Below are 112,574 nucleotides of genomic sequence, written 5' to 3'. Positions count from 1 at the left end.
ATGAAGCGCGCCAGCGCCGACATGACGGCGCGGTTGCAGCGGGACAGCGGCGCTATCGCGGGCAGCATCAAGGGCCTCGCCGGCAGCTTCGCCGCCTATTTCAGCGGCAAGGAACTGGTCGGGCTAATTGACGGCTTCACGCGACTGCAAAACAGCCTGCGCGTGGCTGGCGTTGAAGGCGCGGCGCTCGATGCGGCACAAAAACGGCTGTTCGCGTCGGCGCAGAAATACGGCGTCGAGATTGGTGGGCTTACCTCGCTGTTTGGCACCCTGACTCAAGCGTCCAAGGAATTGGGCGTTACACAGGCCGACGTGTTCAAGGTGACGGACACGGTTAGCGCTTCGCTGAAAATCACAGGTGCTACGGCCGAGCAGGCGGGCGGTGCGCTATTGCAGCTCGGGCAGGCATTGCGCGGCGGGAAGGTCCAAGCCGAAGAATACAACTCGCTGTTAGATGGCCTGTACCCGTTGCTTGAGGCGGCAGCGACTGGTTCCGATCGGTTCGGCGGCTCTGTCGCCAAACTGACCGCCGCCGTTAAGGACGGCAAGGTTTCGTCCAAGGAGTTTTTCGACGCCATCGTCCAAGGTTCGACGGCAATTGAAGCGAAGGCGGCGCGGGCGGCTGATACGATCACCGGCGGCTATACCCGGATTACTAACGCCTTGACGATCTATGTCGGGGAGAGCGCCAAGGCGAACGGGGCAACCGCCTCGTTGGTCGGGGCGATGGATCTACTGGCCGACAACATCGACGTCATTATTCCGGCTCTGGGCATTCTTGGGGCCGCGCTGGGCGTTGGGCTGGTGACGAACGCACTACGTGCGCAAGGGTCCGTAGCGGGGCTAGGAGCCAGCATTCTGGCGGCGTTCGGAGGCGGCGTCGGGCTTGCCATCACTGGCGTAACCTTGGCGCTGACCGCTTATGCTGCCGAGTCCGCCGAAACCAGCCGCCTGGTCGATCAAGCTGGGGACGCGAACGCCCGTTATAAGGACAGCCTCAAGGCCGCGCAGATCGCCGCAGAAGGCGCTGCCAGCGGGCAAGCAGCGGTTGGCAACCAGTCGCAGGCAGCGGTTCCTAAAATCGACGCTTTCGCCGGCGCGACGGGACGGGCCGCAGCGCAGCTATACAAGCTGGCTCAGGCGCAGAAAGCCGCCGCGATTGAGGGGCTACAGGCAAAGAAGATCGCGACTGAAACCCGTTTGGACGAACTGGCGAAGCGGACGCCTGCAGGCCGCGGTGCCACGGGCCAGCGGAACCGGGAGGCGCTGAGCAGGGGCGACCTGCTCGGGCTGGACTTCTCGAATGTCACGTCGGGCGCGCGCAACCTGTTCAGCAACGGTCGTGCTGACCGGGAGGTCGCAACCGCGATCCAGCAGACGATTGCCGAACGGGATCGTATCGCACGGCAGATTGTAGAAACCCAAGGTCGCCCGCTTGAGAAGTTCGCGCCCCCCGCCGTGACGGCAACGCCGGGTGGCGGCAAGCCTGCCAAGATGCCGAAGGGGCCGGCTGCGCCGAAGGGCAAGACGGCAGAGCAGCTTGCGGACGAACAACAGCGCATCGCCCAAGAGATTGCAAACGCCAACATTGCCTATCTGCGCCAGCTTGAGGGGGCCGCTGCCAGCGCAGAGGAACGCTTGAGGCTGGAGCAGGCTGCGATTGAGGCCAGCCGCGTCGCCAATAATCAGGAGATCGCGAACGATCAGCGCTACAGCGCTGCGCAGCGGCTGGAGTTGCAGGGGTTGAACGACAAGATTGCGGCTTCGCAAAAGGACGAGGCCAGCCGCCGTGAAGCTGAGCGCCTGCGCGTTCAACAGGCGTCGACCGTACAAGAGGCACTCCGCGACGAAGATGCCATGTTGCAGATTCAGGCTCGCCTAACGGGGTCTATCGCTGAGCGGAACCGGATTGAGCAACGCAGGCTTGCGCTGTCCTACGACATGGAGCGGGGCGCGATCGCCGAGGAGCTTGCCCAAGCGTCGATCGCGAACGATACTACTCGGATCGCTGCAGCACGAAAGCGCCTGGCTGACCTCGAAACCCGCGAAACGGCCGACAGCCGGCTCTTGGATCGCGAACAACAGGGTCCGCTCGATAGGTTCAGAACCGACCTAAAGGACGCGCAAGCGAACATCGGGGACAGCATTGAGCAGGCACAGGTGAGCGCGCTCAAGTCCCTCAACGACGGGCTGGCCGACGCGATCACGAACAGTGAATCGCTGGGTGACGTGTTCAAGAACGTGGCGAACAGCATCATCTCGGACTTGATCCGCATTGCCGTCCAACAGGCGATCATCGCGCCCCTGCTTTCCGCTCTTGTCGGCGGTTCGGGCGGCGGGGGCGGTTTCCTTGGCGGGCTGGTTAGAGCGGTAGGTGGCGGCGGGTCACTTCCCGGTTTCGCAACCGGCGGCTCAATGGTGATCGGGGGCAACCCTGGCATTGACCGCAACACGCTTGCCCTGAACGGCCAACCGATCGCGCGCGTGTCCCGCGGAGAAACGCTGGGGATTACGACGGCGAACAGGCCGCTTGCTCGCCCGGCACCGATGCAGCCCGTCGTTCTCAAGGTGTACGCCGACGAAGGCAGCATGTTCGTACCCCGCGTCGAACAAATCAGCGGCAACACGGCCGTGCAGGTCGTTCGTGCGTCGGCACCCGGCATCGTTAAGGCATCGTCGGCGCAAGCCCGCGCTGATGCGCGGCAGGACCAGCGTTTCCGCATGTAACCGTAAGAATGAACGATGTCGACCGAGAATGACGTGCGCCGGATCGTGCAGGACGAGGTGTGCCGAAGCATGGAGGCGTACAACCGCCTTGGGGCTTTCCAGCCTATTCCGACTGAGAAGGGCGACAGCCAGCGTTTGCGCTGATCGTACCGGCACCCCCGGCGGCTGGTGGCAACGGCCCCAGCCGCCTCGCCACCGATCATGTTGCGTGCTAACCCCGCCCGGCAACGGAAGGGGTCACATATGAAGGGTTTAGGGGCTGGGGTCGTTCTAGTCGGCCTAATCGTGTTCGTGCTTGGCCTTCTACAAACCCCGCTAGGCGACATGCTGGTTCGCCCTGCCAGCAGCGCGGAGTACCTAGCCGCTTTGCAGAACAAAGCTCTGCTAACACATACGGGGCTGGCGTTCCTAATTATGGGAACAGTTGTCAGCACTGGTGCCGCGATCGTGGACGCAATCAAGCGGCGTTGATCAGCGATCCGCTTTACGCAGCTGGACATCCGGCCAACCGCTGACCGAAGGTCAACAGTCTGGAATGACCTCGCGGCCAGCCGCTTCTCAATCGCGCCAGCGTAAGGCTTTGCGGCTGGTGCTCTGAACGAACGGAAAAGTGGCGCAAGCGGCCGGGGCGGTAGCCATCCTCCGCCCACCCGTTACGCCTTGGGTGGGCAACGGAGACATACATGGCAACCGATCCTATCCAGGACTTCCACCGCGAAGCGCTAACCCTTCAAGCGACTGAAACGCTTGCCGACATGGGCGAGCTGTTCGTTGGTGACGATGCAGGAGCCGCACTGATCGGGGCCGCGCTCAAGACTTGGGAACGCCGCTGGGGCAACGAATACGCGCTGCAGATGGCCGTGATCGCGCTTGGTACGATTACGAAGGCGCAAACGGCCCCTAACGACCACCACTGACCAGCTATGTGTTCCCGGTGACGCGACACCTGTGCCACCGAGGTGTTGGTAACGGGCCTACCACCGCCATCCTAGCCATGCGGCATGGCACTGCACGACATAGCAAGGCATGTTTCGCTCGAAGGGGTGACGCCCGAGCAAATCGCCGCGATCAACGCTTTGAAAGATGGTGTTCACTATCGCGTCGGCACATGCCGGCGATACCGGTCATGCCCGCCCGACTTCGCCGAAATGTTTATTCGCTTCGGCTGGGGGCGAGCAATCTATGATCACTATGAATGTAGCGATCGTTGCATCGCCCGGTGGATCGATGAATGCGGCGGCGATGAATTGCGTGCCAAGCGAGCCGCAGTATCCGGTTGGCCCTACACGCGTCGGCGCAGCCGTTACCCGACCTATGCCGAAGTGGTCGCGGCGGTATTGCGTGGTGAAGAGGTGTTGCCAGTCCCACGCCGGGTGAAAAAGGCTGCACGCCCGGACAAGCCACTTTTCGACCTTGCGCTAGATCGCGGTTATCGGGTTCGTCGTTGGCGATCAAAGCCAAGTGAATCTTACAGATACCATGTCCGCGACCGGCGCGATCGGCCCGTATCAGGCATTGGCGCCGACGGTGGAACGACTGGCAGCTATGACGAAGTGATGGCGTGGCTCGAGCCCCAGCCGCCTGTTCAATGGTAGATGCGGGATTGTTGCGGTCTGGCTGAAGATAGGGACGCCTTGGCACTGACGGAGTTCGTGTCAAGAGCGGTTGAACATTTTGACGGTCAATCCCGCAGTCGAACGCCAGGCCCGGCGGGTGCAGATGACGTACCTTCATCAATTAGAACTATACCCGCATAGTCTAGTGTTTGGACGAGTTTCGCCAAGGATCCTGTGCTGATCGCTTGGCCACCTTCGAAGCGCTTAACGGTGAGCGCGCTTATGCCAGCTGTCTCCGCCAACTTACTCGCCGACCATCCCAGAAGGGCGCGAGCTGCGCGGCACTGAGGGATTGATAGTGGCACACGCTTTCTATCGTCGGACGTGGCGCGAACGTCAACGGACGCTTGCGAACATCTACGGATAGTGTTACTAAAGGTATCAGTTCGGCCGGACGCGGAGATTGAGCCCTCCAAGCCCGGCCTAACCAAACCACCTGGTTGAGAGGTGAATGGCTATGAAGACCCTAACGCCCTACGTGCGTCCGGCCAAGGTCGCGCGTGCAACATCTTCCCTGACGAACGTAGCGACGAACGCCGTTGAAATGGCTCGTCAGCATCTGCGTACTGGCAACCCCGGTGCCTACGCTCGCCTGCTTGCTGGTCAGCACCGCGCGTCCACGGCGCGGCAGCAGGAAGCGATCGAAGCGGTGATCGCCGCTGACGCCTGCCAGCGCCTGTTCACCCGGCACGCCGCCAACGGCTGCCTCGTCGCGCGGGAGGGCTGATCGATGCTCGCTTCGCGACGCAACCTGATGGCGGCCGTTGCAGTCCTGCCGATCGCCTCGTGTCCCGCACCGGCGCCAGCCGTGCCCACAACCGTCTCTGCCAAACTGGCAGAACTGATCGACGTGGCGAACGACGCCAACGCCACTCAGGCGCGGTTCTATAGCGAGGTGTACGAAGCCCACGAAGAACGCGAGATTGCAGCCCGGCTGGCCGGTGGCGCTCCCTGCCCGATCCCCGACGACGTGACCAGCCTCGACAACGATTTGTGCGCGGCGTCGTCGGAATCCGAAACCCACGTGATGAACTGGCCCGCGGCGACGCCGGCCGACTTTTACGCCAAGGTTGCCGCGATGGTCGAGTTCGGCCTTTTCAACGTGACCGACCAGTCGCTCAACATGCTGGCCGATGCGGCCCGCCTCGCTGGCAAGGAGGCGTGAGCATGTCGAACCTCTCCCGTATCGCCATGCTGGCGCAGCTTCGCAGCGACGTAGCTGGCGACATTGCCGCCGCCGACGCTGCAGCGAACGACCGCAACAACCCCGATGCCGTTTGGGCGCAAACCTCGCTTAACAACGCCTGCCAGAACGACGAGGCAATCACTCGCCTAATGCTGGGGCAGAAGCCGGCGTCGCTTGCAGACGCGCTGTCGCTTCTGATCGCGATCACCGAAGCGACGGACCTTCTGATGGACTTGGCGTGCGAGGCGCCAGCCGAAAGCAAGCTGCACGCCCTCACAAAGTTGGTCGAGCGTGCCGCCGCCAACATCGCCCTGTTCTGCTTCACCCCCAACCCGGCACTGACCGTGCAGGAACAACGGGCGCTGCGGTCCCTGTCGCGTCGGTTCGACCTCCAGCCCGGCAGGACCGGTGGGGAGGCGTGACCATGGCAAGCATCATCGATACCGCCAGGGCGTTCCTTGCCATCGGCGGCCGCGTCTGGATCGGCCCTGACAATTCGCTGGGCGCGATGTTGGACGCAGACCGAATCTTCTCCTGCGATCTGTCCGACGCCGAAACCGAGCGCCGGCAAGCAACGGGACGCGCGTTCCTGTCCGCCAAGGCGGCGGACCCGCACACGGTCGCGACGCTGGTCCGTGAGTACGGCCAGCCGCAAGGGCCCTTCGTCGTGTGGGAGGCCTGACCCATGGCCTATTCGAACCTCCACGCGCTTCGCAGCGCCACCACCTCGTTCGACCCGCGCGCATGGCTATCAACGTTCGTCGCCATCGGCGGCGGCTATGCCTTGGCGTCCGGCCGTAAGCTCTGGCTCGTCGTGCAGGATTGTCCGGCTGACGACCTCACGCCGGTGATGGCGCAGATCGTGGGCAAGCCCGATCGCGCCGAGGCCATTCGCCTTTTCATTGAAGCGCAGCAGAACGGGGAGCTGCACTGATGACGAAGGTCATGAAGCGCGCCCTGTCCGCAATCGAGCCCTGGTACAATTGGGGTTCGGTGACGGTCGAGCGGCTCGACGCGGTTAGCGAGGATCACGGCAACGAAGGCGACGTGCGGTTCTTCGACCTGCAATGGTTCGGGCTGCACCTTTCGTTCCAGATCGGACGCCAGCCGCCCGTCGCTACGGCCGAGCAGGTCGTGCGCCGTGCCCGATACCGCGCCGAGGCTCAACAGCGGCAGGCGGAGCGGGCCGAAGCAAGTACCGTATGGGACGATGCCTATGCGGCGTACATCGACGCCCGGGCGCGTTTCGAGGCATTGCCGATCGGCACCCCCGACGAGGACACGGCCTGTGAAGTATGGGTCGAAGCCATGGATTGCTTGATCGAGGATGTGCCGGCTCCTGATGGGAAGGCCCTCGCGATTAAGGTCGAGCTGGCTGCGTCCCGCGACATTCCCTTTCACCCTGAATGGACCGCCGCCATCGCAGCCGATGCGCGCCGCCTCCATGCGGAGGGCTTCTGACATGGCGAAACCCACAACTGACCTTATGGCGATGTTCGCCGCCCATAATGTCCTGTCCGCGATCGACCGGAAGGAAGCCGAGCAGCCCCAGCCGATCGCGTTGCAGATGTTCGACAGCGTACCGCGCTGGGCCATCGTCTGCGCTGCGGACAGCGACCGTAATGCGCCGCTGATCCGTGCCGGCGAAGTTGTCGTTGCCGAGGATGGGCGCGGCTGGTTGCCGGTCGATGGCGGGCTGTTCCTTGCCGAGTACGTTTCCGCCCCAGCGATCGCCTACGACCGCGAGAAGCGCCATAGCCGCATCGTGCAGACCCGAAAGGGGCCAGACGGCTGGTACCTTGGAGGCATCCGACAGGGCGAGGTTGGGCAGACCGTTTATGTCGCGGACGGCCCCTACGAGGACGCCACTAAGCTGGCCGAGAGGCTGGTGGGCCGCGTCGTCGGCATCCTGCGCACCGCGTCGTTTATCGAGCGCATGGCAACCGAAGGGGGGCGCTAACATGGGCGCCAACCTTTCCCAGCGTCAGGCCGCGTTCGTCGCCGCGCTGACCGCTACCGATCAAGTCCCAGCCGCTGAGCGCGATCGCAACGCCATCCAGTCGCGCCGGGATGCCCATTCCCGATTGAAGGGGGAGCGTTACTGTGCGTGGATGGAGGCACGGGCGGCTTACCATGACGCCTACGCCGCCAGTACGCGGGCGATCGCCGCACGGGTTGCTTGCTTGCCAGAACGCCGCGAACGCGAAGTCAGCCACCGCGCCGCCAGCCGCGCCATGATGGCCGCTTTCCGTGTCCTGATGTTGCTGCCGCTGGTGGGCGCCGACGACGCCAAGGAGCGTCGAGTGATGATCCGCAAGGGGCGCAGCGCGGTCGTTGACCTCATCGGCCGCGACACCTTCGCGGATGCTGAGAGGGAATGGCTAGCGCATATCGAGGCTGACGCCGCCCGGCCGGGGTGGCGAGCATGACGCCCCGCACGCCACCCCCATTCAACCCCACCCGTGTGCCACCCTGCGACGGCGACAAGCCGAGAACCAGTCCGCGGCTACCGGTCTTGTCCGTCGAGGAAGCGCACTACTGGCTAGGCCACGCTTGGGCCGCATACGACCGCGCCCGAGCGAACCCGGAGCCTTACCGCAAACTCGTTTGCCGGGATCCGGGATGCGCCGAGAACTGCGCCCAATGCGGCCTGCAATGCGCGATCATCGTCGGTGTGCTGTGGGGCGCCTACAACGACTATCAGGACGCATTGGCGGCGGCTGGTCCGGTCCTTTCGTTCAGCGGGGCGGTGTATTCCGTCATGGCAGGTCGGGCATGACCTACCTTCCTCCCACAGCGCTCGCAGAGCTCCGCCGCCGAGCCCGCATTGGCCAGTCGTCGCGTTACATCGCGTACGCCATGGGCGTGAACCATGACCATGTTCGCCGCTGCATACGCCCTCTTACAGCCCGAGGTAGGCTTTATGCCCGCCACAGTAGGGCAGGGAGCGGCAGATGACCGCGTTGCTGATCTATCCCGGTCGAGCTGCAGTGCTGCCGATCGAAGCCGTTCTGTCGGCGATCCCGCAGCTTCCGCGCCCGGCGCTCAACCGGCTGGTGGCGCGGATGATCGATCGCCTCGACGACATGGACGGCGACCCTGACCTCGAACCGGACGCCGACGACGAAGACACCCACGACCAGGAGAAGACCGACGACTAGCCTAGCGGGCCACAGCGCCCCAGTCCGCCGCCCTCCGTTCCCGCTGATCGATCCTCGGTCAGCGGGCGTGGGCCGTACTCACCACTTCCGCGAAAGCCTGGCTCTTTCCGAGCGCTTCGGCGACGAATGGTGGCTGCCAATCTACCGGCGTGCGTTTCCTTCGCTCAAGTCGGCTGTAGCGGTCAGGATTGACGGCTGGGCGCAGCGCGGGGGAATCGATCGATTGCTGACGCTGGCGTGTGGCCGAACTTACACGGTGGACGAGAAGATCCGCACGGAGGACTGGCCGGACGTCCTGCTAGAGCGCTGGTCAAACGAGGCAGCGCGTTCGCCTGGATGGGTGCAGAAGCCGTTGGCGGCGGACTTCATCGCCTATGCTCACGCGCCAGCCGCAACATGCGTCCTGCTACCCGTCCCCTCGCTGCAAAGAGCATGGCGTCAGCATGGCCGGCAGTGGATCGGACTCTATGGTCAGCGTCGTGCGCGAAACGCTGGCTACACATCGGTCAGCGTACCGGTCCCGCGTGGCGTGCTCATGCAGGCCATCGTCGAGGCAATGTTTGTTGCGTGACGGGTCGCCGCACAAATTGGGCAGGGTCAAAAAATGACGGTATTCCGCCAGTTTCGGGCTCCCGTTACGGCCGCGGCGGAATTCGAGACAAGTAAGCTAAGCGTAGAAAGGTACGTACTTGGCGAATTTCGACCCCTGGTTTGGATCGAGCGGCTTGATCTTACCTGCGTCCTGTGCATCCCGGATCACGTTTGAAACTTGCGAGATTGCTTTGTCGGGCAGGCCGAAACGCTGGCGCAACGAAGCATTGTTGAATGCCTCGTTGTCCTCGTGCTTGACTTGGGAGTGCTGATAGCAAGCACGAACGCGCTCGTCTGGTGTCATTTCGGCGAAAGTTCGCTTTTTGTAAACTGTTACCGCAGTCGAACCCTCACGAGCTGCAAACAGTGGGGGAGGAAGAACCGCACGTTCAATTTCCTTAACCGCTCTATCGACGCCACTTCCCCTCTGCTCGCAAATACCCACTTCACGCATTAGGCGGGCGAATTCAGGGTTGCGGGTCTGCGTACCTCCGTCAATGAACCGCTCTACATCAATTAATGGACTTCCTGCGTTACTTATACGCGTTCTGTCGTTGTAAATCTCAATCATCGGCCGCTGGCCGGAGACGGTAAAATCTTGATGAACAATCGCGTTAGCAACCAACTCGCGGATCGCAACCTCGGGAAGATCATAGGTCTTTTTACGTAAACCTTGACTCATCTCTTCACGACTAGGAATATAGCCCATGATTGCATCAAAAAGAGGTTGAAAGCCGATCGCGTACCCGAGCTTGCCTTCATTGTCGTGTTCGGCGTCCAAGTTATTCGTCCCCTTATATACAAGGACGCGAGGTGCCTTATGCCTAAGCTCGGGATACTGATTCATATCTCTAGCGCAGCAGAGGCCGAGTAACGCCTTAACTTCATAGCCACCCTGCATGTTATCAAGAATAAGCCCTTTCTGTATCAGGACCTCGATCATATGCATGCGTGAGCGATCACTGACGCCGAATAGATTCAGGAACCTTTTGATCGCAAATCTATCGAACAAACCCTCTTCTGAAATATGGGGTATTAAAGTAGACGACTCAAAAGAGTAGCTGGAAGTTATTTGCCAAATTGCCCGTTGTTTCTCGGAATGATTCCGTAACGACGTTAAGTTAGATCCAACACGTATAAACTCTTCGCCGTTGAAACTGACCGGCTGCTGATAGCCGGGCTCAATGACCAAAATCTCAACTCTATTGCCTGCAACCATCACAGTTTCGATTGCTAGGTTTATCTTCGGCGTAAGTTTCTGGGAAAGCCAAAATAGCAAGTCAGAATTGCCGGCACCCTTCTTATTTTCGAGGTGAACGGTTGTGCCAACAACATCGTGCGTGCCGTCTTCGATGCCCCAGACCATAAAGGCGTGCTGCTTCCGGGCCAGCATAGCGGCATTGGCCATGCCCGATACATATCGTCCGACAGTGTCAGGGTTAAAGGTGTCGACTTTGAACTCCACCCATCCTGTTTCGGCCGGCAGCGAACAAAGGTGTGCAACGAACGCCTCGCCGTCGTGAAGCTCAAAAGGCAAAATCGGTCCTCGTTAAAACGCCATCGTCAATGGCTGGTCATACAACGAAAATGCAATCTGGCCCTAGTCACCTGTACGGACCGGCGCCGTCAAGTTCGCCATCCCATGCGGACACGTCCATCACTACTCGACGTTGGGTGATGGGGCGTCTTTCTCGGTCTGTCAGCATAGCGCGCCGGGATCACTTGGCAGGCTTACACGCGGACTTATGTCTTGCTCTAGTGCCTCTCCATCTACCAAACCCACTTCGACCTTCACGCCTTCCTGAACGGAACCCCGCGCAGTCGATGTCGCTTTGCCGCAACCACCCGGCATTTATACAAAGCAGATAGCTAGGAACCGCGGCTGAACCGCGCGAAGAGATGCAAAAGGTGTCGATGCTGCGCGGTCGACGCGTCGGCTGGAGAGCGGCTGTGTAACCGTAGCGCATGAAAACGACCTTCCGCCTTTCGGCGGTCAAAGCCCCACCGGTGAACGGACCACCTCCCTACGGGTCGAGGGAGCACCGCTAAACCGACGTTCGGCCGATCGAGAGCCATGCACACCCTACGCAAGCTGCGCGTGCAGAAATGCCCGGTATTCCGTCATTTTTCGGACAGGAACACGCGATCCCAAGCGACTAACTTTTGATCCCGTCCGATCCCAAATCGTAGGGCGTTGTTATTCAGCCATTTTTTGGGGATCGAATGGGATCGACCTCCCGTGTACGGACGCGCGCGAGCCCGTAAGCCCCGAACATAAAACTAGCTCGTCGCCTACCTCTCCCGCCCTCCAGCAAGATGGTCGAAGCACAGCAGTTGGCCGCGATACGCGTCCTCCTATTAGTGACGCCGCTACAGCGACCAGCGCCACTAGCCTGCGCACCCCCGCCTATGACATGACTTGGTGATGATGCGGTCGCCACTTCCAAACCGCCTGCAGCTGTCTCTCGCGGCATGCCTTCTTTCGGCCGCAACCGGGACGTCGGCTCAGCTTCCGTCGAACAGCCTTCCCGCGATCATCCAAGACGAACGGGTCTTGATCGGCAAGTACCGGTACGTCGAACGCGCGGACGGTATGAAGATCGATGTCGAGATCAACGCCGACCGTTCCGCAACGTACCGGATCCGCGCTGGTGCCGACGATGCCGAGTTCATGGAGGCCAAGGGGGTGTGGACCTATGACGGGGACACCCTTCACATCCACAATCAGCCTGGTCCGGTTAGGCTTGAACAGGCGGCACCCCCTGTGCGCGATGGGAAGGTCGGCTTGGCCGTCAGTGTCAAAACGGCTGACGGGTCAAGCGCTGAAGGCTTGGGAGTGACATGGCCCGACGCCAACGGTCTCTTCGCTATGACGGGCGGCAGCTACTCATGGTCGGCCGCTGACGTCGCCCAGGCAAAGCGGTTCTTCGTCATGCGGATAAGCGACCGGAAAATCCTTCAGGAGGTTCCGTTGCAGTCGGGCGGTCCGAACCGCTTTCAGTTCACCTACTATCCGAGCGACGTAGAGCCGTTCGACATACCCGCCATCGCGCTCGACGAACGCGCGGACCGGTTAGAGGTAGAGGTCGGCACCTCCTACGCCCGTCTCGATCGGGTTCGTTGAAGGAATCATTCCGCCGACCGGCAGGCGCGTGTAGCACAATGTCCCACAGGTAATCCGTTGATTTTAAACGATGTGGCACAACGTGGGACAAAGCGTAACACGTTGTGACACCCAAGCGGTCGAAGCTAAGGCATTGCAAATACTAGAGTTGTTCGACCGTTAGGTTGCGTAGGGTGTGTGCGTCGAATGCACCCATCTTACCGGAGCGACTGTGCTCGGGGAGGGATCGATGAAGCGTTCAACTGCTTCAGCCCCAAACCCCTGAGCGGCGATCGGCCGCGGTTGTGACGATACCGGCTCAACTGACACGGATTGCCTCTTGCATCGGAGCGCCGCGCAGGACACCATCCCGTTGTCCAAAAGCCGATAGCTCAGGATCGTCCCTGCTAAGGCGATCCCTGATGAACAAGACATCTGCGCCCACCAAAGGCGGGCGTTCTATCACTCCTCTCACCATCTCGGTGAACGACGCCCTTGCCATGCTCGGCATAGGGCGCACCCGCTTTTACGAGTTGGTAGCGGCCGGTGAGATCGCAACGATCAAGCTTGGCCGACGTCGTCTCGTACAGGTTGCATCGCTGCAACGTCTCGCATCCGAAGGGTACGACCCGCCACCGCGATACGTGAAGCCGGAACAGCTCCTAATGAACTTTTGAGCGGGCGGCGTCCTTCGGCTGGAACGGGGGCAGGTTATCCCTGGTCCTCGTACGCCAGCTGAAGGACGCCCCAGTGCGCACCGTTGACATTGATCGACGCGATGACCTGCTTGAGCAAAACTACCCCACCGTTTGCTAGAGGGCGCCTATAGGCCTTCAGGCAGAACGGCTTCGTGATTTTGACCTGCTGGGCAGTGTCGGGAAAACGGAAGAACAAGCCGGCGCGCGAATGCTCTTCGTTCCATGCCCGCTCGCCTCGACGCTGGGGCAGCGAGCGTTCCGGCATCGCTACCGCGCCGAAGCATCGGCGGTCGGTAAAGCTCATGCCGAAGAATCCAGGAAACTTCCTCGCGGCTTCCTGATGAGGGCGGGCGAGTGTCGTAATCAACACCATCGCCGGGTGAGTGAAGAGCGGTGGATCCGAATCTTCGACGGGACTGTAAGCGTCACTCAGGATCGCGCGCTGGTCTAGTCGTCCATCTTCGACCGCCTCGCTTATGCCGTTAGATACCGCTAGTGCTGCCTCAATGGCAAAGCGGATATAGGGCCGGTCCGGCATATCCGCTCCGCTTTCGGCAAGCATCTGCAGCAGGTCGTTTGTATCGTCACTTACCGAGGTAAGGCGATGGGACAGGCGCTGGAGGCCAGAAGCGTTGTCGGTAGAGGTTTCTGCAAGCTGGCCAAGTCCGGTCCTGACCTCGTCTACAGCGGACACGATCGAGGCTACCCGGTCGCTCACCGTTCCACTGTTTTGCTCGAGACCCTCCATCAATTGGCGTATCTCAGCGACGCGCACCTTTACGTCCTGCGTTCCTGTATGCGTCGCTTGAGCCTTGGAAACGCCGAGCTGCACACGCGACAGCATCGCTTCTGCCTGGGAGGTCAGGGCGCCAATTGACGCACTGATGCGGGATGTGGCTCGCGCGGTTTCTTGAGCCAGCTTCTTCACTTCGCTCGCGACCACGGCGAAGCCGCGTCCCGCATCGCCAGCTCTAGCCGCTTCGATCGTGGCGTTGAGTGCGAGGAGATTTGTCTGGCCGGCAATATCGTCGATTGAGACGGTCACCTTACCGACGTCCTCAAGTGCCGCCGTGAAGGCGCCGAGGCTCTCGTGGATAAGGCTAACCTGACCGATCAGATCGAGCACGTCGCCCATCGCTGTATCGATCTGAACCTGCGAATTGGCGAGCAGGCCATGAGCGCCGGTTGTGGCGCCCAGCGATTGCTCTGCAGCGATCGATACGTTCTGTGCATCTCGAACGAGGAGATCGGTTTGCGATCCAAGATCGTCGATAGTGCTTGCCTGTGCGGTAACGCGGGTAGCGAGCTCCGATATGTCGGCCTGCAGGTCCAACGTCCTAATGCCAAGCTCGCCTGAGCGGCGGGCGGCTTCGGCGATCGTTCGATCGAGTTCCACGGCGTCTCCTTCCAGATACGCTGGTAACCATACAGCTTTAACGAAGCCCTACGGGCGCAGCTATCCGGTTGACCGTCAACGCGAATTGGCTCGTGGTTGGCCTTCCGCGATATTTGAATCCCGAGCAGGTCGGCATGCTTTCCAAGCGGATCGTAGCCGGCACGAAGCATTGCCGTACACTGGACCATCCCCCCGCGGCTTTAGCGACGCGTGCGGCCAAGCTCGTTCGTCAGCCGTTAGCGATACATGACGGAAAGCCTTTCCCCCGATCCCTACATCCTGATTATGACCGGGGCCGGGTTACTGATTGCGCTGGTGGCTTGGTTGCCGTTGGCGCTGAAACGGTTGCCGCTGTCTCTGCCGATCGTGTGCATTGGTATCGGAGTCGCGGTCTTTCTGCTCCCGCAGGTAACGCTGCGGCCGCTGCCGTATCTGTATCCCGACATAACTGAGCGGTTCGCCGAGTTCGTCGTCATCATTGCCTTGATGGGGGCGGGCCTCAAAATCGATCGTCCATTCGGCTGGCATCAATGGTCGATTACATGGCGACTGCTGGCGATCACGATGCCGCTCGGCATTCTAGCGATCACTGGCCTGGGCATAGCGGCGTTGGGCTTGCCACTCGCTGTGGCGCTGTTGCTGGCTGCAAGCTTGGCGCCGACGGATCCGGTTCTGGCGGCGGACGTGCAGGTCGGACCGCCCAAGACCGGTGACGAGGACGAGGTGCGCTTTGGGCTGACGTCAGAAGCCGGGCTCAATGACGGTGCCGCGTTCCCATTCGTCCATCTCGCCATACTGCTGGCCGTCGCCGCTCCTGCAGGCGAGCCGTGGCTGACGGAATGGCTGAGCTACCGCGTACTCTGGGAGATCGTCGGCGGAATCGCTGGGGGTTGGCTCGTCGGCCGGGTGTTCGGCTGGCTAACCTTCCACATCCCCGCCGAATCGAAGCTGGCCCGAACCGGTGACGGCCTGATCGCGCTGTCGGCGACTTTCGTGTCGTACGGCCTGACCGAGATATTTCACGTCTACGGGTTCCTCGCCGTATTCGTCACGGCGCTCACCTTCCGAAGCGCGCACCGCGACCACGAGTTTCAGGACGAGATGCACGCCATCACCGAGCAAATAGAGCGGCTCGCGATGATGGTGCTGCTGATCCTGTTCGGTGGAGCGCTGGTGAGTGGATTGCTGACGCCAATTACCTGGATGGATGGCGCGGTGGCACTGGTGATCCTGCTGATCGTACGGCCGCTGACCGGCTGGATCGGACTGCTCGGATGCTCCGGAGATAGAGGCGAGAAGCTCACGTTATCCTTCTTCGGCATCCGCGGCGTCGGTTCGATCTACTACCTGGCTTACGGTATCAACCACATGCCTGTCGGTGACGCCGCCCATCTGTGGGCCATCGTAGGGTTAATCGTCCTGTTCTCGATCTTGCTTCACGGCCTGACGGTCACGCCAATCATGCGATCGCTTGACGAGCGCCGTGGGGTAGATCCTGATGCAAAGCGGGTGGCGCCACCCGGCCTCCAAGGACCAGCAAGCTGATTCGATCGGTCGCTGTTGTTCGCCCATGTTCGACTCAATTCGAACGGAAATGAGGGAACAAACGGTCGAACGCCGGACATGCAATACGCCGCAAGCGGCTGTAATTGCTCGATTATTCGCGATGGAGGTGGTGCCGCTTACAGGACTCGAACCTGTGACCCCCGCATTACGAATGCGATGCTCTACCAACTGAGCTAAAGCGGCCCGGGACGGCGTGCCGTCTGGAGGCGCGCGCTTACCAATCCGGGCGGCTGGTGGCAAGCGGATTTGCGTTCGTTGCCGTTCGTTGGCGGTTTTACCGGAAGTTTACCCTGGCGGGTCCACAACCCGACCCCATCGGGCAGACCGCCCCTGGGGACGGATTATGGACATCGTGCGCGGATCGAACGAGCAGCCGGGTGGCGGCGACGACGATCGCGAAGGCGTTGGTGGCGACGTGATGGTCGTGGGAACCGACGAGCGGCGGATGCATGTCCGCGCCTATAATCACTGGGTGTCGCTGCTGGCCGGGCGCCCTTGTCCGTTGATCGACGCGCTGGACCCGGCGGGAATCGCCGATTTCGGGCCGAACAGCGTGCTGCTGGATTTCACCGACGGCCATGACGATGGCATGATCCGCTTCCTGGGCCATGCGCTGCGCGAGGAAAGCGGCACCGATTCGTCGATCGTCCGGCTGAGCCAGGTGCCGCCGCGGTCGCTATTGTCCCGCCTGACCGATCATTACATGCAGATCATCGCCAACCGTGCGCCGATCGGATTCGAGGCGGAGTTTGTCGGCCACCGCGGATTCCCGATGCTCTATCGCGGCATCCTGATGCCGTTTTCGTCGGACGGCGATGCGATCGATTATCTGTACGGCGTCATCAACTGGAAGGAAGTGGTCGACACCGCCACCCAGTCGCAGCTGGCCGCCGAACTGGCCGAATCGCGGCGTGCCGCGCCCCGCCGGGCGATGCCGGCGGCGGCATGGGCCGATGGTCCGAGCGCCGCGCTGGCCGCACCGGCTGCCGCACCGTCGCTGACCGAACGGCTGGTCGAGGTCCGACGGCAGGTCGACGCGGCGCGTCGCGCGGCGGACGACACCGCGCCGTCGATGCAGGCCGCGCTGGCCGGTGCCTATGATTTCCTGCTGGCGACCGAGCGTGAGCCGGCGGGCTATGCCGCGATGCTGGTCGGGGCGGGCCTGACCGTCGATCCGCGCGCGCCGGTCGAGGCGCTGGTCCGGCTGGTCTTTGGCGAGGGGCAGGATGACCATGCCCGGCTGCTGGCGCGCGCCCACCGCGCCGGGGTGGGCGAGGGCGAGCTGTCCGACTGGATCGAACGCACCGCCGGGCGTCCGGCGGCGGCGACCCCGCCGATCGTCGTGCCGGTGGCGTCGGGCGATGCCGGCTATGTCCTGCTGCTCGCGCGTGCGGTCGATGCCGGGTCGGTCGAGATACTGGGCCGTGTCGATGCCGATGACGATCTGATCGCCGCTGCACGGGATCAGCTGGGGCTCTGACCGGCCGGTCGTTTCTCGTAATATAATTACCGCACTGCGACATTTTGTTCGCAACTGCCACAAGGGTTGAGCCTGTCGGCGAGGCAGCGCATAGCCCGCGCATGACACCGCAAAGCAAGCTCGCCCGCCCTCTGGAAACGCTGCTGGTCGACAGCGCCCTTCCCGGCGAAATCGAAGGTCTGGACGCCGCGGGGCGTGCCGATGCCGCGCAGTTCGTGGCGGCAACCGCCGCGCACCGTTCGCCCGGTACGGTCAGCGTCGCGCTGGAGACGCTGAACCGGGGCGAGCAGCGGCGGATGCGGCTGGCGGTTATCAACGACGACATGCCGTTCCTGGTCGATTCGATCGGCAGCACGATCGTCGCCCACGACATCGCGATCGACCGCATCCTGCATCCGGTGATCGCGGTCACCCGCGATCCGGCCGGCACGCTGACCGGCCTTGCCGGTGAAGGCCGCCGCGAATCGATGGTTTATATCGAGATGGAGCGGGCCGATGCGCGCGTCCGGCACGCACTGGTCGCCGAGATTGAGCGCAATCTGGAGCATGTCCGCGCCGCCGTCGCCGATTGGCGGGCGATGCAGGCGGCGATGCAGGCCGATGCCGCGCGGCTGACCGCGAGCGCCGACACCGCCGAGGATGCGGCGCTGCTCAACTGGTTCGTCGCCGGCAATCTGACGCAGCTGGCGCATGAACGCTGGTCGCGCGACGGCGTGGTCAGCGACCGGCTGGGCCTTTCGCGCGCGCGATTGGAAGTGCCGCTGTTGGCCGATGCGTCGCGCCAGCGCGCGATCGAGTGGTTCGATGCCGGCAATGTCCAACCGCTGCTGCTGAAATCCAACTGCATCTCGACGGTGCATCGTCGCGCGCCGGTCGACTTGGTGCTGGTGCCGATTCGCGAGGGCGACACGGTGACCGGCGTGTCGATCCATGGCGGATTGTGGACCAGTGCGGCGTTGCAGGCCGACCCGGCCGATGTGCCGGTGCTCCGCCGCAATCTGGCTGCGCTGCGCACGAAGTTCGGATTCGATCCGTCGGGCCATGCCGGCAAGGCGCTGAACCACGCGATTTCGACGCTGCCCCACGACCTGACCACCGCGTTCAATCCCGAATCGCTGGAGCAGCTGGCGCTGACCGCCATGTCGGTCGCCGACCGTCCGCGCTCGCGGCTGGTCCTGATCAAGTCGGCGCTCGGCCGGCACCTGTTCGCGTTCGTCTGGCTGGGCCGCGACGATGTGACGACGCAGCGGCGGCTGTCGATCGGCGACATGCTGGCGCAGGCGGCGAATGCGTCGATCCTCAACTGGTCGATCGCAATGGAGGATGGCGAGGCGGCGCTGATCCGCTACGTCCTCGACCTGCGCCAGGACGGGCGGATGCCGGATGCCGCCGATCTCGACCGGCGGATCGAACGCATGGTGCGCGGCTGGCGCCCGGCGGTCGAGGGTGCCTTGAGCGAGCTGGTGCCCGAGGGGGCGACGCGGATGGCGCTGCGCTTCGCCAACGCGTTCCCCGCCAATTACCGTAATTCGAACCAGCCCGAGGAAGCCGCGCGCGATATCGTGCGCGTCGCCGCGCTGACCGATGCCACGTCGCGATCGGTGCGGATCGTGTCCGAAGGCGGCGACCGGATGCGGATCAAGGTCTATCGTCGTGGCGGCGCGCTGGCGCTGTCCGATGCGGTGCCGGTGTTCGAACATTTCGGCTTCCGCGTGGTCGAGGAATTGCCGACCCGGCTGGAGGATGACGAAAAGAGCTTCATCCACGATTTCGAGGTCGCGGTCGCATCCGGCACCGCGCCCAAGTTCGACGTGGCCACCGTCGAGCGCGCGATCGAGGCGGTGCTGGAAAACCGGGCGGAGAACGATGCGTTCAACCGCCTGACCGTCGAGGCGGGGATCGCGCCCGCCGCCGTCGTGCTGCTGCGCGCGTGGTTCCGCTATCTGCGCCAGACGGGGGTAAGCTACAGCCTGGCGACCGTGGTCGATGCGCTGCGCCGTGCGCCGGGCGTCGCGACCGCGCTGATCGACCGGTTCAATGCCGCGCACGATCCGGCGCGCACCGACCGGGAGGCGGGGATCGCCGCCGCCGATGCCGCGATCGAAGCGGGCCTCGATGCCGTGTCGGCAATCGACGACGACCGTATCCTGCGCAGCTATCGCGGCGTGGTCGCCGCAACGCTGCGCACCAACGCCTTTGCCCCCGCCGCGCAGGAAGCACTGGCGTTCAAGATGGACAGCGCAAAGGTACCGGGGCTGCCCAAGCCGCTGCCGTGGCGCGAGGTGTTCGTCTACAGCCCCCGCGTGGAGGGCATCCACCTGCGCGCCGGACCAGTGGCGCGCGGCGGCCTGCGCTGGTCCGACCGGCGCGATGATTTCCGCACCGAAATCCTGGGGCTGATGAAGGCGCAGCGCGTCAAGAACGCCGTCATCGTGCCGACCGGCGCGAAAGGCGGCTTCTACCCCAAGCAGCTGCCGTCGCCGTCGAACCGCGATGCGTGGATTGCGGAAGGGACCGAGAGCTACCGCATCTTCATCCGGTCGCTGCTGTCGATCACCGACAATATCGTCGAGGGCAAGGTCGTCCATCCCGCCGGCGTCGTGATCCATGACGGCGAAGACCCCTATTTCGTGGTCGCCGCCGACAAGGGCACCGCGACGTTCAGCGACGTCGCCAACGCGCTGGCGCTGGAGCGCAAGTTCTGGCTGGGCGATGCGTTCGCGAGCGGTGGCAGCGTCGGCTACGACCATAAGGCGATGGGCATCACCGCCAAGGGCGCGTGGATTTCGGTGCAGCGCCATTTCCTCGAACTGGGCGTCGATGTGCAGACCCAGCCGATCGACGTGGTCGGCTGCGGCGACATGTCGGGCGACGTGTTCGGCAACGGCATGCTGTTGTCGAAGGCGATCCGGCTGAAGGCGGCGTTCGACCATCGCCACATCTTTCTCGACCCCGCGCCCGATGCGGCGGCAAGCTGGACCGAGCGCGACCGGCTGTTCCAGCTGCCGCGCTCCAGCTGGGCCGATTACGACCCGGCGCTGATTTCGGACGGCGGCGGCGTGTTCCCGCGCACCGCCAAGACGATCCCCTTAAGCGAACCGGTGCGGCAGATGCTGGGCGTGGCGGAGACGGAGATGGAGCCGACCGCGCTCATCTCCGCAATCCTGCGCGCGCCCGTCGACCTGATCTGGTTCGGCGGCATCGGCACCTATGTAAAGGATCGCAGCGAAAGCCATCTTGACGTCGGCGATCCGGCCAACGACCGTATCCGCGTCGATGCGCAGACCCTGCGCGCGAAAGCGATCGGCGAGGGCGCGAACCTGGGCGTGACGCAGGCCGCGCGCATCGCGTTCAGTGCCAATGGTGGCCGCATCAACACCGACTTCATCGACAATTCGGCGGGCGTCGATTGTTCGGATAACGAAGTGAACATCAAGATCGCACTGAACCGCGAGGTGATCGAGGGGCGGCTGGCGATCGACGATCGCAACGCGCTGCTGGCGCGGATGACCGATGACGTCGCGCATCTGGTGTTGGAGGATAACCGGCTCCAGACGCTGGCGCTGTCGGTGATGGAGAATGACGGACCGGTCGCGGTGCCGAGCTATGTCCGCGTGATCGAGATGCTGGAAGCCGCCGGCAAGCTCGACCGCGTGGTCGAGGGGCTGAGCGCCAACGACGATTATGTCCGGCGCGCACAGGACGGGCGCGGGCTGACCCGGCCCGAACTGGCGGTGCTGCTCGCCAGCGTGAAGCTGGCGTTGCAGGAGGCGATCGAGCACGCCCCGCTGGCGAACGATCCCGACATGGCGGGCGACCTGCTGGCGGCCTTCCCAAAGGAGATGCAGGAGACGCAGAAACAGGCGATCCTCGACCACCGGCTGCGCGGCGAGATCGTCGCGACGAAGCTCGCCAACCGCATCGTCAACCGGCTGGGCGTGCTGCACGTCTTCGAACTGGCGGAGGAAGAGGGCGAGGCGCTGGCCGATATCGCGGCGATGTTCGTCGCGGCCGAACGGCTGTTCGACATCGACGCGCTCTACGACCGGATCGAGGGTGCCGATATTTCGGAACGCGCGCGCATCGCGTTGCTCGACGAAGTGGCGGTGGGCGTCCGGTCGCAGATCGCCGATCTGCTGCGCGCCTTCCCGGCCGGCACGACCCCGGCGAATGCCGTCGCGCATCTGCAAAAGGGGGTGGCGAGCCTTGCCGGGCAGACCAGCTCGCTGCTCCGCGCGGAAGCGGCGCAGCAGCGCGACCGGATCGCGGGCATCCTGCAGGATGCCGGCGCGCCGCAGGATCTGGCGGGGCAGGTCGTGCGCCTGTTCGAGATGGACGGGGCGGTCGGTCTCGCCGATCTGGGCCGTCGCCTGAAGCTCGACGAAACCAAGCTCACGCTCGCCTTCACCCATCTCGGCTTCGCGCTGGGGCTCGACTGGGCGCAGGCGGTGGCCGCGCGCATCCAGACCGGCGATCCGTGGGAGCGGCTGCTGATCGCCGGCCTCGCGCGCGATTTCCAGCAGCTGCGCTTCGAGTTCCTGAACCGCAATGCCGGCAAGGACCCGCAGGCGGCGGTGGAGAAATGGCTGGAGGCGAACCGCGACCGCGTGGCGCAGTTCGCGGCGCTGGTCCACCGCGCACGACAGGCCCCGGTGGCGAGCGCGGCGATGCTGGCGCAGATCGCCGGACAGGCGCGGGTGTTGCTGGCGCGGTAGGCTCGCCCTCGTCGTATCCCCGCGCAGGCGGGGATACGGTTTCTAGCAGGGGCTGGGGCAGGGCGTTAGACCAGCCCCGGCCCCTCCAGCCGCACCACCGGCAGCATCGCGCCGGCTGGCGCGGGCGGCAGGGTCAGCGTTAGCCCCGCCGCCGTCCGCTGCATCTTCACGCTCCCCCCGCCGAGCAGCGTCGCCCGCTCGATCCGGCCGCCCGCGCGGTCGCCCAGCGCCGCGATCGTCACCGGGGCATCGGGCCATCCGAGGAAGATCGCGTTCAGCGCCCCGTCGCCGGTCGTAAAGCGCACGTCGCGCGCGCCCAATTTGTCGACCTGCGCTTCGTTGAACATGCCGCCCGCCAGGTCGGTCGGCCCTTCGCCGAACATCCGCCACGGCCGGGTGCCATAGATCGCCGATCCGTTGACGCGCAGCCATGCGCCGATCTGGTCGACGATGCGCTCTTCCTCGCTGTCGATCGATCCGTCGCCGCGCACCGGCACCGACAGCAGCAGATTGCCGTTCTTCGACACCGTGTCGGCCAGCCGCTGCAACACGGCGCGGGCGGGGACATAGTCGCGGTCGTTGAAGCGGCGGCGGTTGTAATGCCATTCGCCGATGCAGGTGCAGGTCTGCCACGGCTCGCTGCGCAACCGGTCGGAAAAGCCGCGTTCGATATCCTCGACCAGCGCCTGCCGCTGGAACGCGGTCAGCTGCTTGGCGGTCAGCACGACATCGGCGCGCCCGGTGCGCTGTGCTGCATGGTTGTAGAAATGGGCGATCGCCTCCAGCCCGACGGGTCCGAACGGCACGCCGAAATCGTCGAAATAGACGAGATCGGGGTCGTAGCGCTCGACCAGCGTTTTCTGGCGCGCCAGCCAGTTGGTGACGAAGCGCGGATTGGCGGCGGGGGCGAATTCCATCCACCGCCCGCTGGTCGCCCCGGCCCACGCGTCCATCTGCGCCTTGGTCGTGAAGCCGTCGGGCGCGGCCAGCGTCTCGCCGGTATAAAGCTCCTGCGGATCGAGCCCGTCCCACCATTTGCCTGCGCCATCGGCCTTGGTCAGTCGGGCGGCGTCATAGCGCTGTCCGGCGCGCGGCCCTTCGGGATCATAGTTGTACGCGACCTGATACCAGTGCCACGCATGGCTGCTATGATTGCTGACGCCGAAGCGCAGCCCCTCCGCCCGCGCCGCGTCGCGCCAGCCGGCAACGATGTCGCGCTTCGGGCCGACGCGGGTGCTGTTCCAGGGATGCGGGCTGTCGAACAGGTCGAAATTGTCGTGGTGGCACGCCATGCCGACGAAATAGCGCGCGCCCGCCGCCTTGTAGCGTTTGACCAGTGCCGCCGGGTCCCAGCGCTCGGCGCGCCAGGTGCCGATGATGTCGAGGAAGCCGGTATCGGCGGGATGGCCGTATTTCTGGAGATGCAGGTCGTACGGCCCGCGCCCCTGTTCGTACATCTGGCGCGCATACCAGTCGCCGGCCTCCGGCACGCATTGCGGCCCCCAATGCGCCCAGATGCCGAACTTCGCATCGCGGAACCATTCGGGTACGGCATAGCCATCGGCCAGCGACGACCAGTTGGCGGAAAGCGGCGCGGCGCGGGCCGCGACCGGCCCGGCGGCGGCGAGGGCGGCAGTGCCGCGCAGGAATTGGCGTCGTTCCATGGACTATCCTCCCAGGCTGCGGCCGGTTGTCCCGGTTCGCATCGCGCCATGATAGCGCTATGAACCAATTGTATGACATACAAATCGCGCGTAAAGAGGGCGTGACAACGCTGTCGGCTCTGACGATCAACGACAGGACGAATCAGGAGAGGCGATATGGCGGCGTGGCGCGGATGGGCGATGGCGGGGGCGGCGCTGGCGATGGTGGCCGGATCGGTCGCTGATGCCCGGCCGGGCGATGCGCCCGTGCTGGTGCGTAAAGATGGTCGCCACGCGCTGATGGTCGATGGCGCGCCGTTCCTGATGTTGGGCGTACAGGCCAATAATTCCAGCAACTATCCCGACATGCTGGCGCAGGTCTGGCCGATGGTCGAACGGCTACACGCCAACACGCTGGAAATCCCGGTGGCATGGGAACAGATCGAACCGGTCGAGGGGAAGTTCGACTTCAGCTATCTCGACGCACTGTTGCCGCAGGCGCGCCAGCACGGTGTGAAGCTGGTGCTGCTGTGGTTCGGGACGTGGAAGAACACGTCGCCGGGCTATGTCCCCGCCTGGGTCAAGACGAACAACGCCCGCTTTCCCCGGATGCGGACCAGGGAGGGCAAGACGCATTACGCGCTGTCGCCGCATGGGCAGGCGACGTTCGAGGCGGACAAGAAGGCGTTCGTCGCGCTGATGCGCTACCTGAAGGACCACGACCCCGACCACAGCGTCATCATGGTCCAGCCGGAGAACGAGACTGGCGTGTACCAGCAGGCGCGCGACTATTCGCCCGAGGCGAACCGCCTGTTCGCGGGCGATGTGCCGTCCGAACTGGCGAAGGCGACCGGCAAGCGCGGCAGCTGGACGGCGGTCTATGGCGACAATGCCGAACCGGCGTTCAACGCCTGGTACACCGCGCGTTACATCGACGGACTCGCCGCGGCGGGGAAGGCGGTGTGGAAGCTGCCAATGTATGTCAACGCGGCGGTCGGCGGACCCTTCGCCCCGCCGGGCAAGTCGGGTGGGGCGAGCGGCGGTCCCGACTGGCAGGTGATCGATGTGTGGAAGGCGGCAGCGCCCAACATCGATGCGGTCGCGCCCGACCTCTATACCCGCAATGCCAAGGACTATCTGAAATTCCTCGAGCATTATGCGCGGCCGGATAATCCGCTGATGGTCCCCGAAACCGGTAACGCCGCCGATTTCGCCCGCTTCCTGTGGCCGACGATCGGGCGCGGCGGCATCGGCTGGGCACCGTTCGGCATGGATGCCACCGGGTACAACAACTACCCGCTGGGCGCGGTGACGCTGGACAATGCAACGCTGGAAGCGTTCGCGAGCAAATACCGGTTCCTTAAACCCATGGCGCGCGGCTGGGCGACGCTGGCGTTCCAGCATCCCGGCTGGGGCACGGCCAAGGGCGCGCCGGACGCGGAGCAGGCAAAGGTCATGGGCCGGTGGCGCGTGTCGGCCAAATATGGCGAATGGCAGTTCGGGTCGATGGATTCGCCGTGGCTGAAGGCCGAACCGCCCGCCGCTGCCGCGCAGCCGGTCGGCGGGGCCGCCGTCCTGCAACTGGCGCCCGACCAGTTCCTCGTCACCGGCACCGATGTCCGCGTCTCGTTCGACGTCGCCGACAAGGCGCAGGGCGATACCGCGATGCTCATCAAGGTCGAGGAAGGCACCCTCAACGATGACGGCAGCTTCCGCGCGCGTCGGGTGATGAACGGCGACCAGACCGATTATGGATTGAACTTTACCGCCCAGCCGATGCTGCTGCGCGTGACGATGGGAACGTATCGCTGATGAAGACGCTTCGCTGGACGCTGTTGTCGCTGGCCCTCTCGGCCTCGTTCCCGGCGCTCGCCGCCGATGTGGCGAAGGTGCCGGGCGGCGTCGTCGTCACCCCCGATGCGGGACCTGCCAAGCGGGTCCGGGTGCTGGTGTACGGCCCCGATCGCTTCCGCGTGACGGCGGTGCCCGACGCACAGCTCGACACGCCCGACAGCCTGATGGTGACCGCGAAGCCGGCGGGCGACTTCACCGTCAGCCAGACCCGCAACGCCGTGATGGTAAAGACGGCGGGCGGATCGGCCGAGATCGACCTCGACGACGGGCAGGTGCGCTTCCGTGACGCGGCCGGCAAGCTGACGCTGGAGGAAGCATCGCGCGCCGGTTTCACCCCCGTCACCGCCGGTGGCGAGAAATTCGTGGCCGTCCGCCAGCAGTTCAATCGCGGCACCGACGAAGGCTTCTATGGCCTCGGCCAGCACCAGAACCGGCAGATGAACTATAATGGCGAGGACGTCGAACTCGCCCAGCACAATATGGACATCGGCATCCCCTTCGTCGTGTCGACGAAGAATTACGGCGTGCTGTGGGACAACAACGGCATCACCCGCTTCGGCAATCCGCAGGCGTACCGGCTGGTCGGCGACGGCATGAAGGTGATGTCGGGCGGCAAGCCCGGCTGGCAGGCGCAATATTATCTGGGCGACAAGCTGGCGGTGACGCGCACCGAACCCACGATCAACTATCAGTTCATCAAGGACCAGGCGAACTGGCCGGCAGCGGCCAAGGCGCAGACGGTCGCGGCAACCACCGGGCAGAACACCGCCGGCAATGCGGTGCAGACGCAGAAGGTCGTGTGGACCGGCACCGTCATGCCGACGGCAACCGGCGTCCAGAAATTCCGCCTCTATTCGTCGAGCTATGTGAAGGTCTTCGTCGACGGGAAAGAGGTGCTGAACCGCTGGCGGCAGAACTGGAACCCGTGGTTCCACAATTTCGACCTGCCGATGACCGCCGGCAAGGCCGCCGAGGTCCGGATCGAATGGGAGCCGAACGCCGGCTATATCGCGCTCTACCAGAACGATCCGTTGCCGACAGCCGACCGCCATTCGCTGTGGTGGTCGTCCGACGTCGCCCATGCGCTCGACTATTACTATGTCGGGGGCAAGAATATGGACGGCGTGATCGCCGGCTATCGCGCGCTGACCGGCAAGGCGGCGCTGATGCCGCGCTGGGCCTACGGCTTCTGGCAGAGCCGCCAGCGCTACAACACCCAGGACGAACTGCTGGGCGTGGTCCGCGAATATCGCAAGCGCGGCCTGCCGATCGACAATATCGTGCAGGACTGGTTCTACTGGCCCGAAGACCAGTGGGGCTGCCACTGCTTCGACCCGAAACGCTTCCCCAAGCCGCAGCAGATGGTCGACGAACTGCATGCCTCCGACGCGCGGATCATGATTTCGGTGTGGCCGAAATTCTACCCCAACACCAAGAATGCGCAGGAACTGGCGGCCAAGGGCTATCTGTATCAGGGCAACCTGATCGCCAAGGAACGCGACTGGGTCGGCAAGGGCTATCTCAATACCGATTACGATCCGTACGCCGCGCAAGCGCGCGCGATCTATTTCCGGCAGATGAAGGAGGCGTTGGTCGACAAGGGCTTCGACGCATGGTGGATGGACGCGACCGAGCCGGACATCCATTCGAACCTGTCGATCGAACAGCGCATGGACCGGATGGGTCCGACCGCACAGGGACCGGCGCAGGAATTCTTCAACAGCTATCCGCTGGTCCATGCCGAGGGCGTGGCCGACGGCCTGCGTATGGCGAAGCCCGATGTGCGCCCGTTCATCCTGACCCGTTCGGGCTATGGCGGTATCCAGCGCGCCAGTGCCGCGCTCTGGTCGGGCGACGTCGCGTCGCGCTGGGACGATCTGCGCGACCAGATTTCGGCGGGCGTGAACCTGTCGATGTCGGGCATCCCCAACTGGACGCACGATATCGGCGGCTTCGCGGTCGAGGATCGCTACAGCAAGAAGGACCCGGCGCATCTGGCCGAATGGAAGGAACTGAACCTGCGCTGGTTCCAGTTCGGCGCATTCAGCCCGCTGTTCCGCAGCCATGGCGAAACGCCGTTCCGCGAAATCTACGAACTCGGCGCCAGCGATCCGGCGTTGTATCAGGCGCTCGGCAACTATGATCGCCTGCGCTACCGGCTGCTGCCCTACATCCTGTCGCTGGCGGCCGAGAACTGGCACCGCGACGGCACGATGATGCGCGGGCTGGTGATGGACTTCGCCGCCGATCGCAAGACCTGGGGCATCGACGACGAATATATGTTCGGATCGGCGTTCCTGGTCGCCCCCGTCACCCAGTTCGGCGCGCGCAGCCGGCAGGTCTATCTGCCCGCCGGGGCCGACTGGTACGACTTCGCGACCGGCGCGTATCAGAAGGGCGGCCGGACGATCACCGCCGCCGCGCCGCTCGCCACCATGCCGCTCTATGTCCGTGCCGGATCGATCGTGCCGACCGGCGCGGCGGTGCAATCGACCGCCGAACAGCCCGACGGGCCGTATGTGCTGCACGTCTTCACCGGCAAGGACGGCGCGTATACGCTGTTCGAGGATGACGGCCTGTCCGAAGGATACCGCAAGGGCCAGTCGGCGCAGGTTCCGGTGACGTGGAACGAGGCAACGAAGACGCTCACCATCGGTGCGCGACAGGGCAGCTTCCCCGGCATGGTCGCACAGCGCGCGATGTCGGTGCGGTTCCATAGCCCAGGCAAGGCCGTCGCGCCGGACTTCGCCGATAACAAGGCGACGACGTTCGTCTACGACGGGCGGGCGGTTACCGTGCCGCTGTCGGGGCGGCCGCAGACGAAGTAAGCCCGTTCGTCATTCCCGCGCAGGCGGGAATGACGATGGGTCGGGGAAGAATGGCATGATCGAAGCGAAACAAATCCCCTTCGGCACGCTGGACGGTGCCCCCTTCGAGGCGATCGACCTCACCGCTGGCGCCCTGTCCGCGCGCATCCTGCCGCTGGGCGCAACGCTCCAGTCGCTCCACGTGCCCGATCGCGACGGCGTTACGGCCGATATCGTGCTGGGGTTCGACGACGTGCAATCCTATCGCGACCGGCCGTCATGGTTCGGGGTGACGGTCGGCCGCTATGCCAACCGCATCGCGAACGGCCGGTTCACCCTCGACGGCACGACCTATACCCTCGAAACCAACAATGCCCCCAACCACCTGCACGGCGGATCGGACGGGTTCGACCAGCGGCTATGGGACGTGGCGGAGGTCGGGCAGGATGACGACGCGGCGTGGGTCCGCCTGACGCTGACCAGTCCCGACGGCGATGCCGGCTATCCCGGCACGCTGCACGCCAGCGCGACCTATACGCTGACGCCCGATGCGCTCACCATCGCCTATGCCGCGACCAGCGATGCGCCGACCGTCGTCAACCTGACCAACCACGCCTTTTTCGACCTGGGTGGGCAGGGGGAGGCGATGCGCCACCTGCTGACGATCGAGGCCGATCAGTTCCTGCCCGTCGACGCCACCTCGATCCCGACCGGCGAACGCCGCGCGGTGGCCGGTACCCCGTTCGATTTCCGCGAGGCGCAGGCGATCGGCGCGCGGGTACGCGATGGGCGCGACGAACAGATCGCGATCGGCCGCGGCTATGACCATAATTTCATCCTGCGCGGGGAACCGGGCGTGCTGCGCCCGGCGGCGGTGCTGACCGATCCGGCGTCGGGGCGGGTGATGGCGCTGTCGGTCACCGCGCCCGGACTACAACTCTATGCCGGTAATTTCCTGAGCGGCGGGGAAGCGGGCAAGGGCGGGCGGCTGTACCGACAGGGCGATGCCGTCTGCCTCGAACCGCAGGCATGGCCCGACACGCCCAACCGCAACGATTTTCCCTCCGCGCGGCTCGATCCCGGTCGATGCTGGGAAAGCACGATGCGTTTCGTCTTCGACGTTACGTAACGAACGATTGCTATGCCGCGTGACGGTTGCGCGGCGCACAACCCGCCTTGACGAAATCGGTTGCATTTGCGAACGCCACCCTATGAAGCACCCCCTTCTCCTCGCCGCCACTGCCGCGGCCTTCGCCCTTTCGGCCTGCGGTCAGCAGCAGCCGGAACAGCTCGACACCCGCGCGCCCGATCCGCTGGCATCGCAGCTCGCCAACCGCGCGCCGGTCGAACTGCCGCCGCCCGTCAAGGCGAGCGTGACGTTCCGCTGCAAGGACAACAGCCTCGTCTATATCGACTTCTTCGAAGGCGACACCCAGGCCAATTTCCGCGCGAAGCAGGATGCGGTGCCCGTCCGCCTGAAGGCTGCCGAAAAGGGCAAGCCGCTGACCGCCGAGGGTGGCTACAGCCTGACCGGCACGCCGAAGAGCGTCACCCTGACCCAGCCGGGCAAGGGCGCACAGACCTGCAACGCCTGATCCGATTGCCGATGACGACCACCTTCCGGGTCGCCATCGTTTGACAGACTGACGGCCGGCGGAGCGATCCGCCGGCCGTTTCTTTTTGGGAGGGCTTCCTCCGAAGCTGTCGTCACCCCGGACTCGATCCGGGGTGACGCTTCTTCTTCTGCCGTCGCGGTGAGAAAGCGGGACCCCGGATCAAGTCCGGGGTGACGGAGTGTTTGGCTAAGTCGCCATCCACCAACCACGTCACCCGCCAGCGTTACTCGCGGCGGCTAGAAGCCAGCCAGCACAGGGGTGACGCACCCGGCCGGCCTGATGTCCGTGGCGGTCAGCCCTCAATACTTCACCCGCGTCGCGCGCAGCTTGTAGCGCTTCAGCGCGTCCTGCACGCTGCCGCTGCCTGCCAGATGGCCCGCGCCGACCGCGACGAAGACCGTGCCCGGCCGCTTCATCCGTTCTTCGATCCACTTGGCCCAACGGGCGTTGCGATCGGTCAGCAGCACGCGCTTGAGTTCGGGGGAGACGGTCATCTCCTCGTTCATCGTCGCCGCCAGCGCGTCGGGATCGCCGCGCCGCCACTGGTCGACCATCTTGTTGATCGCGTCACCGGCGGTCGGCAGTTCCTTGATCGTCTCGGTCAGGAAGGTGACCTGCGCCGCATCCGACAGCGAATCGAAGAATCCGAACTGCTGGTCGAGCGTTTCTAGGCCGCTGACCGGCTTACCCGCTTCCTTCGCCGCCTGCGAAATCGTCCGCTCCGCGCCGCTTTCCGGGTCGTATCCCTGCTTCTGCAGCGTCAGCAGCGTCAGCGTCGATGCCGCGAACCACGGGTCGAGCTGTTCCAGCGCGCCCGACGGCAGGCCGGCATCGGCCACCGCCTTGGCATAGAGCGGGCGTTCGGCGGCGGGCAGCTTTTCGCTGAGCTTCGGGCCGGTGACATTTACCGCCGACTTCATCACCGCCGCCTGCGCCTGTTCGGGCGTCGGCATCGGGATTTCCAGCACGACCTCGCCCGATTTGTCGAATGCGGTCTTCACCGCTTCGTCAAACCACGACAGGCCCGGTTTCAGGACGTGGATCGTCCCGAACAGATAGATGGTCGTGTCCTTGTCCTTGACCACCCACAGCGCCGGATCGGCCTCGCCCGCCGGCAGGTCCGCCACCGCCGGCTTGGGTGCGCTCTGGGCCCAGGCCGGGGCTGCGGTCATCAACGTGAATGCGGCGGCGAAACGCAGCAGGATCGAGGACATTATCGTCTCCATGGCGCCGGGCAGGCCCGGCAATCGCCCCGTCATAGCAGCGCGGCCGAATCCGCAACAGGCAATTTGCCGTTCATCGATAACCCCGGAACGTCCGCGCATCGCGCTTCGTTGATGGCATCTACACCCCTGTTTTCAGGGCCTTGCCGGGAATTCCGCGATGTCGAACGCCTCCGCCCCCGATCGATCCGAACCGGGGGCGGCGCGGATCGCGATCGGCCCGCTTGCCGCGGCACTGGCGGGGGAGGTCGCGGCGGGATCGATCCTGTTCATCGCATCGGACGAGCTACGCGCGGCGGCGCTGGCCGATGTGCTTGCCGCCTTCGTGCCGGGAACGATGGTCGTCCATCTGCCTGCCAGCGACGCGCTGCCCGGCGACGATGCGCCGGCCTCGCCCGGCAATGCCGGCGCGCGGGTCGCGGCGCTCCGGCGGTTGCGGATCGCGCAGGGCGAGGGGCATCCGGTCGCGTGCATCACCACGCCCGAGGCGACGGCGCTGCGCATCGCCCCGCCGACCGACTTCGATGCCGCGCCGCCGGTGCTGCGGATCGGCGATGCGATCGACCTGACGGACTTTGCCGACCGCGCCGAAATGCTCGGCTATGTCCGCGACGACCGGGTGGACGAACCGGGCGAGGTCGCGGTGCGCGGCAGCGTGATCGACATTTTTCCCGCCGATGCCGGGCAACCGATCCGGGTCACCGTCGAGGACGATCGCATCGCATCGATCCGCAGCTATGATCCGGTGACCCAGCGCGGCGATGCCGACCTGTCCGACGTCACCATCGGTCGCGCGGCGGAGCCTGCGGTGGGGAAGGGCGCGATGCTCCTCGACCATCTGCCCGATGCGGCGGTGGCGATGGACGGCGATGCGCCGGCACGGCGTGCCCGCTTCCTTGATCTGGCGCAGGACGCGACCCGCCGCCGCCGGCGCGATGCGGCGGCGCTGGTCGATACCGCGACGTGGGACCGGATGCTGGCAAAGCGGCGGCAGCTGCCCCTTCCCGAAACGGCGGAGGAGCCGCCACGCTTCGTCACCGCCCGTGCTCCTGCCCGCGCCTTCGGCAAATTCGCGCGCGAGGTGCTGGCGGAGGGCCGGCTGGTGCTGGCCGGAAGTCCCCGCGACCTGCGGTTCCTGCGCAAGAAGCTGGCAAAGCTCGCCCGCACCGAACCGGTGACGATCACGTCGTGGGACGAGGCGTTGCAGGCACAACCCGGCACCGCAATGCTGCTCGCCGCGCCGCTCGACCGCGGGTTCGTGGGACAGGGCGTGACGGTGGTGACCGGCGGCGACCTGCTGGGCGGACGCGCGCGGGGCGATGAATTGGTAGCGGCCAGCACCAATCCGCTGTTCGCCGAGGCGGGTGAGCTGCGCATCGGCGACGTGATCGTGCACGAGGATTTCGGCATCGGCTGCATCGCCGGGCTGGAAGCCTTGCCGGGTAAGGCGGCGGGCGATGCGATCGTGCTGACCTATGCCAAGGGTGCGCGGCGGCTGGTGCCGGTGATGGAGGCCGACCGTATCTGGCGCTATGGCGCGGACGGCGATGCGGTGACGCTCGACGCGCTGGACGGGGCGAGCTGGCAGAAGCGGCGCGGCGCGATCGACGCGGCCATCGCCGACAGCGCGCGCGAACTGGCCGCGATCGCCGCAACCCGCGACCAGCAGCGCGTCGACCCGATCGAGGCCGATATCGCGGCCTATGAACGCTTCGCCGCCGGTTTTCCCTTCACCGAAACCCCCGATCAGGCGCGCGCCATCACCGCCGTCCGCGCCGATCTGGCGGCGGGCAAGCCCATGGACCGGCTGGTGATCGGCGATGTCGGCTATGGCAAGACCGAGGTGGCGCTGCGTGCCGCCGCCATCGCCGCGCTGTCCGGACGGCAGGTGGCGATCGCTGCGCCGACGACGGTACTGGTCCGCCAGCACGTCGAAACCTTCCGCCGCCGCTTCGACGGCACGGGGATCGAGGTCGCCGGCCTGTCGCGCCTGTCCGACGCGGCGGAGAAGAAGCGGGTGAAGGCCGGCCTTGCCGACGGGTCGATCGGCGTGGTCGTGGGGACACAGGCGGTGGCGGGCAAGGGCGTTGCCTATCGCGACCTCGCACTGGTCGTGATCGACGAGGAACAGCGCTTCGGCGCGAAGGACAAGGCGCGCCTGCGCGACCTTGCCGATCATGTGATGACGCTGTCCGCCACGCCGATCCCGCGCACGCTGCAAAGCGCGCTGATCGGGTTGCAGCAATTGTCGGTCCTCGCCACCCCGCCCGCGCGGCGCCAGCCGATCCGCACCGCCGTCGCCGATTTCGACGAGGTGACGGTGCGCACCGCGCTGCTGCGCGAACGCACGCGCGGCGGGCAGAGCTTCGTCGTCGTCCCCCGGATCGAGGATATCGCGCCGCTGGAGGCGCGGTTGCGCAAGCTGGCCCCCGAACTCGACCTGGTCGTTGCGCACGGCAAGATGCCGGCGGCGGAGATCGATGCGGCGATGGTCGGCTTCTCCCATGGCGACGGCGACGTGCTGCTGGCGACCAACATCATCGAGGCCGGGCTGGACGTGCCGCGCGCCAATACGATGATCGTCCATCATGCCGACCGGTTCGGCCTGTCGCAGCTGCACCAGCTGCGCGGGCGGGTCGGGCGCGGCGGGCGGCGCGGGCAGGTGCTGCTGCTGACCGATCCCGACCAGTCGATCGCCGAGGCGACGCTGAAGCGGCTGCGCACGTTGCAGGCGTTCGACCGGCTGGGCGCGGGGTTCGCGATCAGCGCCCGTGACCTCGACCTGCGCGGCGCGGGCGACCTGGTGGGCGAGGCGCAGGCCGGGCATATGAAGTTGATCGGCATCGACCTGTACCAGTATCTGCTCGGCCGGGCGCTGCGTGCCGAACGTGGCGAGGCGGTCGACCGGGTGGCGCCCGAACTGCATGTCGGCATCGCCGGCTGCCTGCCCGAACGCTGGATTCCCGAAGTGGAGGTGCGGCTGATGCTCTACGGCCGGCTGGCCCGGATCGAGGAAGAGGGCGCGCTGGACGCATTCGAGGAGGAGCTGGAGGACCGGTTCGGCGCGCTGCCCGACGAGGCACGGCTGCTGATCGAATTGGCGCGCGTCCGGTTGCTGGCGCGCGGCGCGGGCGTGGCGAAGGTCGACGCCGGCCCCGCCGCCATCGCGCTCACCCCGCAGCATCGTGGGGACGCGCCCAAGGGGCTGACCGAAAAGAAGGGCCGCTGGATCATGCCCACCCGGATCGACGATGCCGAGGAACGACTGGCCAAGGTCGGCGAAGTGCTGGAGGCGATGGCGGCGTAATGGCACTGGCGTCGCCGCCGATCCTGCCCGATGGTGCGGCCATGACGAAAGCGATCTTCATCACCGGCGGCGGGTCGGGCATCGGGCGCGCGGTGGCGCAATTGTTTGCAGGGCGCGGTTGGCGCATCGGCCTTGCTGATGTGAACGCCGCCGGGCTGGCCGAGACGGCGGCGTTGCTGCCGAACGGGGCGGCGACGTTCGTGTTCGACGTGACCGACCGCGCGGGCTGGGACGCGCCACTGGCGGCGTTCGCCGCAGCCAGCGGGATCGACGTGCTGTTCAACAACGCCGGCATCGCGTCGGGCGGGATTTTCGCCGAAATGACTCCGGACGCGATCGAGCGCACGATCGCGGTCAACCTGACCGGCGTCATCCATGGCGCGCACGCGGCGCATCGGTTCCTGAAGGCCAGTGGCGGGTGCCTGCTCAACACCGCATCGGCGGCGGGTATCTACGGGACGGCGGGCGCGGCGGTCTATTCGGCGACCAAGTTCGGGGTGCGCGGCGTGACCGAGGCACTGGACGGCGAATGGGCGGCGGACGGGATTCGCGTCCGGTCGCTGATGCCCGGCTTCATCGACACGCCGCTGCTCGACGCGTCGCTGGCCGGCACGAACTACAATGTCCGCCAGCAGGTCCGCGCTTCCGGGCTGGAGTTCACCCCTGTCGAGGTCGTGGCGCAGGCGGCATGGGACGCGGTGCGCGGCGATGCGATTCATACACCGGTCGGCCCGACGGCGAAGCGGATGCGCTTCGCTGCGCGCTGGATGCCGGGCAAGCTGCGGCAACAGATGCGGCGGCGGTAGGCGGCTCCAACCCTCTACCGTTCGTGCTGAGTAGGGGCTGAGCGAAGTCGAAGGGGCGTATCGAAGTACCTGGTCACGACCGGTCCTTCGATACGCCCCTTCGACAAGCTCAGTGGCTACTCAGCACGAACGGAGTCGCGCCAGTCATTCCACCAGCGCGTCTATCGCCTGCGCCATGTCGATATCCCGATCCGACAGCCCGCCCGCGTCATGCGTGGTGAGCAATATGTCGACCCGGTTATAGACGTTCGACCATTCGGGATGATGGTCGGCCTTTTCCGCCAGCAGCGCCACCTGCGTCATGAACGCGAATGCCTGGCTGAAATTGTCGAAGGTAAAGCTGCGGACGATCGCGTCGCGGCTGGCGTCGTGGTCCCAATCGGGCAGGCCGTCCAACGCGTCGGCGCGCTCTGCCTGGCTCAGCGGTTCCATCGTCCCTCCCTTGTCTCCTGATGGCGATGGCCTATTGCTTGGGCCATGTCCGATCAAGCGCGAACCGCCCCCAGTGCGGAAGAGATGGAGCAGCTGGCGCGCGCGGCGCTGGCACGCATCCCCGAACCCTTTGCCGGGCACCTGTCGAACATCGTCCTGCTGGTCGAGGAGTTCGCCGACGACGACACCCTCGCCGCGATGGAAATGGAGCCGTACGAGCTGACCGGCCTGTATCATGGCAGCCCGGTGGGCGAGAAATCGGCGTTCGACGCGATGCAGCTGCCCGACCGCATCCACCTGTACCGGCAACCGCTGCTGGCCGAATGGTGTGAGACCGGGGTCGATCTGCGCGACCTGATCCGCCATGTGGTGGTGCATGAGGTCGGCCATCATTTCGGCCTGTCCGACGACGATATGCACGCGCTGGAAGACGCCGATTGATCCTGTCCTTTACGCAAGTGACGGGCGCGCGCGGGCGCCGGGTGCTGTTCCGCGACCTGTCGTTTGCGCTGGGCGCTGGCGAAGCGCTGTGGGTGCAGGGGCCGAACGGCGTCGGTAAATCGACGCTGGTACGGATCGCCGCCGGGCTGTTGTCGCCCGCCGGGGGAAGCGTCGCGCGCAACGGCACGGTCGCGTTGCTGGCGGAGGCGACGGCGCTGGACGCGGCGGTGCCGCTGGGCGCGGCGCTCGACTTCTGGGCCGGGCTGGATGGCGCGCGCGACCGGCTGGGCACGGCGCTGACCGCGATGGCGATCGAGCCGCTGGCCGATGTGCCGGTGCGGATGCTGTCGACCGGGCAGAAGCGCCGGGCGGCGATCGCCCGCGTGATCGCCAGTGGCGCGCCGCTCTGGCTGCTCGACGAACCGGCCAACGGACTGGATACCGCCTCGCTCGCCCGGCTGGAGGCGGCGATCGCCGCGCATCGCGGCGGCGGCGGGGCGGTGCTGGTGGCCAGCCATGTGGCCGTTGCGCTGCCAGGCGCACGGGTCGTGACGCTGTGATCGCGCTGATCGCCCGGGAGCTGCGCATCGCGTGGAGCGGCGGCGGGCTGTTGCTGCCCATCGCCTTCTTCCTGCTGGTCGCGACGCTGTTTCCCTTCGCGATCGGTCCCGATGCGGCGCTGCTGGCGCGGATCGGCGGCGGGGTGGCCTGGGCGGCGGCGCTGCTGGCCGCGCTGCTGCCGCTCGACCGGCTGGTCGCGCCCGATATCGAAAGCGGCGTGATCGATCAGCTGGCGATACGCGGCTGGAGCGAGACGAGCGTCGCGGCGGCCAAGACCATCGGCCACTGGCTGGGCTTCGCGCCGGCGGTCATGGTCGCCGCCGCGCTATCGGCGGCGTTGCTGGGCATGGACGGGGCGACGCTGCTCGCGCTGGAGGTCGGCCTGCTGCTCGGCACGCCGGGGCTGGCGGCGCTGGGTGTGGCGACGGCGGCACTGACCGCCGGCCTGCGCGGCGGCGGGGCGGTCGCCGGCCTCGTCCTGCTGCCGCTTGCGCTGCCGCTGGTGATCTTCGGCGCGGGCGGGCTGGACGGCGGGGCCGGGGCGGTCAAGCTGCTGGCAGCGACCAGCCTCTTGCTGTGCGTCGGCGGGCCGGTGGTGGCCGGCACCGCGATGCGGATCGGGCGCAGCTGACGCGGGGGTGATTCGCCGCTTAGACGAATCCCTGCGACCAGGTGGATTTGTCGTAATTGCCGATATTGGGCAGCACGGTCGACAGGTCGCTGTCCGACACCCCAAACCAGCGCGCCATGGTCGATGCATATTGATCGACCGCCATGGTCGGGATCAACCGGCCCTGGCCCACATCGTCGTTGGTGTTGCTGCCGATCGCCGGGGCAGCACCATAGAATCGCTTGCCCTTCACCGCCCCGCCCATGACGAAGTGCATCGATCCCCAGCCATGGTCGACGCCATTGCCGTTCGACGTCAGCGTCCGCCCGAAATCGGACCCGGTAAAGGTCGTCACCTTGTCCGCCACGCCCAGCGCGGCCGTGGTGTCGTGAAACGCCCGCAATGCGGCGGCAAGCCGGGCCAGCACCACCGGCTGGCTCGACGCCAGATTGTCGTGCAGGTCGAACCCGCCCATCGCGACGAAGAAGACCTGCCGCTTGGTCCCCAGCTCGCCCGAAATCGCGATCATCCGCGCAACCATGCGCAGCTGGTCGGCCAGCGCATTGCCGCTGGGGAACAGGCCGAATTGCGATTCGGGCGCGCCGGCCAGCAGGTTGGCGAGCTGTGCCTGCGTATCCATCGCCCGCTTGTTCACCCGCGCATATTCGGTCGCGAACATATGCGGGTTGGTTTCGGTCATCATCTGGCGCAGCGCGCTGGCGGCGGCGCTCGACCCGTAGAGCGAGGTCGCCCCGCGCAGCAGCGACACCGGCCCGCCGGTGCCGACATTATACTGGATCGCCTGCCGCCCGGTCAGGAAGACGGCGTTGCCCGATGCGTTGATGCAGGTCATCGTCGACGACCCGTTGCCCGCCTGGAACAGGTCACCGATCCGCCCGCCCCACCCCGACACCGCGCCTTCGGGGCTGGACGCCTGGAAGAAGCTCTGCTGGTCGTTATGCGAAAACAGCTTCGGGGGCAGGCGCACCGACTTGTTGAGATATTGCGCACGCGTCGTCGGCTGGATCAGCGTACCGACGTTCAGCGCGACCGCCAGGCGCCCGGCATCGAACAGCGGGTTGAGCGGGGCCATGGCGGGGGCCAGGGCATAGGCCCGCCCGCCCAGGTCCGCACCGGTCAGCGCCGTCGCCTGCAGCGCGTCACGCCCCAGCGCCAGCCCGCCGCGCGCCGCGGCGTACAAAGCGTGCGAGGTCGGGTCATAGGGGACCAGCGTGTTGTAATGGTCGTTCCCGCCCTGCAGGAACACGCACACCAGCGCCTTGTAATCGCTCGCGGTTGCCGCCGCCGCCTCGCCGATCGCGCCCAGCGTCGTGGCGAGTGGTGCCGCGACACCCGCGACGCCCAGCGCGGCGGTACGTTGCAGGAAGGCGCGGCGCGAAACGTCGTGCAGGATCGTCGGAGCGGTCATTTCAGCACCAGATAATCGGGGGCGGCAAGGGTCAGCAGGATCGCGACCCCCGTGCGGTTCAGCGTGGCGTTGTTCGCGGTCAGCGGGATGCTGTCGACGGCGGCGCGGATCGCGGTCACGGTCGATGCGCGCAACTGCCCGGCGGCGAGGATCAGGTTCACTTCGTCGACCAGCTTCTGGCTGTCCGAGGCGAGCGCCATCATCGGCGCGTAATCGGCCTTCACATCGCCGGTGCCGCCGCCGACCAGCGACTGCATGTAATTCACATAGGCGATGTTGGTCTGTTCGCTGGCGACCTGGAATTCCGGCGCGGTCATCCCGGCCTGGGCCATCGCCGTGCCGGGCGGGGCATAGCCCGGCCGCATGAAGCCGAAGACGCTGGACGCGCGGCCGATCGACTGGCCCAGCCGCAACGTCGTGCTGGTGGTGTCGCCGATCGCCCAGGCATCGCTGGGGGAGGTGACGCCGAATGCGCGTGCCCAGTTGGTCAGCCGCTGGACCGGATCGCGCAGCCGCCCGGCGGACGCACTGGCCAGCGCCGCCGCATCGTCGCGCGCCTCGGTATCGAGCAGGACGGCGCGGATCACCGCCTTCATATCGCCGCGCACCCCGCTGCCATTATTGGCGAAAACGGCGGCGACCCGCCCGACATAGCCGCGGCTTGGGTTGGATGTCACCATCCGCTGGATCAACTGCCGCGACACGAACGGCGCGACGTTGGGATGGCGGAACAGGATGTCGAGCGCGGCATCGACCGCCGCCATTCCGCCACCCGACACGGTTGCGCCCAGCACCGTCGCCGCCCCCGTTTCGTTGGCGGTGACATAGACCTGCATCGGCGATCGCATCCGATCGGGCGTGGCATTGTCGAAATTGACGGTATTCAGCCCGGTGAACACGCGCGCCAGCTGGGACACGTCGTCCTGCGTATAGGTTTCCAGCGGTACGCCGTTCGACATACGAACGCTGCCATCCTGCTCCAGCTGGTATACGCCCAGCGTGAACAGCTGCATCAGTTCGCGCGCGAAATTCTCGTCGGGCATCGAACCGTTCGACGGATTGGCCTTGCGACTGCCCGCCGAACTCAGGAACGACCCCATCGCCGGGCTGCGCGTGATCGCGCCCAGCAGGTCACGATAGTTGCCGAACGCATGGTCGAGCAGCAGGTCGTGATACGCCGCCATCGAAAATGCGCGCCACGGCATGTTCAGCCCGCCGATCCCGACCACCAGGAAATCGAGCAGGGCCAGCGAAACCCGTTGGCGCAGCGGATCGCCGCCGGCGATTGCCTGTCGCCATACGCTGGCGTCGTAGCCGTTCTGGCCGTTGATATTGTTGTTGTTGGTGGCGTCGTTGAAACCCTTCGACACCAGCCAGTCCCAATGGCTCGGGTCGCGCGGGCGGGCGAACTGGGCGTCGATCCAGCCGGCGATACCGGTGTTCAGCACGGCATCGATCGACGTGCGGTTGGCACCCATCGTCGCCTGAGCCAGGAAGCGGCTGGCACCTTGCACGGTCAGCGCGGCGGCGGTCGGGCTGGGGCTGGGGCTGGGCGTGGGGGTCGGAACCGGGGCGGGGGTCGGAACGGTTACCAGCCCTGATCCGCTGCCGCCGCCGCCACCGCTCGAATCGCACGCCGCGAGCAGCAACGCCGCTGCCAGTGCGCCATGGGTCTCGGTCGGCCGCCACGTCCCGGTCGGCGTCGCCTGCGCCGCCGGATGCGGGTCTGCTACCGCATCATTGTCGTCGATGATCGATGGTCCGTCCAACATCGGCATTACCCCCACGCACCGCTACTCTGGTGGTTGGGCCTGTATGGACGGGAATGGTTAACGGAATGTATCGATTGAAGAAAACGCGCCATAACGTTCGGACGCTGCGGTAAGTTCCAAGCGATATCCGGAATTCGTTACGATCTCGTATCTATGTTGCTTCCGGAATGATCTTCACCCGTGGACTGCTTGCTTTGGCAGCAAACAAAAACGCCCCGGATTGCTCCGGGGCGTTTCTGGTCTGCTTGCGCTGGGGGCGATCAGTCGATCTTGGGCAGCGTCTCGAACTGGTGGAACGGCGGCGGCGAGCTGAGCGTCCATTCCAGCGTCGTCGCCCCTTCGCCCCACGGATTGTCCGCCGCCTTGCGGCCGCCGATCAGCGAGATGACGACGTTCACGAAGAAGAACACCATGCCGATCGCCATGATGCCGTATCCGGCCGAGGCGATGTGGTTGAAGAACGCATAGGCATCTGGATAGTCTGGATAGCGCCGCGGCATCCCCTGCGTGCCGAGGAAGTGCATCGGGAAGAACATGACGTTCACGCCGATGAAGAACACCCAGAAGTGCAGCTTGCCGAGCAGTTCGTTGTACATCTTCCCCGACATCTTGGGGAACCAGTAGTAGAAGCCGGCGAACAGCGCGAAGACCGCGCCCAGCGACAGGACGTAGTGGAAGTGGGCGACGACATAATAGGTGTCGTGCAGCACGTCGTCGACGCCGCCATTGGCCAGCACCACGCCGGTCACGCCACCGACGGTGAACATGAAAATAAACCCGATCGCCCACAGCATCGGCGTGGGGAAGCGAAGCGACCCGCCCCACATCGTCGCGATCCACGAGAAGATCTTGATGCCGGTCGGCACCGCGATCAGCATCGTGGCGGCGGTGAAGTACATCTTGGTGTTCACCGACAGGCCGGTGGTGAACATGTGGTGCGCCCACACGACGAACCCGACCGCGCCGATCGCGACCATGGCGTATGCCATGCCGAGATAGCCGAACACCGGCTTCTTGCTGAACGTCGCGACGATGTGGCTGACGATGCCGAAGCCCGGCAGGATCATGATGTAGACTTCGGGGTGGCCGAAGAACCAGAACAGATGCTGGTACAGGATCGGGTCACCACCGCCGGCGGGATCGAAGAAGGTCGTGCCGAACTTGCGATCGGTCAGCAGCATCGTGATCGCGGCGGCCAGCACGGGGAGCGCCAGCAGCAGCAGGAACGCGGTGACCAGCACCGACCACACGAACAGCGGCATCTTGTGCAGGGTCATGCCCGGCGCGCGCATGTTGAAGATGGTGGTGATGAAGTTGATCGCGCCCAGGATCGACGATGCGCCGGCGAGGTGGAGCGACAGAATCGCCATGTCCACGCTGGGGCCGGGTTCGCCATAGGTCGACAGCGGCGCATACACCGTCCAGCCGGTACCCGCGCCGCCGCCGAACGCCGTGCTACCCAGCAGCAGGAGGAAGGCGGGGATCAGCAGCCAGAACGAGATGTTGTTCATCCGCGGGAACGCCATGTCCGGCGCACCGATCATGATCGGCACGAACCAGTTGCCGAAGCCGCCGATCATCGCCGGCATCACCATGAAGAACACCATGATGAGGCCGTGCGCGGTGATGAGCACGTTCCAGAAATGGAGCGCCTGGTCGCCTTCATGGCCCGACAGCCACGGCAGCCACTGGATGCCCGGCTGCGCCAGTTCGAGCCGCATGAGGCCCGAGATCGCGCCACCGATGATCCCCGCGACGATCGCGAAGATCAGGTAGAGCGTCCCGATATCCTTGTGGTTGGTCGACATGAACCACCGGGCGAAGAAGCCCGGCTTGTGGTCCGCATCATGATGGTGCGCGTCATGGCCGCGCCCGTGCGAATCGAACGCATGGTGGCCGGGAAGGGCGGTATCGGTCATCTTACTGGTCCACGTTGCCGACGCCGCCGCCGTTGCCGGTGGCGCGCTGGGTGGAGGGAGAGGCGGCTTCGGTCGCGTTGACGATGGGTACGTCGGCCGCGTTGCTGGCGTTCGACGTCGCGTCGGCGGCATCGGCACCCGGCTGCGGGATCACGGCGTTGGTCGGCGCGGCGGCTTCCTTGGCGCCGGGCAGCGTGCCGCCCTTCGCCTGGATCCACCGGTTGAACTGCGCCACCGGCACCGCTTCGACCGCGATCGGCATATACGCATGGCGCGCGCCGCACAGCTCGCTGCACTGGCCGAAATAGAGGCCCGGCTTTTCGATGGTGAAGCTGGTTTCGTTCAGCCGCCCGGGCACCGCGTCGAGCTTGATCCAGAACGCGGGCATCGCCCAGCTGTGGATCACGTCGGTCGCGGTGGTGATGAGGCGGATCGGCACGCCGACCGGCAGCACGATGCGGTTGTCGACCGCCAGCAGGCGGGGACCGTCGGCATCGGTGCGATAGCGCTGCCCGGCGGCGACCTCGTTCTTTTCCTTCAGCATGTTGGCGGTCACCGACACGCCGCCATAATCGGGATATTCGTAGGACCAGAACCACTGGTTGCCGATCGCCTTGATCGTCACCGCGTTGTCCGGGGCCGGCTTGAACTGGCGCGCGAGCAACCCGATCGATGGCACCGCGATCGCCGCCAGGATCAGCACCGGCGCGGCGGTCCACACGATTTCGATCATCGTGTTGTGCGACGTCTTCGACGGGACCGGGTTCGCGCTCTCGCGGAAGCGGATCACGACATAGGCGAGCAGGAACAGCACCAGCAGCGAGATGACGACGATCACCGGCATCAGGATGTGGTTGTGAAACGCCTTCGCCTCACGCCCGTTCGGCGTCACCTGCTGCTGCAGGTCGACCTTGCGGTCGGTCGGCTGGCCGATCCCCGGCGTCGCGACGAGCAGTGGCGCGCCGTTTCGATCCAGCGTCGGGTCCTGCACCTTGGCCGGGGCAGGGGCCGCGGCGGTCGTCGGTGGCGTCACCTGCCCGGTCGGGGCAGCCTCCGCCGAACCGGGGGGCGGTGCGCCCGCCTGTGGCGCAGTTGCCACCTCTTGCGTACCCGGCGTTACCGCTTTCGGCGCGGCGGCATGGGCGCCCCCCGCCAGCGCGGCGGCGGCCGCCAGTACCAACATCCTCATCCCAATGCTTCGCATCGTGTCGTATCACCCCGTTAGTGGGCACGCGGTACGCTTCTTGTGCGGCGTGGTCGCGTGCTGTGGGCGTTTGGAAACCCTAACCCACCGGGCTATACGCGGCATGTCGCCTGTCCTCAAGCGATGGTTGCGAACGCACCCTCGGCGGCGGTACAGGGCGCGCACATGCAAGTGGGCAGGATGACAGCCATGAACGACGACGCGATCCTCGACGAATTCCGTGCAGCGGAAGCGCTGCTGGAGGGGCATTTCATCCTGTCGTCGGGTCTGCGGTCGTCGCGTTACCTGCAATGCGCCCGCGTGCTGATGGACCCGCGCCGCGCCGCGCGGCTGTGCGACGAACTGGCCGGCCGCTTTCCCGCCGAGCTGCGCGAATCGATTGACGTCGTGATCGCGCCGGCGATGGGCGGGGTGATCGTCGGCCATGAAATGGGCCGGTCACTGGGGGTGAGCGCCATGTTCCTCGAACGCCCGACCGGCACGTTCGAGCTGCGCCGCGGCTTCCGCATCGATCCCGGTACCCGCGTGCTGATGATGGAGGATGTGGTGACCACCGGCCTGTCGTCGCGCGAAGCGATCGCCGCGATCCGGGCGGCGGGCGGCGAAGTCGTCGCCGCCGCATCGCTGGTCGACCGGTCGAACGGCAATGCCGATCTGGGCGTGCCGTTCCACCCGCTGATCCGCCTCGACGTGCCGAGCTATCACCCCGACGCGCTGCCCGCCGACCTCGCCGCGATTCCGGCGATCAAGCCGGGGAGCCGGGCGGCATGACCGGCCCGTTGCGCCTGGGCGTCAACATCGATCACGTCGCGACGGTGCGCAATGCGCGGGGATCGGGCTATCCCGATCCGGTGCGCGCCGCGCTGCTGGCGGCCGAGCATGGTGCGGAGGGCATCACCGCGCATCTGCGCGAGGATCGCCGCCACATCACCGACGCTGATATCGCCCGCCTGTCGAGCGAACTGACGCTGCCGCTGAACCTGGAAATGGCGGCGACCGAGGAGATGCTGGCCATTGCATTGAAGCACCGGCCGCACGCCGCCTGCATCGTTCCGGAAAAGCGTGAGGAGCGCACGACCGAGGGCGGGCTGGACGTCGCCGGACAGCAGGACAAGCTGGCGCCGATGGTGCGGGCGCTGGCGGATGCGGGCGTTCGGGTGTCGTTGTTCATCGAACCCGACGCGGCCCAGATCGCCGCCGCCGTGGCGCTGCGCGTGCCGGTCGTCGAGCTGCATACCGGGCGCTATGCGGAATTGTCGGGCGCGGAACAGGTCGCCGAACTGCGCCGCATTGCGGATGCCGCCGCGCTGGCGGCCAAGAACGGGATCGAGGTGCATGCGGGGCACGGGCTGACTTTCGACAATGTGGTGCCGATCGCAGCCATCCCGCAGGTCCGCGAGCTGAATATCGGCCATTTCCTGATCGGCGAGGCGATCTTCGGCGGGCTGGGGCCGGTGGTGCGGCGGATGAAGGACTTGATGGAGACGGCGCGGTGAACGCGGATTCCTCCCCGGCACGGGGAGGGGGACCGCTCGCGACAGCGAGTGGTGGAGGGGGGTATCCCCTTTCGCTACTGTCGTGGAGCAGGAAGCCCCCCTCCACCATGCTGCGCATGGTCCCCCTCCCCGTGCCGGGGAGGAACTGCGCATGATCCTCGGCCTCGGGTCCGACCTCTGCAATATCGAGCGTATCCAGTCCTCGCTCGACCGCTTCGGCAACCGCTTCGTCCAGCGCGTCTTTACCCCTGTCGAGCAGGCCAAGGCCGAAAAACGCCCCTTCACCCGCGCCGGGACCCTCGCCAAGCGGTTCGCCGCGAAGGAAGCGTTTTCGAAGGCGGTCGGCACCGGCTTTGCGCAGGGCGTCTTCATGCGCGATATCGGCGTGGTCAACGCCCCTTCCGGTGCGCCGACGCTGCACCTGACCGGCGGTGCAAAAGCACGGCTTGACGCGATGACGCCCGAGGGCCACGTCGCGGTGGTACATTTGACGATGACCGACGACCATCCCTGGGCCCAGGCGTTCGTCATTATCGAGGCGTTGCCCAGGGTAGAGTAGGACATTCGATGGCCGATCATGTGGCGCTGGAGAACCAGGACGTTCCCGCGCCGTCGCAGCCGACCCCCACCACCAGCCACGCCGCGCCTGCCCGCCGGCTCGACTGGAAGGGCGAATTGCGCGGGCTGTTTTGGCTGCTGCTGGTGGTGCTGGGCTTCCACAGCTTCGTCGCCAAGCCGTTCTACATCCCGTCCGAATCGATGCTGCCGGGCCTGCGCGTCGGCGACCGGCTGGTGGTGAGCAAATATGCCTATGGCTGGTCGTTCGTGTCGCCGACCATCCCCAACCCGGTGGCGATGTTCCGCGACATCGTGCTGCGCCAGCCGCAGGAGACGTGGAGCGTCCAACTGCCGGCATGGCATGGCCGGTTGTGGGGATCGCTGCCCGAACGCGGCGACGTGGTGATCGTGAAGCCGCCGGGCAGCAACACCGACCTCATCAAGCGCGTCATCGGCCTGCCGGGCGACCGGTTGGAAGTGGCGGGCGGCGTCGTCTACATCAACGACGTGGCGATCCCGCGCAAGGCGATGGGCGACGCGATGATCCCGGTCGACGCCAACACCAAATGCGATCCCGACCAGTATCCCGGCGCGCTGGTCCGCACCGACAAGGGCGCGTTCTGCCGCCTGCCGCTATTCCGCGAGACGCTGCCCAACGGGCGGCAGTACGACACGATCGATTATCGGTATTCGCAGGGCGACAATTTCCCGGCGATCGTGATTCCGGCCAACCATGTCTTCCTGATGGGCGACAATCGCGACAACAGCGCCGACAGCCGCTTTTCCGAAGCCGAGCGGGGCCTGGGCGGGCCGGTGCCGTGGGAGAATATCGGTGGCCGGGCGGAGTTCATTACCTTCTCGCTCGACGGCACGACCAACCTGAACCCGGCAACGTGGTTCAGCGCGTTCCGCAGCGGTCGCGCCGGTACCTCGCTGGTCCCGGCGAGCGGCTCGCCCAAGTGAACGGCTATACCCTCTACGATTATCACCGATCGTCGGCGGCCTACCGCGTCCGCATCGCGCTGAACCTGAAGCGGGTGGCGTGGACCAGCGTGGCCGTCTCGCTGCTGAAGGGCGAGCATCGCGCGGCCGGGCATCTGGCGCGCAACCGCCAAGGGCTGATCCCCGCGCTCGATATCGGCGGGGGCACGATGCTGACCCAGTCGCTGGCGATCCTCGACTGGCTGGACGCCACGCATCCCCACCCAGGCCTGTTCCCCGCCGATCCGCTGGACCGGGCGCGGGCGATGGCATTGGCGCTGGTGATCGTCGCCGACATTCACCCGATCGACAATCTGCGCGTGTTGCAGCGGCTGGAGGCGCAGTTCGGCGCCGATGCCGATGCGAAGGGCGACTGGTATCGCCACTGGATCGCGCAAGGGCTGGTCGCGCTGGAGGCGGCGGCCCCGGCTGACGGGTTCTTCGGCGGCGACGCACCGGGCGTGGTCGACTGCTGCCTCGTGCCGCAGCTCTATAATGCGCGGCGGTTCGACCTCGACCTGTCGCCCTGGCCCCGGCTGGTGGCGATCGATGCGCGGGCGGCCGACCTGCCCGCCTTCGCCGCGGCGCATCCCGACGCGGTGGCACCGGCGGCATGACGCTGGCGGCGATGGGCGCGAACCGCTAGGACGTCGCGCGACATGGTAACCGAAGCCGACACCGCTGGCGTGCGTCCCGATCTGGCCGGGCTGGAGCCGCTGGACCGGTCGCGCCCGCGTTGGCCGCGTATCTTGGGCGCGCTGCTGTCCGGACTGATGATCGTCGGGCTGGCGTGGGAGCTGTTCGACCATGGCTGGGCCGGGGTCGAACTGGCCGCGCCGGATTCGCCGTGGTTCTATCTGTTCTTCGCGCTCGCCTATTTTTCGCCGCCGCTGTTCGATTTCGTCATTTTCCGTCGGCTTTGGCGGTTGCCGTTCGACGGGTTCGGCGCGCTGGTGCGCAAGCGGATCGCGAACGATGTTGTCATCGGCTATTCGGGTGACGTGTTCTTCTATGCCTGGGCCCGTGCCCGGCTGAAGATGGTGACCGCCCCGTTCGGCGCGGTGAAGGACGTGACGATCCTGTCGGGGATCGCCGGCAATATCGTGACGGTCGGCATGCTGGCGGTTACGCTGCCCTTCGCGTTCGAACTGTTCCCGCCCCAGCAGCTGGAAATGCTCGGCTGGTCGTCGGCGGTGGCGGTCGGGATTTCGGGCGTGCTGCTGCTGTTTTCGCGCCGGGTCTTTTCGCTGCCGGGTGCCATGCTGCGCTGGATCTTCGGCGTGCATTGCGCGCGGCTGGTGCTGGGGTCGCTGGCGTTCGGCATCGCCAGCTATTTCGCGATGCCCAATGTGTCGATCACCTGGTGGCTGTTCCTGGCGGCCGGGCGGCTGGTCGTGGCGCGGTTGCCGCTGTTGCCGAACAAAGACCTTCTTTTCGCCAACTTCGCGATTATGTTTATCGGGCATGGCGAAGCCCTGTCCGACCTGGTCGCATTCATCGCGACCCTCACCCTGTTTACGCACGTGGTGTTGATGGCGGCATTCGGGCTTCCTGCGCTCGCAAGGAAAGAATGATGAAATTTGCCCTGACGCTGCTGGGTGCGGCGTTGCTGGCCGCCGGTCCCGCGGCCGCCCAGTCGATCGGCAGCGATGCCGCCGCGTGCAATGCGAACCAGGGCCCGGCGATCCGCGTCAACGTGGTCGGGCTGAAGGACCGCACCGGCCGGCTGAAGCTCGAACTCTATCCGGCGAACGAGGACGATTTCCTGAAGGACGACCACGACCTGCGCAAGGAGGGTAAGTTCTTCCGCCGGGTCTGGGCCGACATGCCGGCGTCGGGCAACGTGCAGCTGTGCATCCGTGCGCCGTCGCCCGGCCGCTATGCGCTGTTGTTCACCCATGACCGCGACGGCCGCAACAAGTTCAATTTCATGCGCGACGGAGCAGGCTTTCCGGGTGCGGGCAAGCTCGGCCGGGCGCGCCCGAAACTGGCGGAGGCGATCGTCACCGTGCCGGCCGGCGTGACGACCACGACGGTGCGTGCCCAATATCTGCGCGGGCTGGGCGGTTTCGCCCCGCTCGACTGAAGCCCCACGCCCCCGATGCGCGTCGTCGACGTCAACGAATTCTACTCGCCGACCGGCGGTGGGGTCCGCACCTATATCGATCACAAGATGACGATCATGGCCGAACTCGGCCATGAGCTGATCGTGATCGCCCCGGCCAAGGAAAACGCGGTCGAGGAGCGGCCGGGCGGCGGGCGCATCTATTGGGTAAAGGCACCGACGCTGGTGCTCGACCCAAATTACGGCATCTTCGTGCGCGGCGGGGCGATCCATGCACTGCTCGACGAACTACACCCGGATGTGGTGGAGGCGTCCAGCCCGTGGCGGCCCGCGACCATCGTCGCCGACTGGCCGGGCCATGCGGTGAAGGTCTATTTCGCGCATAACGACAATGTCGGTGCCTATCCCTTACGCTGGTTCGAACGGCTGGCCAGCCGCGAGCGGATCGAGGAGGCGTTCATGTGGTGGACGCGCTACATGGCGCGCTACCTTGAAAAGATGGACGCGTTCGTCACCAACGGCCCGGCGCTGGAAAAGCGTCACGCCGCGCGCGGGCTGACCGTCCATGCGTCAATGCCGCTCGGCATCCAGCGCGGCTTCTTCTCGCCCGAGCATCGCGACGAAGCGCTGCGTGCGTCGCTGCTGGAGCAGCTCGGCCTGCCGCCCGAGGGGCATCTGCTGCTCGGGCTGGGGCGGCACCATGCCGAAAAACGCTGGCCGATGATCTTCGACGCGGTGGAGATGGCGGGCGAGTACCTGCCGGTCGGCATGATCCAGATCGGCAGCGGGGTGCATACCGCGCGGCTGGAGCGGCGGCTGAAGAACAGCCCGCATATCAAGCTGTTTCGCCCGGTCTATGACCGGGTACGGCTCGCGCGGATCATGGCCAGCTGCGACGCGCTGATCCACGGGTCGGATGCCGAACCGTTCGGGCTGGTCGGGCTGGAGGGGCTGGCATCGGGCCTGCCGCTGATCGTGCCGGACGAGGGCGGCTGTGCCGAGATCGCCGAGCCGGACTATGCCGAAACCTATGCCGCGCGCGATCCGCGTTCGGCGGCCGACGCGATCGAGCGGATGTTCGCGCGGGACTATACACAGGTGAGGGCGGCGGCGAATGTCGCGGCGGCCCGGGTCCGAACCGACCGTGACCATGCGATCGACCTGATGCGCTATTACGAAACGCTGGTGGCGGAAAAGGCGCAGCGTTTCCCGGAATGGTTCGCCCGCCGCTGAGGATCGTCGGTCAGGCGGCGCAGGCTGCACCCGACCGTCGCGCCTTCTTCACCGAATAGAGCGTTTCGTCCGCGGCGTGCATCGCGCCCTGCAACGTCGTCGATCCGGCGGGGCAGGGGGCGATGCCGATGCTCGCCGACCAGCGCGGCCAGGCGGGGTTTTCGTCCGGTGCGGCCGCGACATGGCGTTGCAGCGATGCCGCCAGCCGATCGTCGCCGGCGGCGAACAGGATCAGGAACTCGTCCCCGCCCAGCCGCACCGCATCGGCATCATGCCGGTCGGTCCAGTCGCGCAGGTGCCGGGCGAAATCGGCCAGCAACCGGTCGCCCGCGGCATGGCCGCACCGGTCGTTGACGCCCTTGAACCCGTCGAGGTCGATCATCGCCACGGCGACGCCGGCCGCGGCCCGTGCCGGCTCGACGGTGGCGAGCCAGTGGCGGTTGTACAGCCCGGTCAGTCCGTCGCACGACGCCGCCTGGCGCAGGCGCTCCATCGCCATCATGCCGGGCATGGCCAGCAGCAACAGGTCCATCGCCAGCATCAGCACCGGTTGCGTGATCCACAGCCACGTCGCAACGGCATCCAGCCCGGCACTCTGTATCCACGCGGAGGTCAGGACGGTGGCATAGCTCGGCAGATGGGCGATCAACGCCACGCCGATCATCCGCGCCCATCCCCTGGCACCGGCCAGCAGCACCACGCCGCAGGTGGTCAGGACGATCGTCAACCCGATCCCGCCCGCCATCCGCGTCATCGACGCACCGGCCGGCGTCATCAGGCCGGGCGAATGGATCGCGACCGCGCCGTACAGCAGCGACGGCACCAGCAGCAGCAGCGTCATCCAGCCACGCCACGGCCGCATCCCGGCAAAGGACCGCAGCCCGGCGAGTGTCAGCAGCGTCGCGGCGGCGGACGCACCGAACAGCAGCATGCCGGCCGGGGCCGGTATCGGCGGTGGTAGTTCGTTGAACCCGACGACGCCGACGACATAGATGAACCGGCTGGCCGACCACCACAGCCAGAAACGCTCGGCCGGGTTTCGTCGCCACAGCCCCAGGAACATCGCGGCAAAACACAGGCTGACAAAGACCGCGCACAGGCTGAGCGTGGCTTGGTCGGGTACGCGAAACATTCTCCTGCCGCTCCTGCCCGCGATCCAAACTTCGCGGCATGATGGGGCAAGGTCGTTGAAGAAGAATGAAGCGCGCTTGGACTATCCCAGCGACTTGCCGACCTGCTCCAGCATATCCTTCGACAGTCCCGGTACCGACAAGATCCGGTCCAGTTCCTTGCGCATCAATTCGCCGCGCGCCCGGTCGAACCGCCGCCAGCGGCCGAGCGGCGGCAGCATCTTGGCCGCCGTCTGCGGGTTGATCCGGTCGAGCGCGATCAGCTGGTCCGCCAGGAAGCGGTATCCGGCACCATCCGCCCGGTGGAACGCGCGCTGGCTCATGCTGAACGCGCCGATCAGCGCGCGGGCACGGTTGGGGTTGGTCAGGGTGAAGTCGCGGTGGCCGGCCAGTTCCTCGACCTGTTCGAACGCATCGGCGCGGGTCGATAGCGCCTGCGTCGTGAACCACTTGTCCAGCACCAGGCCATTGTCGCGGTACCGGTTGTAGAAGATGTCGAGCGCGGCGATCCGGTCGTCCGAGTCTGAATTGACCAGCGTCATCAACGCCCCCTGCCGGTCGGTCATGTTGTCGGCCTGCTCGAACTGGGCAAAGGCGATGGCGTCGGCATCGCTCGCCCCCGACGCCGCGATATAGCCCAGCGCCACGGTGCGCAGCCGGCGCTTGCCCTTGGCATCCGGGGTATATTCGAACGCGTGCGCCTCCGTCGCGGCATAGGCGGCGCGCCATTCGGGCAGCAGCGCTCGGCCGATGTCGCCGCGCAGCGCTTCGCGCGCGGCAAAGATCGCGTCGGGATCGACCACGCCCATCTGGTCGCCGATGAAACTGTCGGACGGCAGCAGAACCGCCTCCGCCACGAATGCGCGGTCTAGCCGGTCGTCGGCCAGCGTGTTGGCAACCGCGTCGATCACCGCCGCGTGGTCGCCGTGCCCGCTCGCAACCGAGGCGACCAGCGTGTCGAGCATCAGCTGCTGCATCGCCTCGTACCGCGCGAACGGGTCGTCGTCGTGCGCGCTGAGGAAGGCGAGGTCGGCCGAGGTCCGGTCGGTCTCGACGATCACCGGCGCCGAAAAGCCGCGATTGATCGACAGGATCGGACGTTCGGTGACGGTTTCGAAGGTGATGGCGCTCGTTTCCCGATCGAACAGGAACAGCTGTTCGTCGCTTAGAGGGCGACCGGTCTCCGCGCCGAACAGGCGGAGTTTCAGCGGCAAGACCATCGGCTGCTTGGTCGCCTGTCCCGGCGTCGGCGGCACGGTCTGGCGCAGCGACAGCGTGGCGCGACCGCCGCCGGCATGATGCTCCAGCGTCGCCGACACGCGCGGGGTCCCGGCCTGTTGATACCACAGGCGGAAGGCGGAGAGGTCGACGCCCGAGGCATCCTCCATCGCCACCATGAAATCCTCGCACGTCGCCGCCGTCCCGTCATGGCGGGTGAAATACAGGTCGGTGCCGGCGCGGAATGCCTGCGGCCCCAGAATCGTCGCGATCATCCGTACGACCTCCGCGCCCTTGTTATAGATGGTCGCGGTGTAGAAGTTGCTGATTTCCTGATACGCATCGGGCCGGATCGGGTGCGCCAGCGGCCCGGCATCCTCCGGGAACTGCGATGCGCGCAACGATCGCACATCCTCGATCCGCTTGACCGCCGCCGACCCCTGATCGGCCGAGAATTGCTGGTCGCGCAGGACGGTGAACCCCTCCTTCAACGACAGCTGGAACCAGTCGCGACAGGTGACGCGGTTGCCCGACCAGTTGTGGAAATATTCATGCGCGACGACGGCGGCGATGCCGTCATAGTCGTAATCGGTCGCGGTGTCGGGGTCGGCGAGGATGTAGCGGCTGTTGAAGATGTTCAGCCCCTTGTTCTCCATCGCCCCGAAATTGAAATCGTCGACCGCGACGATGTTGAACACGTCGAGGTCATATTCGCGGCCATAGACGCGTTCGTCCCACACCATCGACGTTTTCAGCGCGCGCATCGCATGGTCGGTCTTGGCGAGATCAGGCGCGCGGACCCAGATGCCAAGCTCGACCTCGCGGCCCGAAGCGGTCACGAATTGCGCGCGGTTCGCGACCAGATCGCCCGCGACCAGTGCGAAGAGATAGCTGGGCTTGGGAAACGGATCGGACCATTCCGCCCAGTGACGACCGTCCTTCAGATCGCCGGATGCGACCGGATCGCCATTTGCCAGCAATACCGGGAACCGCGCCTTGTCGGCGGTCATCTTCACCCGGTAACGGCTGAGGATATCGGGCCGGTCGGGGAAGAAGGTGATGCGGCGAAACCCCTCCGCCTCGCACTGGGTGCACAAATTGCCGCCCGAGGCATAGAGGCCCATCAGCTGGGTATTGGCCTGCGGTTCGAGCACGACCTCGGTCGTCACCTCGTGCCGGTCGCCGGGCAGATCGAGGACCAGCGCCCCCTTCTCCAGCCGCCAGTCGTCGCGTGGGACGCCATCGACGGTGACCGTGCGCGGGGTCAGCCCGTCGCCGTCGAGGCGCAGCGGTTCGTCGCCGTTCCGCGTGACGATCATCGTCGCGGTGATGCGGGTCGCCTTCGGGTCGAGATCGAATTCCAGCGCGATCTCCGGCACATGCCATGCCGGCGGGCGATAATCGGTGCGGCGGATGACGGGCGGGGTCATCGGGGTACGCGTCGCATCGACCATCATCATTCTCGACCTTCATTCGCGTTCGGGACCCGCGTTGCGCGGGGCCACGGCACAAGCTACGCCTGTATCTATGGTCGTTTGTCGAAGGATTCCAATGTTCCGTCCAGCCTTGTTGCTCGGTCTTCTCATCAGCACCGCCGCGATCGCCCAGGATGCGCCGCCGGCCCCCGCCCAAGCCGTCCCCACCGCCGCCGAACTGCAGGCGCGCAACGGCGAGATCAACGCCGTCCTGCCGCCCGCGCAGGCGGCGATGAAGGCGCATGTCATGTTCCTGGCCAGCGACGCGATGCGCGGCCGCGATGCCGGGTCGCCCGAATATGACATCGCCGCGCAGTACGTCGCGTCGCAATTCTATGCCGCGGGCCTGCGCCCGGCGGGCGACGATGGCAGCTATCTGCAGCGCGTGCCGCTCATCAAGGTCGGCCCGGCCGACATGGGCAAGCTGAGCCTGAACGGGCAGGCGCTGGTGTTCGGGCAGGATTACCTGCCGGGCGTCAATCCGGCGGCGGCGGATACGACGATCGCGGCACCGGTGGTCTATGTCGGCTATGGCGTGTCGTCGCCGAAGCGCGACGATTATGCCGGGCTGGATGTGCACGGCAAGATCGTGGCGGTGGTGCGCGGGGCGCCCGACGGTCTCGACAGCGAGGAGGCGGCGCATTTCGGCGGCCTGCCGACCAAGGCGGCGATCGCCAAGGCGAAGGGTGCGGTCGGCATCATCGCGCTCCAGACGCCCGAGGTTTCGGCGCGCTCGCCCATGGCCAAGACCGTCGCCACCGCCCAGCCGACCAGCGTCAGCTGGGCCGAGGCCGATGGCAAGGGGCACATCATGGGCGGCGGCGTGCCGACGCTCGCCACGCTGAGTGCGGCGGGTGCCGAAAAGCTGTTCGCCGGATCGGGCACGACCTGGGCCAAGGCGGCGCTGGCGTTGAGGCTGCCGATCAAGGGGGCGGTTCGTGGGATCGCGCTAAAGCCACGGCTGGACGTGGCGATCAAGACCGTCATCACCCCGCTGCCCAGCTCCAATGTCGCAGGACTGTTGCCCGGCAGCGATCCGACGGTCGCGCCGGAAACGGTCGTGCTGTCGGCGCATCTCGACCATGTCGGCGTCGGCACCCCGAACAAGAAGGGCGACACGATCTATAACGGCGCGATGGACAATGCGGTCGGCATCGCCTCGCTGATCGAGGAGGCCAAGCGGTTCAAGGCGGCGGGCAAGGCCCCGCGCCGCTCGATCCTGTTCCTTGCGGTCACCGCCGAGGAAAAGGGGCTGGTCGGGTCGGATTACTTCGCCAACAATCCGACGATCGCAAAGGTGATGCCGGGTGCCAAAATGGTCGCCGACGTCAATCTCGACATGCCGATCATCACCTACAAGTTCACCGATGTGATCGCGTTCGGCGCGGTGCGTTCGACGCTGGGCGATATCGTGAAGCGCGCGGCGGCGACGGCGGGGGTCAGCTTCTCGCCCGATCCGATGCCCGACATGGCGCTGTTCGTGCGGTCGGACCATTATCGCTTCGTGCAGCAGGGCGTGCCGTCGGTGTTCCTGTGGCCGGGCACGTCGGGGCCGGGCAAGGCGGCGGTCGATGCGTTCTTCGCCAACAATTATCACCAGCCATCGGACGAGGTGGTGCAGGGGCCGCCGATCGATTGGGAATCGGGCGAACGCTTCATCAACGTGAACTACCAGATCGCCCGCGACATCGCCGACGCCAGCCAGCGTCCGGCGTGGAACAAGGGCGATTTCTTCGGCACGCTCTATAACGGCTACGGCGCGAAGTAAGCGCGGCCTGTCGATCGTCGTCGCCCCGGCACGGGCCGGGGCGACGATCCTTCGCGCGACCCAAAGGAATTGTTGATGCGTGCCCTGCTCCCCCTGTTGCTCCTCGCCACGCCGGCGTTCGCCCAGACCGCGCCGCTGACCCCGGACGAGGCGGCGATGCGCGCGCATGTCGCGTTCCTCGCCTCGGACGAAATGAAGGGCCGCGCGCCCGGCACGCCCGAATATGATCGCGCGGCGGCCTATGTCGCCGATCAGATGCGCGCGGCGGGCCTGCAACCGGCGGGCGACGGTGGCACCTATCTGCAACGCGTGCCGCTCGCCTCGGCAGTGCCGGCGGGGAAGGGGAGCCTGACCGCCGCCGGGCGGCCCGCGCTGACCTTTGGCAGCGATTACCTGACCTCGACCAGCTTCCTCGAACCCGATCTGCGGCGTTCGGGCGAGATCGTGTTCGTCGGGCGCGGCGTGGTCGATGCGGCGAATGGTATCGACGATTATGCCGACCTTGATGTGCGCGGCAAGATCGTCGCCTATCTCTATGGCGCGCCCGCCAGCCTGCCGAGCGAGATCCGTGCGCATCTGGGCAGCGGCGATACCAAGCGGGCGACGGCGGCGGCGCATGGCGCGATCGGCGTGATCCAGATCGAAAGCACCGAACAGACGCATCGCTATCCCTTCAGCTACCTGATGTCGGTCTATCGCAGCCCGCGCATGACGTGGGTCGGCAAGGACGGTCGGCCGCAGGTGCCGGGCAGCGCCGCACCGTCGATCGCGTCGCTGAGCGCGGTCGGGGCGGCCAAGCTGTTCACCGGCTCCACGCTCGACTGGGCCGCGGTGGTGAAGGCGGAGGCCGCCGGCCAGGCCGTGCCGCGCGGGGCGACCGGGGTGCGGGTGACGACGCGCCAGCGATCGAAGGTGACACGCTTCACCAGCAGCAACGTCGTCGGCGTCCTGCCCGGCAGCGATCCGGCGCTGAAGGGCGAATATGTCGCGCTGTCGGCGCATCTCGACCATATCGGCATCTCGACCGACCCGACGCTGCCCAAGGGCGCGGATGTCATCAACAACGGCGCGATGGACAATGGCGTCGGCACCGCGGCGATGATCGAGGTGGCGAAGCAGTTCGCCGCCGACGCGCGCAAGCCCCGTCGCAGCCTGATCTTCGTCAGCGTGACGGCGGAGGAAAAGGGGCTGATCGGCAGCGAATATTTCGCGATCCATCCGACGGTGCCCGCCGGATCGATCGTCGCCGACGTCAATCTCGACATGCCGATCCTGTCCTATCGTTTCGAGGATATGGTCGCGATCGGCGCGGACCATTCGACGGTCGCGCAGGCCGTGGCGCGGGCGGCGGGCAAGCGCGGCATCGCGCTCAGCCCCGATCCCGAGCCGGAAGAGGCGATCTTCGTCCGGTCCGACCATTACAGCTTCGTCAAGGCGGGGATTCCGGCGGTGTCGCTCGACACCGGGTGGAAGGGGCCGGGCAAGGCGGCGGTCGCCGACTTCCTCGAGCATCGCTATCACCAGCCGGGCGACGACATGCGCCAGACGTTCGACTGGACGGCGGGGCGGGTGTTCGTGTCGATCAACCACGACATCGCGCTCGACCTTGCCGATGCGGACGCCCGGCCGCGGTGGAACAAGGGCGATTATTTCGGGCTGTTGTATAACGGCTATGGCGCGAAATAATCCTCGGCCCAAAGCCGCCGTACCCCCGCGCAGGCGGGGGGCCAGGGTCACGCACGCAACGGCATGTTACTTGGCTCTGGACCCCCGCCTGCGCGGGGGTACGGCGGGCGCAGCGATAGTCCGATGCGCCTCCTGATCTTCGGGCTGGGATACGCCTCGCGCGCCATCGCCGCGCGGCTGGCGCCCCATGGCTGGCGCGTCGTCGGCACCACGCGCGACGGGCGGGACGGCTCGATCGCCTTTGCCGACCGCGACCGCGTGGCGTTCGAGGCGCGGCAGGCGACCGCGATTCTGTCCAGCGTGCCGCCCGACAAGGACGGCGACCCGGTGCTGCGCGACTATCGCGACCTGCTGGGCGGGTGCACGCTCGCCTATCTCTCGTCGACCGGCGTCTATGGCGATGCGGATGGCGGCTGGGTCGATGAAAGCGCGCCGATTGCCGGTCGCCGCCAGAACCGCAATGACGCCGATGCGGCGTGGCTGGCGCTCGGTGCGCGGGTGTTTCGCCTGCCCGGCATCTATGGCCCCTGCCGCTCGCCGCTGGAGCGGGTGGCGGCGGGCGAGGCGCACCGCGTCGACCGCCCCGGACAGGTGTTCAGCCGCATCCATGTCGCCGATATCGCCGAGGGGGTCGCGCGCGGGCTGTCGGGGCCGGCAGGTGCCTATAACCTGTCCGACGATTGCCCCGCGGCGCAGAACGATGTCGTCGTCTATGCCGCTGCGCTGCTGGGCCTGCCGCCGCCGCCGTTCGTGCCGCTGGAGACGCTCAGCCCGATGGCCCGCGCCTTTTATGGGGAGAACCGGCGGGTGGCGAACGGGCGGGCGAAGCGGGTGCTGGGCTGGCGTCCCGCCTATCCCGATTACCGGTTCGGCCTGCGCGCCTTGAGCGCGACGACCAGCCCGGCGAGCGCCAGCGCCGCCCCGGCCCCGGCCAGCGGCGACCAGCGATAGCCCTCGAACACCGTCGACAACAGCATCGCGATGACCGGCACGATCACGCCGTTATACGCCGCCTTGGCCGGGCCAATCACGCGGATCAGTCCGAAATACAGGGTGAAGGCGACCGCCGAGGCGACGATGCCGAGGTAGAGCAAGCCGCCGACATAGGCCCAGCGCCAGTCGAACACCGGCGGCCCGACCGTCGCGGCGGCATAGCTCGCATCGATCGCCGCCCCGATCAGCATGGCGACGCCCAGCAGCGGGACCATCGGATAGGCGCGGGCGGTCGGCGTCGCCTGCATGATATTGGCGGCCGACGCGGCGAACACCCCGGCCAGCGCGATGGCGAGGCCCAGCAGCACCGCGCCGCCATTGTCGGGGTGGACGCGCGCTTCGTGCAGGAACAGCAGCGCGACGCCGCCGAGCGCAATCGCCGACCCGACCAGCAATTGCCGCCCCATCCGCTGGCCGAGGAAGATGCGGGCGAGGATCGAATTGGGCACGATCAGCAGCGCGTACATCAGCGCCACCAGCCCCGAGGTCACGAACTGTTCGGCACGGTAGACGAAGTTGAAGTTCAGGCAGAATTGCGCGAGGCCAAGCCCTGCTGCGAACAACAGCCCGCGCCGGTCGAGCGTGATCCGGTCGCCGCGCCACCAGGCCCAGAGCAGCATCGTCACGCCCGCGATCAGGAAGCGATAGGTCACCGACCACGATGCCGGCACCACGCCCAGCTGGTCGCGGATCACGATCCAGGTCGATCCCCAGATCAGCGTGACGATGGCGAACGGGATCAGGACCGCCGGGGTCGCCGATCTTGGCGTATCGCTCACAGGCGGGCGATCGCTTGCGCCAGCGGGGCGACGGTCGCCGCATCCTGATCCCACGCCACCACCAGCCGCGCCTGGCCTGCGCCCCAGTCGTAGAAATCAAAGCCTTGCGCGCGCAATCGGGTGGCTTCGTCGGCGGTCAGGCGCAGAAACACTTCGTTCGCCTCGACCGGATCGACCAGCCGGTCGCCCGCTGCCTGTGCCAACATCGACGCGCCCTTGTTGGCGGCACGGGCATTGGCCAGCCACACATCCCCGTCCAGCATCGCCAGCAACTGCGCCGCCAGGAACCGGCCCTTGGACGCCAGCAGCCCGGCACGCTTGCGGCGATAGCGCGCAACCTTCGCCAACTCGGGCCGAAAGAACACCAGCGCCTCCGCCGACATGCCGCCATTCTTGATGAACCCGAACGACAGTGCGTCGACCCCGGCCTGCCACGTCACCTCGGCGGGCGAGCAGCCGAGATGCGCCACGGCATTGGCGAAGCGCGCACCGTCCATGTGCAGGCCGAGGCCGCGTGTCCGGGCCAGTGCGCCGATCGCGGCGACCTGATCGGGGGTGTAGACCCGCCCAGCCTCGGTCGCCTGGGTGATCGAGATGGCGTGCGGCTGCACCTGATGCACGTCGTCGCGGATCGTCGACAGGAACGCCTCGATCGTCGGCACGTCGAGCTTCGCGCCGTCGCCCTCCAGCAGCATCAGCTTGGCGCCGTGGGTGTAGAATTCCGGCGCGCCGCCCTCGTCATTCTGGATATGCGCCTGCGCGTGGCAGACGATGCCGCCATGCGGCGGGCACATCGCGGTGAGCGCGAGGCAGTTCGCCGCCGTGCCCGACGGCACCCACAGCACCGCGACGTCGCACCCGAACAGCGCGCCGAACCGCGCGTCGAGCCGCTGGCTGAGCGCATCGCCGTCATAGGCGGTATCCTGTCCGTTGGCCGCGACGATCGCGTTCAGGACGGCGGGGCAGGCGGGGGCGGCATTGTCGGAAAAGAAGCGCATGCCAATGCCTTGGGCGGATCGGGAGGAGTGGTCAACCGGACGTTGCAGCGGCCGGCATTCTCCGAATTCCGTCACCCCGGACTTGATCCGCGGTCCCGCTTGCCTTCGACAGTAGCAGAACAAGCGGGACCCCGGGTCAAGCCCGGGGTGACGTGGGGTGGGGTTCGTCGCTCCCGCGAAAGCGGGAAGGACGGAACGCTATTGCTGATCCTCTTCCGGCGGGCGGCGTTCTTCCTGCGGGACCGGTTCCTCCTCGCGGCGGCGGCGGTCGTTGGGGCCGAAGCGGACCTGCCCGTCGCGGTCGAGCGAGACGTCGAAGCCCGGCCCTTCGACCGTCATCGGCCCTTCGTCGGGGATGCCCAGCGCGTCCTGTACCGCGTCGATCGCATTGTCGATCGGTTCGGGTTCGGGCGCGGCGACCGGGATCGGATCGCGGATGTTCAACGCCTGCCGCATGAAATCGCGCCAGATGCGCGCGGGCAGGCCACCGCCGGCCAGCCCCGGATTGGGCGTGTTGTTGTCGTTGCCCAGCCACACGCCGGCGACGATCCCGCCGGCATAGCCGACGAACAGCGCATCGCGATTGTCCTGCGTCGTGCCGGTCTTGCCGAACGCCTCGACCGGCAGGTTGGCGGCGACGCCGGTCCCCTGGCGAATCGATGCGGCGAGCAGCGTGCGCATGCCCTCCAGCTCGTCGCGTGACAGGCCGCGCCGGCTCGACCGCAGCCGGTCGAGCCAGCTTGGTTCGTCCTGTTCGGCAAGGCCACGCGGGATCACCGGCGCCTCGCCCGCCGCGATCGCGGCATAGGCGCTGGTCAGTTCGAGCAGCGAGGTGGTCGAGGTGCCAAGCGCGATCGACGCTTCGTTGGCGATCGGCGTGGTGATGCCAAGGTCGCGGGCGGCGCGGATGACGTTCTTGACGCCGACTTCCTTGGTCAGCCGGGCGGCGGCGACGTTGCTCGACCGCTGGAACGCGCGTTCGAGGGTGATCGTCCCCTGATAGCGGCCGTCGCTGTTCTTGGGGCTCCATTCGCCGATGGTGACCGGTTCGTCGAGCACCTGGCTCTGCGGGGTCAGGCCCGACCGGAGCGCCGCGAGGTAAACGAACAGCTTGAAGGTCGACCCCGGTTGCCGCCGCGCCTGGACCGCGCGATTGAACGGGCTGTCGGCGTAGTTCTTGCCGCCGACCATCGCGATGACGCGCCCGTCGGGGCGCATCGCGACGATCGCGACCTGGGTCTGCTTCAGCCCGGCGTTGCGCACCGCGCGCTCGGCGGCGCGCTGCATGCGGATTTCGAGCGTCGTCGTGACCTTGCGATCCGCGCCGACACCGCCCTCGCGGTCACGCGCCTGCGGCAGCACCCAGTCGGCGAAATAGGTGCCCGACGGCAGCGTGCTGTTGTCGGTGACGCGCAGCACGGCGGGCTTCACCCGATCCGCCTCTGCTGACGTCAGATAACCGGCGGCCTCCATCGCGCCGACGACCACCGCCTGCCGGGCGCGCGCGCCTTTCAGGTTGCCGGTCGGGGCAAGGCGCGAGGGTGCCTTGACCAGTCCGGCCAGCATCGCCGCCTGTCCGACGGTCAGGTCCTTGGGCGCGCGGCTGAAATAATGGCGCGCGGCGGCATCGAGGCCGTAGGCATTGTCGCCGAAATAGGCGTTGGACAGGTACCGGGACATGATCTCGTCCTTGGTCAGCCAAGCCTCCAGCCAGAATGCGATCAGCACCTCGCGAATCTTGCGCGCGGCGGTGCGGTCCGAATCGAGGAACGCGTTCTTCGCCAGCTGCTGCGTGATCGTGCTGGCGCCCTGTCGCACGCCGCCCGCCGCGGTGTTGGTCCACATCGCGCGGGCGATGCCGCGCGGATCGATGCCCCAATGGGTGCGGAAGCGACGGTCCTCGATCGCCATGAACGCTTCGGTGACATGCGCGGGCAGCTTCGTCGCATCGACCGGCTTGCCGATATTGGCACCGCGCTCGGCGATCGGCGTGCCCTCCGCCGAATACAGGGTGATCGACGGCGGTGCGGGCGGTTCGAGCGATTTGGACAGCGGCGCGGTAAACGCCAGCCAGCCGATCGCAAGGACCAGCAGTAGGATGAAGACGCCGAAGCCGCGCATGATCCAGCGCAGCCACCAGCGTAAGGGGCGACGTTTTTTGGTTGTCGTCGGCGTGTCGGGCGGCGGCGGCGGGTCGCCCGCGCCGGGAAAGCTGCGATCATAATCGGCCAGCGCATCGTCGAACGCGGCCAGCCGCCAGCGCCGCTCCAGCGCGTCCCCCGTCAGCGGGGTCGACAGGCGCCCGATCCGGCTGGGATCGACTGGGCCGGAGGGCGGGGACGGGGGATCGTAAGCCATGATACCGGCCGTGTATTATCGGTCTGACACAGCCTCGGCAAGCGAACTTGCGGCGGGGCGAGGGTGCGGGGCGGACGATGGCCGGAACCCCCGCGACGCCTGAACGCTAAACGCCCGCAACGACAGGAGAATCGCCGTGGACGACGATCGCATCTGGAATTTCGAGGAAAGCCTGTGGACCGCCGATGCGGCCCATTACGAGGAATCGGTCGACGACGCGTGCCTGATGGTGCTGCCGACTCCGCCGTTCGTATTCACCGGGCGACAGGCGATCGACGCGGTGAAGGACACGCCGCGCTGGGAGCAGGTGTCGCTGACCGAGCGGCAGGTCGCCCGCCCGCAGGAGGGGCTGATCGTCGTCGCGTACAAGGCGGAGGCGCACAAGGGCGGCGAGGCGTACATCGCCTACTGCACCTCGACCTATCGCTGGATCGAGCATGGCGTGTGGACGGTGGTCCAGCACCAGCAGACCCCGCCGCTGACGTCGAAGGGCGGGTAGGGCGCGAGGCTCTGTCGCGTCACCCCGGGCTTGACCCGGGGTGACGCTCCTTCCGGCCGTCAAGAAGAAGCGGGACCCCGGATCAAGTCCGGGGTGACGTGGAATGTGGCGGCAGGCGAACGCCAGCAGTGACGCGCGGGGACGGAAAGGTCATCGGATCATGGCCGTTCGCCGGACGATGCACCTTCGATACGCGCCCCTCGCCGCGCATCCGGCGATCGGCTTCGGACCAGTCGGGCAGGGTCGCATCGTCCTGTAGCCAGTGCACGATGCTTGCCTGATCGCACCAGCGCATCAGTTTGGGCATGGCGCGGCGGTGCGGTCCGGCGGTCATATAGGCGCGCATCGCTGCCGCATCGTCCCACACCGTCATCGTCCAATAGGCGTGGCGACGATCGGCCAGCACCTGCCCGCCGAGATAGCCGCCTGCCCGCTGCACCTGTCGTGCACTTAGCCATGTGTCGATCAGGAACGCCGGCACGAAGCGCACCGATCGGATGCGCAGCCGGGTAACGCTGACGAAGGTCAAGCGTCCAGCTCGACATCCCAGTACAGCCAGTCGTGCCACGTTTCGTGCAGGTGGTTGGGCGGGAAGCGGCGGCCCTGTTCCTGCAATTGCCAGCTGGTCGGGCGGATCGGCTGGACATGGAGCGGCATCGCCGCCTGTTTCGGCGTCCGGCCCCCTTTGCGCAGGTTGCACGGCGCACAGGCGGTGGCGACGTTTTCCCATGTCGTCCGGCCCCCCTGTGCGCGGGGCACCACGTGATCGAAGGTCAGGTCGTGGGTCGCGCCGCAATATTGGCAGCTGAACCGGTCGCGCAGGAACAGGTTGAAGCGGGTAAAGGCCGGAAATTCCGACGGCCGCACATATTGCTTGAGCGCGATGACCGAGGGCAGCTTGATCCGCGCGGTCGGGCTGCACACTTCGCGGTCATATTGGGCGACGATGTCGACCCGGTCGAGAAACACGGCCTTTACCGCCGTCTGCCATGGCCATACGCTGAGCGGATAATAGCTCAACGGCGTATAGTCCGCGTTGAGCACCAGCGCGGGGCAGCCATCGGGATGGCGGAGGCGATCGGGATGGTACATGAAGTCCCCCTCGCGTAAACGTCGCCGCCGATATGATCGGCAACGATGACGCGGACATGACAGCACGGCGCGATACCCAAAGTCAAACCGGCGCGGTCGTCACCCGTTTCGCGCCCAGCCCGACGGGTGCGCTGCACGCGGGGCACGCGGTGGCGGCGATCGCGGCGCATGATCGGGCGCGGGCAGGGGGCGGGCGATTCCTGCTGAGGATCGAGGATATCGACGGGGCACGCAGCCGACCCGAGCATGTCGCGGGCATCCTGGCCGACCTGCGCTGGCTGGGGCTGGATTGGGACGGGGAGGTCGTGTTCCAGTCGCAGCGGATGCCGCTATATGCCGCCGCGCTCGACCGGTTGCGCGCGGCCGGGCTGGTCTATCCCTGCTTCTGCACCCGCGCCGATATCGCCCGCGAACTCGCGGCGAGTGCGTCGGCGCCGCATGGCGTGGACGGTGCGGTCTATCCCGGCACCTGTCGGTCGATCCCGCCGGCGGTCGCGGCGGCACGGCTGGGTGCGCCGCATGCGTGGCGGATCGATATGGCACGCGCGGTGGCGCTGGCCGGGCCGCTGGTGTGGACCGATGAACTGGCGGGCACGGTGGCGGCCGATCCGCTGGCACAGGGCGATGTGGTGCTGGCGCGCAAGGATGCCGGGACCAGCTATCACCTGGCGGTGACCATCGACGATGCCGTGCAGGGGGTGACCCATGTCGTGCGCGGCATCGATCTGTTCACCGCGACCCATGTCCATCGGCTGTTGCAGGCGCTGCTCGACCTGCCCGTCCCGGTGTGGCGGCATCATCCGCTGCTGCTGGGGCCGGATGGGCAGCGGCTGGCCAAGCGCAACGGCGCGCCGACGCTGGCGGCGCTGCGGGACGGCGGCGTCGACGGGCGCGGGTTCGCCGATGATCTGCGGAGCGGACGACTGCCCATTGGCTTTATGCTGGCGAAGGCTTAGCTTCGACGAATGAACACTTTCCTGGTCCTGTTGCTGATCGCGGCGATGATCGCGGTCGTCGTCGCGCTGGTGCGCGGCATCGTGTCGTTCCTTGCGCAGGGCAGCGCGGAGGTGCGCGGCGAGGGGCCGAGCGAACACGCCATCAAATCGAACAAGATGATGCAGGCGCGCGTGCTGTTCCAGGCGATCGCGATCCTGATCGTCGTCCTGCTGCTGTTCCTCGCCGGGCGGACCTGATCGTTTCATGGTCAAGCTGACGAAAATCTATACCCGCACCGGGGACGGCGGGACCACCGGGCTGGTCGACGGATCGCGCGTGGCGAAGGACGCCGCCGTGATGCAAGCGATCGGCGATGTGGACGAGGCCAATTCGGCGCTGGGCGTCGCGATCGCCGCGCTGGGCGACCATCCCGATGCCGCGACGCTGCTGACGATCCAGAACGACCTGTTCGACCTGGGTGCCGATCTGGCCACCCCGCCCGCCATCGACGGCGCGCTGCGCATCGTGGCCGAACAGGTGACCGCGCTGGAAAATGCGATCGACCGGGCCAATGCCGGCCTGTCGCCGCTCACCAGCTTCATCCTGCCCGGCGGTTCGGCGGCGGCCGCCGCGTTGCATCTGGCGCGCGCGATCGTACGGCGGGCGGAGCGGTCGGCGGTGGCGGCGTCGCACGACGCGGCGCTCAACCCGCATCTGCTTGGCTATTTGAACCGGCTGTCGGATTTTCTGTTCGTTTTTGCGCGACTTGTGAACCAAAGCGCCGGCGGAGACGTTCTGTGGGTACCGGGCGGAGCACGCCCGGCACCCTAGGGGAGCTACGAGCATGCGAGCGACACCGGCCGACCGGCCATACCATCCGCTCGCCCGTCGCTATCACGCCGTTCGATCGCTGACCGACGCGCTGGCCCAGCCGCTGTCGGATGCCGATGCCACCGTGCAGTCGATGGACGATGCGTCGCCGGCCAAATGGCATCTGGCGCATACGACCTGGTTCTTCGAAACCTTTGTCCTGCGCGATCATGTGCCGGGCTATGCGCTCCACGACGAACGCTTTCCGTTCCTGTTCAACAGCTATTACGAGGCCGAGGGCCGCCGCCATGCGCGTGGCCGGCGGGGGATGATTACCCGCCCCAGCCTCGACGAAGTGCGGGCCTATCGCGCGGCGGTGGATGCGGCGCTGTTGTCCGCGCTGCCAACGCTTTCGGCCGATGCGCAGGCACTGGTCGCGCTGGGCTGCAACCACGAAGAGCAGCATCAGGAACTGCTGCTGACCGATATCCTGCATCATTTCAGCGAGAACCCGCTGGAGCCGGCGATGTTCGCGCCCGAGCCGAAACGCCCGGTCGCCGTGCCGCCGCCAACCGGCTGGATCGAGCATGGCGGCGGCATCGTGCAGGCCGGGCATGGCGGACAGGGCTTCGCGTTCGATTGCGAGGGGCCGCGCCACGACGTGCTGCTCCACCCGCACGCCATCGCCGACCGCACCGTCACCAATGGCGAATGGGCCGCCTTCATTACCGACGGCGGCTATCGCGACGCGCGGTTGTGGCTGGCCGATGGCTGGGCATGGGTGCAGGCGAACGGCATCCATGCGCCGCTCTATTGGGAGCGGGACGGCGAGGCATGGACCCGCTTCGGCCTCGACGGGCGGCGCGCGATCGATCCTGCCGCGCCGGTGACGCATGTCAGCTTCTTCGAGGCGGACGCCTATGCCAGCTGGGCCGGCGCGCGCCTGCCGACCGAGTTCGAATGGGAAGCCGCCGCGGCCTCCCACGACCCGGCGGGTGGCAACCAGCTGGACCATGCCCATGCGGTCGAGCCGCGCCCGTCCGCCGGCGGGCCGGCGTTCTTCGGCGATGTGTGGCAATGGACCGGCAGCGCGTACCGCCCCTATCCGGGGTTCCGCACCGCAGACGGCGCGGTCGGCGAATATAACGGCAAGTTCATGAGCGGCCAGTTCGTGCTGCGTGGAAGTTCCTGCGCCACGCCGCGCGGCCATGCGCGTGCCTGCTACCGCAATTTCTTTTACCCCCACCAGCGCTGGCAATTCACCGGCGTCCGCCTTGCGAAGGATCTGTGATGCTGCTGAGCGATGATGTGCCGATGGCGACCCGTGCCGATCCTGCGTTTCGCGCCGATGTGCTGGCCGGGCTGTCGCTCCCGCAAAAGGCGATTCCGGCGCGCTGGTTCTATGACCGCAAGGGGTCGGAACTGTTCGAGGATATCACCGCGCTGCCCGAATATTATCCGACCCGCGCCGAGACCGCGATCCTGAAGACGATCTGCCCCGAGCTGGTCGGCGCGGTCGGCGAAGGCGTGGCGGTGGTCGAGTTCGGATCGGGGTCGTCGGTCAAGACGCCGATCCTGCTCAACTGCATCGAACCCGCCGCTTATGTCCCGATCGACATTTCGGGCGAGTTCCTGCGGTCGTCGTCGGCGGTGCTGGCTGCGCAATTCCCTGGACTGCCGGTGCTGCCGGTCGAAGCGGACTTCATGCATCCGGTGCCGCTGCCGGCCGAAGTGGCCGACCTGCCCAAGCTCGGCTTCTTCCCCGGATCGACCATCGGCAACATGGAGCCGCTGGCGGCGGGCACGCTGCTGCGCGCGATGCGCGACTGGCTGGGCGAGGGGGCGATGCTGCTGATCGGGATCGACCGGATCAAGGACGAGGGCACGCTGGTCGCCGCCTATGACGATGCGGCGGGCGTGACGGCGGCGTTCAACCTGAACCTGCTCGACCGGATCAACCGCGAGCTGGCCGGGACGGTGCCGGTCGATGCTTTCGTGCACGAAGCGCGCTGGAACGATGATGCCGCGCGGATCGAGATGCATCTGCGTGCCACCCGTGACGTGGAATTCTCGGTCGATGGACGATCGTTCGCGCTGCATGACGGCGAGACGATCCATACCGAGAACAGCCACAAATATGGCGACCGCGATGCGCGGCTGCTGTTGCGCAGCGGCGGGTGGACCCCGTTGCAGCAATGGTGCGGCGGCGATGGTGCGTTCTGCGTGATCCTTGCCGAAGCGCGAAAGATGCCGATCGCGCCGTGATCCGGTTCCTGCTGACGATCGCGGCGCTGGCGGCGGCGGTGCCGGCGCTGGCCCGCGACCTGACCGTCATGAGCCTCAACATCCGCCTGCCCGCCGAGGGTGATGGCGCGAACCGCTGGGAATTGCGCCGCGACCTGACCGCCGCGACGATCCGGCGGGCGGCCCCCGACGTGATCGGAACGCAGGAGCTGTTCCGCGCCCAGGGCGACGATCTGGTCGCGCGCCTGCCGCGCTATCGCTGGATCGGCGTCGGGCGCAGTGGCACCGGGCGGGCCGGGGACGAGCATATGGGCGTCTTCTACCGCGCCGATCGGTTGCAGGTGGAGCGCTGGGGCAATTTCTGGCTGTCGGATACGCCGGCGGTGCCGGGCAGCTACAGTTGGGGCCATCCCTATCCGCGCATGGTCACCTGGGCCGTTTTTCGCGAGCGTGACGGCAAGCGGTTTGCGCTGTTCAACACGCACCTGCCCTATCGCGCGGAGGATGAGGCGGCGCGCGAAAAGGGCGCGGCGCTGCTGGCGGCACGGATACCGGAGATCGCAGGCGACCTGCCGGTCGTGCTGACCGGCGATTTTAATACCGTGCCCGACAGCCCGACCCATCGCCGGCTGGCGCAGGACCTGACCGATGCGTGGACCGCGACCGATCGGCGCAGCGGGCCGGCGGCGACGTTCCACGGCTTTACCGGTAAGCCCGACCGGCGGATCGACTGGATTTTTACGAAGGGCTTTGCGCCGGTATCGGTGACGGTGATCGATACGCGGCGCGGCGATGTGTTTCCGTCGGACCATTATCCGGTGGTCGCGGTACTGCGGCGCGCGCGATAGAACCCTACGTCACCCCGGATCAAGTCCGGGGTGACGGAACCACATTAGCGGATTACCCGCGCCGTCCACGTCCGGATGAAGTCGGGATTGCCGCGACATTCGTCCATCACCCGTTGCTCGACCAGGCGAAAGCGCGTGCCGTCCCACGCATAGCGCTGTGTCACGCCGCAATCGCCCAAGCCCCGTCCCTTGGCGAAGGTGTCGAGAATGCCGTCGTCGAACGTCGCGTTATAGACCAGATCGCCATCGGAATCCCCGGCGACCGGCGTGTCGAACGATGCCGGCACCGCCGCGCCCCGCTCGATCACGAACAGCGCGGACAGGATATTATAGGCCCCTTCGGCACAGGGCACGATCGCCAGCGTGCGCGGGCCATCCAGTGTCTTGGTGGTGACATCGGGCAGGTCGCCGCTATCGCATTCGGCCTGTTTGCGCATGCTGGTGATGAGCAGCGGGTCGAGCAACGCCGCCTCGCCCCGGATCGTCGCGGCGCGCACGACCGGGACCGGTGGGGCGGGGCGGGTGTCGGGGTTGGTGCCGCGCGCCACGATCGCGCCGGTGGTGCCGACGCGCCCCTGCCGGTCGTCGATCCAGCGCAGCGCCGCCGACGCACCGGGCAGCGACAGGGGCGCGACGCGCTGCCCCTTGGCATCGATCAGGGTCAGCGTCTTGCCCGCCGCCAGCTTTGCGGCGAGCGCCATCGCGGGTGCGCCGGTCAGCGTGATCGCGTCATCCTGTTGCGTGCCGCCACGCGCGACCGCTTCGCCATCGACCTGCGCGGTCAGCGGCAGTGCGATCGTCGCCTGGCTGCGCAGCCGGATCGCGACCGGGGCGTCGGGGCCGGCGGCGCGCTCGATCGACAGGGTAAGGGCGGGGGCGTCGCCGTCCTCCGGCATCAGCGATCCCGCCTGGCACGTCCCGCGATTATCGCATCCGGCCGCCCAGTTACCGAATTTTGTGAGCGGCAGCGGGCGGGGCGGGGTCGCGGTGTCGGTGGTGGCGGTGGGCGAGGGCGTCGGCGATGCGCTGGGCCGGGGCGCGGGCGGCTCCGAGCCGCCGTTGCAGGCGAGGAGCGTCAGCGGCAGGGCGAGGGGCAGGATACGGCGCATGCGCGTGCGATACCGGCATGCACCCATGATCGAAAGTCGCTATTGCCGCGTTCGAGCCGGGAAACGGCAGTTTATCGAGAGGACGAACGATGAAGACGATTGGCGTGATCGGCGCAGGCCAGATGGGGGCGGGCATCGCACAGGTGTCGGCACAGGCCGGCTATGCCGTGCTGCTGTCCGACGTGTCGGTCGACCGCGCACAGGGCGGCAAGGACGGCATCGCGAAACAACTGGCGCGGGCGGTATCGAAGGAAAAGATCACGCAGGGCGATGCCGATGCGGCGTTGGCGCGGATCACGCCGGTCGGCGACCTGGCGGCGATGGCCCCGTGCGACCTGGTGATCGAGGCGGCGACCGAACGGGAAGCGATCAAGCGCCAGATCTTCGAAACCGTCGGCAAGGCGCTGTCCGACACCGCGATCCTCGCCAGCAACACCTCGTCGATCCCGATCACGCGGCTGGCGCAGGCGGCACCCGATCCGGCACGCTTCATGGGGGTGCATTTCTTCAACCCGGTGCCGGTGATGGGCCTGATCGAACTGATCCGCGGCCTTGCCACCAGCGACGCGACGGTCGCGGCGGTCGAGGCGTTCGGCCAGAGCCTGAACAAGCGGATCGTCCATGCCAATGACGCGCCGGGCTTCATCGTCAACCGCGTGCTGATGCCGATGCTGAACGAGGCATGCTTCGCGCTGGGCGAGGGCGTGGCGACCATCCCCGATATCGATGCGGCGTGCACGCTGGGGCTGAATCATCCGATGGGGCCGTTCACGCTGGCCGATTTCATCGGACTGGACACCTGTCTGGAGATCACCCGCGTCCTATTCGAAGGGACCGGCGACCCCAAGTTCCGCCCCGCGCCGCTGCTGGTGAAATATGTCGAGGCCGGCTGGTATGGGCGCAAGGTCAAGCGCGGCTTCTATGACTATTCGGGCGCGGAGCCGGTGCCGACGCGGTAAAGGACGCTTGACGTAAAGCGAGCTTGTCATGTAAAGCGTCCTTCACAAACTGTGGAGGACGCTGACATGGATCGACGCAATCTGGCGCAACGACGTTACCTGCAGCGGTTCATGCCGCTCATGGTTTCCTACGCCGTGATCCTGATCGGGGTCAGCGCGGCGCAACGCCACGGGTCGATCGGCGGGGCGACGCTGGGGCTGATGTCGGTGCTGCCCGCGATCCCGCTGGTCGGCGTCATCGTCGTGATGGGCATGTATCTGCGCGAGGAGCGCGACGAGTTCATCCGCAACCGGCTGGTGATGGCGATGCTGGGCGGGACCGGGTTGCTGCTCGCCGCGACGACGATCTGGGGGTTTCTGGAAAATAACGGCGTGGTCGGGCATCCGCCGACGTTCCTCGTATTCCCCTTCTGGTGCGGGGCGATGGGGATCAGCCAGTGTGCGATGGCGCTCCACGCCCGGCTGACGAACCCGGCCGAATGAACAACCACCTGAAAAACCTGCGCGCCGAGCGGGGCTGGTCGCAGCAGCATCTGGCCGAGCGGTTGGAGGTGTCGCGCCAGAGCGTCAACGCGATCGAAACCGGCCGCTACGACCCGTCGCTGCCGCTCGCTTTTCGCATCGCCGAGCTGTTCGAGCTGGCGATTGAGGATGTGTTCGTCAGCCCGACCAAGGCTTAGGGTTCGATCGGTACTTCGTTCACCGGATACAGCACGACCGGTCCATCCCGATCGTCACTCTCGCGCAGGCGGGAGTCCATATGCGCCAGCCGTGCCGATTCAGCCGAGATGGCGGCGGCTATGGATTCTCGCCTTCGCGGGAATGACGAAACTCAGCAGGTATCGCTGCGCGTCGACCAAACCTTAGATGAACGTCGCGACGGTCGCGCGATAGATCGCCGGCAGGATGATCCCCTGCAGGATGCCAATCAGCACCAGCACCACGAACGGCGCGAAATCTAGCGCGCCGAAATCGGGCAGGATGCGCCGGATCGGGCGATAGACCGGCTCCGTCACGGTCATCAGCCCGCGATAGAGCGAGCGGATGAAGTCGTTGTGGGTGTTGATGACGTTGAACGCGATCAGGATCGACAGGATCGCCTGGGCGACGATGATCCACCACAGGACGTTCAGCAGCACCTGGATAATATCGAGCAGGACGTTCAACGCATCAGCCTTTCGTGCAACAGGCAGCGACTATAGGGATGCTGCCGCCCCCGTCCAACCCTCAGGCGTGGACGAGCGTGCCTGCGCCCTGTTCGGTAAAGATTTCGAGCAGCATGGCGTGCGGCACCCGCCCGTCGAGGATGACCGCCGCGTCGACGCCCTGCGCGACCGCCGCCACGCACGTCTCGACCTTCGGGATCATGCCGCCCTTGATCGTGCCGTCGGCCTTCAACTCGGCGATGCGCGTGGCGTCGAGGTCGGTCAGCAGCTCGCCGGTCTTGTCGAGCACGCCTGCGACATCGGTCAGCAGGAAGAAGCGCGACGCGCCCATCGCGCCGGCGATCGACCCGGCCATGGTGTCGGCGTTGATGTTGTAGGTTTCGCCATCCGCGCCCAGCGCGACCGGGGCGACCACGGGAATGAAGCCGTCGCGCGCCAGGCTGTGCAGGATCGTCGGATCGACCGCGACCGGCGTGCCGACGAAGCCCAGGTCGACATGGCGTTCGATCCCCTGCGCCCGGTCGGGTTCGCTGCGCCCGACCTTTTCGGCGGTGACGAGGCGCGCGTCCTTGCCCGAAATGCCGACTGCCTTGCCGCCGGCCGCCGCGATCCACGCGACGATTTCCTTGTTGATCTTGCCCGCCAGCACCATCTCGGCAACCTCGGCCGTTGCGGCGTCGGTGACGCGCAGGCCATCGACGAAACGCGATTCGACGCCGAGGCGCTTGAGCATCGCGCCGATCTGCGGGCCGCCGCCATGGACGACGACCGGGTTGATCCCGACCTGCTTCAGCAGCACGACATCCTCGGCGAAATCGCGCGCCAGCTCGGGATCGCCCATCGCGTGCCCGCCATATTTCACCACGAAGGTGCGACCGGCATAGCGTTGCAGATAGGGCAGCGCCTCGGTCAGCGTTTCCGCCTTGGCGAGCATCTTCGGATCGGGAGCGTTGGTCATGGCCGCGCTTTAGCGCCGGAGGGGCGGCATGGGTAGTATGCTGTTACCTGCCCCGATCCAGCCGCCGCCCCAGCCCGACGAACGCATAGATGAGCGGCGGGACCAGCACGATCGACAGGATGACCTTGGTCAGCATCTGCCCGACCACCAGCTGCCCGATCGGAAAGACGCCGTAGAAGGCGACCGTCACGAAGATCAGCGTATCGACGATCTGCGACAGCACGCTGGCGATGGCGGCGCGCAGCCACAGCAGCTTGCCCGATCCGCGTTTCAGCCAGCCGAAGATCGTGACGTTGAGCGTCTGCGACACGCCATAGGCGATGATCCCCGCGCCCCAGATGCGCCATGTCGCGCCAAGGATGACCTGGATGGCATCGCGGTTCACCGGCAGCATGTCGGCGGATGCCGGAAGCGCCCAGACGATCCACGACAGGACCATCGACGTGATGAGCGGTACGAAGCCGAACCACACCAGATGCTTGGCCCGCCCCGGCCCATAGAGTTCGGCGATGGCGCTCGACACCACGACCAGCAGCAGGAAGGCGAAGATGCCCGCCTCCACCGCCAGCGGGCCGATCGCGACCTGCTTGTTGCCCAGCACGCCGGCGATGCAGACCATGCCGCCATAGAAGATCGAGAAGATGAACAGCGCGCGGGGAATGGTGATCGTCGCGGGCGCAGGCGGTGCGGGTGTCGTCATGGCCCTTGCTAGTCCCGAAAATCCGCAATGGCAAAAGCGTTTGTCGCCGCTGGCGTCACGGGCGGCGGCATGGCATGTCACGACGGTTTGGGCCGTCCGGGGCGGGCGGCGGGGCAGGGTAAGCGTTCAACATGACTCGTTTTCTGGTCGGCATCGCCGGCATCATCGTGATTCTGGGGATTGCCGTCGCATTGTCGACCAACCGCCGCGCCATCCGGCTGCGCGTCGTCGGCGCGGCGTTCGCGCTGCAGGTCGGGATCGCGGTGCTGGTGCTCTATACGCCGTGGGGCAAGGGCGTGCTGGGGTTCCTGTCGGGCGGTGTCGCCAACCTGCTGGCCTATGCCAATGCCGGCACCTCGTTCCTGTTCGGGCCGCTCGCCCGGCCGGACATCGGCGGGCAGAGCTTCGCCATCGCCGCGCTGCCGGTCATCATCTTCTTCGCCTCGCTGGTGTCGATCCTCTATTATCTGGGGATCATGCAGCTGGTCGTGCGCTGGATCGGCGGCGGCATCGAAAAGGTGATCGGCGTCAGCAAGGTCGAATCGCTGTGCGCCGCCGCCAACATCTTCGTCGGGCAGAGCGAGTCGCCGCTGGTCATCCGTCCCTATCTGGCGGGCCTGACCCCGGCACAGCTGTTCACGGTGATGACCAGCGGCATGGCGGGTGTCGCGGGCACGATCCTCGCGGCCTATGCCTCGATGGGCATCCGCATCGATTTCCTGCTGGCGGCCAGCTTCATGGCGGCGCCGGGCGGCATCCTGATGGCCAAGATCATCATGCCCGACACGCCCGAGCCGCCGGCGGGCGAACTGCCGCTGGGCGACGACCGCGAAGCGGAGGCAATCGCGCTGGCCGAGGCGACGCATGACGAGGAACGCCCGGCAAACCTCATCATGGCGGCGGCGCAGGGCGCGCAGACCGGCGTCAAGCTGGCGGTGGCGGTCGGCGCGATGGTGCTGGCGTTCGTCGCGCTGGTGGCGCTGGCCAACGGGCTGCTCGGCGGGATCGGCAACTGGTTCGGGGTCGCCGACCTCAGCTTCCAGCGGCTGCTCGGCTATGTCTTTGCGCCCGTCATGTACCTGCTGAACGTGCCGTGGAACGAGGCGGGGATCGCTGGCGGGCTGTTCGGGCAGAAGGTCGTGCTGAACGAATTCGTCGCATACATCTCGCTCGGTGAAGCCGGCGCGCAGCTGTCGACCCGGACGATCGCGATCATCACCTTCGCACTGTGCGGCTTCGCCAATTTCTCGTCGATCGCGATCCAGATGGCGGTGACCGGCAGCCTCGCGCCCAACCAGCGGCCGATGATCGCGAAGCTCGGTATCCGCGCGCTGATCGCGGGCAGCCTGGCGAACCTGATGTCGGCGGCGCTGGCCGGACTGCTGCTCAGCTGAAATCGTCGCCTCCGACTGCCCTTATAAACATCTTGTTTACGGCGCGGGCGATAGGGTCGGAGGTACGGCGCCGGACGCGGCGTGACGCAGCAGGACGGGGGCGGCTGGAATGAACGATGGATTGATCGATCAGCGCGTGCTGGCCGCGGCACGGGTTGAACTTGGCGGGAATTTCGTCCGCATTCTCGGATATTTCAAGGAAGACGGCATCAAGTCGGTGCGGGCGATCGAGGCGGCGATGCGCGATCAGAACGCGGCGACGATGGTGCTGCCCGCGCATACGCTGAAGGGCGAATCACGCCAGTTCGGCGCGGAGACGCTGGCCGATCTGGCCGAGGGGATCGAGGTGATCGCCCGCAAATGCGTCGAAACCCGCGATGTGCCGACCGAGGCGCTGGAGCATGTCGCCCGGCTGCGCCCGACGTTCGAGGCGACGCTGGCCATGCTCGACCGCGATACCAACCCGCTGGCCGTTCGTCGCCCGACCGGCTTTGGAAAGCGTCCGGTCGCGCTGTGATGTCGGGTGCCACCGGCCGCACGGTGCGGCCGATGGCGGTCGGGATCAGCCGTGCTTGTCGAGCTCGGCGACCGAATTGAGCTGGATGTAGTTCTGGATGCCCATCCGTTCGATCATTTCGAACTGGGTTTCGAGCGTGTCGACATGCTCTTCCTCGTTCGACAGGATTTCGGCGAACAGGTCGCGGCTGACGAAATCGCGGATGCTTTCGCAATAGGCGACCGCCTCGCGCAGCTGGGCCACCGCCTCGACCTCGATCGCGAGATCGGCCTTCAGCACTTCCTCGACCGTCTCACCGACGCGCAGGCGGCCGAGCAGCTGGAAATTGGGCAGGCCGTCGAGGAACAGGATGCGTTCCGCCAGACGGTCGGCATGCTTCATTTCGTCGATCGACTCATGACGCTCGAACTGGGCGAGCTTGTAGACGCCCCAATGGTCGAGCAGGCGGTAGTGCAACCAATATTGGTTGACCGCCGTCAGCTCGTTCTTCAGCGATTCGTTGAGAAATTCGATGACCTTGGCGTCGCCCTTCACGTCGTTCGTCCTTATCGTGGAGATGGACGGCTCTTACGCAGTTTGGCGATGTAACGACAGCGGAAAAGTGGCGGATTTCTGCGGGTTTCGAAACCTGCGAACGCTAGGCAGCCGCGCGCTCCGCATCGATAATGGCTCGCGCGAACGGCACGCACTGCCCACATTTCGCCTGGCAGCCCAGCGCCCGATAGGCCTGGCAGGCGCTGCTCGCACCGCCCCGCGCGGCTTCGCGTACGTCGCGTTCCCGGATGGCATTACAAACGCATACGACCATGTGTCTCGCCCTCGCTCTGACGAGGCTCGCTATAGTGGTAATGACACTCGTTCGCAAGAACTATTGCGGGTGATTCGCAGTTATTAAGGTCAGGGGCGCCTGCGAAGCGGTTGCAATTCCCACCGGGCAAGCGAGCGCCACAGCCATTCGAACGGGCCATAGCGATAGCGCCCGAGCCACGGTTGCGACCACAGCAGCATCAGCGCCCCCATCGCCAGCACCGGCCCGTACAGCGTGACGCGCGGCCACCGGGCGAACTGGCCGAACCCCCAGCCATAGAAGACGAGGCACATGGCGAACGTGGTCAGGAGATAGTTGCTGAGCGCCATCTGTCCGACCGCCGCGAAGCGCCGGGCGATCACGCCGCCATGCCCGGCCAGCAGCAGGATCGCGGCGGCATAGGCCGGGATCATGATCGCGCGCAGCGGCGGGGTCAGCGCGAACGGGCCGATCAGGACGGTGCCGGCGTCGATCCCCCGCGCGATCATCCACGCGGTCAGCGCGGCATAGCCCACGCCGCCGATCGCGATGCCGAGGATCGCCCAGCGGCGCAGGCGTGCGGCGGACCATGCGCCGGTCAGCATGCCGCTGCGCAGGGCGGCCATGCCCCACAGCATATAGCCGAGCGTCTCGAACCCGATGAAGAAGACGTTGTAGAGCGTCGTCGCGACCTCCGCGCCGTTGTGCCGCAGGATGCCGACATAGCCGCCGCGAAACAGCGCGATTTCCTGCGCCAGCACCGCCGGGGCGGGGATGCCGAAGCCGTTGTCGAAGTCACGCAGGCCCTGGGCGGCGGCGGGCGTGACGGCGGCCTGCATCGCGAGATAGGACAGGGCGATCATGCTGAGGAACAGCCACGTCACCGCCGCACAGCCGCAGCCGAACGCGATCAGGCGGCGCGGGCCATGGTGGCGGAAGCCGTACGCGACCGATCCGACCAGCGCGTAATGCATCAGGATGTCGCCCGACCACAGCAGCGTGGCATGGGCCAGCCCAAGCACGAACAGCCAGCCCATCCGCCGGTAATGCACCGCTGCCGGGTCCGCGCCCGCCGCTTCGGCCCGATCGACCACCAGCAGCAGCGATGCCCCGAACAGGAAGGAAAACAACCCGCGCATCTTGCCGTCGAACGCGACCATCGTCGCGAAATAGGCCCACAGGTCCACCGGACCCTGCATCCCCCAGGCATAGGGGTTGAGCCGCGCGGTATCGGGCAGCGCGAAGCTGAGGATATTGACGAACAGGATACCGATCACCGCCACCCCGCGCACCACGTCCAGCGTGACGATGCGGTCGGCGGCGGGGCGGGGGTCGGTCATGACAAACCCCTGCCCGATCGCGCGGGCAGGGGGAAGCGGTCTCAGGCGAGCGCCGCGTCGGCGTCCATCAGCGCGGGGAAGAAGCCTTCGTGCGCGGTGCGCAGGTCGGCCAGCGACACCGCGAAATCGCCGTCGTTCAATTCGAAGATGATCCGGCTGCCGATGGTGCGGCCGATCGGTTCGGCATCGACCCCGGCCTTTTCCGCGCCCTGCAGGAACTCGAGCAGCGCATGGTCGTGGACGGTGACGATATAAACGCCCTGATCCTCGGCGAAGAGCGAGCGGGCGATATCGTCGAACGGCAGCTTGCGGTCGAGGATCGCGCCGACATTGCCGGCCAGCGCCATCTCCGCGACGGTCACTGCGACGCCGCCGTCTGACACATCGTGGCAGGCGGTGATCTTGCCCGACAGGATCGCCTGGCGGATATAGCCGCCGGTGCTGCGTTCGGCGTCGAGATCGACCGGCGGCGGCGGGCCTTCCTCGCGGCCGTGCAGCTCGCGCAGCCACAGCGATTGCCCGAGCGACCCGGTGCGGTCGCCGACGCGCAGGATGATGTCGCCGGTCTGCTTGAACGCGATCGTCGCCGACTTCTGCCAATCGGCCAGCAGGCCGACGCCGCCGATCGCCGGGGTCGGCAGGATCGCCGAACCGCCGCCGGTCGCCTTCGATTCATTGTAGAGCGACACGTTGCCCGACACGATCGGGAAGTCCAATGCGCGGCACGCCTCGCTCATCCCTTCCAGGCAACCGACGATCTGGCCCATGATTTCGGGCCGCTGTGGATTGGCGAAGTTCAGGCAGTTGGTCACCGCCAGCGGCGTCGCACCGACCGCGGTCAGGTTGCGATACGCCTCGGCGATCGCCTGTTTCCCGCCCTCGACCGGATCGGCGAAGCAATAGCGCGGGGTGCAGTCGGTGGTCATCGCCAGCGCCTTCTGCGTGCCATGGACGCGCACCACCGCCGCGTCGCCGCCGGGGCGCTGCACGGTGTCGGCACCGACCATGTGGTCATACTGCTCCCAGATCCACCGGCGCGAGGCGATGTCGGCCGACCCCATCAGCGTCAGCAGATCGGCGGCCGGATCGGCGCAGGTTGGCACGTTGGTCAGCTCGGCGGGCTTCGGCGTCGGGACATGCGGCCGATCATAGAGCGGCGCGTCGTCGGCCAGCGGGGCGAGCGGGATGTCGGCAACGACATCGCCCTGCCACTTCAGCACCATGCGGCCGGTGTCGGTGACATGGCCGATGACCGCGAAGTCCAGTTCCCATTTGTCGAAGATCGCCTTGGCGAAGTCTTCGCGGCCGGGCTTCAGCACCATGAGCATCCGCTCCTGGCTTTCCGACAGCATCATCTCGTACGGCGTCATGCCACGCTCGCGCTGCGGCACGTCGTCCATCACCAGTTCGATGCCCACGCCGCCCTTCGACGCCATTTCGACCGAGGAGGAGGTGAGGCCGGCGGCACCCATGTCCTGGATCGCGACGATCGCGTCCGATGCCATCAGTTCGAGGCACGCCTCGATCAGCAGCTTTTCGGTGAAGGGATCGCCGACCTGCACGGTCGGGCGCTTTTCCTCGGCATCCTCGCCGAAATCGGCCGAGGCCATGGTCGCGCCATGGATGCCGTCGCGGCCGGTCTTCGACCCGACATAGACGATCGGATTGCCGATGCCCGACGCGGCCGAATAGAAGATCTTGTCGGTGTCGGCGATGCCGACGGTCATCGCGTTGACGAGGATATTGCCGTCATAGGCGGGGTGGAAATTCACCTCGCCCCCCACGGTCGGCACGCCGACGCAGTTGCCATAGCCGCCGATGCCATGGACCACGCCCGCGATCAGGTGGCGCATCTTCGGATGATCGGGCCGGCCGAAGCGCAGCGCGTTGAGGTTGGCGATCGGCCGCGCGCCCATGGTGAACACGTCGCGCAGGATGCCGCCGACGCCCGTCGCCGCGCCCTGATAGGGTTCGATGTACGAGGGGTGGTTGTGGCTCTCCATCTTGAAGATCGCCGCCTGTCCGTCGCCGATGTCGATCACGCCGGCATTCTCGCCCGGACCGCAAATGACCTGGCGGCCGGTGGTCGGCAGCTTCTTCAGGTGGATGCGGCTGGATTTATAGCTGCAATGCTCGGACCACATGACCGAGAAGATGCCGAGCTCGGTCAGGTTGGGTTCGCGTCCCATCGCGTGCAGGACGCGCTCATATTCCTCAGGGGACAGGCCGTGCTCGGCGACGATCTCGGGCGTGATCTGGGTCATGGGCGTGCCTCTAGCGCGCAGCCGCGCACGGTGCCAGCCGGTTTGTTCGTCCCTGTACTGTAACAGCGCAGCAATGTTGCGTTGCAAAATAGGTACAGTCACGGAACAAATATGCCCGAAAGTGTTTATAGCGCTTCGGAATTACCCCCTCGCGTGGGAACCGTTCGGCACGCTGGGCGTCGGTGATCCGCATCGCCGAACTCGGCGTAGCATGGCATCATGCCGAGCAAGGGAGAATCTGAATGGTTTCGAAGTTTCTGACGGCGATCGCCGCGACCACGCTGGCCGCTGCTCCGGTCGCCGCCAATGCCGCACAGAACGCGTCGGCGCTGTCGGTTGCCAAGTCGGTGCGCGCGACTGCCCCGACCAAGGGTGGCCAGAAGCTGGCCGGCGGCGGCATCGTGTTCGCGCTGCTCGCAGCGGCGATCGTTGCCGGTGGCGTCATCATCGCCGTCGACGACAACAACTCGGACAGCAACTAAGTCCGGTTGCGGGGCGGGGGCCGGTGCCGGTCCCCGCTTCGGTTTTCAGGCCGGTTCGCCGGCCTTTGCCGCGTCCGGTCGACCTGTCCGGCGCTTGACCAGATCGCTGGCGAATACGCCGGATATCGACACCAGCCACGCCAGATCGATGTCGGCCCGTAAGGCACCGGACCACCATCGCCACGCCATGACCGCAACCAGGATCATCGCGGCAACCCCGATGGCCTGCCGCAAGTGTCCGGCGATACGATAGCGCGGCGAGACTAGGCTCAGGCCGATACCGCTCCAGATCAGCGCTGCCATCGCCCACATCATCGGACATATCCCCCGATCATTTGAGCGGTCAGCTTCCCCGCTTCTTCCACGCATTCCACAGCATCATGCCGATCAGCGTGCCGCCCGCCACGGTGCCGCCGACCGCGACCGCCGTCATCACCGGCGACAAGGTGTTGTCGGCGCGGTGGAGATGGGGGCGATGCTTCCGGAGCTTCTTGAGCAGCGGCGTGCGCTGCGCCAGCCCTTCGAACATTTCGCCCGGCCCTTCGGGATCGAGGATCTTGTTGTCGGCCAGCCATTCGGTGACCGCGTTCAGGTCGGGGATTTCATAGGGGCGCAACGAGCGGCCGTCACCGCGCAGTTCCTCAATCGTGGCGATCAGCGATCCGGTGCGTTCCAGCGTTGCTTCGATCGTCTTGCAATCGACGTTCAGATGCTCGGCGAGCAAAGAGTCGCGAATGCCGGCGATGGTGCGGCGTTCGTCGGCATTGGCGTGGCGGGTGGCGTCGACCGTCACGTCGCATTCGGTGTCGAGCCGCAGCGAGCGATTGTTGAAGTTGGACGAACCGACACGCAGCAGCTGGTCGTCGATCACCGTCACCTTGGCATGGACATAGATCGGGGACCCACCGGCGGTGAACGGGTGGTAGAGGCGCAGCCGGTCGTGGCGGTCGCGTTCCTTCAGCGCCTGGAACAGCCGGGCGCGGGCCGAATCCATCGCCACCGGCTCCAGCCAGCCCTCCGCAGTGGTCGGGTTGACGATAACGATCTCCGGCCCGTCCGCCTCATCCAGCCGCTTGGCGATCGCCTCGGCGACCTTGCGCGAGGCGAAATACTGGCTCTCGGCATAGAAGAAGCGTTCGGCGCGGGCGATCAGGTCGAGATAGAGCGTCTCGATCTCATGCACCGGTTCCTGATCGGCCATTTCCGGAATGGTGCGGGCGATGGCGACGTCGATGTCGGTGAAGTCAGCCTCCAGCCCGGTCGGCCAGCAGCCGCCGGCGCCGGTCGGCGCGGGCAGGGTGTCGCCACCGGAAATCGCCCAGCGCTGGCGGCACATGTCGCCAAGCGCAGCGGCGACTGGCCCTTCCAACGCGGTGGTGACGTCGTGCCATGGCTGGTAGGGCGTGCCGTCCGGCTCGACCCGGCGGGGATCGTCGTCGAGATGCTCGCGCGTGTCCCAGCGGTCGACGGTCATGTCGATCCCGCCGCAGAACGCCACGTCGTCGTCGATCACCACGACCTTTTGGTGATGCGACCCGGCGACCGGGTGATGGGCGTCGAGCCGCATATGCACCTGCGGATCGGCGATCCACTTGGCGATGCGCACCAGGGTGCGACCGTGGAACAGCGTCTTGATGGCGCCGGTGTCCCAGCGCAGGATATGGACCTGCAGCCCCGGCGTGCGGCGGACCAGCCAGCTGATGAATTCGCCAACCTTTTCCGGGCCTTCGCTGTCGGCATCGGTCTTGAAGCGGATGCGCGCGTCGAAGTCCCAGCCGATGAGCAGGATCTGCTTCTTGGCCTTCAGCATTGCGTCGCGGGCATGGGTGAAATAATTGTCGGCATCGACCAGCACGGTCGCGCGCGTGGCACGCTCCATCCGCCAGCAGTTGCGACCCGGTTCGAGCGGAGGGGTGTGACGCGCCATGCGGCTGCAATGACAGGCTATCGTTGCAGTTCCAAGCGATTGCGGTGGGTTGGCCGGAATTGTCGGGGCCAAAGTTCACACTCGTGCGCGGTTGGTCGCGCTGGTGCGGGGGTGGCGTTTGCGGCGGTGGGGCGGGTCGACGATGGGAAAGAGCGGGAGCGCAAGGCTGGCAGGATTGGGGCGTGTAGGAAAAGGGGCATCCTGTTGGTCGTTCCCGCGATGGCTGGGACCCATGAACGCAGCGGTCGCGCCTCTGGTCGACACGTCGGCGGTTATGGATTCCCGCCTTCGCGGGAATGACGAATGGCGGCGTAAGGGGGCGCCTTCGCTTCTACGTCACGCTGTGCTTGACCCGCAGTCCGGCTTTCTTGGCTGACGTAACAGAAGAAGCGGGACCCCGGGTCAAGCCCGGGGTGACGGTGTGGAGAGGTGGCTACAGGACTTCGTGGACGCGTTCGGGCGGGCGGGCGATGACGACGCCCTTTTCCGTCTCGACGATCGGGCGCTCGACCAGGATCGGGTGGGCGGCCATCGCGTCGAGGATTTGCGCGTCGGTGGCGGCCTTCAGCGGCTTGGCCTCTGTTTCGCTCGTGCGCAGGGCGTCGCGCGGGGTGAGATTGGCGCGGGCGAACAACGCGGCTAGTTGATCGCGGGTGGGTGGGGTCTTGAGATACTCGATGATGGTGACATCGGTGCCTGCTTGCGTGAGCAGGGTGAGTGCCGCGCGAGATTTGGAACAGCGTGGGTTGTGGTAGATTGTGGCGTGCATGGCCGACCTTTCGAAGCAGCGGAGAATGTCATGCGCAGGATCGATGGTATCGCGCGGCTGATTGCCGAACTGCAGACCCCGGAAGCGAACGGCTGGATATTTACGGCCGAACGCGGCGATCGAGAAACGATCGAGAAGATCGTTGCTGCGACATTTTTCCTCGCCGAAGATGACGAAGAGGAGATCGACATGGAGGACGATTTCCCGACGTTTCTCGAAATCCGGATTTTCGAATCCGTGATCGAACTGGAGGCGCGGGCAGGGCGCACCACACCGTACGATATCGCTGCGGGATGTCACCACTATCTGGTGATGGACACATTTCGCGACTGAGGGAGCGGCGCACGACCTGCCGGTTGCGAACGCTCCATTCGCCATGCGGCATATCCCCTCCCCGCGCTGCGGGGAGGGCTTCACGTCAGTCGTTCTTCGCCAGCCACTCTTCGAGCCACTTGATCGTGTAGTCGCCCTGCTGGAACTGGGGATCGTCGAGCAGCGACTGGTGGAGCGGGATGGTGGTCTTCATCCCCTCGATCACGAACTCCTCCAGCGCGCGCTTTAGGCGCATCAGGCAGCGTTCGCGGGTGGTGCCATAGACGATCAGCTTGGCGATCATGCTGTCGTAATAGGGCGGGACCTTGTAGCCGGCGTACAGCCCGCTATCGACGCGGACGTGCATGCCGCCGGGCGCATGGAAATGCTTCACCGTGCCGGGCGACGGCGCGAAGGTGCGCGGGTCCTCGGCGTTGATGCGGCATTCGATGGCGTGGCCGGTGAAGCGGATCTGCTGCTGCTCGCACGACAGGCCGTGCCCTTCGGCGACGCGAATCTGTTCGCGGACCAGATCGATGCCGGTGATCATCTCGGTCACCGGATGTTCGACCTGCAGGCGGGTGTTCATTTCGATGAAGTAGAACTCGCCGTCTTCCCACAGGAATTCGATCGTGCCGGCACCGCGATAGCCCATGTCGGCCATCGCCTTCGCACAGACGCCGCCGATCCGCTCGCGATCGGCCTGGCTGAGCACGGGGGAGGGGGCTTCCTCCAGCACCTTCTGGTGACGGCGCTGTAGCGAACAGTCGCGCTCGCCCAGATGGACCGCCTTGCCATTGCCGTCGCCGAAGACCTGGATCTCGATGTGGCGCGGGTTGCCAAGATACTTCTCGAGATACACCGTGGCGTCGCCGAACGCGGCCTTTGCCTCGCTGCCGGCCTGCTGCATCAGCGTTTCGAGTTCATCCTCGGAATGGCACACCTTCATGCCCCGGCCGCCGCCGCCCGACGCCGCCTTGATGATGACCGGATAGCCAGCCTTGGCCGCGATCGCCTTCGCCTCGGCGATGTCGCTGATCGCGCCGTCGCTACCGGGGACGAGCGGCAGGCCGAGCGCGCCGGCGGTGCGCTTTGCCTCGATCTTGTCGCCCATCGTGCGGATATGTTCGGGCTTGGGGCCGACGAAGATCAGGTTATGCAGCTCGACGATCTCGGCGAACTTGGCGTTTTCCGACAGGAAGCCATAGCCCGGATGGATCGCGTCCGCGCCGCTGATTTCGGCCGCCGAGATGATGTTGGGGATGTTGAGATAGCTGTCGGTCGCCGACGGCGGGCCGATGCAGATCGCCTCGTCCGCCAGCCGCACGTGCATCGCATCGGCATCGGCGGTCGAATGGACCGCGACCGTCTTGATCCCCATTTCGTGGCAGGCACGATGGATGCGGAGCGCGATCTCGCCGCGATTGGCGATCAGCAGTTTCTTGATGTCGGGCATGTTATTCCACGACCACCAGCGGCTGGTCGAATTCGACCGGCTGGCCGTTCGATACCAGGACCTGCGTCACGGTGCCCGCCGCCGGGGCGACGATCGGGTTCATGACCTTCATCGCTTCGATGATGACCAGCGTATCGCCGGCGGCGACCTTCTGCCCGACCGACACGAACGGCTTCGCTTCCGGATTGGCGGCGAGATAGACGGTGCCGACCATCGGCGAGGTGACCGGCGGCACGGCGCTGATCGGTGCGGCGGCGGCGCCGGCCTCGATCGTCGGGGCGGCCAGCTGCGGCTGCTGCGGCGCGGGTGCATAGGCCGGGGCCGGGGCGTAGCTTGCCGCTGCCTGTACCGGCGCGGGCTTGCGCACCACGCGGACCTTGCGCGCGCCGTCCTCCACCTCGACCTCGGTCAGGTCGGTTTCGTCCAGCACCTGCGCCAGCGCCCGCACGAGGTCGATGTCGACGCGCATCGCGTGGCTGGTGAACGGCGTTCCTTCGCCCTGATTGTCGTCTGCCATGGTAACCCCCAATGGTGTATTCTTAAAAAACCGCGCCCTTGTCAGATGCGGGCGGCCGCTTCAAGCGCGACCAGATAGGAAAGCGCGCCGAACCCCGCCACCGTGCCGCGTGCGGCCTGGCCGACGAAGCTGACATGGCGAAAATCCTCGCGCTGGTGCGGATTGGACAGGTGGACCTCGATCACCGGGGTCTTCACCGCCTTGATCGCGTCGTGCAGCGCGATCGACGTGTGGGTATAGGCGCCGGCGTTGAGCAGGACGGCCTTGGCCCCCTCTGCCTGCGCCTCGTGCAGCCAGTCGACCAGATGCCCTTCGTGATTGGACTGGCGCAGGTCGATCTGGAGGTCCAGTTCGCGGGCGCGATCCTCCAGCATGCCGGCAATGTCATCCAGCGTGTCCGAACCATAGATTTCGGGCTCGCGCAGGCCGAGCAGGTTCAGGTTCGGGCCGTTGAGAACGAAGACGGTGGCGGGCAAACGGACATGCTTTCGGTTGCGGGGGCTGTCACGCGCTCCCTATATGCACCGCACCATACCCGGAGCGGGCGGCCGAAGTCGAGAGACGCGCGCCCACAGGAGACGACATGCACAGCGACGGCACCATCAGCATCACGGTCAACGGCGATCACATGCGGATTCGCGACGGGCTGACCATTGCCGAGCTGGCGGCGCAGATCGGGCTGGTGCCGGAAAAGGTGGCGGTCGAACGCAATCTTGAGGTCGTGCCGCGCTCGACGCTGGCCGATGTCCGGGTCGAGGATGGCGACGAGCTGGAGATCGTGCACTTCGTCGGCGGCGGCGACCACGCTCCGGCCGATACGTGGAGCGTGGCGGGCAAGACCTTTGCCTCGCGGCTGATCGTCGGCACCGGCAAGTACAAGGATTTCGAACAGAATGCCGCCGCGGTCGCGGCATCGGGCGCGGAGATCGTGACGGTCGCGGTGCGCCGGGTAAACGTCAGCGATCCCAAGGCGCCGATGCTGACCGATTATATCGACCCGAAGAAGATCACGTACCTGCCCAATACCGCCGGCTGTTTCGATGCCGACAGCGCGATCCGCACGCTGCGCCTCGCACGCGAGGCGGGTGGCTGGGACCTGGTGAAGCTGGAGGTGCTGGGCGAGGCGCGGACGCTGTACCCCGACATGGTGGAAACGCTGCGGGCGACGGAGGTGCTGGCGAACGAAGGCTTCAAGCCGATGGTCTACTGCGTCGATGATCCGATCGCGGCCAAGCGGCTGGAGGATGCCGGCGCGGTGGCGATCATGCCGTTGGGCGCGCCGATCGGGTCCGGCCTCGGCATCCAGAACCTGGTCACCATCCGCCTGATCGTCGAAGGCGCGAAGGTGCCGGTGCTGGTCGATGCCGGCGTGGGCCAAGCGTCGGACGCGGCGGTGGCGATGGAGCTGGGCTGCGACGGGGTGCTGATGAATACCGCGATCGCCGAGGCGAAGGACCCGATCCTGATGGCGGCGGCAATGAAGGCGGCGGTCGAGGCCGGGCGCATGGGCTATCGCGCCGGGCGGATGCAGCGGCGCATGTACGCCGACCCGTCCAGCCCGCTCGCCGGACTTATATGAAACAGATTTAATGGAACAAGCCGGCGGTCGAGGCGGTTGTATTCGGGCAATCCAGCGAGGGTAACAGCCCCCGCGCAACCGCAAGGAGCCGATCATGGGTGAATTCACCGACAAGCTTGCCGCAGCAGGCAACAAGGTCGCCGGCAACGTCAAGGAAGCCATCGGCAAGGCAACCGACAACGAGCGTCTGGAAGCCGAAGGTGAGGCCCAGCAGGCCAAGGGCACCGGTCAGGACGTCAAGGGCAGCGTCAAGGGCGCGCTCGGCGACAAGATCTGAGCTGACAGGCACCGCGTACCGCCGATGTAGTGGCGGATGGTGTCGAAGGGGCCGCTCCGGGAAACCGGGGCGGCCCTTTTCATGTCAGAAGCGGTAGCCCAGCCCGGCGACGACGTGGTGGCGTTCGACGCCGGTTTCGATGCGGTACTGGCCGACGGTGCCCTTGTTGGCGGCGTAGTTGGTGTAGAGATATTCGAGCTTGCCGTACGCGCGGCTGGTCAGGCCGACTTCGCCGCCGGCGCCGAGGTGAAAGCCGTCGAGGCGGGTCTTGTCACGGAAATTGTCGGCGGGCGTGGTCAGGTCGCGGACGTCGCGGCGGAATTCGCCGTTGCTGTAGCCGCCCTTCAGATAGACCAGCGAATTGGGGCCGGTGACGAAGCCGATGCGGCCGCCGACCGCGATCTCGCGACCGGTCGACAGGCAGTCGCGCGCGATCACGGTCGCACCGAACGACAGGTCGTCACAGGTTTCCAGCGTCGATTTCGACAGCCCGGCATAGACGCCGATCACCGACGCTCCCGACAGCACCATGTCGTAGCCGACCTCGCCGCCATAGGTGATGCCGCTGTCGCCGGTCGTCACTTCATCGCGGGCCGATCCGTCATGGACTTCGGTCACGACATCGACCCGGTCCCACCCGACGCGCAGTTCGATGCGGGGGCCGAGCGGCGTGTCGACGATGCTCTGTGCGGCGGCCGGAGCGGCTGCGGCGACGGCGAGCGTGGCGGCGGTGATGGTCGCGACGGTCTTCACGGAAATCCCCCGGAAACTGGTTGTTGTTCCGGGGGATAGGTTGGAATCGATACGATAGGCTTAATGGCTGTTCGAAAACGTGCCGTTGGCCCGTTTTGCGGGCCGGCACCGCTTTAAAACGCGCTCTTTCGCGCGTTTTCGAACCGTCCCTTAACGCGCCCGCATCGCGGCGATGGTCGTGCCGTGGGTGATGACGTTCATGTCGGTGCGCAGGTGGAGCAGTCGTACCCCGCCCCGCGCCAGCGCGCGGTCGAGGGCGGGGGCGAACTGGTCGGTGGTCTCGACCGTTTCGGCCCATGCGCCATAGGCACGCGCCAGCGCGGCGAAATCGGGGTTGGTGAGCGCGGTGCCGCTGACGCGGGCGGGATATTCGCGCTCCTGATGCATGCGGATCGTGCCATAGCCGCCATTGTCGACCAGCAGGATCAGGACGTCAGCCTGCATATGGATCGCGGTGGCCAGTTCCTGTCCGTTCATCAGGAAGTCGCCGTCGCCCGCGATCGCCACCGCCAGCTTGTCCGGACAGCGCAGCGCGGCGGCGACGGCGGCGGGGGTGCCATAGCCCATCGCGCCGCAGGTCGGGGCCAGCTGCGTGCCGCTCCAGCCATAGTGCCAGTAGCGATGCCACCAGCCGGAGAAATTGCCCGCGCCGTTGCAGATGATGGTTTCGTGGCCCGACAGCCGTTCGCGCATCGCCGCGACGCAGGGGCCGAGGTCGAGGGTGACGTCGCGCGGGGCGGGGGTCGACCATGCCAGCCATTCGCCATGCGCCTCGGCCATTGCGGGCCGGGGCGTTGCGGGTGGTTCGGCGCAGGCGAGCATGGCGGCGAAGGCGAACGGGGTCGCGGCGATGGCGATGTCGGCGCGGTACACCCGGTCGAGCTCGGCCGGGTCGGGATGGACGTGGACCAGCACCTGCCCCGGATGGTCGGGGGTAATCAGGGTATAGCCATCGGTCGTCGCCTCCCCCAGCCGGGCGCCGATCACCAGCAGCAGGTCGGCGGCCTTGATCCGCTGGACCAGTTTCGGGGAGGGGCCGTAGCCGAGATTGCCGGCCCATGCCGCGTGATCGTTGGCGATGGCGTCCTGTCGCCGGAACGCACCGGCGACGGGGATGCCCCAGCGTTTGGCAAAGGCACTGAACGCCGCGCCGGTCGCCTTGTCCCAGCCCGCGCCGCCGACGATCGCCACCGGGCGCTCGGCCTGGGCGATACGGTCGAGCAAATCGGCGAAGTCGGCGGGGGCGAGCGTGGTTTCCAGCTTGGCCAGCGGCGGGCGGTCGGCGACGATCGCTTCTTCGCACAGCATGTCTTCGGGCAGCGCGATCACCACCGGCCCCGGCCGCCCGGAGGTGGCGGTGCGCCACGCGCGCGCGATATATTCGGGGATGCGGGCCGGGTCGTCGATGCGCAGCACCAGCTTGGCGAGCGGCGCGAACATCGCGAGGAAGTCGACTTCCTGAAAGCCTTCGCGGTCGCGTGCTGCCCGGTCGACATCGCCGATGAACAACAGCATCGGCACCGAATCCTGCCGCGCGACATGCACCCCGATCGAGGCATTGGTGGCACCGGGCCCGCGCGTGACGAAGGCGACGCCGGGCCGTCCGGTCAGCACGCCATCGGCGCACGCCATGAAGCCGACCCCGCCTTCCTGCCGGCAGGTCACCAGATCGATCGCCGGCGTGTCGTGCAGCGCGTCGAGAACGGCCAGGAAACTTTCGCCCGGCACGTGAAAGATGCGGTCGCATCCGTGGCGGGCGAGGGCATCGACCAGGATCCGGCCACCGGTGCGCGACTCTGTCATGTCGGCAGGCTATCGCGCGGTTCAGCGGTGCGCCAGTGGCGTCGGAGAAGTTGAAAGGTGGTTCAGGTTCTTGACCCGCCCGCGCGGCCATGCGTAATCCGGCCCCAAGGAAGTTGGGAGAGTGGCGATGAAGAAGCTGTACCCGAATGCACAGGCCGCGCTCGACGGGCTGCTGCACGACGGCATGACGCTGTGCGCCGGCGGGTTCGGCCTGTGCGGCATCCCCGAACGGCTGATCGATGCGATCGAGGCATCGGGGGTCAAGGACCTGACCATCGCCAGCAACAATGCCGGGATCGACGGACAGGGCCTGGGCAAGCTGCTGCGCAGCCGGCAGGTGAAGAAGATGATCTCCAGCTATGTCGGCGAGAACAAGGAGTTCGAGCGGCAGTATCTGAGCGGTGAGCTGGAGGTGGAATTCTGCCCGCAGGGGACGCTGGCCGAACGCTGCCGCGCCGGCGGGGCAGGCATTCCGGGCTTCTATACCAAGACCGGGGTCGGCACGCTGATCGCGGAAGGGAAAGAGGTGAAGCAGTTCGACGGCGAGGATTATATCCTCGAACGCGGCATCCGCGCCGATGTGTCGATCATCAAGGGGTGGAAGGCCGACGAAGCCGGCAACCTGATTTTCCGCAAGACCGCGCGCAATTTCAACCAGCCGATGGCGACCGCCGCCAACATCTGTGTCGCCGAAGTCGAGGAAGTGGTGCCGGTCGGGTCGCTCGACCCCGATGCGATCCACCTGCCGGGGATTTACGTGAAGCGGATGATCGTCGGTGCACCGTACGACAAGCAGATCGAGTTCCGTACGGTGCGGGAGCGGGTGTGATGGGTTTTCCTACCTTCCGTATCCCCGCGCAGGCGGGGATCCAGGGTGGTGAAGCGCCGACGTCCGCGCCTGTGGCTCTGGATCCCCGCCTGCGCGGGGATACGGGCGGGGCGTTCCCCCAACCATCACGTCACCCCGGGCTTGACCCGGGGTCCCGCTACCTCCTGACCGCAGAAGAAGAAGCGGGACTCCGGATCAAGTCCGGGGTGACGATGGGGGTTGCGCGGGCGCTCACCCTCGCCACCGCCGCGTTCGCCCTGTCGGGCTGTGTCGTCGCCGTCGGGAACCAGTCGCCGGCCGCCCCTGTCGCCCCCGCGACCGTCGCGGGCGTGCCGGCGGGGATGCAGTATCTCTATGGATCGGGGGAGGCGGCGGCGGCGAGTCGGCAGGCCTATTCGGCGCTGGTCCGCTATGTGCAGCAATATCAGCGTGACCGCACGACGCTGCGCCGGATGCCGCTGTCGGCGGTGCTTGCACCCGATGCGACGCTGGCGATGCCGAAGCAGCTCGCCTGCACCGGCAAGGCTGCTGTCGTGTTCGACGTCGACGAAACCGTGCTGCTGAACACCGGCTATGAATATTCCGACGCGCGCGGGGGCCTGTCCTATGACGCGGCGCGCTGGGAACGGTGGGAGCGTTCGGACGGGCGGGCGACGCGCGCGGTGCCGGGTGCGGTCGAGGGGCTGGCGGCGCTGCGCGCGGCGGGCGTGACCGTCGTGTTCAATACCAACCGCAATGCCGCCACCGCGCAATATACCGAAAACGTGCTCAACCGCGCCGGCCTCGGCCCCGCCAAGCATGGCGAGACGCTGTTCCTGAAGGGCGATGCGCCGGGCGGGTCGGGCAAGGATGCCCGTCGCGCGCTGATCGCCGCGAAATATTGCGTCGTGGCGCTGGTCGGCGATCAGCTGGGCGATTTCAGCGACCTGTTCAATGCCGGCCTGAAACCCGCCGAACGGCGCGCGGCGGCGGATTCGCCGGCAATCGCGCCGCTGTGGGGCAATGGCTGGTTCGTGTTGCCCAACCCCGTCTATGGCACCGCGCTGGCCGGTGATTACGACGATGTGTTCCCCAATGATCTGCGCTGGAGCGATCCCGGCGCGCGCAAGGAGTAATCCCATGGCCTGGACCCGCGACGAAATGGCGGCACGCGCCGCGCGCGAGCTGAAGGACGGTTTCTACGTCAACCTCGGCATCGGCATCCCGACGCTGGTGGCGAACCATATCCCCGATGGCGTTGAGGTGACGTTGCAGTCGGAAAACGGGATGCTGGGCATCGGCCCGTTTCCCTATGCCGGCGAAGAGGATGCCGACCTGATCAATGCCGGCAAGCAGACGATCAGCGAATTGCCGCAATCGGTCTATTTCAGCAGCGCCGACAGCTTCGCGATGATCCGCGGCGGGCATATCGACCTGACCGTGCTGGGCGCGATGGAGGTGTCGCAGAACGGCGACATCGCCAACTGGATGATTCCGGGCAAGATGGTGAAGGGCATGGGCGGGGCCATGGACCTGGTCGCCGGGGTCAAGAAGATCATCGTCGTGATGGAGCATACCAGCAAGAACGGCGATCCGAAGTTCATTCCGGAATGCACCCTGCCGCTGACCGGGCTGGGGGTGGTCGACATGATCATCACCGACCTGGCGGTGTTTGCGCGCGACGATCATGCCAGCCCGTTCCGGCTGGTCGAAACCGCGCCGGGGGTGAGCGCGGACGAGGTGCGCGAAAAGACGACGGCGAAGTACGAGGGGTAATCCCGCCGCCCCAATCATCATTCCCGCGGAGGTGGCAATCCATAGACGCTGACGTTTCGGCTAACATTACCAGCGTTGCGTCTATGGATCCCCGCCTGCGCGGGGATGACGATGGTGGAGCAGCTTACCGCTCCGCCGTCTCCGGCATCTTGAACCACAACAGCGCCAGCCCGAGCGCGGCGCTGAACCGTCCGGTGCCGCGCATGATCGCGGCGACCATCACCGGCAGCGGCGCGCGCTTGGCCTTGATCCGGTCGACCAGCGCCCCGGCCGGGGTGGTCACCAGCAGCCCGGCGATGCTGGCGATGGTCATCACTATGCCCACTGTCGCCTCGTCCCAGCCATGGGTCGGCCCGCGCACTGAGACGAGATAGATGGCGAGATACGGCCCCAGCCCGTCGCGGACATCGGCCAGGAAGGCGTTCACTTGCATCCAGCGTGCGGGCGTTGCGGCCATGGGCGGGGTCGGGATGATGCGGCGTGGGCGTCGTATGCCGTCGTGGGCAGGAGGATCGCGGAAGGAACGTGTCCCCATCCCGAAGGGGCCGCATGGGAGATACGAAATATCTCTGCATCGGTAATAAAATGTCGCGCGGACTTTTGCTGGCGACTGTTTTCGGTTAACGCGCAGGCATGAACAGCCGTCCGCAAACCCTGTACGAAAAAATCTGGAACGACCATGTCGTCGAGCGCCGCGATGACGGCACCTGCCTGATCTATATTGACCGGCACCTCGTCCACGAAGTCACCAGCCCGCAGGCCTTTGCCGGGCTGCGCGCCAATGGCCGTACCGTCCGCCGGCCCGAGCTGACGCTGGCGGTGCCCGACCATAACCTGCCGACGACGCGGCGGGTGGATGCGGCGGGCCACCGCCTGCCGATCGCCGATCCGGCGAGTGCGCAGCAGCTGGCGGCGCTGGAGAAGAACGCGCCCGATTTCGGCATCCGCTACATCGATGCGACGGCGGCCGAACAGGGGATCGTCCATGTCGTCGGCCCGGAACAGGGCTTCACCCTGCCGGGCACGACCCTGGTCTGCGGCGACAGCCACACCAGCGCGCACGGGGCGCTGGGTGCGCTGGCGTTCGGCATCGGCACCAGCGAGGTCGAGCATGTGCTGGCCACCCAAACGCTGCTGTTGCAGCAATCGAAGACGATGGAAATCCGCGTCGACGGGACGCTCGGCTATGGCGTGTCGGCCAAGGACGTCGTGCTGGCGATCATCGGCAAGACGGGTGCCGCGGGCGGCACCGGCTATGTCGTCGAATATACCGGCGAAGTGATCCGGGCGCTGTCGGTCGAGGGGCGGCTGACGATCAGCAACATGTCGATCGAGGGCGGGGCGCGCTCCGGCCTGATCGCGCCCGACGAGACGACCTTCGCCTATCTGAAGGGCCGGCCGATGGCGCCGAAGGGCGCGGCATGGGACCGCGCCGTCGACTATTGGCGGACGCTGCCGACCGATGCGGGCGCAGTGTATGACAAGGTGGTGCAGCTGCACGCCAGCGACATCGCGCCGTCGCTGACCTGGGGCACCAGCCCCGAGGATGTCGTGCCGATCACCGGCGTCGTGCCGTCGCCCGACAGTTTTGCCGATCCGAGCAAGCGCGTCGCGGCGCAGAAGTCGCTCGACTATATGGGCCTGACGCCCGGCACGCGGATGCAGGATGTCCCGGTCAGCTACATCTTCATCGGCAGCTGCACCAACAGCCGGATCGAGGATCTGCGCGCCGCCGCGAGCGTCGTGAAGGGGCGGCATGTCGCGGACGGGATCAAGCAGGCGCTGGTCGTGCCCGGATCGGGGCTGGTCAAGCGCCAGGCCGAGGCCGAGGGGCTGGACCGCATCTTTACCGAAGCGGGCTTCGAATGGCGCGAACCCGGCTGTTCGATGTGCCTGGCGATGAACCCGGACAAGGTGCCGCCGGGCGAACGCTGCGCTTCCACCAGCAACCGCAATTTCGTAGGACGGCAGGGACCGGGCGCGCGGACGCACCTCGTCTCCCCCGCGATGGCGGCGGCGGCGGCGGTGACCGGGCGGCTGGCCGATGTACGCGAACTGGTGACGGAGTAAGGGCGGATGAAGCGGGTTCTAGTCGCGTTGATCGCGGGCGCGGTGTTGAGCGGCATGGCGGCGGCCTATGCCTCGGTGCGCCCGGCCAAGGCCACCACGCCGCAGCGGACGGACGCGCGGCAGTGATCGCACGGGTTGCGGCGGTCGCCGCGCTGGTGCTGACCATGGGGCAGGCGCCTGCCCCGAAGCTGGCCGATGTCGAATTGTGGCGGCTCGATTGCGGCGGCGTGCAGGTCAACGACCTCAACGCCTTTTCCGATACGCTCGCCTATAGCGGACAGAAGAAGCGGCTGGTCGCCAGCTGCTATCTGATCCGGCACGGTGGCGATTATCTGTTGTGGGATACCGGCCTGCCCGAGGCGGTGATCGGCAAGCCGGTGAGCAATACCGATGCGATGTCGCCGATCCTGACGACAACGATCAAGAAGCAGCTGGCGCAGATCGGGGTGAAGCCCGAACAGATCGGCCGCGTCGGCATCAGCCATTATCATTTCGACCACACCGGACAGGCGGCGGGCTTTCCGGCCGCAACGCTGCTGATCGGCAAGGCGGATGCCGACGCGCTTAACGCTGGCAAGCCCGGCACCAGCACGGAGCCATTGAAGCCGTGGTTCGGCGGCGGCGGCAAGATCGAGGCGGTCGATGCGGACAAGGACGTGTTCGGCGACGGCAGCGTCACCATGCTGAACCTGCCGGGGCATACGCCGGGGCACCATGCGCTGCTGGTTCTGCTGAAGGGCAAGGGACCGGTGCTGTTGTCGGGCGACCTCGCGCATTTCCGCGAAAACTATGACCGGAATGGCGTGCCGCCGTTCAATACCGATCGCGCGCAGACGCTCGCCTCGCTCGACCGGTTCAAGCAACTGGCGGGCAATGTGAAGGCGACCGTGATCCTGCAACACGAAGCGAACGACGTGGCCAAGCTGCCCGCGTTTCCGGCATCGGCCCGCTGATGGACCCGATCACCAAGGTCGAGGGGCGCGCCTATCCGTGGGGCGCCAAGAATATCGACACCGATATCATCATCCCTGCGCACTGGCTGAAGACCACGACCCGCGAAGGGCTGGGCAAGGGCGCGTTCGAAAGCGTGCGGGCGGAACCGGGCAATATCTTCGACGACCCGCGCTATGCCGGGGCGCCGGTGCTGATCGCGGGTGAGAATTTCGGCTGCGGTTCCAGCCGCGAACATGCCGCATGGGCGCTGACTGACATGGGCGTGCGCGCGGTGATCGCGCCGAGCTTTTCCGACATCTTCTCCGGCAACGCGATCAAGAACGGGATCGTGACGGTCGTGCTGCCGCAGGACGCGATCGACCGGCTGGTCGCGGTGGCCGAAAACGACACGATCGCGGTCGATCTGGAGACGATGACGGTCACCACGCCGTACCAGGATCGCTTCCCCTTCGACCTTGACCCGTTTCGTCGCCAGTGCCTGATGGAAGGGCTGGACGAGATCGGCATGACGCTGGCACAAGATACCGCGATTTCGAAATATGAGTCCGGCGTGGCAGCGGCCCGACCGTGGCTCCATCAGGAGAGCGGTGATGCGGGCGTTGCTGTCGAAGGAACCGGGCGGACCTGACACGCTGACCATCGGCGATTTGGCCGATCCGGTGGCGAGCCGGGGGCAGGTCGTCCTTGCCGTCAGGGCATGCGCGGTGAACTATCCCGACGTCCTGATTATCGAGGATAAGTACCAGTTTCGCCCGCAGCGGCCGTTCGCGCCGGGTGGCGAGGTGGCGGGCGTGATCGACAGCGTCGGCGAGGGTGTTGCCGGCTGGGCGGTCGGCGACCGGGTGATCGCGGTCACCGGCCATGGCGGGATGGTCGAGAAACTGGCGGTGCCGGCCGCTGCGCTCCACCGCCTGCCGGCAAACCGCAGTTTCGAAGACGGCGCGGCGCTGCTGCTGACCTATGCCACCGCGATCCATGCGCTGCTCGATCGAGGGCGGTTGGCCGAGGGGCAGACGCTGCTGGTGCTGGGCGCGGCGGGCGGCGTTGGCCTCGCCACGATCGAGCTGGGCAAGGCGTTCGGCGCGCGGGTCGTGGCGGCGGTGTCGTCGGAGGAAAAGGCGGCGGCGGCGCGCGACGCCGGGGCGGATGACGTGGTGGTCTATCCCCACGCCCCGCTCGACAAGGCCGCGTCGAAGGCGCTGGCCGATGCGTTCAAGGCGGCGGTCGGCGGGCAGGGGGCGGACGTGGTGTTCGATCCGGTCGGCGGCGACTATGCCGAACCGGCACTGCGCAGCGTCGGCTGGGAAGGGCGCTATCTGGTGGTCGGCTTTCCGGCGGGGATTCCGAAGCTGCCGCTCAACCTGACGCTGCTGAAGAGCTGCGATGTGTGCGGCGTGTTCTGGGGCGCGTTCGCGATGCGCGATCCGGCGGCGAACGGGCACCATGTCGCGACGCTGTTCCGGCTGTGGGACGAGGGCAAGATCGCGCCGCGCGTGACGGGGACGTTTCCGCTGGAGCGCGGGGGGGAGGCGATCGCGGCGCTTGCCGGCCGCCGGGTCATCGGGAAGCTGGTGGTCGTCCCCTGACGGCAGGGCGGGCGAGGCCCCGCACCTTCCCCCCACACCTGCGCCGTTGCGCGTGCCCCTGTCGCATCCTATCTCGCAACCGAGGGACGAGTAGGGGAATGCGATGACGATGTTCGACGACCGGGAGCGTGCGTTCGAAGCGAAATTCGCCCGTGATGGCGAGATGGCGTTTCGGGTGACGGCGCGGCGCAACAAGCTGCTGGGCCAATGGGCCGCCGAGCGCATGGCGCTGACCCCGGCCGAAACCGATGCCTATGCGACCTCGGTCGTACAGGCCGATTTCGAGGAAGTCGGCGACGAGGACGTGATCCGCAAGCTCCTGTCCGACCTGTCGGCCGCCGGGGTCGATTGCGACGATGCCGCCATCCGCCAAGCGATGGCCGATTGCGACGTCGAGGCGCGTCGCCAGCTGCTGGGAAGCATCTGATGCCGATGGAGGCACAGGCGATCGAGGCGCTGATCGTGGCGGCGATTCCCGATGCGGTGGTGGAAATCACCGATCTGGCCGGCGACGGCGACCATTATGCCGCGCGGGTCGTGTCGGAGAGTTTCCGTGGGCTACCGCGCATCGCGCAGCAGCGCGCGGTCTATGCCGCGCTCGGCGGGCGGATGGGCGGCGAACTGCACGCGCTGCAACTGACCACGGGCGTTCCCCAGGATTGAATTGCCCTTGCGGCACAAAAGGAAAAGACGATGACCGACGATACCCATGCCCGCATCGATGCGGTGGTGAAGAACAACGACGTGGTGCTGTTCATGAAGGGCAGCCCGCTGTTCCCGCAATGCGGCTTTTCCAGCCGCGCGGTGGCGATCCTGAACCACCTGAACGCACAGTTCGAAAGCGTCGACGTGCTGCAGGATCAGGGCATCCGCCAAGGGATCAAGGCCTATTCGGACTGGCCGACCATCCCGCAGCTCTATGTCGGCGGCGAATTCGTCGGCGGGTCGGACATCATGATGGAAATGTACGAGAGCGGCGAGCTGGCCGAACTGCTGGGCGGCAAGGCGGCGTAAGGGGTTCTAATACCCGCAACGCTGCGTCACCCCGGGTTTGACCCGGGGTCCCGCTTCTTTTCCGACCGTTGTTGGAGGAGCGGGAACTTCAGGTCGATGACGATCCGACGATTGAACCGCGCCGATCGTGGAAGAAGCAGCGGGACCCCGGGTCAAGCCCGGGGTGACGCTTGGGGCGGAGGGTTCGCGACGTAACCCGCGAAGCCCACGCCCCCTCCCCCCGCCGGGGAGGATTTGCTACGACCCCGCGCATGGCCGCACCGACCACCCCCCGTATCACCCGCCGCAACCTGCTGATCGGCGGTGGTGCCGGGGTCGGTCTGATCGTCGCCTGGGGGCTGTGGCCGCGCCGGTACGGCGTCAATCTGGCGGCGGCGGAGGGGGAGAGCATCTTTGGCCCTTATCTGAAGATCGGTGCCGACGGGCAGGTTACGGTCGCGGTGCCGCAGGCCGAACATGGCCAGGGGGTCTATACCGCCCTGCCGCAGATCGTTGCCGACGAACTGGGCGCGGACTGGCGCACGGTTGCGGTCGAGGCCGCGCCGATCAACCCGCTCTATGCCAATCCGCTGGCCGCCGGCATCCTGTTCGGCGATGCGCTCGCGCTGCTGCCGGCCGCGACGCGGGCGGCGCATGCCGAGCGTACCGCGCTGATGCTGACCGCCGGGTCGACCTCGATCCGCCGGTTCGAAGCCCCGCTGCGGGAAGCGGGAGCGGCGGCGCGGGTGTTGCTGTGCAAGGCGGCGGCGCGCGGCTGGGGCGGGGACTGGCGCAGTTGCGGGACCGCCGACGGCTTCGTGGTCATGGGTGACCGGCGCGAACGGTTCGGCGTGCTGGCGGCGGCGGCGGCGCAGGAAAGCCTGCCGGGCGGTGAACTGCCCTACCGCATCGGTGAGGAAAAGCGGCTGGTCGGCACGGCGCAGCCCCGGCTGGACGCGCCGGCCAAGGTCGATGGCAGCGCGACCTTTGCCGCCGATGTCCGGCGGCCGGGCATGGTGTTCGCGTCGATCCGGCAGGGGCCGATCGGCGACACGCGGCTGCTGAGCGTCGACAAGGCGGCGGCCGATGCGGTGCCTGGCGTGGTGAGCGTGGTTGAGACCGACCGGTGGGTCGCCGCGGCCGGCACGACATGGTGGGCGGCCAATCGCGCAGTCGATGCGATGGCGCCGCGCTTCGAAACGCACGGGCTGGTCGACGACGCATCAATCGCGACCGCGCTCGACACCGCCTTGGCAGGCGAGGGCGCGCGGGTGCACGAGGCGGGTGATATCGACGCGGCGTTCGCGGGCGGCCGGACGCAGACCGCGACATACCGTGTCGGCGCGGCGCTGCACGGTGCGATCGAGCCGACCAGTGCGACGGCCGAATGGAATGACGGCACGCTGACGCTGTGGATGCCGACGCAGGCGCCGACATTGGCCCGCGCCGCCGCCGCGCGCGCGATCGGCATTTCCGAAAAGCAGGTGGTGCTGCACCCGGCCATCGCCGGGGGATCGTTCGGCGCGAACCTCGACCACCGGGTCGCCGAACAGGCGGCGGTGCTGGCGCGCAAGCTGGAAAAGCCGGTGCAGCTCAGCTGGTCGCGCGGCGAGGATTGCCTGGCCGACCGCTACCGTGCGCCCGCCGCCGCACGGATGACGGCGCGGCTGGGGCGGGGCGGGGCGATCATGGGCTGGCGGGCGCAGATTGCCGCGCCGCGCACCGGCCGCGATCTGGCGCGGTTGCTGCTGGGCGGCGATGTTGCCGCGTCGCTGGCGATGGCATTGCCGGGCGACCGGGGCGATGCGATGGCGACCGATGGCGCGGTGCCGGCCTATGGCATCCCCAATCTGGCGGTCGATCATCACCCGGCCGAACTGGGCCTGCCCGCCGGTTGGTGGCGCTCGGGCGCGCATAGCTATACCGCGTTCTTCACCGAATGCTTCCTCGACGAGTTGGCGGGTTTTGCGGGGATGGAGGCGCATTCGTTCCGCATTGCGATGCTGGGCGGCGACGTGGCGCTGGCCCGCTGCCTGTCGACCGTCGCGACGATGGGCGGGTGGCAGGGCGGGGTGCCGGGCAGCGCGCAGGGCATCGCCTGCCACCGGATGCGCGGATCGGCGATCGCCTGCATGGCAGAGGCGCATATCGGCGACGACCAACGGGTGAAGGTCGACCGGCTGGTCGTCGCGGTCGATTGCGGGCGGGTCATCAACCCCGATCTGGTGCGGCAACAGATCGAAGGGGGCCTGTTGTTCGGCATGGCGATGGCCACCGGCGCGTCGACCGGGTTCGAGGCGAACCTGCCAAACGTGCGGGGCTTTGGGGGCCTGAACCTGCCGCGTCTGGCCGATAGTCCGGAGATCATGATCGAGATCGTCGATTCCGATGCCGATCCGGGGGGCGTCAGCGAGCTGGCGGTGCCGGTGGTGGCGCCGGCCATCGCCAATGCGCTGCATGCCGCGACCGGGCGGCGCTATCGGTCATTGCCGCTGCTGGGGTAGGCGCGACCTGCCCCAAAATACCACTTGCCCCGAAGCGGTCGCCTGCGCGTTAACCCGCCCCATGGAACGCCCGTCGAATCACCCCGTCACCCCGAAGCGCCGCGTCGGCGTATTGCTGATGAACCTCGGCACGCCCGACGATCCGTCCCCGCGATCGGTGAAGCGCTATCTGGCCGAATTCCTGTCCGACCGGCGGGTCGTCGAGCTTCCGGCGATCGCGTGGCAGCCGATATTGCGCGGCATCATCCTGAACACGCGGCCGAAGAAGTCGGCGCACGCCTATCAACAGGTGTGGAGCGAGCGCGGATCGCCGCTGGCCGCGATCACCCGCGCACAGTCGGACGCGATGCAGGGCGCGTTCGGTGACGGCGTCGTGATCGACTGGGCGATGCGGTACGGCAACCCGTCGATCGCCAGCCGGATCGAACACTTACGCGAACAAGGCTGCGACCGCATCCTGCTGGCCCCCCTCTATCCGCAATATTGCGCAGCGACGACCGCGACCGCCAACGACAAGGCATTCGCCCATCTGGCGAAACTGCGCTGGCAGCCGGCGATCCGCACCCTGCCGCCCTATTATGACGATCCGCTCTATATCGACGCGCTGGCCGCCACGCTGAAGGAGGATCTGGCGAAGCTCGATTTCGAACCCGATGCGATCGTCGCGAGCTTCCACGGCATGCCCATGCGTACGCTGCAACTCGGCGACCCCTATCACTGCCATTGCCAGAAGACCGCGCGGCTGGTGCAAGAGGCGCTTGGCCGCCCGCTGACCGTCGCCTTCCAGTCGCGCTTCGGCCCCGCCAAGTGGCTCGGCCCGGCCACCGACGACACGCTGGTCGAACTGGCGAAGGCCGGCAAGCGGCGGGTGGCGATCTTTGCGCCGGGCTTTTCGGCGGACTGTCTGGAGACGCTGGAGGAACTGGCGATCCGCGGCAAGGAAAGCTTCGAGGAAGCCGGCGGGACCAATTTCGCGTATCTTCCGTGCCTGAATGCCGAAGCCACGGGCAATAAAATGTTGCGCAACATTATCGCGCGCGAACTTGCGGGATGGATTGACCCGGCCTAGCAGGGTCGAAACGTTCGTAGGAGAGAATGCATGGCACGGGTAGCGATCGTCACCGGCGGCACGCGCGGTATCGGTGAGGCGATCAGCCTTGCGCTCAAGGACATGGGCGTCACCGTCGCCGCCAACTATGCCGGCAATGACGAAAAGGCGAAGGCGTTCACTGAGCGCACCGGCATCGCCGCGTTCAAGTTCGACGTGGGCGATTTCGAAGCGACGCAGGCCGGCGTGAAGGCGATCGAGGAAGCACTCGGCCCGGTCGATATCGTCGTCAACAATGCCGGCATCACCCGCGACGGCACGCTGTTGAAGATGACCTACGACATGTGGGACGAGGTCATCCGCACGAACCTCGGCGGGTGCTTCAACCTCGCCAAGGCGACCTTCCCCGGCATGCGCGACCGCAAATGGGGCCGCATCGTCAATATCGGGTCGATCAACGGGCAGGCCGGTCAGTATGGCCAGGTGAACTATGCCGCCGCGAAGTCGGGCATCCACGGCTTCACCAAGGCGCTGGCACAGGAAGGTGCGCGCTTCGGGGTCACGGTGAACGCGATTGCGCCGGGCTATATCGACACTGACATGGTGGCGGCGGTGCCGGCCGACGTGCTGGAAAAGATCGTGGCGAAGATCCCGGTCGGGCGGCTGGGCCAGGCGAGCGAGATCGCGCGCGGCGTCGCGTTCCTGTGTTCGGAAGAGGGCGGTTTCGTGACCGGTTCGACGCTGAGCATCAACGGCGGCCAGCACATGTATTGACCGGGCGACGCGGGGGCTGTCCTCTGCGTCACCCCAGCAGGCCGGCGGCGGCGATCAGCGTCGCCCCGGCCAGTATCGCGGCGGCGATCCAGCGCGGTCCCGCCCGGTCGGGCTGCACCGCGACCGGCACGACGGGTTCCGCCTCCAGCCGCCTGACCAGCAGCCGCAGCAGGCGCGGCGCATCGTCGCCGATCCGGCCCAGCTCCCATGCCAGCCCCTGTACGACCGGACCCCAATGGTCCGCCGACAGCCGCGCCCGCACGATGCGCAGGCTGGCGCGCCGCAGCGCCGCCGACAGGTCGAAATCGGGCTGGATCGTCGCCAGCACGCCATCAATGGTGATGAGCGCCTTGAAGATCAGCAGCAGGTCGCTGGGCATGACCAGTCCGGTTTCGCGCATCACCGTCAGCAGGTCGGTGACGATCGCGCGCAGGACGAGCTGTCCGCCATGGCGCGCGACCAGCCGGTCGGCGGCACCGCAAACGGCTTCAGGCGCGACGCCGGCTCCCGCCGACCACGCGCCAAGGATGTCGGCCAGTAGGGCGGGATCGCCGCGCTGCAACGCCTGGACGAACCCGACGAATTCCTCGCGTCGGCGCGGCGACACATGACCGATCATGCCGAGGTCGAGCAGAGCGATACGGTTGCCGGGCAGGCACAGCAGGTTGCCGGGATGCGGATCGGCATGGAAGCGGCCGTTGATAAGCACCATGTCGAGCACGACGTCCGCGCCCAGCGCGGCGATGGCGGCGGGATCGATGCCGGCGGCGCGCAGCGATGCCGGGTCGGTCGGGCGCACCCCGTCGACATAGTCCATCACCAGCAGCGCGTCGGACGTGTATTGCCAGTGGATCGTCGGCACGACGACGCGCGGATCGCCGGCGAAGTCGGCGCGCAGCCGGTCGGCGTTGCGCCCTTCGTTGGTGAAATCGCACTCGTCGAGCATCGCGGCGGCCAGTTCGCGGACCAGCGCGACCGGCTGAAACCGTCGTGTGTCGGCGCTGGCCCGTTCGGCTAGAGCTGCTCCTTGCGCGATCAGCCGCAGATCGGCCTCGATCCGGGGGCGGATACCGGGGCGGCGGATCTTCAACACGACCGCTTGCCCGTCCTGCAGCATGGCGCGGTGGACCTGCGCCATCGACGCGGCGGCAAGCGGGTTCGGGTCGAAGCTCGCGAACGCGGTTTCGGGCGGTTCACCCAATGCCGTCTCCACCGCGTCGCGCAGATCGGCGAACGGCAGCGTCGGCGCGCTGCTATGCAGCCGTTCGAATTCGGCGATCCAGTCCGGCGGCAACAGGTCGCCGCGCGTGGCGAGGATCTGGCCGAGCTTCACGAAGGTCGGCCCCAACGCCTCCAGCGCCAGCCGCGTACGGCGGGGGAGATCGGCGGGATCGCCATCTGCCCCATCGGTCCCCAGCCCGAACCGTGCCGCAAGGACGCCGATGCCGAAGCGCGTGGCGACCTGTGCGATTTCCTGCAACCGATGGCGATCCCGCCCGGCGACGATCAGCGTCTGCAACATGGGCGGGATGTAGGTCGCATCCCGCGCCGATGAAACCGCCGGGTTCAGCCGTGGAAGACGACCGTGCGCGCGCCGTTCTGAAACACTCGGTCGTTCAGGTGCAGCCGCACCGCTTCGGCCAGCACGCGGCGTTCGATGTCGCGGCCCTTGCGCACCAGATCGTCGGGCGTGTCGGCATGGCTGATCGGTTCGACGTCCTGATGGATGATCGGCCCTTCATCCAGATCGGCGGTGACATAGTGCGCGGTCGCGCCGATCATCTTCACGCCGCGGGCATGCGCCTGATGATAGGGTTTGGCGCCCTTGAATCCTGGCAGGAAGCTGTGGTGGATGTTGATACAGCGGCCCGACAGGAACGCCGCCAGATCGTCGGACAGGATCTGCATATAGCGGGCGAGCACGACCAGGTCGGCACCGGTGTCGTCGACCAGCCGCTGGACCTGCGCCTCCTGCGCGGCCTTCGTCTCGCGGGTGACGGGCAGGTGGTGGAACGGGATGCCGTCGATCAGCGCGCCGTGCAGCACGTCGCGCGGATGGTTGGACGCGATCGCCACCACCTCCATCGGCAATTCGCCCAGCCGGGTGCGATACAGCAGATCGAGGAGGCAATGGTCCCATTTGGACACCATCAGCAGCACCCGCTTTGGCGTCGCCTGATCGCGCAGCGACCATTGCATGTCGGCGGCCGTGGCGATCGGATCGAATTCGGCGCGCAGCCGCTCGATCGATCCGTCCTCGCCGGGGGTGAAGGCGACACGCATGAAGAAGCGGCTGGACAGCGCATCGTCGAACTGTTGCGCATCCACGATATTGGCCCCGCGCTCCGCGAGGAAACCGGCGACCCGCGCCACCAGTCCGGGGCGGTCGGGGCATTGCAGCCGAAGCGTGTAGATGCTGCTCACGATCAATCTGTCCCCCAACGGTCGGCGTCGGCTTTCGCCTTTCGATGCTTACGCCGGTCGGGTCCAGTGTTTTGCGGGGGCGGCGGCCCGGCTCCCCCTTTCCGCGTGGGAAGGGGGAGCGCTATCTGGCGCTAGAACGTGATCCGTGCCCGCACGCCATATTCGCGCGGCGGGCCATAGAATTCGTTCAGGTTGAACTGGCCGCTGACATAGTTCTTGTCGGTCAGGTTGGTGCCATAGGCGGTCAGCTGCCAATCGCCCATGTCGAGTGTCAGCAGCGCCGACAACAGGCCGCGCCCGGCGATGCGGTCGCTGATCGATGAATAGGCCAGATAGGTGAATTGCGGCCCGACATAGGCATAGTTCACGCGCGGGGTCAGCGTAGCGCCGCCGCCGACCTCGATCCGGTAGTCGACGCCCAGATTATAGGTCCATTCGGGCGCATAGAGATTGGGGCCGTCGCCCGACACCTGGATGAAGGGGGCATAGTCGAAACAGACCGGCGGGTTGGCGGCGGTCCCGGCCGGGCATTGCGGGCCAAGCGTGCCGGCGGGCAGGTTGCGGGTGTTGACGAAGGTTACGCTGGCAAGGTTGGAATCGACATAGGCGACATTGGCGTCGAACCCGAACCCCCGCACGCGTGCCTGTAGCTGTGCCTCGAACCCCTTGATCGTCACGTCGGAGATGTTCTGGACGCCCGAAAAGCCGGTGCTGGGTTCGACGACGTTGAACTGGAACCCCTTGTATTTATTATAGAAGGCGCTGAGCTGGGTGCGGATGCGTTCGCCGAAGAAGCTGGATTTCCAGCCGGCTTCGTAGCTCATTACCGTTTCGGGATCGAATTCGGAGGTCGTCGAATTGAACCCGCCCGGCTTGTACCCGCGCGCGACCAGCGCATAGAGCAAATTATCGGCGTCGAGCTTCCAGTTGAGCGCCGCCTTGCCGGTGAAGCGGGCATCGTCATGCGATCCCGACAGGTCGGCGACGGGCAGGCCGCCGGCAGGAAAACCCGGAACGCCGCGCCCGATGGTGACGAAACCGGTGCCGGTCGCCTTGTAGGTCGAATAGCGTCCGCCGAGCTGGAATTCGAGCGCGTCGGTGATCTGGTAATTGCCCTGCGCGAACACGCCCTTGGTCGTGCGATGGTTGATCGGCGTGATGTCGGTCGGGAAACCGCCCTCGCTTTGCAGGATGCGGACGGTGATATCGTTGCGCTGGAAATAGCCGCCGACGATCCAGTCGAACGCGCCGTCGGTCGGCGAGATGATGTTGATTTCCTGGCTATATTGCTTTTCGCCAGCGGAATAGTCCTGCGAAATCTCCCCGCCGGCGGAGAGCGGCGCGCGCGATCCGTCGATGTCGAGCAGGTTCCGGATCCGCTTGTTCTGATACCCGCTGACCGAGCGCAGGACGATGCCGTTCGCCAACTCCTGCCGCAGTTCCAGCCCGGCCTGGAAGGCGAGGTCGCGGTTTCCGGTCGGCGTGTCGAAGCTCAAGGTGCGGATATCGCCGAGCCGGAACGGGGCAAAGCGGGTGCCGGGGATCGGGCGATAGGGATAGCCGCCGGTATCGCGGTCGTTCAGGCTGACCTTCGCCGTCGCCGAAAAGCTGCCCGGCTGCCACAGCAAGGTGACGCGCCCGCCCTTTTCGTCCAGCCGGCCGGCATCGTTCGCGAACGGCCCGGTGTCGCGGTAATAGCTGTCGTGGCGGCGATAGAAGCCGGCGACGCGCACGCCCAGCGTCTGGCCGATCGGCAGGTTCAGCGCGCCTTCGGCGGCCACCGCGTCGAAATTGCCATAGCCGACCTCGGCATAGCCGCCGACGCCGCCCGCCAGATCGGGGTTGCGCGAATTGATGAAGATCGCGCCGCCGGTCGAGTTCGACCCGACCAATGTCCCCTGCGGCCCGCGCAGCACCTCTACGCTGCCCAGGTCGTAGAAGCTGTTCGCCTGCACGATCGGCGGCTGGAACAGCCCGTCGACATAGGTTGCGACGCCGGCGGTGACGTTGGGGCTGTCGCTGGCCAGGCCGATGCCGCGGATATTGACGTTCTGGATGATGCCGCCGTTCGATACCGACAATGCAGGCGTCGCGGTCTGCAGGTCGGCGAGGTTGGTGACGGCGTTCTTGGTCAGCGCGTCGGCGTCGAGCGCGGTCGCCGACAGTGGCGCGGTCTGGAGCCGTTCGGTGCGGCGCTGCGCAGTGACCACGATGTCCTGCAGCTGGTCTTCCTCGGCGGCGGTATCGGTGGTGGTGGGTGGCGGCGGTGCCTGTTGCGCCCATGCCGGCGCGGCGGTCGATGCGAGCAGCAGCGCGATCGCGGCCTTCGTGCGAATGGTCATGTCCTCTCCCCTGTTTTATGTCGTTGTCGGGTCGTGGGGGCGTCTCGCCCTCAGCGCGGCGTCCAGGCGGACGCGGCGGCGAGGAAGGCGGCGGTCTCCTCCGACGCGGCGCTGTCGTCGGCGGGCGGGAAATAGCTGAGCTTCACCACCACCGTGCGCGTCGCGGGGTCGACGAAGACATATTGCCCCTGCAACCCGATCGCCGAATAGGCGGGGGTGTTGGGCATGGTCCACCACTGCATCCCGTATCCGCCGGTCGCATCCTCGGTCGCGGCCGGGGCGCTGGCCATGGCGACCCATTCCGGGGAGACGATGCGGTGGCCGTTGGCGACGCCACCATCCAGCATCATCTGGCCAAAGCGCGCCCAGTCGCGCAGCGTCGCGTTGAAGCCCGCGCCGCTGAATTCGCGGCCCGTGCCCGGCGCACCGTCCATGATGTAGAAGCCGTCCGCCTCGGTCCCCAACGGTTCCCACAGCTTGCGCGCGGTATAGGCCGCGACACTGCCGCCCGACACGCGTTCGACCAGCCAGCCGAGCACGGCGGTATCGATCGTCTTGTACGCAAACACCTTGCCCGGCGGGTGGGCGCGTTTGATGGTGCGCGCGGCATCGGCGAAGCGTGCGACGTTCTTGACCAGCGCATTGATGTGGTTGGTCGCCGCGATCCCCGGATTGGCGAAGTCGTAGCGTTCCTCGTAATCGACACCTGACCGCATCTGCAGGATTTGCCGGATGGTCGTGCCGTCATAGCCGCCACCGCGCAGTTCGGGCAGGTAGCGGGTGATCGGATCGTCGAGCGAGGCGATCAGCTTGTCCGCCAGCAGTGCGCCGACCAGCGTCGAGGTGACCGATTTCGTCATCGACCAGCCCATGAAGCGGGTGCGTTCGTTGCTGTTGTTGCGATAGGTTTCGGAGACGATCCGCCCGTCCTTCATCACCAGCAGCGCGTTGGTATAGGTGCGTTCGAGGAAATCGTCGGCACGGACGGCCTGGCCCTTCACCTGATAGGTGAAGTCGAGCGCATGGTCGGCGCGCGGCAATTGCCAGACCGGGCCGCTGTGCGCGACGGTGCGCGTGGTGAACAGCGTCTCCATGCTGCGGAACGTCAGCGTATTGATATTGCCGTCGAGCATGTGCCAGCGCGCGATCTGCACCGCGACCGGCACGTCGGACTTCGCGCCGCTGGCGAGCGGGGGCGGCAGCACCTGCTGCGCGGTGGCGGGCATCGCGGCCAGCAGGGCGGCGGCGGACAACAGGCGAACGAACGACTTGCGCATGAACCTCTCCCCATGTCGCGCGATCCGTGTCCCGGCGTAACCGGACGGTCGCTGCGATCATGGACAGAGCGTAAGGCGGGTCGCGCGGCCGCCGCGACTCTCATTTGATATATAGCATAGCTTTATGGTGCGGTGATGCTGCGCCGCGCGGGGGAGCCGTGGACGACGCGCACCAGATCGGCCTGCCGCTGGGTTCCGGTCTTCGACAGGATGCGGTTCAGCTGGACCCGCGCGGTGCCGGTGGCGATGCCGCGTGTGGCGGCATATTCTGTGATCGACGCGCCGCCCGCCAGCGCGGAGGTCAGCCGCGCCTCCGCCGGGGACAGGTCGAACAGCGCGGCAACGTCGTCGACGTCGAACTGCATACGGCTGTCGGGCAGCGACAGCATCACCGCCAGCGCCGCGCCATCGGTCCCGGCGGGCGACGTGCCGACGGCATCGGCGGTCGGAACGATGCGCAGGTGCAGGCTGGCGCCGTCGTCTCCGATCAGCACCACCCGCCCGACGCGCGCGGCACCGCGTGCCACCGCCTGTGCCGCATCGCGCAGCCGTTCGCCGTCATGCGACCGGGCACAGCGCAGCCGTCCGGCGACCCGCGCGATCAGCGACGTGCACGCCAGCACCTCGATCGCCGCCGCGTTGCACCAGTCGACGGTCAGGTCGGCATCACACAGCAGCAACCCGGCATGGACATGGCTCGACACCGCCCCAAGCGTGTCGGCCCGGCGTTGCAGCGACCCGATCCGCGCGTTCAGCCGCACCGCCTGTTGCAGATGCGGCAGCAGCCGTGTCAGGTCGCGTTCCTCCTCGTCGGTCAGGTCGCGCATGTCGCCGGGATGGCGATGCAGGATCAGGCTGAAGGTCCGGTCGCCACCGATCGGGAAGGATGCCCATAGCCCGATGCCCAGTCCCGCCCGATCCGTCCGGCCGCGCAGGTCGTCGATCAGGTCGGGCCGCGTGCCGAAGCTGCGCTGGTCGCTCGAAATCTCGACATGCGGGACATGGCCGGGCAGCAGCTGGAAACGCGGGCTGTCAGGACGGTTGAGGCAGCTGTCGTGCCGTTCGGCGTGGCGGGTCGAATGCGAATCGCGGCTGGTCCATGCTTCCCAGCTGGACGAGGCCGATTCCTGCACGATCTGCACCACGGCGCTGCGCACCGACAGCGCGCTGCACAGCGCATCGAGCATCGGCGTCCAACGCGCCTCCGACTCTGCCGCCGCATATAGATCGAGAAGGACGTGATCGTCGTACAGCGGCCCGTTTCCTCGCTTCCTCTCCCGGTGCCGACGATAGGGCGGGCGCGGCTCGGCCGCAATCGGTTCGACGGGGAGCCGCTAGGGCCAGGACTTTGCTGCTGACAGCGGCCGCGCCACCGCATAGCCTGATGGTTCAGACAAGGGGGCGGTGATGGGCAGGCTGGTACGAATTGCGGTGTGTGCCGCGCTGATGACGGGTGCGGCGACGGTGCAGGCCGCGCCGCCGGCCCCGGTCGCGCAGGGTGCCGACTGGGTGGCGGCCAGCAACCGCAGTACCGCGCTGGTCCTGGCAGCGCAGGCGAAGTTCGATCCGGAGGACGCGTCGGCCAACGGGCTGTCGGCCTATGACGGGCTGGCCAGCGACCTGGCCCCCCGGCGCGACGAACGCCGTGGCGAGGCGCTGACGGCGGTGATCGCCGAGCTGAAGCGCCGCCGCGCCGCCGAGCGGGATGCGCGGATCGCCCAGGACCTCGACATCCTGATCCAGTCGGTGTCCGACGATCTGGAGGGGGTGCGGCTGCGGCGCAGATACTTCCTGAACTGGACCGATGCGCCGCAGGCGATGTTCAACGGGATCAAGGGGCTGCTCGACGATCAGGTCGCGCCGAACCGGCGGGCCAAGGCGGTCGAGCTGCTGCGGCGCTATGTCGGCGACTGGCCGGGCACCACGCCGCTGACCGATCTGGCGCAGCAGCGTTTCGACGAATCGCGCGCGCCCGGACTGCTGGGCCCCGACAAGGTGGCGGTGGACAATGCCATCGCCAATGCCGGCACCTATGCCGATGGCATTGCCCGGCTGTTCGCGCAGTACAAGGTGGCCGGTGCCGACAAGGCGCTGGTCCGGCTGAACACCCAGATCGCCGACTACACCGCATGGACGAAGGCGACGATCCTGCCGATCGCGCGCACCGATCCCCGGTTGCCGCCAGAGGTCTATGCGTTCCGGCTGAAGCAGTTCGGCATCGACATCGACCCCCGCACGCTGATCGCGCAGGCACAGGTGGAATTCGCCGAGACGCGCGCCGCGATGATCGCGCTGGCACCGCGCGTCGCCGAGAAGGGGCTGGCGGCGGGCAGCTATGTCGACATCATCCGCCAGCTGAAGCGCGGCAGCATCCCCGACGACCGGATCGAGGCGAGCTATGCCGCGGTCAACCGCACGATCGAAGGCGCGATCCGCCGCGAACGCATCGTCACCCTGCCGGAACGGGCGATGAAGATGCGGCTGGCGAGCGCGGCGGAATCGGCCGCGTCACCCGCGCCGCACATGGAACCGCCACCGCTGCTCAACAACAAGGGTGAATATGGCACCTTCGTTCTGCCGGTGGGGGTGCCCGGCAAGGGGCCGGAGGCGGTCTATGACGATTTCAACTTCCCCGCCGCGCAATGGACGGTCAGCGCGCACGAAGGGCGGCCGGGCCACGAGCTGCAATTCTCGGCGATGCTGGAGGGCGGGGTGTCGCAGGCGCGCATCCTCTATGCCTTCAACAGCGTGAACGTGGAGGGATGGGCGCTCTATGCCGAGGCGGAGGCGCTGCCCTATCACCCGGTCGAGGGACAGTTGATGGCGTATCAGGCGCGGTTGCTGCGCGCGGCGCGCGCGTTCCTCGACCCGATGCTCAACCTCGGCCTGATCTCCCGAGACGAGGCGCGGCGCATCCTGCTCGAACAGGTGGTGACGTCGCCCGCGATGGCGAAGCAGGAGATCGAGCGCTACACCTCGCGCGCGCCGGGGCAGGCGGGCAGCTATTTCTATGGCTATACCCGCCTGCTGCGCATCCGGATCGAGGCCGAGCTGGCGCTGGGGCCGAAATTCGACCGGCTGGCGTTCAACGATTTCCTGCTGCGGCAGGGGCTGCTCCCGCCCGACCTGCTGGAAAAGGCGGTGCTGGAGGAATTCGTGCCGCAGCAGCGCGCGCGATAGCGGCAGGATCAGATCGCGACGTTCATAACCCTCGGGATCGGGTAACCCGGGCTCACGCGGACCAATACGCGATCCGGGTAAGGTGCAAGTCAGGCTTCTTGCGGGAAAAGGATAGTTTTCCGTGGGGTAATTGGCGGAGCGGGAGGGATTCGAACCCTCGATACGGTTTTGCCGTATACTCACTTTCCAGGCGAGCGCCTTCGACCACTCGGCCACCGCTCCGCATTGCCGGAAGGTGGGTTCCCTAGGGCCCGGCGGGATTTCGTGCAAGCGGCAGTTGCGGGATGCGCGGAATGCGTGCCACGATACGCCCATGACCTTCGTCTCGCTGATCGCCGCCCTGCTTCAATCCGCCACGCCGGCCGTCGCCCCGCCGCCGCCCGGCCCGGCCGATCCGGTCGAGGCCGACTGGCGCGCCATTCCCGACGACGAACTGATGGTGATGACGCTCGATGGTGGCAAACGGGTCGTGATCCGGCTGGCCCCGCGCTATGCGCCGGTGCATGTCGCCAATCTGCGCAAGCTGGCGCTGGCGCATTGGTGGGATGGTACCTCGGTCTATCGCGTGCAGGACAATTATGTCGCGCAATGGGGCGACGTGACCGAGAAGAAGCCGCTGCCCGCTGGCGTCGTCGCCAATCCGCCGGCGGAGTATGTGACCCCACGCTACGATGCGGTAACGCGGATGACCCGGCCCGATCCCTATGCGGCGAAAAGCGGGCACAGCGCCGATGGCTGG

109 protein-coding genes and 2 tRNA genes (2 of these 111 running past the window's edge) are annotated in these 112,574 nt (G+C 66.6%); 70 read left to right on the top strand and 41 right to left on the bottom strand.

The window, feature by feature from the left end:
- The 4 genes from ASE58_RS15580 to ASE58_RS17995 form a co-directional block, all read left to right on the top strand.
- On the top strand, positions 1–2,727 hold the 3' portion of the coding sequence (locus ASE58_RS15580) for a tape measure protein (RefSeq protein WP_055823251.1). Its footprint begins 105 nt before the window's first position; only the last 2,727 of its 2,832 coding nucleotides appear in the window; its start codon lies beyond the left edge, outside the window; its stop codon occupies positions 2,725–2,727.
- A 15-nt stretch (positions 2,728–2,742) separates the two neighbouring features.
- Positions 2,743–2,871, top strand: a complete 129-nt coding sequence (locus ASE58_RS18470) for a hypothetical protein (protein WP_268795080.1) — start codon at positions 2,743–2,745, stop codon at positions 2,869–2,871.
- Positions 2,872–3,410: 539 nt separating this feature from the next.
- A complete protein-coding gene (locus ASE58_RS15570) occupies positions 3,411–3,644 on the top strand; it encodes a hypothetical protein (protein WP_055823245.1) in 234 nt (77 codons plus the stop codon).
- 84 nt (positions 3,645–3,728) lie between these two features.
- The gene (locus tag ASE58_RS17995) at positions 3,729–4,322 is read left to right on the top strand and encodes a hypothetical protein (RefSeq protein WP_156347766.1); all 594 of its coding nucleotides are present in this window, start codon (positions 3,729–3,731) and stop codon (positions 4,320–4,322) included.
- 86 nt (positions 4,323–4,408) lie between these two features.
- Here ASE58_RS17995 and ASE58_RS18585 read toward each other — a convergent pair whose 3' ends face one another.
- Positions 4,409–4,648 carry a helix-turn-helix domain-containing protein gene (locus tag ASE58_RS18585; RefSeq protein WP_443024674.1) on the bottom strand — a complete coding sequence of 80 codons (240 nt, stop codon included), beginning with the start codon at positions 4,646–4,648 and terminating at the stop codon, positions 4,409–4,411.
- Between the two features lie 152 nt (positions 4,649–4,800).
- Between ASE58_RS18585 and ASE58_RS15565 the strand changes: the two genes are divergently transcribed.
- The 10 genes from ASE58_RS15565 (at position 4,801) to ASE58_RS15520 (ending at position 9,261) form a co-directional block, all read left to right on the top strand.
- Positions 4,801–5,070, top strand: coding sequence for a hypothetical protein (locus ASE58_RS15565; protein WP_156347765.1), 270 nt, complete (start codon positions 4,801–4,803; stop codon positions 5,068–5,070).
- A gap of 3 nt (positions 5,071–5,073) precedes the next feature.
- On the top strand, positions 5,074–5,508 hold the full coding sequence (locus ASE58_RS15560) for a hypothetical protein (protein ID WP_055823241.1): 435 nt from the start codon (positions 5,074–5,076) through the stop codon (positions 5,506–5,508).
- A gap of 2 nt (positions 5,509–5,510) precedes the next feature.
- Positions 5,511–5,951, top strand: a complete 441-nt coding sequence (locus ASE58_RS15555) for a hypothetical protein (protein ID WP_055823238.1) — start codon at positions 5,511–5,513, stop codon at positions 5,949–5,951.
- A gap of 2 nt (positions 5,952–5,953) precedes the next feature.
- On the top strand, positions 5,954–6,211 hold the full coding sequence (locus ASE58_RS15550; protein ID WP_156347764.1) for a hypothetical protein: 258 nt from the start codon (positions 5,954–5,956) through the stop codon (positions 6,209–6,211).
- Between the two features lie 3 nt (positions 6,212–6,214).
- Positions 6,215–6,463 (top strand): hypothetical protein, encoded by a 249-nt coding sequence (locus tag ASE58_RS15545; RefSeq protein ID WP_055823232.1) that lies wholly within the window; start codon positions 6,215–6,217, stop codon positions 6,461–6,463.
- Positions 6,463–6,990, top strand: a complete 528-nt coding sequence (locus ASE58_RS15540; RefSeq protein WP_055823229.1) for a hypothetical protein — start codon at positions 6,463–6,465, stop codon at positions 6,988–6,990. The genes ASE58_RS15545 and ASE58_RS15540 overlap by 1 nt, the downstream gene beginning before the upstream one ends.
- A 25-nt stretch (positions 6,991–7,015) precedes the next feature.
- Positions 7,016–7,489: a hypothetical protein gene (locus tag ASE58_RS15535; protein ID WP_055894790.1), complete on the top strand. Its 474-nt coding sequence runs from the start codon at positions 7,016–7,018 to the stop codon at positions 7,487–7,489.
- Between the two features lies 1 nt (position 7,490).
- Positions 7,491–7,958, top strand: a complete 468-nt coding sequence (locus tag ASE58_RS15530) for a hypothetical protein (protein ID WP_055823221.1) — start codon at positions 7,491–7,493, stop codon at positions 7,956–7,958.
- Between the two features lie 525 nt (positions 7,959–8,483).
- Entirely contained in the window at positions 8,484–8,690 is a 207-nt protein-coding gene (locus ASE58_RS15525) for a hypothetical protein (protein ID WP_055823219.1), read from the top strand.
- 67 nt (positions 8,691–8,757) lie between these two features.
- Positions 8,758–9,261 carry a hypothetical protein gene (locus ASE58_RS15520; protein ID WP_235513644.1) on the top strand — a complete coding sequence of 168 codons (504 nt, stop codon included), beginning with the start codon at positions 8,758–8,760 and terminating at the stop codon, positions 9,259–9,261.
- A 96-nt stretch (positions 9,262–9,357) separates the two neighbouring features.
- On the opposite strand, the gene ASE58_RS15515 is transcribed toward ASE58_RS15520, so the two are convergent.
- Positions 9,358–10,746: an ATP-binding protein gene (locus tag ASE58_RS15515; protein ID WP_235515926.1), complete on the bottom strand. Its 1,389-nt coding sequence runs from the start codon at positions 10,744–10,746 to the stop codon at positions 9,358–9,360.
- Positions 10,747–11,835: 1,089 nt separating this feature from the next.
- On the opposite strand from ASE58_RS15515, the gene ASE58_RS15510 reads away from it, so the two are divergent.
- The gene (locus tag ASE58_RS15510) at positions 11,836–12,405 is read left to right on the top strand and encodes a hypothetical protein (protein WP_156347763.1); all 570 of its coding nucleotides are present in this window, start codon (positions 11,836–11,838) and stop codon (positions 12,403–12,405) included.
- A 401-nt stretch (positions 12,406–12,806) separates the two neighbouring features.
- The gene (locus ASE58_RS15505) at positions 12,807–13,061 is read left to right on the top strand and encodes a helix-turn-helix domain-containing protein (protein WP_082468112.1); all 255 of its coding nucleotides are present in this window, start codon (positions 12,807–12,809) and stop codon (positions 13,059–13,061) included.
- Between the two features lie 34 nt (positions 13,062–13,095).
- On the opposite strand, the gene ASE58_RS15500 is transcribed toward ASE58_RS15505, so the two are convergent.
- The gene (locus tag ASE58_RS15500; protein ID WP_082468110.1) at positions 13,096–14,478 is read right to left on the bottom strand and encodes a methyl-accepting chemotaxis protein; all 1,383 of its coding nucleotides are present in this window, start codon (positions 14,476–14,478) and stop codon (positions 13,096–13,098) included.
- A gap of 246 nt (positions 14,479–14,724) precedes the next feature.
- On the opposite strand from ASE58_RS15500, the gene ASE58_RS15495 reads away from it, so the two are divergent.
- On the top strand, positions 14,725–16,023 hold the full coding sequence (locus ASE58_RS15495; protein ID WP_055823209.1) for a cation:proton antiporter: 1,299 nt from the start codon (positions 14,725–14,727) through the stop codon (positions 16,021–16,023).
- Between the two features lie 128 nt (positions 16,024–16,151).
- On the opposite strand, the gene ASE58_RS15490 is transcribed toward ASE58_RS15495, so the two are convergent.
- Positions 16,152–16,227, bottom strand: a tRNA-Thr gene (locus ASE58_RS15490).
- Between the two features lie 160 nt (positions 16,228–16,387).
- Here ASE58_RS15490 and ASE58_RS15485 point away from each other — a divergent pair.
- Positions 16,388–17,524: a PAS domain-containing protein gene (locus ASE58_RS15485; RefSeq protein ID WP_055823205.1), complete on the top strand. Its 1,137-nt coding sequence runs from the start codon at positions 16,388–16,390 to the stop codon at positions 17,522–17,524.
- A 101-nt stretch (positions 17,525–17,625) separates the two neighbouring features.
- Positions 17,626–22,239, top strand: coding sequence for an NAD-glutamate dehydrogenase domain-containing protein (locus ASE58_RS15480; RefSeq protein WP_055823202.1), 4,614 nt, complete (start codon positions 17,626–17,628; stop codon positions 22,237–22,239).
- 65 nt (positions 22,240–22,304) lie between these two features.
- On the opposite strand, the gene ASE58_RS15475 is transcribed toward ASE58_RS15480, so the two are convergent.
- Complete coding sequence (locus ASE58_RS15475) at positions 22,305–23,903, bottom strand: alpha-L-fucosidase (protein ID WP_055823199.1); 1,599 nt, start codon at positions 23,901–23,903, stop codon at positions 22,305–22,307.
- A gap of 156 nt (positions 23,904–24,059) precedes the next feature.
- Between ASE58_RS15475 and ASE58_RS15470 the strand changes: the two genes are divergently transcribed.
- From ASE58_RS15470 to ASE58_RS15455, 4 genes are all read left to right on the top strand, one after another.
- Positions 24,060–25,694, top strand: coding sequence for a DUF5597 domain-containing protein (locus ASE58_RS15470; RefSeq protein ID WP_055823196.1), 1,635 nt, complete (start codon positions 24,060–24,062; stop codon positions 25,692–25,694).
- Complete coding sequence (locus ASE58_RS15465; RefSeq protein WP_055823193.1) at positions 25,694–28,564, top strand: glycoside hydrolase family 31 protein; 2,871 nt, start codon at positions 25,694–25,696, stop codon at positions 28,562–28,564. Before ASE58_RS15470 ends, ASE58_RS15465 begins: the two co-directional genes overlap by 1 nt.
- Before the next feature lie 55 nt (positions 28,565–28,619).
- Complete coding sequence (locus ASE58_RS15460; RefSeq protein ID WP_055823190.1) at positions 28,620–29,672, top strand: aldose epimerase family protein; 1,053 nt, start codon at positions 28,620–28,622, stop codon at positions 29,670–29,672.
- An 82-nt stretch (positions 29,673–29,754) separates the two neighbouring features.
- Positions 29,755–30,138 carry a hypothetical protein gene (locus ASE58_RS15455; protein ID WP_055823187.1) on the top strand — a complete coding sequence of 128 codons (384 nt, stop codon included), beginning with the start codon at positions 29,755–29,757 and terminating at the stop codon, positions 30,136–30,138.
- 320 nt (positions 30,139–30,458) lie between these two features.
- On the opposite strand, the gene ASE58_RS15450 is transcribed toward ASE58_RS15455, so the two are convergent.
- Positions 30,459–31,373 carry a TraB/GumN family protein gene (locus ASE58_RS15450; RefSeq protein WP_235511917.1) on the bottom strand — a complete coding sequence of 305 codons (915 nt, stop codon included), beginning with the start codon at positions 31,371–31,373 and terminating at the stop codon, positions 30,459–30,461.
- A 169-nt stretch (positions 31,374–31,542) separates the two neighbouring features.
- Between ASE58_RS15450 and ASE58_RS15445 the strand changes: the two genes are divergently transcribed.
- Together ASE58_RS15445 and ASE58_RS15440 are read left to right on the top strand one after the other, a co-directional pair.
- Entirely contained in the window at positions 31,543–34,689 is a 3,147-nt protein-coding gene (locus ASE58_RS15445; RefSeq protein WP_082468108.1) for a helicase-related protein, read from the top strand.
- On the top strand, positions 34,689–35,495 hold the full coding sequence (locus ASE58_RS15440) for an SDR family oxidoreductase (protein WP_443024672.1): 807 nt from the start codon (positions 34,689–34,691) through the stop codon (positions 35,493–35,495). Before ASE58_RS15445 ends, ASE58_RS15440 begins: the two co-directional genes overlap by 1 nt.
- A 144-nt stretch (positions 35,496–35,639) precedes the next feature.
- On the opposite strand, the gene ASE58_RS15435 is transcribed toward ASE58_RS15440, so the two are convergent.
- Positions 35,640–35,927: a 4a-hydroxytetrahydrobiopterin dehydratase gene (locus tag ASE58_RS15435; protein WP_055762614.1), complete on the bottom strand. Its 288-nt coding sequence runs from the start codon at positions 35,925–35,927 to the stop codon at positions 35,640–35,642.
- 45 nt (positions 35,928–35,972) lie between these two features.
- Between ASE58_RS15435 and ASE58_RS15430 the strand changes: the two genes are divergently transcribed.
- Genes ASE58_RS15430 through ASE58_RS15420 form a run of 3 tightly spaced genes read left to right on the top strand, consistent with a single transcriptional unit; the run spans position 35,973 to position 37,560 of the window.
- A complete protein-coding gene (locus ASE58_RS15430; protein ID WP_055762611.1) occupies positions 35,973–36,368 on the top strand; it encodes a metallopeptidase family protein in 396 nt (131 codons plus the stop codon).
- Positions 36,365–36,928, top strand: a complete 564-nt coding sequence (gene ccmA / locus ASE58_RS15425) for a heme ABC exporter ATP-binding protein CcmA (protein ID WP_055823184.1) — start codon at positions 36,365–36,367, stop codon at positions 36,926–36,928. Before ASE58_RS15430 ends, ccmA begins: the two co-directional genes overlap by 4 nt.
- Positions 36,925–37,560: a heme exporter protein CcmB gene (locus tag ASE58_RS15420; protein ID WP_055823182.1), complete on the top strand. Its 636-nt coding sequence runs from the start codon at positions 36,925–36,927 to the stop codon at positions 37,558–37,560. Before ccmA ends, ASE58_RS15420 begins: the two co-directional genes overlap by 4 nt.
- Positions 37,561–37,579: 19 nt before the next feature.
- Here ASE58_RS15420 and ASE58_RS15415 read toward each other — a convergent pair whose 3' ends face one another.
- The 4 genes from ASE58_RS15415 to coxB all read right to left on the bottom strand — a co-directional run bounded on the left by ASE58_RS15415 (position 37,580) and on the right by coxB (position 43,848).
- Positions 37,580–38,968, bottom strand: a complete 1,389-nt coding sequence (locus tag ASE58_RS15415; RefSeq protein WP_055823179.1) for a DUF1501 domain-containing protein — start codon at positions 38,966–38,968, stop codon at positions 37,580–37,582.
- A complete protein-coding gene (locus ASE58_RS15410) occupies positions 38,965–40,740 on the bottom strand; it encodes a DUF1800 domain-containing protein (protein ID WP_235513643.1) in 1,776 nt (591 codons plus the stop codon). Before ASE58_RS15410 ends, ASE58_RS15415 begins: the two co-directional genes overlap by 4 nt.
- A gap of 260 nt (positions 40,741–41,000) precedes the next feature.
- Complete coding sequence (gene ctaD / locus ASE58_RS15405) at positions 41,001–42,659, bottom strand: cytochrome c oxidase subunit I (RefSeq protein ID WP_055823176.1); 1,659 nt, start codon at positions 42,657–42,659, stop codon at positions 41,001–41,003.
- A 1-nt stretch (position 42,660) separates the two neighbouring features.
- Positions 42,661–43,848 carry a cytochrome c oxidase subunit II gene (gene coxB / locus ASE58_RS15400; protein WP_055823172.1) on the bottom strand — a complete coding sequence of 396 codons (1,188 nt, stop codon included), beginning with the start codon at positions 43,846–43,848 and terminating at the stop codon, positions 42,661–42,663.
- A 204-nt stretch (positions 43,849–44,052) separates the two neighbouring features.
- Here coxB and pyrE point away from each other — a divergent pair, with 204 nt between their 5' ends.
- The 8 genes from pyrE to ASE58_RS15360 all read left to right on the top strand — a co-directional run bounded on the left by pyrE (position 44,053) and on the right by ASE58_RS15360 (position 50,196).
- A complete protein-coding gene (gene pyrE / locus ASE58_RS15395) occupies positions 44,053–44,634 on the top strand; it encodes an orotate phosphoribosyltransferase (RefSeq protein ID WP_055823170.1) in 582 nt (193 codons plus the stop codon).
- On the top strand, positions 44,631–45,359 hold the full coding sequence (locus tag ASE58_RS15390; protein WP_055823167.1) for a pyridoxine 5'-phosphate synthase: 729 nt from the start codon (positions 44,631–44,633) through the stop codon (positions 45,357–45,359). The genes pyrE and ASE58_RS15390 overlap by 4 nt, the downstream gene beginning before the upstream one ends.
- 151 nt (positions 45,360–45,510) lie before the next feature.
- Complete coding sequence (gene acpS / locus ASE58_RS15385; RefSeq protein WP_055823164.1) at positions 45,511–45,918, top strand: holo-ACP synthase; 408 nt, start codon at positions 45,511–45,513, stop codon at positions 45,916–45,918.
- A gap of 8 nt (positions 45,919–45,926) precedes the next feature.
- Positions 45,927–46,880: a signal peptidase I gene (gene lepB / locus ASE58_RS15380; protein ID WP_055823162.1), complete on the top strand. Its 954-nt coding sequence runs from the start codon at positions 45,927–45,929 to the stop codon at positions 46,878–46,880.
- Complete coding sequence (gene maiA, locus ASE58_RS15375) at positions 46,877–47,515, top strand: maleylacetoacetate isomerase (RefSeq protein ID WP_055823159.1); 639 nt, start codon at positions 46,877–46,879, stop codon at positions 47,513–47,515. The genes lepB and maiA overlap by 4 nt, the downstream gene beginning before the upstream one ends.
- A 42-nt stretch (positions 47,516–47,557) precedes the next feature.
- Positions 47,558–48,472 carry a hypothetical protein gene (locus ASE58_RS15370; protein ID WP_055762582.1) on the top strand — a complete coding sequence of 305 codons (915 nt, stop codon included), beginning with the start codon at positions 47,558–47,560 and terminating at the stop codon, positions 48,470–48,472.
- Positions 48,472–48,984: a DUF2141 domain-containing protein gene (locus ASE58_RS15365; RefSeq protein ID WP_443024671.1), complete on the top strand. Its 513-nt coding sequence runs from the start codon at positions 48,472–48,474 to the stop codon at positions 48,982–48,984. Before ASE58_RS15370 ends, ASE58_RS15365 begins: the two co-directional genes overlap by 1 nt.
- Positions 48,985–48,999: 15 nt before the next feature.
- Positions 49,000–50,196, top strand: coding sequence for a glycosyltransferase (locus ASE58_RS15360; RefSeq protein ID WP_055823152.1), 1,197 nt, complete (start codon positions 49,000–49,002; stop codon positions 50,194–50,196).
- Between the two features lie 10 nt (positions 50,197–50,206).
- Here ASE58_RS15360 and ASE58_RS15355 read toward each other — a convergent pair whose 3' ends face one another.
- The gene (locus ASE58_RS15355; RefSeq protein ID WP_055823149.1) at positions 50,207–51,328 is read right to left on the bottom strand and encodes a GGDEF domain-containing protein; all 1,122 of its coding nucleotides are present in this window, start codon (positions 51,326–51,328) and stop codon (positions 50,207–50,209) included.
- 81 nt (positions 51,329–51,409) lie between these two features.
- Positions 51,410–53,998, bottom strand: a complete 2,589-nt coding sequence (pepN, locus tag ASE58_RS15350; RefSeq protein WP_055823590.1) for an aminopeptidase N — start codon at positions 53,996–53,998, stop codon at positions 51,410–51,412.
- 97 nt (positions 53,999–54,095) lie between these two features.
- Between pepN and ASE58_RS15345 the strand changes: the two genes are divergently transcribed.
- The 3 genes from ASE58_RS15345 (at position 54,096) to ASE58_RS15335 (ending at position 58,424) form a co-directional block, all read left to right on the top strand.
- The gene (locus ASE58_RS15345) at positions 54,096–55,787 is read left to right on the top strand and encodes a M20/M25/M40 family metallo-hydrolase (protein ID WP_055823147.1); all 1,692 of its coding nucleotides are present in this window, start codon (positions 54,096–54,098) and stop codon (positions 55,785–55,787) included.
- A 75-nt stretch (positions 55,788–55,862) separates the two neighbouring features.
- Complete coding sequence (locus ASE58_RS15340; protein ID WP_055823144.1) at positions 55,863–57,473, top strand: M28 family metallopeptidase; 1,611 nt, start codon at positions 55,863–55,865, stop codon at positions 57,471–57,473.
- 123 nt (positions 57,474–57,596) lie between these two features.
- Entirely contained in the window at positions 57,597–58,424 is an 828-nt protein-coding gene (locus ASE58_RS15335; RefSeq protein ID WP_055823141.1) for a hypothetical protein, read from the top strand.
- Here the strand turns inward: ASE58_RS15335 and ASE58_RS15330 are convergent.
- The 3 genes from ASE58_RS15330 to ASE58_RS15320 all read right to left on the bottom strand — a co-directional run bounded on the left by ASE58_RS15330 (position 58,334) and on the right by ASE58_RS15320 (position 62,601).
- Positions 58,334–59,245, bottom strand: coding sequence for a DMT family transporter (locus ASE58_RS15330; protein WP_055823139.1), 912 nt, complete (start codon positions 59,243–59,245; stop codon positions 58,334–58,336). The genes ASE58_RS15335 and ASE58_RS15330 overlap by 91 nt on opposite strands.
- Positions 59,242–60,243: a threonine aldolase family protein gene (locus tag ASE58_RS15325; protein ID WP_055823136.1), complete on the bottom strand. Its 1,002-nt coding sequence runs from the start codon at positions 60,241–60,243 to the stop codon at positions 59,242–59,244. Before ASE58_RS15325 ends, ASE58_RS15330 begins: the two co-directional genes overlap by 4 nt.
- A 198-nt stretch (positions 60,244–60,441) precedes the next feature.
- Positions 60,442–62,601, bottom strand: a complete 2,160-nt coding sequence (locus tag ASE58_RS15320) for a transglycosylase domain-containing protein (protein ID WP_055823131.1) — start codon at positions 62,599–62,601, stop codon at positions 60,442–60,444.
- A 136-nt stretch (positions 62,602–62,737) separates the two neighbouring features.
- Between ASE58_RS15320 and ASE58_RS15315 the strand changes: the two genes are divergently transcribed.
- Positions 62,738–63,100 (top strand): hypothetical protein, encoded by a 363-nt coding sequence (locus ASE58_RS15315; protein WP_055762551.1) that lies wholly within the window; start codon positions 62,738–62,740, stop codon positions 63,098–63,100.
- Positions 63,101–63,182: 82 nt separating this feature from the next.
- Here ASE58_RS15315 and ASE58_RS15310 read toward each other — a convergent pair whose 3' ends face one another.
- Both ASE58_RS15310 and ASE58_RS15305 read right to left on the bottom strand, forming a co-directional pair.
- Positions 63,183–63,629 (bottom strand): DUF3291 domain-containing protein, encoded by a 447-nt coding sequence (locus ASE58_RS15310; protein ID WP_055762548.1) that lies wholly within the window; start codon positions 63,627–63,629, stop codon positions 63,183–63,185.
- The gene (locus ASE58_RS15305) at positions 63,626–64,192 is read right to left on the bottom strand and encodes an HNH endonuclease (RefSeq protein ID WP_055762546.1); all 567 of its coding nucleotides are present in this window, start codon (positions 64,190–64,192) and stop codon (positions 63,626–63,628) included. The genes ASE58_RS15310 and ASE58_RS15305 overlap by 4 nt, the downstream gene beginning before the upstream one ends.
- A 56-nt stretch (positions 64,193–64,248) precedes the next feature.
- Here ASE58_RS15305 and gluQRS point away from each other — a divergent pair, with 56 nt between their 5' ends.
- From gluQRS to ASE58_RS15275, 6 genes are read left to right on the top strand one after another with little or no spacing between them, the layout of a single operon-like run.
- Positions 64,249–65,148, top strand: coding sequence for a tRNA glutamyl-Q(34) synthetase GluQRS (gene gluQRS / locus ASE58_RS15300; protein WP_055762957.1), 900 nt, complete (start codon positions 64,249–64,251; stop codon positions 65,146–65,148).
- Between the two features lie 9 nt (positions 65,149–65,157).
- Entirely contained in the window at positions 65,158–65,385 is a 228-nt protein-coding gene (locus ASE58_RS15295) for a twin transmembrane helix small protein (protein WP_055762543.1), read from the top strand.
- Positions 65,386–65,392: 7 nt separating this feature from the next.
- Positions 65,393–65,959 carry a cob(I)yrinic acid a,c-diamide adenosyltransferase gene (locus ASE58_RS15290; RefSeq protein ID WP_055762540.1) on the top strand — a complete coding sequence of 189 codons (567 nt, stop codon included), beginning with the start codon at positions 65,393–65,395 and terminating at the stop codon, positions 65,957–65,959.
- 13 nt (positions 65,960–65,972) lie between these two features.
- Positions 65,973–67,229, top strand: coding sequence for an ergothioneine biosynthesis protein EgtB (gene egtB / locus ASE58_RS15285; protein ID WP_055823128.1), 1,257 nt, complete (start codon positions 65,973–65,975; stop codon positions 67,227–67,229).
- Positions 67,229–68,203 carry an L-histidine N(alpha)-methyltransferase gene (egtD, locus tag ASE58_RS15280; RefSeq protein ID WP_156347761.1) on the top strand — a complete coding sequence of 325 codons (975 nt, stop codon included), beginning with the start codon at positions 67,229–67,231 and terminating at the stop codon, positions 68,201–68,203. Before egtB ends, egtD begins: the two co-directional genes overlap by 1 nt.
- Positions 68,200–69,030 carry an endonuclease/exonuclease/phosphatase family protein gene (locus ASE58_RS15275; protein WP_055823125.1) on the top strand — a complete coding sequence of 277 codons (831 nt, stop codon included), beginning with the start codon at positions 68,200–68,202 and terminating at the stop codon, positions 69,028–69,030. The genes egtD and ASE58_RS15275 overlap by 4 nt, the downstream gene beginning before the upstream one ends.
- A gap of 44 nt (positions 69,031–69,074) precedes the next feature.
- Here the strand turns inward: ASE58_RS15275 and ASE58_RS15270 are convergent, their stop codons facing one another.
- Positions 69,075–70,139 (bottom strand): DUF1176 domain-containing protein, encoded by a 1,065-nt coding sequence (locus tag ASE58_RS15270; RefSeq protein WP_055823122.1) that lies wholly within the window; start codon positions 70,137–70,139, stop codon positions 69,075–69,077.
- A gap of 89 nt (positions 70,140–70,228) precedes the next feature.
- Between ASE58_RS15270 and ASE58_RS15265 the strand changes: the two genes are divergently transcribed.
- The 3 genes from ASE58_RS15265 to ASE58_RS15255 all read left to right on the top strand — a co-directional run bounded on the left by ASE58_RS15265 (position 70,229) and on the right by ASE58_RS15255 (position 71,778).
- On the top strand, positions 70,229–71,098 hold the full coding sequence (locus ASE58_RS15265) for a 3-hydroxyacyl-CoA dehydrogenase NAD-binding domain-containing protein (RefSeq protein ID WP_055823120.1): 870 nt from the start codon (positions 70,229–70,231) through the stop codon (positions 71,096–71,098).
- 66 nt (positions 71,099–71,164) lie between these two features.
- Positions 71,165–71,581, top strand: coding sequence for a hypothetical protein (locus ASE58_RS15260; protein ID WP_055823118.1), 417 nt, complete (start codon positions 71,165–71,167; stop codon positions 71,579–71,581).
- Entirely contained in the window at positions 71,578–71,778 is a 201-nt protein-coding gene (locus tag ASE58_RS15255; RefSeq protein WP_055762523.1) for a helix-turn-helix transcriptional regulator, read from the top strand. Before ASE58_RS15260 ends, ASE58_RS15255 begins: the two co-directional genes overlap by 4 nt.
- Positions 71,779–71,961: 183 nt before the next feature.
- Here the strand turns inward: ASE58_RS15255 and ASE58_RS15250 are convergent, their stop codons facing one another.
- The 3 genes from ASE58_RS15250 to ASE58_RS15240 form a co-directional block, all read right to left on the bottom strand.
- Positions 71,962–72,264 carry a YggT family protein gene (locus ASE58_RS15250; protein ID WP_055762520.1) on the bottom strand — a complete coding sequence of 101 codons (303 nt, stop codon included), beginning with the start codon at positions 72,262–72,264 and terminating at the stop codon, positions 71,962–71,964.
- A gap of 61 nt (positions 72,265–72,325) precedes the next feature.
- Positions 72,326–73,222 carry an acetylglutamate kinase gene (gene argB, locus ASE58_RS15245; protein ID WP_055762517.1) on the bottom strand — a complete coding sequence of 299 codons (897 nt, stop codon included), beginning with the start codon at positions 73,220–73,222 and terminating at the stop codon, positions 72,326–72,328.
- Positions 73,223–73,265: 43 nt separating this feature from the next.
- Positions 73,266–73,922 carry a queuosine precursor transporter gene (locus tag ASE58_RS15240; protein ID WP_055823115.1) on the bottom strand — a complete coding sequence of 219 codons (657 nt, stop codon included), beginning with the start codon at positions 73,920–73,922 and terminating at the stop codon, positions 73,266–73,268.
- Between the two features lie 131 nt (positions 73,923–74,053).
- On the opposite strand from ASE58_RS15240, the gene ASE58_RS15235 reads away from it, so the two are divergent.
- Both ASE58_RS15235 and ASE58_RS15230 read left to right on the top strand, forming a co-directional pair.
- A complete protein-coding gene (locus tag ASE58_RS15235; RefSeq protein WP_055762512.1) occupies positions 74,054–75,316 on the top strand; it encodes a NupC/NupG family nucleoside CNT transporter in 1,263 nt (420 codons plus the stop codon).
- 109 nt (positions 75,317–75,425) lie between these two features.
- Positions 75,426–75,833: an Hpt domain-containing protein gene (locus ASE58_RS15230; RefSeq protein WP_055823112.1), complete on the top strand. Its 408-nt coding sequence runs from the start codon at positions 75,426–75,428 to the stop codon at positions 75,831–75,833.
- A 45-nt stretch (positions 75,834–75,878) separates the two neighbouring features.
- Here the strand turns inward: ASE58_RS15230 and bfr are convergent, their stop codons facing one another.
- From bfr to purL, 4 genes are all read right to left on the bottom strand, one after another.
- Positions 75,879–76,367, bottom strand: a complete 489-nt coding sequence (gene bfr, locus ASE58_RS15225) for a bacterioferritin (protein ID WP_055762504.1) — start codon at positions 76,365–76,367, stop codon at positions 75,879–75,881.
- Positions 76,368–76,470: 103 nt separating this feature from the next.
- A complete protein-coding gene (locus ASE58_RS17605) occupies positions 76,471–76,641 on the bottom strand; it encodes a (2Fe-2S)-binding protein (RefSeq protein WP_082443370.1) in 171 nt (56 codons plus the stop codon).
- An 89-nt stretch (positions 76,642–76,730) separates the two neighbouring features.
- Complete coding sequence (locus ASE58_RS15220) at positions 76,731–77,960, bottom strand: DUF418 domain-containing protein (RefSeq protein WP_055823109.1); 1,230 nt, start codon at positions 77,958–77,960, stop codon at positions 76,731–76,733.
- 41 nt (positions 77,961–78,001) lie between these two features.
- Complete coding sequence (purL, locus tag ASE58_RS15215; protein WP_055823106.1) at positions 78,002–80,224, bottom strand: phosphoribosylformylglycinamidine synthase subunit PurL; 2,223 nt, start codon at positions 80,222–80,224, stop codon at positions 78,002–78,004.
- A gap of 242 nt (positions 80,225–80,466) precedes the next feature.
- Between purL and ASE58_RS15210 the strand changes: the two genes are divergently transcribed.
- A complete protein-coding gene (locus tag ASE58_RS15210; RefSeq protein WP_055762496.1) occupies positions 80,467–80,706 on the top strand; it encodes a hypothetical protein in 240 nt (79 codons plus the stop codon).
- A gap of 45 nt (positions 80,707–80,751) precedes the next feature.
- Here the strand turns inward: ASE58_RS15210 and ASE58_RS15205 are convergent, their stop codons facing one another.
- From ASE58_RS15205 to arsC, 3 genes are all read right to left on the bottom strand, one after another.
- On the bottom strand, positions 80,752–81,009 hold the full coding sequence (locus ASE58_RS15205) for a hypothetical protein (protein ID WP_156347760.1): 258 nt from the start codon (positions 81,007–81,009) through the stop codon (positions 80,752–80,754).
- A gap of 40 nt (positions 81,010–81,049) precedes the next feature.
- Positions 81,050–82,633, bottom strand: coding sequence for a phospholipase D-like domain-containing protein (locus ASE58_RS15200; protein WP_055823100.1), 1,584 nt, complete (start codon positions 82,631–82,633; stop codon positions 81,050–81,052).
- A 433-nt stretch (positions 82,634–83,066) separates the two neighbouring features.
- The gene (gene arsC / locus ASE58_RS15195) at positions 83,067–83,402 is read right to left on the bottom strand and encodes an arsenate reductase (glutaredoxin) (protein WP_055823096.1); all 336 of its coding nucleotides are present in this window, start codon (positions 83,400–83,402) and stop codon (positions 83,067–83,069) included.
- 30 nt (positions 83,403–83,432) lie between these two features.
- On the opposite strand from arsC, the gene ASE58_RS15190 reads away from it, so the two are divergent.
- Positions 83,433–83,735: a hypothetical protein gene (locus ASE58_RS15190; RefSeq protein WP_055823093.1), complete on the top strand. Its 303-nt coding sequence runs from the start codon at positions 83,433–83,435 to the stop codon at positions 83,733–83,735.
- 85 nt (positions 83,736–83,820) lie between these two features.
- On the opposite strand, the gene accC is transcribed toward ASE58_RS15190, so the two are convergent.
- The 3 genes from accC to aroQ are packed head-to-tail and all read right to left on the bottom strand — an operon-like array spanning position 83,821 to position 86,163.
- A complete protein-coding gene (gene accC, locus ASE58_RS15185) occupies positions 83,821–85,170 on the bottom strand; it encodes an acetyl-CoA carboxylase biotin carboxylase subunit (RefSeq protein ID WP_055823090.1) in 1,350 nt (449 codons plus the stop codon).
- A 1-nt stretch (position 85,171) separates the two neighbouring features.
- On the bottom strand, positions 85,172–85,687 hold the full coding sequence (gene accB, locus ASE58_RS15180; RefSeq protein WP_055762480.1) for an acetyl-CoA carboxylase biotin carboxyl carrier protein: 516 nt from the start codon (positions 85,685–85,687) through the stop codon (positions 85,172–85,174).
- 41 nt (positions 85,688–85,728) lie between these two features.
- Positions 85,729–86,163, bottom strand: coding sequence for a type II 3-dehydroquinate dehydratase (aroQ, locus tag ASE58_RS15175; RefSeq protein ID WP_055823087.1), 435 nt, complete (start codon positions 86,161–86,163; stop codon positions 85,729–85,731).
- 107 nt (positions 86,164–86,270) lie between these two features.
- Between aroQ and thiS the strand changes: the two genes are divergently transcribed.
- Both thiS and ASE58_RS15165 read left to right on the top strand, forming a co-directional pair.
- The gene (gene thiS, locus ASE58_RS15170; RefSeq protein WP_082468099.1) at positions 86,271–87,266 is read left to right on the top strand and encodes a sulfur carrier protein ThiS; all 996 of its coding nucleotides are present in this window, start codon (positions 86,271–86,273) and stop codon (positions 87,264–87,266) included.
- Positions 87,267–87,360: 94 nt separating this feature from the next.
- On the top strand, positions 87,361–87,543 hold the full coding sequence (locus tag ASE58_RS15165; RefSeq protein WP_055787668.1) for a CsbD family protein: 183 nt from the start codon (positions 87,361–87,363) through the stop codon (positions 87,541–87,543).
- 84 nt (positions 87,544–87,627) lie between these two features.
- Here the strand turns inward: ASE58_RS15165 and ASE58_RS15160 are convergent, their stop codons facing one another.
- Together ASE58_RS15160 and ASE58_RS15155 are read right to left on the bottom strand one after the other, a co-directional pair.
- Positions 87,628–88,296: an outer membrane protein gene (locus ASE58_RS15160; RefSeq protein ID WP_055762471.1), complete on the bottom strand. Its 669-nt coding sequence runs from the start codon at positions 88,294–88,296 to the stop codon at positions 87,628–87,630.
- Positions 88,297–88,446: 150 nt separating this feature from the next.
- Positions 88,447–90,099: a thiamine pyrophosphate-binding protein gene (locus ASE58_RS15155; RefSeq protein WP_055823084.1), complete on the bottom strand. Its 1,653-nt coding sequence runs from the start codon at positions 90,097–90,099 to the stop codon at positions 88,447–88,449.
- Between the two features lie 127 nt (positions 90,100–90,226).
- On the opposite strand from ASE58_RS15155, the gene ASE58_RS15150 reads away from it, so the two are divergent.
- The 3 genes from ASE58_RS15150 (at position 90,227) to ASE58_RS15140 (ending at position 92,683) form a co-directional block, all read left to right on the top strand.
- Positions 90,227–90,928: a CoA transferase subunit A gene (locus tag ASE58_RS15150; protein ID WP_055762465.1), complete on the top strand. Its 702-nt coding sequence runs from the start codon at positions 90,227–90,229 to the stop codon at positions 90,926–90,928.
- Between the two features lie 212 nt (positions 90,929–91,140).
- Positions 91,141–92,043: a 5'-nucleotidase, lipoprotein e(P4) family gene (locus ASE58_RS15145; RefSeq protein WP_055823081.1), complete on the top strand. Its 903-nt coding sequence runs from the start codon at positions 91,141–91,143 to the stop codon at positions 92,041–92,043.
- A gap of 4 nt (positions 92,044–92,047) precedes the next feature.
- Positions 92,048–92,683 (top strand): CoA transferase subunit B, encoded by a 636-nt coding sequence (locus tag ASE58_RS15140; RefSeq protein ID WP_055823078.1) that lies wholly within the window; start codon positions 92,048–92,050, stop codon positions 92,681–92,683.
- A 124-nt stretch (positions 92,684–92,807) separates the two neighbouring features.
- On the opposite strand, the gene ASE58_RS18220 is transcribed toward ASE58_RS15140, so the two are convergent.
- On the bottom strand, positions 92,808–93,140 hold the full coding sequence (locus ASE58_RS18220) for a hypothetical protein (protein ID WP_055823075.1): 333 nt from the start codon (positions 93,138–93,140) through the stop codon (positions 92,808–92,810).
- Between the two features lie 176 nt (positions 93,141–93,316).
- On the opposite strand from ASE58_RS18220, the gene leuC reads away from it, so the two are divergent.
- The 10 genes from leuC (at position 93,317) to phbB (ending at position 102,612) form a co-directional block, all read left to right on the top strand.
- A complete protein-coding gene (leuC, locus tag ASE58_RS15130; protein ID WP_055823072.1) occupies positions 93,317–94,753 on the top strand; it encodes a 3-isopropylmalate dehydratase large subunit in 1,437 nt (478 codons plus the stop codon).
- 125 nt (positions 94,754–94,878) lie between these two features.
- On the top strand, positions 94,879–95,706 hold the full coding sequence (locus ASE58_RS15125) for an N-acyl homoserine lactonase family protein (protein WP_055823584.1): 828 nt from the start codon (positions 94,879–94,881) through the stop codon (positions 95,704–95,706).
- The gene (leuD, locus tag ASE58_RS15120) at positions 95,706–96,335 is read left to right on the top strand and encodes a 3-isopropylmalate dehydratase small subunit (protein WP_055823068.1); all 630 of its coding nucleotides are present in this window, start codon (positions 95,706–95,708) and stop codon (positions 96,333–96,335) included. Before ASE58_RS15125 ends, leuD begins: the two co-directional genes overlap by 1 nt.
- Positions 96,298–97,293, top strand: coding sequence for an NADPH:quinone oxidoreductase family protein (locus tag ASE58_RS15115; protein WP_200909381.1), 996 nt, complete (start codon positions 96,298–96,300; stop codon positions 97,291–97,293). Before leuD ends, ASE58_RS15115 begins: the two co-directional genes overlap by 38 nt.
- Before the next feature lie 103 nt (positions 97,294–97,396).
- On the top strand, positions 97,397–97,720 hold the full coding sequence (locus tag ASE58_RS15110; RefSeq protein WP_055823065.1) for a DUF1476 domain-containing protein: 324 nt from the start codon (positions 97,397–97,399) through the stop codon (positions 97,718–97,720).
- Positions 97,720–97,956, top strand: a complete 237-nt coding sequence (locus ASE58_RS15105; RefSeq protein WP_055823062.1) for a BolA/IbaG family iron-sulfur metabolism protein — start codon at positions 97,720–97,722, stop codon at positions 97,954–97,956. The genes ASE58_RS15110 and ASE58_RS15105 overlap by 1 nt, the downstream gene beginning before the upstream one ends.
- 30 nt (positions 97,957–97,986) lie before the next feature.
- Entirely contained in the window at positions 97,987–98,307 is a 321-nt protein-coding gene (gene grxD, locus ASE58_RS15100) for a Grx4 family monothiol glutaredoxin (RefSeq protein WP_055823060.1), read from the top strand.
- 251 nt (positions 98,308–98,558) lie between these two features.
- Positions 98,559–100,790 (top strand): xanthine dehydrogenase family protein molybdopterin-binding subunit, encoded by a 2,232-nt coding sequence (locus ASE58_RS15095; RefSeq protein ID WP_055823057.1) that lies wholly within the window; start codon positions 98,559–98,561, stop codon positions 100,788–100,790.
- A gap of 61 nt (positions 100,791–100,851) precedes the next feature.
- Positions 100,852–101,859 carry a ferrochelatase gene (hemH, locus tag ASE58_RS15090; protein WP_055823052.1) on the top strand — a complete coding sequence of 336 codons (1,008 nt, stop codon included), beginning with the start codon at positions 100,852–100,854 and terminating at the stop codon, positions 101,857–101,859.
- A 30-nt stretch (positions 101,860–101,889) separates the two neighbouring features.
- Entirely contained in the window at positions 101,890–102,612 is a 723-nt protein-coding gene (gene phbB / locus ASE58_RS15085) for an acetoacetyl-CoA reductase (protein ID WP_055823049.1), read from the top strand.
- A 28-nt stretch (positions 102,613–102,640) separates the two neighbouring features.
- Here phbB and ASE58_RS15080 read toward each other — a convergent pair whose 3' ends face one another.
- The 5 genes from ASE58_RS15080 to ASE58_RS15060 all read right to left on the bottom strand — a co-directional run bounded on the left by ASE58_RS15080 (position 102,641) and on the right by ASE58_RS15060 (position 109,842).
- On the bottom strand, positions 102,641–104,134 hold the full coding sequence (locus ASE58_RS15080; protein WP_055823046.1) for an ABC1 kinase family protein: 1,494 nt from the start codon (positions 104,132–104,134) through the stop codon (positions 102,641–102,643).
- 44 nt (positions 104,135–104,178) lie between these two features.
- Complete coding sequence (gene purU, locus ASE58_RS15075) at positions 104,179–105,036, bottom strand: formyltetrahydrofolate deformylase (protein ID WP_055823577.1); 858 nt, start codon at positions 105,034–105,036, stop codon at positions 104,179–104,181.
- Between the two features lie 131 nt (positions 105,037–105,167).
- Positions 105,168–107,378, bottom strand: coding sequence for a TonB-dependent receptor (locus tag ASE58_RS15070; protein ID WP_055823042.1), 2,211 nt, complete (start codon positions 107,376–107,378; stop codon positions 105,168–105,170).
- Between the two features lie 50 nt (positions 107,379–107,428).
- On the bottom strand, positions 107,429–108,655 hold the full coding sequence (locus ASE58_RS15065; protein ID WP_082468095.1) for a serine hydrolase domain-containing protein: 1,227 nt from the start codon (positions 108,653–108,655) through the stop codon (positions 107,429–107,431).
- Between the two features lie 122 nt (positions 108,656–108,777).
- A complete protein-coding gene (locus ASE58_RS15060; RefSeq protein ID WP_055823039.1) occupies positions 108,778–109,842 on the bottom strand; it encodes a helix-turn-helix transcriptional regulator in 1,065 nt (354 codons plus the stop codon).
- Between the two features lie 220 nt (positions 109,843–110,062).
- On the opposite strand from ASE58_RS15060, the gene ASE58_RS15055 reads away from it, so the two are divergent.
- Entirely contained in the window at positions 110,063–111,835 is a 1,773-nt protein-coding gene (locus ASE58_RS15055) for a DUF885 domain-containing protein (RefSeq protein ID WP_055823037.1), read from the top strand.
- A gap of 131 nt (positions 111,836–111,966) precedes the next feature.
- On the opposite strand, the gene ASE58_RS15050 is transcribed toward ASE58_RS15055, so the two are convergent.
- A tRNA-Ser gene (locus ASE58_RS15050) sits at positions 111,967–112,057 on the bottom strand.
- A 91-nt stretch (positions 112,058–112,148) separates the two neighbouring features.
- Between ASE58_RS15050 and ASE58_RS15045 the strand changes: the two genes are divergently transcribed.
- A protein-coding gene (locus ASE58_RS15045) for a peptidylprolyl isomerase (protein WP_055823034.1) crosses the window boundary here: on the top strand, positions 112,149–112,574 show its 5' portion. It continues 447 nt past the right edge of the window; the window shows 426 of its 873 coding nt (coding positions 1–426); it begins with the start codon at positions 112,149–112,151; the stop codon falls past the right edge of the window.

Source organism: Sphingomonas sp. Leaf9 (assembly GCF_001421355.1).
In the GTDB taxonomy this organism is placed as follows: domain Bacteria; phylum Pseudomonadota; class Alphaproteobacteria; order Sphingomonadales; family Sphingomonadaceae; genus Sphingomonas.
The sequence above is the reverse complement of the archived record's forward strand: the minus strand, read 5'-3'. Positions and strand labels throughout refer to the sequence as shown.

What these genes read in the sequence shown, in the direction of transcription:
- ASE58_RS15445 (WP_082468108.1), top strand. Translation starts at nt 31,543, where the DNA reads ATGTCGAACGCCTCCGCCCCCGATCGATCCGAACCGGGGGCGGCGCGG.
- ASE58_RS15165 (WP_055787668.1), top strand. Translation starts at nt 87,361, where the DNA reads ATGGGTGAATTCACCGACAAGCTTGCCGCAGCAGGCAACAAGGTCGCC.
- pepN (WP_055823590.1), bottom strand. Translation starts at nt 53,998, where the DNA reads ATGGTCGATGCGACGCGTACCCCGATGACCCCGCCCGTCATCCGCCGC.
- accB (WP_055762480.1), bottom strand. Translation starts at nt 85,687, where the DNA reads ATGGCAGACGACAATCAGGGCGAAGGAACGCCGTTCACCAGCCACGCG.
- ASE58_RS15080 (WP_055823046.1), bottom strand. Translation starts at nt 104,134, where the DNA reads ATGTTGCAGACGCTGATCGTCGCCGGGCGGGATCGCCATCGGTTGCAG.
- egtB (WP_055823128.1), top strand. Translation starts at nt 65,973, where the DNA reads ATGCGAGCGACACCGGCCGACCGGCCATACCATCCGCTCGCCCGTCGC.
- ASE58_RS15325 (WP_055823136.1), bottom strand. Translation starts at nt 60,243, where the DNA reads ATGCGCTTCTTTTCCGACAATGCCGCCCCCGCCTGCCCCGCCGTCCTG.
- ASE58_RS15155 (WP_055823084.1), bottom strand. Translation starts at nt 90,099, where the DNA reads ATGACAGAGTCGCGCACCGGTGGCCGGATCCTGGTCGATGCCCTCGCC.
- ASE58_RS15335 (WP_055823141.1), top strand. Translation starts at nt 57,597, where the DNA reads ATGCGCCTCCTGATCTTCGGGCTGGGATACGCCTCGCGCGCCATCGCC.
- ASE58_RS15200 (WP_055823100.1), bottom strand. Translation starts at nt 82,633, where the DNA reads ATGGCGCGTCACACCCCTCCGCTCGAACCGGGTCGCAACTGCTGGCGG.
- ASE58_RS15235 (WP_055762512.1), top strand. Translation starts at nt 74,054, where the DNA reads ATGACTCGTTTTCTGGTCGGCATCGCCGGCATCATCGTGATTCTGGGG.
- ASE58_RS17995 (WP_156347766.1), top strand. Translation starts at nt 3,729, where the DNA reads ATGGCACTGCACGACATAGCAAGGCATGTTTCGCTCGAAGGGGTGACG.
- purL (WP_055823106.1), bottom strand. Translation starts at nt 80,224, where the DNA reads ATGACCCAGATCACGCCCGAGATCGTCGCCGAGCACGGCCTGTCCCCT.
- ASE58_RS15460 (WP_055823190.1), top strand. Translation starts at nt 28,620, where the DNA reads ATGATCGAAGCGAAACAAATCCCCTTCGGCACGCTGGACGGTGCCCCC.
- ASE58_RS15535 (WP_055894790.1), top strand. Translation starts at nt 7,016, where the DNA reads ATGGCGATGTTCGCCGCCCATAATGTCCTGTCCGCGATCGACCGGAAG.
- acpS (WP_055823164.1), top strand. Translation starts at nt 45,511, where the DNA reads ATGATCCTCGGCCTCGGGTCCGACCTCTGCAATATCGAGCGTATCCAG.
- argB (WP_055762517.1), bottom strand. Translation starts at nt 73,222, where the DNA reads ATGACCAACGCTCCCGATCCGAAGATGCTCGCCAAGGCGGAAACGCTG.
- grxD (WP_055823060.1), top strand. Translation starts at nt 97,987, where the DNA reads ATGACCGACGATACCCATGCCCGCATCGATGCGGTGGTGAAGAACAAC.
- ASE58_RS15540 (WP_055823229.1), top strand. Translation starts at nt 6,463, where the DNA reads ATGACGAAGGTCATGAAGCGCGCCCTGTCCGCAATCGAGCCCTGGTAC.
- ASE58_RS15105 (WP_055823062.1), top strand. Translation starts at nt 97,720, where the DNA reads ATGCCGATGGAGGCACAGGCGATCGAGGCGCTGATCGTGGCGGCGATT.
- phbB (WP_055823049.1), top strand. Translation starts at nt 101,890, where the DNA reads ATGGCACGGGTAGCGATCGTCACCGGCGGCACGCGCGGTATCGGTGAG.
- lepB (WP_055823162.1), top strand. Translation starts at nt 45,927, where the DNA reads ATGGCCGATCATGTGGCGCTGGAGAACCAGGACGTTCCCGCGCCGTCG.
- ASE58_RS15320 (WP_055823131.1), bottom strand. Translation starts at nt 62,601, where the DNA reads ATGGCTTACGATCCCCCGTCCCCGCCCTCCGGCCCAGTCGATCCCAGC.
- ASE58_RS15255 (WP_055762523.1), top strand. Translation starts at nt 71,578, where the DNA reads ATGAACAACCACCTGAAAAACCTGCGCGCCGAGCGGGGCTGGTCGCAG.
- ASE58_RS15485 (WP_055823205.1), top strand. Translation starts at nt 16,388, where the DNA reads ATGGACATCGTGCGCGGATCGAACGAGCAGCCGGGTGGCGGCGACGAC.
- ASE58_RS15270 (WP_055823122.1), bottom strand. Translation starts at nt 70,139, where the DNA reads ATGCGCCGTATCCTGCCCCTCGCCCTGCCGCTGACGCTCCTCGCCTGC.
- ASE58_RS15065 (WP_082468095.1), bottom strand. Translation starts at nt 108,655, where the DNA reads ATGCGCAAGTCGTTCGTTCGCCTGTTGTCCGCCGCCGCCCTGCTGGCC.
- ASE58_RS15565 (WP_156347765.1), top strand. Translation starts at nt 4,801, where the DNA reads ATGAAGACCCTAACGCCCTACGTGCGTCCGGCCAAGGTCGCGCGTGCA.
- ASE58_RS15550 (WP_156347764.1), top strand. Translation starts at nt 5,954, where the DNA reads ATGGCAAGCATCATCGATACCGCCAGGGCGTTCCTTGCCATCGGCGGC.
- ASE58_RS18470 (WP_268795080.1), top strand. Translation starts at nt 2,743, where the DNA reads ATGTCGACCGAGAATGACGTGCGCCGGATCGTGCAGGACGAGGTGTGC.
- leuC (WP_055823072.1), top strand. Translation starts at nt 93,317, where the DNA reads ATGAACAGCCGTCCGCAAACCCTGTACGAAAAAATCTGGAACGACCAT.
- ASE58_RS15560 (WP_055823241.1), top strand. Translation starts at nt 5,074, where the DNA reads ATGCTCGCTTCGCGACGCAACCTGATGGCGGCCGTTGCAGTCCTGCCG.
- egtD (WP_156347761.1), top strand. Translation starts at nt 67,229, where the DNA reads ATGCTGCTGAGCGATGATGTGCCGATGGCGACCCGTGCCGATCCTGCG.
- ASE58_RS15145 (WP_055823081.1), top strand. Translation starts at nt 91,141, where the DNA reads ATGGGGGTTGCGCGGGCGCTCACCCTCGCCACCGCCGCGTTCGCCCTG.
- ASE58_RS15475 (WP_055823199.1), bottom strand. Translation starts at nt 23,903, where the DNA reads ATGGAACGACGCCAATTCCTGCGCGGCACTGCCGCCCTCGCCGCCGCC.
- ASE58_RS15410 (WP_235513643.1), bottom strand. Translation starts at nt 40,740, where the DNA reads ATGTTGGACGGACCATCGATCATCGACGACAATGATGCGGTAGCAGAC.
- ASE58_RS18220 (WP_055823075.1), bottom strand. Translation starts at nt 93,140, where the DNA reads ATGGCCGCAACGCCCGCACGCTGGATGCAAGTGAACGCCTTCCTGGCC.
- ASE58_RS15205 (WP_156347760.1), bottom strand. Translation starts at nt 81,009, where the DNA reads ATGGCAGCGCTGATCTGGAGCGGTATCGGCCTGAGCCTAGTCTCGCCG.
- ASE58_RS15110 (WP_055823065.1), top strand. Translation starts at nt 97,397, where the DNA reads ATGACGATGTTCGACGACCGGGAGCGTGCGTTCGAAGCGAAATTCGCC.
- ASE58_RS15570 (WP_055823245.1), top strand. Translation starts at nt 3,411, where the DNA reads ATGGCAACCGATCCTATCCAGGACTTCCACCGCGAAGCGCTAACCCTT.
- ASE58_RS15435 (WP_055762614.1), bottom strand. Translation starts at nt 35,927, where the DNA reads ATGGAACCGCTGAGCCAGGCAGAGCGCGCCGACGCGTTGGACGGCCTG.
- ASE58_RS15525 (WP_055823219.1), top strand. Translation starts at nt 8,484, where the DNA reads ATGACCGCGTTGCTGATCTATCCCGGTCGAGCTGCAGTGCTGCCGATC.
- ASE58_RS15455 (WP_055823187.1), top strand. Translation starts at nt 29,755, where the DNA reads ATGAAGCACCCCCTTCTCCTCGCCGCCACTGCCGCGGCCTTCGCCCTT.
- ASE58_RS15240 (WP_055823115.1), bottom strand. Translation starts at nt 73,922, where the DNA reads ATGACGACACCCGCACCGCCTGCGCCCGCGACGATCACCATTCCCCGC.
- ASE58_RS15230 (WP_055823112.1), top strand. Translation starts at nt 75,426, where the DNA reads ATGAACGATGGATTGATCGATCAGCGCGTGCTGGCCGCGGCACGGGTT.
- ASE58_RS15465 (WP_055823193.1), top strand. Translation starts at nt 25,694, where the DNA reads ATGAAGACGCTTCGCTGGACGCTGTTGTCGCTGGCCCTCTCGGCCTCG.
- leuD (WP_055823068.1), top strand. Translation starts at nt 95,706, where the DNA reads ATGGACCCGATCACCAAGGTCGAGGGGCGCGCCTATCCGTGGGGCGCC.
- ASE58_RS15415 (WP_055823179.1), bottom strand. Translation starts at nt 38,968, where the DNA reads ATGACCGCTCCGACGATCCTGCACGACGTTTCGCGCCGCGCCTTCCTG.
- ASE58_RS15530 (WP_055823221.1), top strand. Translation starts at nt 7,491, where the DNA reads ATGGGCGCCAACCTTTCCCAGCGTCAGGCCGCGTTCGTCGCCGCGCTG.
- ASE58_RS15305 (WP_055762546.1), bottom strand. Translation starts at nt 64,192, where the DNA reads ATGTACCATCCCGATCGCCTCCGCCATCCCGATGGCTGCCCCGCGCTG.
- ASE58_RS15055 (WP_055823037.1), top strand. Translation starts at nt 110,063, where the DNA reads ATGGGCAGGCTGGTACGAATTGCGGTGTGTGCCGCGCTGATGACGGGT.
- ASE58_RS15555 (WP_055823238.1), top strand. Translation starts at nt 5,511, where the DNA reads ATGTCGAACCTCTCCCGTATCGCCATGCTGGCGCAGCTTCGCAGCGAC.
- thiS (WP_082468099.1), top strand. Translation starts at nt 86,271, where the DNA reads ATGCACAGCGACGGCACCATCAGCATCACGGTCAACGGCGATCACATG.
- arsC (WP_055823096.1), bottom strand. Translation starts at nt 83,402, where the DNA reads ATGCACGCCACAATCTACCACAACCCACGCTGTTCCAAATCTCGCGCG.
- ASE58_RS15480 (WP_055823202.1), top strand. Translation starts at nt 17,626, where the DNA reads ATGACACCGCAAAGCAAGCTCGCCCGCCCTCTGGAAACGCTGCTGGTC.
- ASE58_RS15265 (WP_055823120.1), top strand. Translation starts at nt 70,229, where the DNA reads ATGAAGACGATTGGCGTGATCGGCGCAGGCCAGATGGGGGCGGGCATC.
- ASE58_RS15220 (WP_055823109.1), bottom strand. Translation starts at nt 77,960, where the DNA reads ATGACCGACCCCCGCCCCGCCGCCGACCGCATCGTCACGCTGGACGTG.
- ASE58_RS15260 (WP_055823118.1), top strand. Translation starts at nt 71,165, where the DNA reads ATGGATCGACGCAATCTGGCGCAACGACGTTACCTGCAGCGGTTCATG.
- ASE58_RS15140 (WP_055823078.1), top strand. Translation starts at nt 92,048, where the DNA reads ATGGCCTGGACCCGCGACGAAATGGCGGCACGCGCCGCGCGCGAGCTG.
- ASE58_RS15495 (WP_055823209.1), top strand. Translation starts at nt 14,725, where the DNA reads ATGACGGAAAGCCTTTCCCCCGATCCCTACATCCTGATTATGACCGGG.
- ASE58_RS15095 (WP_055823057.1), top strand. Translation starts at nt 98,559, where the DNA reads ATGGCCGCACCGACCACCCCCCGTATCACCCGCCGCAACCTGCTGATC.
- ASE58_RS15440 (WP_443024672.1), top strand. Translation starts at nt 34,689, where the DNA reads ATGGCACTGGCGTCGCCGCCGATCCTGCCCGATGGTGCGGCCATGACG.
- ASE58_RS15115 (WP_200909381.1), top strand. Translation starts at nt 96,298, where the DNA reads ATGCGGGCGTTGCTGTCGAAGGAACCGGGCGGACCTGACACGCTGACC.
- ASE58_RS15370 (WP_055762582.1), top strand. Translation starts at nt 47,558, where the DNA reads ATGGTAACCGAAGCCGACACCGCTGGCGTGCGTCCCGATCTGGCCGGG.
- ASE58_RS17605 (WP_082443370.1), bottom strand. Translation starts at nt 76,641, where the DNA reads ATGGTCGTATGCGTTTGTAATGCCATCCGGGAACGCGACGTACGCGAA.
- pyrE (WP_055823170.1), top strand. Translation starts at nt 44,053, where the DNA reads ATGAACGACGACGCGATCCTCGACGAATTCCGTGCAGCGGAAGCGCTG.
- ASE58_RS15345 (WP_055823147.1), top strand. Translation starts at nt 54,096, where the DNA reads ATGTTCCGTCCAGCCTTGTTGCTCGGTCTTCTCATCAGCACCGCCGCG.
- ctaD (WP_055823176.1), bottom strand. Translation starts at nt 42,659, where the DNA reads ATGACCGATACCGCCCTTCCCGGCCACCATGCGTTCGATTCGCACGGG.
- ASE58_RS15390 (WP_055823167.1), top strand. Translation starts at nt 44,631, where the DNA reads ATGACCGGCCCGTTGCGCCTGGGCGTCAACATCGATCACGTCGCGACG.
- ASE58_RS15450 (WP_235511917.1), bottom strand. Translation starts at nt 31,373, where the DNA reads ATGTCCTCGATCCTGCTGCGTTTCGCCGCCGCATTCACGTTGATGACC.
- ASE58_RS15060 (WP_055823039.1), bottom strand. Translation starts at nt 109,842, where the DNA reads ATGCTCGATGCGCTGTGCAGCGCGCTGTCGGTGCGCAGCGCCGTGGTG.
- coxB (WP_055823172.1), bottom strand. Translation starts at nt 43,848, where the DNA reads ATGAGGATGTTGGTACTGGCGGCCGCCGCCGCGCTGGCGGGGGGCGCC.
- ASE58_RS15340 (WP_055823144.1), top strand. Translation starts at nt 55,863, where the DNA reads ATGCGTGCCCTGCTCCCCCTGTTGCTCCTCGCCACGCCGGCGTTCGCC.
- ASE58_RS15290 (WP_055762540.1), top strand. Translation starts at nt 65,393, where the DNA reads ATGGTCAAGCTGACGAAAATCTATACCCGCACCGGGGACGGCGGGACC.
- ASE58_RS15360 (WP_055823152.1), top strand. Translation starts at nt 49,000, where the DNA reads ATGCGCGTCGTCGACGTCAACGAATTCTACTCGCCGACCGGCGGTGGG.
- ASE58_RS15505 (WP_082468112.1), top strand. Translation starts at nt 12,807, where the DNA reads ATGAACAAGACATCTGCGCCCACCAAAGGCGGGCGTTCTATCACTCCT.
- gluQRS (WP_055762957.1), top strand. Translation starts at nt 64,249, where the DNA reads ATGACAGCACGGCGCGATACCCAAAGTCAAACCGGCGCGGTCGTCACC.
- ASE58_RS15470 (WP_055823196.1), top strand. Translation starts at nt 24,060, where the DNA reads ATGGCGGCGTGGCGCGGATGGGCGATGGCGGGGGCGGCGCTGGCGATG.
- ASE58_RS15295 (WP_055762543.1), top strand. Translation starts at nt 65,158, where the DNA reads ATGAACACTTTCCTGGTCCTGTTGCTGATCGCGGCGATGATCGCGGTC.
- ASE58_RS15190 (WP_055823093.1), top strand. Translation starts at nt 83,433, where the DNA reads ATGCGCAGGATCGATGGTATCGCGCGGCTGATTGCCGAACTGCAGACC.
- ASE58_RS15355 (WP_055823149.1), bottom strand. Translation starts at nt 51,328, where the DNA reads ATGTTTCGCGTACCCGACCAAGCCACGCTCAGCCTGTGCGCGGTCTTT.
- hemH (WP_055823052.1), top strand. Translation starts at nt 100,852, where the DNA reads ATGGAACGCCCGTCGAATCACCCCGTCACCCCGAAGCGCCGCGTCGGC.
- ASE58_RS15545 (WP_055823232.1), top strand. Translation starts at nt 6,215, where the DNA reads ATGGCCTATTCGAACCTCCACGCGCTTCGCAGCGCCACCACCTCGTTC.
- ASE58_RS15210 (WP_055762496.1), top strand. Translation starts at nt 80,467, where the DNA reads ATGGTTTCGAAGTTTCTGACGGCGATCGCCGCGACCACGCTGGCCGCT.
- ASE58_RS15430 (WP_055762611.1), top strand. Translation starts at nt 35,973, where the DNA reads ATGTCCGATCAAGCGCGAACCGCCCCCAGTGCGGAAGAGATGGAGCAG.
- accC (WP_055823090.1), bottom strand. Translation starts at nt 85,170, where the DNA reads ATGCCCGACATCAAGAAACTGCTGATCGCCAATCGCGGCGAGATCGCG.
- ASE58_RS15070 (WP_055823042.1), bottom strand. Translation starts at nt 107,378, where the DNA reads ATGACCATTCGCACGAAGGCCGCGATCGCGCTGCTGCTCGCATCGACC.
- ASE58_RS15365 (WP_443024671.1), top strand. Translation starts at nt 48,472, where the DNA reads ATGAAATTTGCCCTGACGCTGCTGGGTGCGGCGTTGCTGGCCGCCGGT.
- ASE58_RS15150 (WP_055762465.1), top strand. Translation starts at nt 90,227, where the DNA reads ATGAAGAAGCTGTACCCGAATGCACAGGCCGCGCTCGACGGGCTGCTG.